Source organism: Pseudomonas sp. B21-051 (genome assembly GCF_024748795.1).
In the GTDB taxonomy this organism is placed as follows: domain Bacteria; phylum Pseudomonadota; class Gammaproteobacteria; order Pseudomonadales; family Pseudomonadaceae; genus Aquipseudomonas; species Aquipseudomonas putida_A.
Map to the genome: position 1 here is coordinate 5,472,124 of NZ_CP087166.1, position 115,343 is coordinate 5,587,466.

General features: G+C 60.9%; 93 protein-coding genes, 3 pseudogenes and 1 riboswitch (2 of these 97 only partly in view). Of the genes and pseudogenes, 48 read left to right on the forward strand and 48 right to left on the reverse strand.

Annotated features, from left to right (window positions below; genetic code table 11):
* The 5 genes from LOY52_RS24705 to LOY52_RS24725 all read left to right on the forward strand — a co-directional run.
* A protein-coding gene (locus LOY52_RS24705; RefSeq protein ID WP_258676804.1) for a FecR domain-containing protein crosses the window boundary here: on the forward strand, positions 1-464 show its final stretch. Its footprint begins 508 nt before the window's first position; only the last 464 of its 972 coding nucleotides appear in the window; the start codon falls outside the window, past its left edge; the stop codon is at positions 462-464.
* A gap of 243 nt (positions 465-707) precedes the next feature.
* Entirely contained in the window at positions 708-3,134 is a 2,427-nt protein-coding gene (locus LOY52_RS24710) for a TonB-dependent siderophore receptor (protein ID WP_258676805.1), read from the forward strand.
* Between the two features lie 74 nt (positions 3,135-3,208).
* The gene (locus LOY52_RS24715; protein WP_258676807.1) at positions 3,209-4,333 is read left to right on the forward strand and encodes a PepSY domain-containing protein; all 1,125 of its coding nucleotides are present in this window, start codon (positions 3,209-3,211) and stop codon (positions 4,331-4,333) included.
* A complete protein-coding gene (locus LOY52_RS24720) occupies positions 4,330-4,509 on the forward strand; it encodes a hypothetical protein (RefSeq protein WP_258676809.1) in 180 nt (59 codons plus the stop codon). Before LOY52_RS24715 ends, LOY52_RS24720 begins: the two co-directional genes overlap by 4 nt.
* Before the next feature lie 132 nt (positions 4,510-4,641).
* The gene (locus LOY52_RS24725) at positions 4,642-5,271 is read left to right on the forward strand and encodes a glutathione S-transferase (RefSeq protein ID WP_258676811.1); all 630 of its coding nucleotides are present in this window, start codon (positions 4,642-4,644) and stop codon (positions 5,269-5,271) included.
* Positions 5,272-5,443: 172 nt separating this feature from the next.
* Here the strand turns inward: LOY52_RS24725 and creD are convergent, their stop codons facing one another.
* Positions 5,444-6,814, reverse strand: coding sequence for a cell envelope integrity protein CreD (gene creD / locus LOY52_RS24730; protein ID WP_258676813.1), 1,371 nt, complete (start codon positions 6,812-6,814; stop codon positions 5,444-5,446).
* A 143-nt stretch (positions 6,815-6,957) separates the two neighbouring features.
* On the opposite strand from creD, the gene LOY52_RS24735 reads away from it, so the two are divergent.
* Positions 6,958-7,968 carry an acyltransferase gene (locus LOY52_RS24735; RefSeq protein WP_258676815.1) on the forward strand — a complete coding sequence of 337 codons (1,011 nt, stop codon included), beginning with the start codon at positions 6,958-6,960 and terminating at the stop codon, positions 7,966-7,968.
* A gap of 22 nt (positions 7,969-7,990) precedes the next feature.
* Here LOY52_RS24735 and creC read toward each other — a convergent pair whose 3' ends face one another.
* From creC to LOY52_RS24750, 3 genes are all read right to left on the reverse strand, one after another.
* On the reverse strand, positions 7,991-9,409 hold the full coding sequence (gene creC, locus LOY52_RS24740; RefSeq protein WP_258676817.1) for a two-component system sensor histidine kinase CreC: 1,419 nt from the start codon (positions 9,407-9,409) through the stop codon (positions 7,991-7,993).
* Complete coding sequence (gene creB, locus LOY52_RS24745) at positions 9,409-10,089, reverse strand: two-component system response regulator CreB (protein ID WP_258676820.1); 681 nt, start codon at positions 10,087-10,089, stop codon at positions 9,409-9,411. The genes creC and creB overlap by 1 nt, the downstream gene beginning before the upstream one ends.
* A 68-nt stretch (positions 10,090-10,157) precedes the next feature.
* Complete coding sequence (locus LOY52_RS24750; RefSeq protein ID WP_007962587.1) at positions 10,158-10,661, reverse strand: ATP-dependent zinc protease; 504 nt, start codon at positions 10,659-10,661, stop codon at positions 10,158-10,160.
* A gap of 310 nt (positions 10,662-10,971) precedes the next feature.
* Here LOY52_RS24750 and LOY52_RS24755 point away from each other — a divergent pair, with 310 nt between their 5' ends.
* Positions 10,972-11,859: an acyltransferase gene (locus LOY52_RS24755; RefSeq protein WP_047596479.1), complete on the forward strand. Its 888-nt coding sequence runs from the start codon at positions 10,972-10,974 to the stop codon at positions 11,857-11,859.
* 1 nt (position 11,860) lies between these two features.
* Here the strand turns inward: LOY52_RS24755 and LOY52_RS24760 are convergent, their stop codons facing one another.
* A complete protein-coding gene (locus LOY52_RS24760; RefSeq protein ID WP_258676823.1) occupies positions 11,861-12,418 on the reverse strand; it encodes a DUF2780 domain-containing protein in 558 nt (185 codons plus the stop codon).
* A gap of 148 nt (positions 12,419-12,566) precedes the next feature.
* Between LOY52_RS24760 and LOY52_RS24765 the strand changes: the two genes are divergently transcribed.
* Both LOY52_RS24765 and LOY52_RS24770 read left to right on the forward strand, forming a co-directional pair.
* Entirely contained in the window at positions 12,567-13,202 is a 636-nt protein-coding gene (locus tag LOY52_RS24765) for an RNA polymerase sigma factor (RefSeq protein ID WP_258676825.1), read from the forward strand.
* Positions 13,199-13,873, forward strand: a complete 675-nt coding sequence (locus LOY52_RS24770; protein WP_258676827.1) for an anti-sigma factor domain-containing protein — start codon at positions 13,199-13,201, stop codon at positions 13,871-13,873. Before LOY52_RS24765 ends, LOY52_RS24770 begins: the two co-directional genes overlap by 4 nt.
* 117 nt (positions 13,874-13,990) lie before the next feature.
* On the opposite strand, the gene fdhA is transcribed toward LOY52_RS24770, so the two are convergent.
* From fdhA to LOY52_RS24810, 8 genes and pseudogenes are all read right to left on the reverse strand, one after another.
* The gene (gene fdhA, locus LOY52_RS24775; RefSeq protein ID WP_258676828.1) at positions 13,991-15,190 is read right to left on the reverse strand and encodes a formaldehyde dehydrogenase, glutathione-independent; all 1,200 of its coding nucleotides are present in this window, start codon (positions 15,188-15,190) and stop codon (positions 13,991-13,993) included.
* Between the two features lie 152 nt (positions 15,191-15,342).
* Positions 15,343-16,200: a formyltetrahydrofolate deformylase gene (gene purU / locus LOY52_RS24780; RefSeq protein ID WP_097089069.1), complete on the reverse strand. Its 858-nt coding sequence runs from the start codon at positions 16,198-16,200 to the stop codon at positions 15,343-15,345.
* Positions 16,201-16,422: 222 nt separating this feature from the next.
* A pseudogene (locus LOY52_RS24785) lies at positions 16,423-17,060 on the reverse strand (sarcosine oxidase subunit gamma).
* Positions 17,061-17,204: 144 nt separating this feature from the next.
* Positions 17,205-20,227: pseudogene (locus tag LOY52_RS24790) on the reverse strand (sarcosine oxidase subunit alpha).
* Positions 20,224-20,553 carry a sarcosine oxidase subunit delta gene (locus LOY52_RS24795; protein ID WP_003228964.1) on the reverse strand — a complete coding sequence of 110 codons (330 nt, stop codon included), beginning with the start codon at positions 20,551-20,553 and terminating at the stop codon, positions 20,224-20,226. The pseudogene LOY52_RS24790 and the gene LOY52_RS24795 overlap by 4 nt, the downstream one beginning before the upstream one ends.
* Before the next feature lie 14 nt (positions 20,554-20,567).
* Entirely contained in the window at positions 20,568-21,818 is a 1,251-nt protein-coding gene (locus LOY52_RS24800) for a sarcosine oxidase subunit beta (RefSeq protein WP_003206307.1), read from the reverse strand.
* A 20-nt stretch (positions 21,819-21,838) separates the two neighbouring features.
* On the reverse strand, positions 21,839-23,092 hold the full coding sequence (glyA, locus tag LOY52_RS24805; protein ID WP_003228965.1) for a serine hydroxymethyltransferase: 1,254 nt from the start codon (positions 23,090-23,092) through the stop codon (positions 21,839-21,841).
* A gap of 272 nt (positions 23,093-23,364) precedes the next feature.
* Positions 23,365-24,075: a conjugal transfer protein TraX gene (locus tag LOY52_RS24810; RefSeq protein ID WP_258676831.1), complete on the reverse strand. Its 711-nt coding sequence runs from the start codon at positions 24,073-24,075 to the stop codon at positions 23,365-23,367.
* 126 nt (positions 24,076-24,201) lie between these two features.
* Between LOY52_RS24810 and LOY52_RS24815 the strand changes: the two genes are divergently transcribed.
* Together LOY52_RS24815 and LOY52_RS24820 are read left to right on the forward strand one after the other, a co-directional pair.
* The gene (locus LOY52_RS24815; RefSeq protein ID WP_007913115.1) at positions 24,202-25,242 is read left to right on the forward strand and encodes a low specificity L-threonine aldolase; all 1,041 of its coding nucleotides are present in this window, start codon (positions 24,202-24,204) and stop codon (positions 25,240-25,242) included.
* A 165-nt stretch (positions 25,243-25,407) separates the two neighbouring features.
* Entirely contained in the window at positions 25,408-26,232 is an 825-nt protein-coding gene (locus LOY52_RS24820; RefSeq protein WP_258676834.1) for an NAD(P)-dependent oxidoreductase, read from the forward strand.
* A gap of 107 nt (positions 26,233-26,339) precedes the next feature.
* Here LOY52_RS24820 and gbcB read toward each other — a convergent pair whose 3' ends face one another.
* Positions 26,340-27,440: a glycine-betaine demethylase subunit GbcB gene (gbcB, locus tag LOY52_RS24825; protein WP_095187122.1), complete on the reverse strand. Its 1,101-nt coding sequence runs from the start codon at positions 27,438-27,440 to the stop codon at positions 26,340-26,342.
* Positions 27,441-27,721: 281 nt separating this feature from the next.
* On the opposite strand from gbcB, the gene gbcA reads away from it, so the two are divergent.
* The gene (gene gbcA, locus LOY52_RS24830) at positions 27,722-29,017 is read left to right on the forward strand and encodes a glycine-betaine demethylase subunit GbcA (protein WP_027610658.1); all 1,296 of its coding nucleotides are present in this window, start codon (positions 27,722-27,724) and stop codon (positions 29,015-29,017) included.
* 104 nt (positions 29,018-29,121) lie between these two features.
* Here gbcA and LOY52_RS24835 read toward each other — a convergent pair whose 3' ends face one another.
* The 10 genes from LOY52_RS24835 to LOY52_RS24880 all read right to left on the reverse strand — a co-directional run bounded on the left by LOY52_RS24835 (position 29,122) and on the right by LOY52_RS24880 (position 45,406).
* Positions 29,122-30,366 (reverse strand): metallophosphoesterase, encoded by a 1,245-nt coding sequence (locus LOY52_RS24835; protein WP_247267336.1) that lies wholly within the window; start codon positions 30,364-30,366, stop codon positions 29,122-29,124.
* Positions 30,367-30,391: 25 nt separating this feature from the next.
* On the reverse strand, positions 30,392-32,260 hold the full coding sequence (locus LOY52_RS24840; protein ID WP_258676840.1) for a hypothetical protein: 1,869 nt from the start codon (positions 32,258-32,260) through the stop codon (positions 30,392-30,394).
* A 192-nt stretch (positions 32,261-32,452) separates the two neighbouring features.
* Entirely contained in the window at positions 32,453-35,908 is a 3,456-nt protein-coding gene (locus LOY52_RS24845; protein ID WP_258676841.1) for a GMC oxidoreductase, read from the reverse strand.
* A 955-nt stretch (positions 35,909-36,863) separates the two neighbouring features.
* Positions 36,864-37,430 carry a GNAT family N-acetyltransferase gene (locus LOY52_RS24850; protein ID WP_258676843.1) on the reverse strand — a complete coding sequence of 189 codons (567 nt, stop codon included), beginning with the start codon at positions 37,428-37,430 and terminating at the stop codon, positions 36,864-36,866.
* 218 nt (positions 37,431-37,648) lie between these two features.
* A complete protein-coding gene (locus LOY52_RS24855; protein WP_258676845.1) occupies positions 37,649-38,419 on the reverse strand; it encodes an electron transfer flavoprotein subunit beta in 771 nt (256 codons plus the stop codon).
* A 9-nt stretch (positions 38,420-38,428) separates the two neighbouring features.
* Positions 38,429-39,649 carry an electron transfer flavoprotein subunit alpha/FixB family protein gene (locus LOY52_RS24860; protein ID WP_258676846.1) on the reverse strand — a complete coding sequence of 407 codons (1,221 nt, stop codon included), beginning with the start codon at positions 39,647-39,649 and terminating at the stop codon, positions 38,429-38,431.
* A complete protein-coding gene (gene dgcB, locus LOY52_RS24865; RefSeq protein ID WP_258676848.1) occupies positions 39,649-41,598 on the reverse strand; it encodes a dimethylglycine demethylation protein DgcB in 1,950 nt (649 codons plus the stop codon). Before dgcB ends, LOY52_RS24860 begins: the two co-directional genes overlap by 1 nt.
* A gap of 145 nt (positions 41,599-41,743) precedes the next feature.
* Positions 41,744-43,804 (reverse strand): dimethylglycine demethylation protein DgcA, encoded by a 2,061-nt coding sequence (gene dgcA, locus LOY52_RS24870; protein ID WP_007962624.1) that lies wholly within the window; start codon positions 43,802-43,804, stop codon positions 41,744-41,746.
* A 15-nt stretch (positions 43,805-43,819) separates the two neighbouring features.
* Positions 43,820-44,350, reverse strand: a complete 531-nt coding sequence (locus LOY52_RS24875; RefSeq protein ID WP_008083165.1) for a DUF5943 domain-containing protein — start codon at positions 44,348-44,350, stop codon at positions 43,820-43,822.
* Positions 44,351-44,428: 78 nt separating this feature from the next.
* On the reverse strand, positions 44,429-45,406 hold the full coding sequence (locus tag LOY52_RS24880; protein WP_258676852.1) for a dipeptidase: 978 nt from the start codon (positions 45,404-45,406) through the stop codon (positions 44,429-44,431).
* Positions 45,407-45,640: 234 nt separating this feature from the next.
* On the opposite strand from LOY52_RS24880, the gene LOY52_RS24885 reads away from it, so the two are divergent.
* Positions 45,641-46,042, forward strand: coding sequence for a lysozyme inhibitor LprI family protein (locus LOY52_RS24885; RefSeq protein WP_258676854.1), 402 nt, complete (start codon positions 45,641-45,643; stop codon positions 46,040-46,042).
* Between the two features lie 44 nt (positions 46,043-46,086).
* Here LOY52_RS24885 and LOY52_RS24890 read toward each other — a convergent pair whose 3' ends face one another.
* The gene (locus LOY52_RS24890) at positions 46,087-47,106 is read right to left on the reverse strand and encodes a tyrosinase family protein (protein WP_258676856.1); all 1,020 of its coding nucleotides are present in this window, start codon (positions 47,104-47,106) and stop codon (positions 46,087-46,089) included.
* A 251-nt stretch (positions 47,107-47,357) separates the two neighbouring features.
* On the opposite strand from LOY52_RS24890, the gene LOY52_RS24895 reads away from it, so the two are divergent.
* Positions 47,358-47,774 (forward strand): DUF3010 family protein, encoded by a 417-nt coding sequence (locus LOY52_RS24895; RefSeq protein ID WP_258676858.1) that lies wholly within the window; start codon positions 47,358-47,360, stop codon positions 47,772-47,774.
* A 138-nt stretch (positions 47,775-47,912) separates the two neighbouring features.
* On the opposite strand, the gene LOY52_RS24900 is transcribed toward LOY52_RS24895, so the two are convergent.
* Positions 47,913-48,857, reverse strand: a complete 945-nt coding sequence (locus tag LOY52_RS24900) for a GlxA family transcriptional regulator (RefSeq protein WP_226500934.1) — start codon at positions 48,855-48,857, stop codon at positions 47,913-47,915.
* Positions 48,858-49,048: 191 nt separating this feature from the next.
* Here LOY52_RS24900 and LOY52_RS24905 point away from each other — a divergent pair, with 191 nt between their 5' ends.
* The 6 genes from LOY52_RS24905 (at position 49,049) to LOY52_RS24930 (ending at position 54,555) form a co-directional block, all read left to right on the forward strand.
* Positions 49,049-49,993, forward strand: a complete 945-nt coding sequence (locus tag LOY52_RS24905) for a choline ABC transporter substrate-binding protein (RefSeq protein ID WP_258676862.1) — start codon at positions 49,049-49,051, stop codon at positions 49,991-49,993.
* Between the two features lie 76 nt (positions 49,994-50,069).
* Complete coding sequence (locus tag LOY52_RS24910) at positions 50,070-50,957, forward strand: 3-keto-5-aminohexanoate cleavage protein (RefSeq protein WP_086793588.1); 888 nt, start codon at positions 50,070-50,072, stop codon at positions 50,955-50,957.
* 156 nt (positions 50,958-51,113) lie between these two features.
* Positions 51,114-52,079: an L-carnitine dehydrogenase gene (locus tag LOY52_RS24915; RefSeq protein ID WP_258676866.1), complete on the forward strand. Its 966-nt coding sequence runs from the start codon at positions 51,114-51,116 to the stop codon at positions 52,077-52,079.
* Positions 52,080-52,257: 178 nt separating this feature from the next.
* Positions 52,258-52,734, forward strand: a complete 477-nt coding sequence (locus LOY52_RS24920) for a thioesterase family protein (protein ID WP_258676868.1) — start codon at positions 52,258-52,260, stop codon at positions 52,732-52,734.
* 23 nt (positions 52,735-52,757) lie between these two features.
* Positions 52,758-53,921, forward strand: a complete 1,164-nt coding sequence (locus LOY52_RS24925) for a gamma-butyrobetaine dioxygenase (RefSeq protein ID WP_258676871.1) — start codon at positions 52,758-52,760, stop codon at positions 53,919-53,921.
* Positions 53,922-54,291: 370 nt separating this feature from the next.
* On the forward strand, positions 54,292-54,555 hold the full coding sequence (locus LOY52_RS24930; RefSeq protein ID WP_003228989.1) for a hypothetical protein: 264 nt from the start codon (positions 54,292-54,294) through the stop codon (positions 54,553-54,555).
* A gap of 114 nt (positions 54,556-54,669) precedes the next feature.
* Here the strand turns inward: LOY52_RS24930 and LOY52_RS24935 are convergent, their stop codons facing one another.
* On the reverse strand, positions 54,670-55,773 hold the full coding sequence (locus LOY52_RS24935) for a GlxA family transcriptional regulator (protein ID WP_007949927.1): 1,104 nt from the start codon (positions 55,771-55,773) through the stop codon (positions 54,670-54,672).
* Between the two features lie 602 nt (positions 55,774-56,375).
* Entirely contained in the window at positions 56,376-57,752 is a 1,377-nt protein-coding gene (locus LOY52_RS24940) for an L-serine ammonia-lyase (RefSeq protein ID WP_258676873.1), read from the reverse strand.
* A gap of 436 nt (positions 57,753-58,188) precedes the next feature.
* Here LOY52_RS24940 and LOY52_RS24945 point away from each other — a divergent pair, with 436 nt between their 5' ends.
* The 3 genes from LOY52_RS24945 (at position 58,189) to choV (ending at position 61,223) form a co-directional block, all read left to right on the forward strand.
* Complete coding sequence (locus LOY52_RS24945) at positions 58,189-59,136, forward strand: choline ABC transporter substrate-binding protein (protein WP_027610641.1); 948 nt, start codon at positions 58,189-58,191, stop codon at positions 59,134-59,136.
* Positions 59,137-59,202: 66 nt separating this feature from the next.
* Positions 59,203-60,048, forward strand: a complete 846-nt coding sequence (gene choW / locus LOY52_RS24950; RefSeq protein ID WP_007962645.1) for a choline ABC transporter permease subunit — start codon at positions 59,203-59,205, stop codon at positions 60,046-60,048.
* The gene (gene choV, locus LOY52_RS24955; protein WP_007962646.1) at positions 60,045-61,223 is read left to right on the forward strand and encodes a choline ABC transporter ATP-binding protein; all 1,179 of its coding nucleotides are present in this window, start codon (positions 60,045-60,047) and stop codon (positions 61,221-61,223) included. Before choW ends, choV begins: the two co-directional genes overlap by 4 nt.
* Positions 61,224-61,422: 199 nt before the next feature.
* Here choV and LOY52_RS24960 read toward each other — a convergent pair whose 3' ends face one another.
* Positions 61,423-63,363 carry a BCCT family transporter gene (locus tag LOY52_RS24960; RefSeq protein ID WP_236645184.1) on the reverse strand — a complete coding sequence of 647 codons (1,941 nt, stop codon included), beginning with the start codon at positions 63,361-63,363 and terminating at the stop codon, positions 61,423-61,425.
* A gap of 485 nt (positions 63,364-63,848) precedes the next feature.
* On the opposite strand from LOY52_RS24960, the gene betI reads away from it, so the two are divergent.
* The 9 genes and pseudogenes from betI to yccS all read left to right on the forward strand — a co-directional run bounded on the left by betI (position 63,849) and on the right by yccS (position 77,889).
* Entirely contained in the window at positions 63,849-64,442 is a 594-nt protein-coding gene (betI, locus tag LOY52_RS24965; protein WP_025108530.1) for a transcriptional regulator BetI, read from the forward strand.
* 89 nt (positions 64,443-64,531) lie between these two features.
* Positions 64,532-66,004, forward strand: a complete 1,473-nt coding sequence (betB, locus tag LOY52_RS24970) for a betaine-aldehyde dehydrogenase (RefSeq protein ID WP_003228997.1) — start codon at positions 64,532-64,534, stop codon at positions 66,002-66,004.
* Between the two features lie 153 nt (positions 66,005-66,157).
* Complete coding sequence (gene betA, locus LOY52_RS24975; RefSeq protein ID WP_047596517.1) at positions 66,158-67,861, forward strand: choline dehydrogenase; 1,704 nt, start codon at positions 66,158-66,160, stop codon at positions 67,859-67,861.
* A 284-nt stretch (positions 67,862-68,145) separates the two neighbouring features.
* Complete coding sequence (locus tag LOY52_RS24980) at positions 68,146-69,588, forward strand: TldD/PmbA family protein (protein ID WP_258676877.1); 1,443 nt, start codon at positions 68,146-68,148, stop codon at positions 69,586-69,588.
* A pseudogene (locus tag LOY52_RS24985) lies at positions 69,588-70,924 on the forward strand (TldD/PmbA family protein). Before LOY52_RS24980 ends, LOY52_RS24985 begins: the two are co-directional and overlap by 1 nt.
* A gap of 187 nt (positions 70,925-71,111) precedes the next feature.
* The gene (mdtD, locus tag LOY52_RS24990; protein ID WP_258676879.1) at positions 71,112-72,551 is read left to right on the forward strand and encodes a multidrug transporter subunit MdtD; all 1,440 of its coding nucleotides are present in this window, start codon (positions 71,112-71,114) and stop codon (positions 72,549-72,551) included.
* Positions 72,552-72,784: 233 nt separating this feature from the next.
* Entirely contained in the window at positions 72,785-74,170 is a 1,386-nt protein-coding gene (gene dbpA, locus LOY52_RS24995) for an ATP-dependent RNA helicase DbpA (protein ID WP_007962660.1), read from the forward strand.
* A 138-nt stretch (positions 74,171-74,308) separates the two neighbouring features.
* On the forward strand, positions 74,309-75,487 hold the full coding sequence (locus LOY52_RS25000) for an NAD(P)/FAD-dependent oxidoreductase (protein ID WP_258676881.1): 1,179 nt from the start codon (positions 74,309-74,311) through the stop codon (positions 75,485-75,487).
* A 209-nt stretch (positions 75,488-75,696) separates the two neighbouring features.
* On the forward strand, positions 75,697-77,889 hold the full coding sequence (yccS, locus tag LOY52_RS25005; protein WP_258676883.1) for a YccS family putative transporter: 2,193 nt from the start codon (positions 75,697-75,699) through the stop codon (positions 77,887-77,889).
* Positions 77,890-77,943: 54 nt separating this feature from the next.
* On the opposite strand, the gene LOY52_RS25010 is transcribed toward yccS, so the two are convergent.
* A complete protein-coding gene (locus LOY52_RS25010; protein ID WP_258676885.1) occupies positions 77,944-78,681 on the reverse strand; it encodes an ABC transporter substrate-binding protein in 738 nt (245 codons plus the stop codon).
* A gap of 256 nt (positions 78,682-78,937) precedes the next feature.
* On the opposite strand from LOY52_RS25010, the gene LOY52_RS25015 reads away from it, so the two are divergent.
* Complete coding sequence (locus tag LOY52_RS25015) at positions 78,938-79,390, forward strand: GNAT family N-acetyltransferase (protein WP_258676887.1); 453 nt, start codon at positions 78,938-78,940, stop codon at positions 79,388-79,390.
* Positions 79,391-79,486: 96 nt separating this feature from the next.
* On the opposite strand, the gene LOY52_RS25020 is transcribed toward LOY52_RS25015, so the two are convergent.
* From LOY52_RS25020 to LOY52_RS25030, 3 genes are all read right to left on the reverse strand, one after another.
* Entirely contained in the window at positions 79,487-79,783 is a 297-nt protein-coding gene (locus LOY52_RS25020) for a helix-turn-helix domain-containing protein (RefSeq protein WP_003229005.1), read from the reverse strand.
* Positions 79,784-79,854: 71 nt separating this feature from the next.
* Entirely contained in the window at positions 79,855-80,346 is a 492-nt protein-coding gene (locus LOY52_RS25025) for a M48 family metallopeptidase (protein ID WP_108184051.1), read from the reverse strand.
* Positions 80,347-80,389: 43 nt separating this feature from the next.
* Positions 80,390-82,513 carry a bifunctional diguanylate cyclase/phosphodiesterase gene (locus LOY52_RS25030; RefSeq protein ID WP_258676889.1) on the reverse strand — a complete coding sequence of 708 codons (2,124 nt, stop codon included), beginning with the start codon at positions 82,511-82,513 and terminating at the stop codon, positions 80,390-80,392.
* A 335-nt stretch (positions 82,514-82,848) separates the two neighbouring features.
* Here LOY52_RS25030 and LOY52_RS25035 point away from each other — a divergent pair, with 335 nt between their 5' ends.
* Together LOY52_RS25035 and LOY52_RS25040 are read left to right on the forward strand one after the other, a co-directional pair.
* Positions 82,849-83,517 (forward strand): polysaccharide lyase family 7 protein, encoded by a 669-nt coding sequence (locus LOY52_RS25035; protein WP_096795728.1) that lies wholly within the window; start codon positions 82,849-82,851, stop codon positions 83,515-83,517.
* A 448-nt stretch (positions 83,518-83,965) separates the two neighbouring features.
* On the forward strand, positions 83,966-84,328 hold the full coding sequence (locus tag LOY52_RS25040; protein ID WP_258676892.1) for a DUF6124 family protein: 363 nt from the start codon (positions 83,966-83,968) through the stop codon (positions 84,326-84,328).
* Positions 84,329-84,388: 60 nt separating this feature from the next.
* On the opposite strand, the gene fba is transcribed toward LOY52_RS25040, so the two are convergent.
* The 6 genes from fba to tkt all read right to left on the reverse strand — a co-directional run bounded on the left by fba (position 84,389) and on the right by tkt (position 90,758).
* A complete protein-coding gene (gene fba / locus LOY52_RS25045; RefSeq protein ID WP_003177554.1) occupies positions 84,389-85,453 on the reverse strand; it encodes a class II fructose-bisphosphate aldolase in 1,065 nt (354 codons plus the stop codon).
* A 252-nt stretch (positions 85,454-85,705) separates the two neighbouring features.
* The gene (locus tag LOY52_RS25050) at positions 85,706-86,038 is read right to left on the reverse strand and encodes an MliC family protein (RefSeq protein ID WP_108588989.1); all 333 of its coding nucleotides are present in this window, start codon (positions 86,036-86,038) and stop codon (positions 85,706-85,708) included.
* Between the two features lie 57 nt (positions 86,039-86,095).
* Positions 86,096-86,317, reverse strand: coding sequence for a hypothetical protein (locus LOY52_RS25055; RefSeq protein ID WP_007961876.1), 222 nt, complete (start codon positions 86,315-86,317; stop codon positions 86,096-86,098).
* Positions 86,318-86,351: 34 nt separating this feature from the next.
* Entirely contained in the window at positions 86,352-87,515 is a 1,164-nt protein-coding gene (locus tag LOY52_RS25060) for a phosphoglycerate kinase (RefSeq protein ID WP_007961877.1), read from the reverse strand.
* Positions 87,516-87,541: 26 nt separating this feature from the next.
* Positions 87,542-88,600, reverse strand: a complete 1,059-nt coding sequence (gene epd / locus LOY52_RS25065) for an erythrose-4-phosphate dehydrogenase (protein ID WP_258676894.1) — start codon at positions 88,598-88,600, stop codon at positions 87,542-87,544.
* A 160-nt stretch (positions 88,601-88,760) separates the two neighbouring features.
* The gene (tkt, locus tag LOY52_RS25070) at positions 88,761-90,758 is read right to left on the reverse strand and encodes a transketolase (RefSeq protein ID WP_258676896.1); all 1,998 of its coding nucleotides are present in this window, start codon (positions 90,756-90,758) and stop codon (positions 88,761-88,763) included.
* A gap of 258 nt (positions 90,759-91,016) precedes the next feature.
* Between tkt and LOY52_RS25075 the strand changes: the two genes are divergently transcribed.
* From LOY52_RS25075 to LOY52_RS25090, 4 genes are all read left to right on the forward strand, one after another.
* On the forward strand, positions 91,017-92,012 hold the full coding sequence (locus LOY52_RS25075; protein ID WP_134784847.1) for a metalloregulator ArsR/SmtB family transcription factor: 996 nt from the start codon (positions 91,017-91,019) through the stop codon (positions 92,010-92,012).
* 18 nt (positions 92,013-92,030) lie between these two features.
* Entirely contained in the window at positions 92,031-93,221 is a 1,191-nt protein-coding gene (metK, locus tag LOY52_RS25080; RefSeq protein ID WP_003229025.1) for a methionine adenosyltransferase, read from the forward strand.
* A 243-nt stretch (positions 93,222-93,464) separates the two neighbouring features.
* A complete protein-coding gene (ligB, locus tag LOY52_RS25085; protein ID WP_258676898.1) occupies positions 93,465-95,141 on the forward strand; it encodes an NAD-dependent DNA ligase LigB in 1,677 nt (558 codons plus the stop codon).
* A 95-nt stretch (positions 95,142-95,236) separates the two neighbouring features.
* Positions 95,237-95,632: a DUF1090 domain-containing protein gene (locus LOY52_RS25090; protein ID WP_258676900.1), complete on the forward strand. Its 396-nt coding sequence runs from the start codon at positions 95,237-95,239 to the stop codon at positions 95,630-95,632.
* Between the two features lie 178 nt (positions 95,633-95,810).
* Here LOY52_RS25090 and LOY52_RS25095 read toward each other — a convergent pair whose 3' ends face one another.
* Positions 95,811-96,260 carry a cytochrome c gene (locus LOY52_RS25095; protein ID WP_258676903.1) on the reverse strand — a complete coding sequence of 150 codons (450 nt, stop codon included), beginning with the start codon at positions 96,258-96,260 and terminating at the stop codon, positions 95,811-95,813.
* Positions 96,261-96,388: 128 nt separating this feature from the next.
* Between LOY52_RS25095 and LOY52_RS25100 the strand changes: the two genes are divergently transcribed.
* On the forward strand, positions 96,389-97,561 hold the full coding sequence (locus LOY52_RS25100) for a murein transglycosylase A (protein ID WP_258676905.1): 1,173 nt from the start codon (positions 96,389-96,391) through the stop codon (positions 97,559-97,561).
* 95 nt (positions 97,562-97,656) lie between these two features.
* Here LOY52_RS25100 and LOY52_RS25105 read toward each other — a convergent pair whose 3' ends face one another.
* Together LOY52_RS25105 and LOY52_RS25110 are read right to left on the reverse strand one after the other, a co-directional pair.
* Positions 97,657-98,040, reverse strand: a complete 384-nt coding sequence (locus LOY52_RS25105; RefSeq protein ID WP_258676907.1) for an MAPEG family protein — start codon at positions 98,038-98,040, stop codon at positions 97,657-97,659.
* Between the two features lie 39 nt (positions 98,041-98,079).
* On the reverse strand, positions 98,080-98,913 hold the full coding sequence (locus tag LOY52_RS25110) for an EamA family transporter (protein WP_258676909.1): 834 nt from the start codon (positions 98,911-98,913) through the stop codon (positions 98,080-98,082).
* A gap of 155 nt (positions 98,914-99,068) precedes the next feature.
* Here LOY52_RS25110 and LOY52_RS25115 point away from each other — a divergent pair, with 155 nt between their 5' ends.
* Positions 99,069-100,334 carry a sodium:proton antiporter gene (locus LOY52_RS25115; RefSeq protein ID WP_258676910.1) on the forward strand — a complete coding sequence of 422 codons (1,266 nt, stop codon included), beginning with the start codon at positions 99,069-99,071 and terminating at the stop codon, positions 100,332-100,334.
* On the opposite strand, the gene LOY52_RS25120 is transcribed toward LOY52_RS25115, so the two are convergent.
* Together LOY52_RS25120 and LOY52_RS25125 are read right to left on the reverse strand one after the other, a co-directional pair.
* On the reverse strand, positions 100,335-101,240 hold the full coding sequence (locus tag LOY52_RS25120) for a formate/nitrite transporter family protein (RefSeq protein ID WP_258676912.1): 906 nt from the start codon (positions 101,238-101,240) through the stop codon (positions 100,335-100,337). It lies immediately after the preceding gene.
* A gap of 191 nt (positions 101,241-101,431) precedes the next feature.
* The gene (locus LOY52_RS25125) at positions 101,432-101,839 is read right to left on the reverse strand and encodes an acyl-CoA thioesterase (RefSeq protein WP_047297108.1); all 408 of its coding nucleotides are present in this window, start codon (positions 101,837-101,839) and stop codon (positions 101,432-101,434) included.
* 196 nt (positions 101,840-102,035) lie between these two features.
* Positions 102,036-102,134: riboswitch (S-adenosyl-L-homocysteine riboswitch) on the forward strand.
* A 23-nt stretch (positions 102,135-102,157) separates the two neighbouring features.
* Here LOY52_RS25125 and ahcY point away from each other — a divergent pair.
* The 4 genes from ahcY to LOY52_RS25145 all read left to right on the forward strand — a co-directional run bounded on the left by ahcY (position 102,158) and on the right by LOY52_RS25145 (position 107,618).
* Positions 102,158-103,567, forward strand: a complete 1,410-nt coding sequence (gene ahcY / locus LOY52_RS25130) for an adenosylhomocysteinase (protein ID WP_007959684.1) — start codon at positions 102,158-102,160, stop codon at positions 103,565-103,567.
* Positions 103,568-103,726: 159 nt separating this feature from the next.
* Positions 103,727-104,572, forward strand: a complete 846-nt coding sequence (gene metF, locus LOY52_RS25135) for a methylenetetrahydrofolate reductase [NAD(P)H] (protein ID WP_003229047.1) — start codon at positions 103,727-103,729, stop codon at positions 104,570-104,572.
* Positions 104,573-104,718: 146 nt separating this feature from the next.
* Complete coding sequence (locus tag LOY52_RS25140; protein ID WP_258676914.1) at positions 104,719-105,531, forward strand: ABC transporter substrate-binding protein; 813 nt, start codon at positions 104,719-104,721, stop codon at positions 105,529-105,531.
* A 221-nt stretch (positions 105,532-105,752) separates the two neighbouring features.
* Positions 105,753-107,618, forward strand: a complete 1,866-nt coding sequence (locus tag LOY52_RS25145; RefSeq protein ID WP_258676915.1) for a DEAD/DEAH box helicase — start codon at positions 105,753-105,755, stop codon at positions 107,616-107,618.
* A 250-nt stretch (positions 107,619-107,868) separates the two neighbouring features.
* Here LOY52_RS25145 and LOY52_RS25150 read toward each other — a convergent pair whose 3' ends face one another.
* The 3 genes from LOY52_RS25150 to LOY52_RS25160 form a co-directional block, all read right to left on the reverse strand.
* Positions 107,869-108,462, reverse strand: a complete 594-nt coding sequence (locus tag LOY52_RS25150) for a YceI family protein (protein ID WP_047596554.1) — start codon at positions 108,460-108,462, stop codon at positions 107,869-107,871.
* A gap of 31 nt (positions 108,463-108,493) precedes the next feature.
* A complete protein-coding gene (locus LOY52_RS25155) occupies positions 108,494-109,045 on the reverse strand; it encodes a cytochrome b (protein ID WP_047596555.1) in 552 nt (183 codons plus the stop codon).
* Positions 109,046-109,319: 274 nt separating this feature from the next.
* Positions 109,320-111,116, reverse strand: a complete 1,797-nt coding sequence (locus LOY52_RS25160; RefSeq protein ID WP_258676919.1) for a flavin monoamine oxidase family protein — start codon at positions 111,114-111,116, stop codon at positions 109,320-109,322.
* A 223-nt stretch (positions 111,117-111,339) separates the two neighbouring features.
* On the opposite strand from LOY52_RS25160, the gene LOY52_RS25165 reads away from it, so the two are divergent.
* Both LOY52_RS25165 and LOY52_RS25170 read left to right on the forward strand, forming a co-directional pair.
* Positions 111,340-112,746: an adenosylmethionine--8-amino-7-oxononanoate transaminase gene (locus LOY52_RS25165; protein WP_258676921.1), complete on the forward strand. Its 1,407-nt coding sequence runs from the start codon at positions 111,340-111,342 to the stop codon at positions 112,744-112,746.
* Between the two features lie 142 nt (positions 112,747-112,888).
* Entirely contained in the window at positions 112,889-113,608 is a 720-nt protein-coding gene (locus tag LOY52_RS25170) for a 16S rRNA (uracil(1498)-N(3))-methyltransferase (protein WP_258676922.1), read from the forward strand.
* 93 nt (positions 113,609-113,701) lie between these two features.
* Here the strand turns inward: LOY52_RS25170 and LOY52_RS25175 are convergent, their stop codons facing one another.
* Entirely contained in the window at positions 113,702-114,319 is a 618-nt protein-coding gene (locus LOY52_RS25175; protein WP_047596560.1) for a PAQR family membrane homeostasis protein TrhA, read from the reverse strand.
* 212 nt (positions 114,320-114,531) lie between these two features.
* On the opposite strand from LOY52_RS25175, the gene LOY52_RS25180 reads away from it, so the two are divergent.
* A protein-coding gene (locus tag LOY52_RS25180; protein WP_258676925.1) for a LysR substrate-binding domain-containing protein crosses the window boundary here: on the forward strand, positions 114,532-115,343 show its 5' portion. It continues 103 nt past the right edge of the window; 812 of the gene's 915 nt are visible here — the first part of the coding sequence; the start codon lies at positions 114,532-114,534; the stop codon falls past the right edge of the window.

The window sequence follows — 115,343 nt, forward strand, 5'->3', positions numbered from 1 at the left end:
CGTTCATCGTCGAGACGCGCGAAGGCAGCATGCGCGCGCTGGGCACGCGATTTCTGGTCAAGCGTGAAGACCAAGGCACGCGCCTGAGCGTCCTGCAATCGGCGGTGGCGGCGCATCCGCAAAGTCATCCTGACGAGCAGATCCTGCGCGAAGGCCAGCAGGTGCTGATCCGCAATGACCGCCTCGATGCGGTCGCCGCGCTCACGCCCGGTGCCGATGCCTGGACCCGCGGCATGCTGGTGGTGGACAACGCGCGACTGGAAGACCTGGTGCATGAACTGGGTCGTTATCGCCGGGGCTATCTGGGCGTCGCCCCGGAAGTCGCTGATCTGCGCATCACCGGCAGCTTCCCGCTGCACGACACCGACAAGGCCTTGAGCGCCCTGCTGCCGACCCTGCCGGTGCAGATCGAGCAGCACACACCGTATTGGGTCACGGTGGCGAAGGCTGATACCAAACCCTGATTTATCTGGTGCCTGGCAAATCGCTTTCGCGAGCAGGCTCGCTCCCACATTGGAATGCATTCACCTGTGGAAGCGAGCCTGCTCGCGAATGGGTCATCGGTAGCACCCTGGAAAAGACTCTGCCCACTCCTTCAGCAACCCCTTTTTCAGTTAATCGAAATTATTTTCATCCAGCCCTATCACTTTTCAATTCTCGTCCGGCACACAGGCAATTGAGAAATATTTCCATTCAGGAGCCTTCGCATGTCCCGTTCGCTAGACACCTTGTTGCGCCCCAGTCTGTTGGCAGTCGCCATTGCCCTCAGCGCGCCGTTGATCAGCAACCCGTTGCTCGCCGCTGAGCAGGCCTCCAGCGTGCGCGCCTACAATTTGCCGGCCGCTCCGCTGTCGACCACCCTGAACCAGATCGCCAGCCAGGGCGGCCTCGCGCTGTCGCTGAATCCGTCGCTGGCCGCGGGCAAGACCTCGGCGCCGGTCAACGGTCAGTACGATGCCGCCGGCGCTCTGCGCGCGGCGCTGCAAGGCACCGGTCTGCAACTTGAACAAAGCAGCACCGGCACCTACACCCTGGTTGCCGTGCCTGAAGGGACACTGGCGCTGCCGGAAACCGCAGTGATCGGCGTGGAAAACCTGGAAACGGCCTGGGGCCCGGTCGAAGGCTACACCGCCACCCGCACCGCCGCCGGCACCAAGACCGACACCGCGCTGGTCGAAGCACCGCGCTCGATCTCGGTCGCGACCCGTCAGCAAATGGACGACCGCAGCGTGCACAGCCTTGATGACGCCGTGCGCTACATGCCGGGCATCACCGCCAGCAGCTACGGCAGCGACACTCGCGCCGACTGGCTGCGCGTGCGTGGTTTCGAGCCGACCCAGTTCCTCGATGGCCTGCCGCTGCCCAAAGGCGTGTACGCCAACCCCAAACAGGAAACCTGGAACCTCGATCGCCTCGCCCTGCTGCGCGGCCCGGCCTCTTCTGTCTACGGCCAGACCCCGCCGGGCGGCCTGCTGGACATGGTCAGCCGGCGCCCGAGCAGCGACGCCAGCAGCGAAATCCAGTTGCAGTACGGCAGCGACAACCATCGCCAGATCAATTTCGCCAGCACCGGCAAGATCGACGATGCCGGGCAGTTTCTGTACGGCATCAGCGGTGTGGTGCGCGACAGCGACACGCAAATCGATCACATCGAAAACAAGCGCTACAACATCGCACCGAGCCTGACCTGGAACATCGACGACGACACCAAATTCACCTTGCTGAGCCAGTTCACCCGCGACGATACCGGCATTACCAGCCAGTTCCTGCCGGTGCAGGGCACCAAGATCGACATGCCGTTCGGTAGCGTTTCGCACCACAAAAACCTCGGCGACCCGGATTGGGAATACTACGACCGCACTTACTACGCGCTCGGCTATGCCTTCGAACACCGGCTGAACGATGTCTGGCAGTTCAAGCAGAACCTGCGTTACACCAAGTCGGACCTGTCGTTCCAGGCCCTGACCGTCGGTTCTTACCCGTACACCATGGTGGACGATCAAGGTAACGTCGGGCGCACCAGCACCAGCGTTGACGAAGACATCAGCCAGTTCGCGGTGGACAACAACTTCCAGGCCGACTTCGCCACCGGTGACATTCGCCACACCGTGCTGTTGGGGCTGGATCACCAGCGCAGCAACACCAACTACCTGTCGATCTACGGTGACGGCGTGAAAACCAACGTGCTGAACCCGATCTACGGCCAGCCGATCGTTCGTCCGGATCGCTCGACGGCGTATTACGACTACGACCAGAAGACCTACCAGACCGGCCTCTATGTGCAGGATCAGATGGCCCTCGACCAATGGCGCCTGACGCTGGGCGGTCGTGAAGACTGGGTTCACACCGGCACCAAATTCTTCAACAAGGCCGACGCGACCAACACCCAGCGCGACAAGAACTTCAGTGGTAACGCAGCGCTCAGCTACGTGTTCGACTCGGGCTTCGTCCCGTATATTTCCTACGCCGAATCCTTCCAGCCAACCACCGGCGCCGACGCCTCCTCCACCGGTTCGCTGAAACCAACCGAAGGCAAGCAATGGGAAATGGGCGTCAAGTACCAGCCACCGGGCAGCAAGACCCTGCTGACCGCCGCCGTGTATGACCTGACGCAGAAAAACGTCGCGGTCACCACCACCGTCGGCAATACCCCGATCACCAGCCAGACCGGCGAAGTGAAAGTCAAAGGCCTGGAACTGGAGGCGACCTCGGACGTCACCGATAACCTGAAAGTGATTGCCGCCTACACCCTGGCCAAGTCCGAAGTGCAGAAAGGCGACTACAAAGGCAATCGCCTGCAACTGATGCCGAACCAGCAAGCCTCGCTGTGGACCGATTACACCTGGCACAACGGCGTGCTCGACGGCTTCGGTATCGGCGGTGGCGTGCGTTATACCGGCAACACCTATGGCGATCAGGGCAACACCTGGCTGGGCAAGGCCAATGCCTACACCGTGTTCGATGCCTCCGTGCATTACGACCTCGGTCGCCTGGACAACAGCCTCAAAGGTGCATCGGTCGCGGTCAATGCCACCAACCTGTTCGACAAGGATTACATCTCCACCTGCGACGGCTTCTACTGCTACTACGGCGACCAGCGCAGCGTCGTCGCCAGCGCCACCTACAAGTGGTAACCGCGTGAACTGAAACAGGTCCTGCCACCAAGCCGTCCTTCATGGACGGCTTCGGTGTTTTTGAAGGTCATGAAATGAAAAGTAAAACAATTCGCCGCTGGTCGTTCATCCACACCTGGAGCAGCCTGATCTGCACCGCGTTTTTGCTGTTGCTGGCATTGACCGGCCTGCCGCTGATCTTCCATCACGAGATCGAGCACCTGCTCGGCGATGCCCCGCAAGTGCGCGAGATGCCGGCCGACACGCCGCGCCTGAACCTGGCGCAACTGGTCGAGGCGGCAGAAAAGCATCGCCCCGGTGAAGTGGTGCAGTACTTCGGTTTCGAAGACGACGAACCCAATGCCGTGCTCACAATCATGGCGAAGACCGCCGGCACCGAGCCGAACTCCTCGCACACCTTCATGCTCGATGCGCGCACTGGTGAAGCGCTGGAAACCCCGTCGGCCAATGGCGGGCTGATGCTGTTCATCCTGCGCCTGCACGTCGACATGTTCGCCGGGTTGCCGGGCAAACTGCTGCTGGCGTTCATGGGCGTGCTGTTCGTGGTCGCGATTATTTCCGGCACCGTGCTGTACCTGCCGTTCATGCGCCGTTTGCAGTTCGGCACCGTGCGTCAGGACAAGTCCACCCGCTTGCGCTGGCTCGATCTGCACAACCTGATCGGCGTCGTCACCCTGACCTGGGCACTGGTGGTGGGCGTCACCGGAGTGATCAGCGCCTGCGCCGACCTGCTCATCGCCGCGTGGCGCAATGACACGCTGACCGCCATGGTCGCGCCCTACCGCGATGGCCCGCCGTTGACCCGACTGGCCCCGGCCACCCGCCTGCTCGACATCGCCCGCGACGTGGCGCCGGGGATGAACCCGGACTTCATCGCCTTCCCCGGCACGCGGTTTTCCAGCGAGCATCATTACGCGGTGTTCATGAAGGGCGGCACGCACCTGACCTCGCACCTGCTGACGCCGGTACTGATCGATGCCAGCACCCTGCAGGTCACCGCTGTGGCCGAGCGCCCGTGGTACATGGACGCCATGGGCATGTCCCAGCCGCTGCACTTCGGCGACTACGGCGGCATGCCAATGAAGATCCTCTGGGCAACCCTCGACGTGCTGACCATCATCGTCCTCGGCAGCGGCGTGTACCTCTGGGTGGTGCGACGTAAAGCGGCGAAACCACTGCCGCTGGAGGCTGCTGCATGAAGCCGCGTCAGAGCAATTTCTGGAAGGTCTTCAGCACACCGCTGGTGATCGCGCTGCTGAGTGCGGCGGGGTTGTTTTCGGCGTTGTTGGGGGACGGGATCTGGGATGCGTTGAGCTGGATCGGGCTGGGCGTGCCGGCGTATCTGGCCCTAAGAGGTTTGTTGCCACGAAACTGAACACCTGTAGGAGCTGCGGCACGCTGCGATCTTTTGCTCTTGATGCTTTTTCAAGATCAAGAGCAAAAGATCGCAGCGTTCCGCAGCTCCTACGGCTAACCTGCTGTTCTTGATCACCACCGAGGTTTGCCAATGTCCGCCCCCAGCATGACCCTGTTTCACAACACGCTCTCCCCGTTCGTGCGCAAAGTGATGGTGCTGTTGCACGAGACCGGACAGCAGGATCGCGTCGCCCTGCAAGACTGCGTGCTCAGCCCGGTCAGCCCGGACGCTGCGCTCAACGCCGACAACCCGCTGGGCAAGATTCCCGCCCTGCGTCTTGCCGACGGCAGCGTGATCCATGACAGCCGCGTGATCCTCGAATACCTCGACCAGCAACACGTCGGCAATCCGCTGATCCCTCGCGAAGGTTCGGCTCGCTGGCGGCGCCTGACCCTGGCCTCGATGGCCGACGGGATCATGGACGCCTCGGTGATGGTGCGTTACGAACTGGTGCTGCGCGCCCCGGAAAAACACTGGGATGAATGGCTCGACGCCCAGCGCGACAAGATCCGTCGCGCCCTGGCCTATCTGGAAAGTGACGCCATTGCCGAACTGACCAGCCATTTCGACGTGGCCGCAATCAGCGTCGCTTGCGCACTGGGCTACATCGATCTGCGTCATCCGGATCTGGACTGGCGCAGCGCCAATCCACAGCTGGCCAACTGGTATTTCGAGGTGAGCCAGCGACCGTCCATGGTTGCCACCATGCCCAAGCCTTAAGTCTGCGGCGTCTGATCCGGCCCCTTCGCGAGCAAGCTCGCTCCCACATTGGAATGCGTACTCCTGTGGGAGCGAGCCTGCTCGCGAAGGCACCAGCTCGCATCCAAAGGCAGAAACCCGACAATCCGCGTCACCAACGCTTCCTTCCAGCGCTGATCCTCACGCAACCCGCTCATTGCATCGCCCCCACATCAAATTCCAGCGGCTTGGCCGGTTTCTGCCCGATCCCGTACCAGTCGAGTTTGCGCGTCAGCACCATGAACACCCCGAGCAGACCGAACAACAGCAGCGAACCCATCAGCAACGCGTAATCCTCGGCGCTCAGCAGGCCATACAGCAGGCCATACAACGCCGCCAATCCCGCAGAAAAACTCAGGCCGTGGCGCACGCTGTGCAGCACGTGGCAGACATAAAACCCGATCAACAGCACACAGCCACTGGCCGACAACAGATACGCCAGGGCAAAGCCGATGTGCTCCGACAACGACAGCAGCAACAGGTAGAAGAACGCCAGCGCCACCCCCACCAACGCGTATTGCACCGGGTGTACTGCCAGACTCTTGAGCACTTCAAACAGGAAGAAACCGGCGAACGTCAGGACGATGAACAACAGCGCATATTTGATCGCCCGATCACTCTTCAGATATTGGTCCACCGGATCGATGAAACTCACACCAAAACTGCGCCCGTTGAACGCCTCGCAGTCATTGCCCATCACGCAACGGCTCATCGCTTCTTGCAGGTTGGTGGAGAAAAATGTGGTCTGCCAATCGGCGCTGAAACCCTGGTCGCTGATCTCGCGTTTGCCCGGCAGGAAGTTGCCGATAAAACTGGGGTGCGGCCAGTTGGCGGCAAGGCTGACGTGACTGCTTTTGCCCACCGGCAGCACCTGCAACGAACCGGTACCTTGCAGGCGCAGGTCGAAACCGAAGGTCAGCTCCGTGGCGTTACGGGTATCCAGCGCCGGCAGCGTGACCCGCACGCCTTCGCCGAGCCAGCCCAGTTGCGTGCCGGGTACGAAGTCCAGGCGCTGGTCGTCGAGTTCCAGTTTCAGCGCGTTTTCAATGCCGCGAATATCGCTGATGCCCACCGCCAGAAACGGCGCGTCGAACTGGTAATCGGCAAAGTCTTCCTTGATCCCCAACTGCGCCGGCAACGAGAAATGCCCATTGATGCGATTGTCGGCATGGAACAGTCGCGCTTCGTAGATACCGCGATTGCGCAGCTCGGTCTGCACCTGACCGTCGAGCTCGAAACGCTCCGGCAGAAAGTACAGCCGACCGCGCTCTTCGCCCAGTTCTTCGTAGCGCTGACTGGTTTTCTCGTTGGTCTTCCAGGTGCGCACCACTTTGCGATACGGCACCACCATCACCGGCCCGCTCAGTTGCTGGCTGTAGCTGGAACTGCGCGCGATGTCTTCAAGCACACCATCGCGCAGTTGCTGGCGATCATTGATGATGCCGTCAATCATCAGCAGCGGGATCAGCAACAGCAAGATCAGCAGGGCAATCGCCCCGAGCTTTATTGTCAGACTTCGATTCATGAGAACGCTCCCGTGTTGGAATGGAGCGAGTCTGAAAGCGATGTATGGTTTTGTTGTGGAGGTTATGTGGGCTTTGTGTGGAAATACCTGTAAAACGCTTTTTCCTTTCAACCCTGGCAATGTTCAACTAAAGGGCCCGTAGGTTGCGCAACAACTCATTCGACTTGATCAGGCACATTGCGGCACTCATGGTGCTGGTCAGCCATCACTTTGCGCTGTGGGGTCTGCCAGAGCCGGGCATCGCCGGCTTCAACTCGCTGGGCGGGATCGCCGTGACCGCGTTCTTTGCGATCTCCGGTCTGCTGATCACCCGCAGCTTCGTCAATTCCACAAGCTTTACCGACTACCTGACCAAGCGCGTTGCCCGCATATTTCCGGCACTGATCCTCTGTGCCTTTACAATGACTTATATCGCCGGAGCTCTGTTTGCCGAAGGTTATGTCCCAGGCTCAAGTGCGCTGATCGATTTCTTGCGCATCTCGGTTTTCGGCCGCGCCACCATCGAACAGATTACCGATGGATTTATCTTCGACGAGTCCTTCAATGGCAGCCTCTGGACACTGAAAATCGAATTCGGCTTTTACTTGCTGCTGGCGGCGGCCCTCGGTCTTTATAGAAAAGCTCTGTTGCCATGGATCCTGCTGACGGGGTTTGCCGTGGCAACGTATGTCTTGAGTAGTGCAGTGTCCGGCGCCATGGCGCAAAAACTGGCGACCTATTGCGGTGCTGGTATCGCTTTCTTTGCCGGTTCCGTGATTGCCTTTCACAAACAGTACCTCAGCGACACCCGTGGACTGGCGATCGCTCTGACGGTGGGGGCCGGATTGATCTACCTCAGCGTCGGCACCCCATTGGCCACAGTGCTGGCGACGCTGGGCTGTGCGCTGGTCACCTTAAGTCTGGGCCTGCTCTACGTCGACAAAAGTATCCGGGGCCGATTCGATATTTCTTACGGAATCTACCTGTATGCGTTCCCGGTCCAGCAACTGGTCATCAACAAATCCCACCTGAGCTTTCTGCCGTCCATGTTTGTCTCGGCGCTGATCGTGATCGCGCTGGCAATCGCTTCATGGCGTCTGGTGGAGCAGCCAGCGTTGAACATCGCCCATCGGAAAAAGCTTCAGCACACCGCAGCGGCCTCGTCCCCACCCTGAGCTTGCGCCTGCCCGTCAGGTTTCAGGGCAGGCTCAGAACGGCTTGCACACCGCCCGACACGTTGCTGATCGACAGTTGGCCGCCATGCAACTTGGCCACCTCTGCCACGAAGTTCAGCCCAAGCCCGGTGCTCTTGCGCCCACTGTCCGGGCGCGGCAGCGAGTAAAACCGTTCACTCAAGCGCGGCAAGGCATACTCGGGAATCGCCGCTGCTTCGTTGAACAAGCGCAACTCGACCTGCTCCCCCACACGTTCGGCACTGAAGCGCAGCAACCCGGCGACCGGGGTGAAATCCAGCGCATTCTCCAGCAGATTGCCCAACGCCTGACGCAACAGAAACGGCTCGCCAATCAATAACAGATCCGGCGCAATCGCCTGCTCGACCCTGAGCCGCCGCCCCTCGATCCGCGCCGCCTGCGCCTGCAACAACTCCTCGACCAGTCCGGCCAGCGGCACCGCCACCCGTTCCTCAAGACCCTGGCGCTGCTCGACTTGCGCCAGATTCAACAGCCGCTCGATCAACTGCTGCATCCGCGCGCTTTCGCTGTCGATGTTGCCGACAAAGCGCAAGCGCTGAATCGCGGGCATCTCATCCTGCAGCAACTCCGCTGCACCGCGAATCGCCGCCAGCGGACTCTTCAGTTCATGGGTCAGGGTGTGCACGTAGCGCTCGACGTAAGCCTTGCCCTCGAGCTGGGTGCGCATCTGCTCCACCGCCGTCGCCAGTTGTTCCAGCTCACCGCCACGGTAACGCGGCACTTCCACCCGGCGCCCTTCACTCACCGCTTGGGCGTAGCCGGTCAAACGGTGCAGCGCGCGGCTCAGCCACCACGACAGCAAAGCACCGAACAGCAGGCCGAGGCCGATCAGCCCGGCACCGTAAAACAGCAAGCGCCGCTCGGTGCGATCGACATAAGGCTGCAATGAGCTGTTGGGTTTGGCCACGGTAACCACGCCGATGATCCGGCCGTTGTCGCGGATCGGCGCGCCGACGTGCATCACCGAGGAGTTCGCATCATTCGGATCGCTGCGGCTCGAACGAGCGCCGTACTCACCACGCAAAGTCAGGTAGACGTCGTTCCAGCGCGAGTAATCCTGCCCGACCGCCACGCCGCTGGAATCCAGCACCACGATGCCTTTGGCGTCGGTGACGTAGATGCGGTGGTTGACCTGGTTTTTCGGCAAGCCCCAGATCGTCGCCTGTGGTTGACGCTCGCCGTAGGCACGCAGCAATTCGGGCCAGCGGTTCTCGCTGAGCGTGCCGGCCTTGAAATCATCACGCAGGATTTCCGCCATCAGGTTGGCGGTGTCGACCAGGGTTTCTTCGGTGGACTGGCGCACACCGGGGCGGATTTCTTCCATCACCGTGTTGAGCACGAAGTAACCGGTCAGGCCGACAAACAGCACATACACCAGAAAAATCCGCAGCCCCAGTGACATCAGCTGTGCCCCGGGCTGTAGCTGTAGCCGAGGCCGCGATGGGTCTGGATCGGCTCGGCGTCGGCCCGCACCAGACGCAATTTGGCGCGCACGCTTTTGATGTGGCTGTCGATGCTGCGCTCGTAGCCGGCATCGGCGGCAACCCCCAGCGCATCGAGCAATTGCTCGCGACTGAAGACTCGCTGCGGTTGTTCGAGCAAGCATTGCAGCAGGCGGAATTCGTGGCGGGTCAGGCTCAATGGCTGGCCGCGATAGATGATCAGCACACGCTCGGGGTCGATGCGAAACAGTGCCGAGGAGGCTTCAACCACAGGACGCGGTGCCATGCGCTTGAGAATCGCCCGCACCCGCGCCGCAACTTCCCGTGGGCTGAACGGCTTGACCACGTAATCGTCGGCGCCGATCTCCAGCCCCACGACCCGATCGATCTCGGCGTCCCGGGCACTGAGAAACAGCACCGGCACTTCACTGAAGCGCCGCAGCTGTTTGCAGGTTTCGAAACCGCTGATGTCCGGCAGGCCGATATCGAGAATGATCAAGTCAGCCGGGGTCTGCCGTTGAAACTCCAGCGCCGCCGCGCCGAGGCTCAGCCACGTGGTAGCGAACCCCTCGCCCTGCAGGGCAAAAATCAGCGTGTCGGCAATCGCCGCTTCGTCTTCGACAATCAGGATATGAGGCATGGCGTCCGAGCCCATGGGTTAAGTGCGCGAACGGTGCCCCAAGCCTGACGTTACGTCAATGAGGCCACTTAGCAGTCCGGCTTGTCGGCGGTGAAACGCCGCGCCGGGTTCACCGCTGCGCCAAACTCGCGCAAGGCCTTGGCACCGATCAGCAGCGGGTAGTTGAAGTTGCTGCGGTCGGTCAGATTGACCTCAACGGTGCGCTTGACGTTGCCCAGGCACAGTTCCAGATCGACCACCGGACGCTTGGCGACTTCGGTGCTGTCGCCCTCGTCCTCTTCATCCGAGCGGCTCTTGATCTTGCTGATCCGCGCGACCTTGTGTTCGTAGACCTTGTTGCTGGCATCCTTGGTGCCGAGGCGGAAACGCACCCAGTTCTCGCCGTCGCGGGTGAAAGTCTCGATGTCCTTGGCCGACAGCGAGGCGGTCAGCGCGCCGGTGTCCATCTTGGCCTTGAGCACCTCTCCGCCGATTTCCGGCAGCGCGATGTATTCATAACGCCCGTACAGGGTCGGTTCGGCGGCCATGACCGGCAGGGCGACGAGGGCAAACAGTGCAAGGAGGGATTTCACGTAGAGGGCTTCCTTGGAAAATGAGGGCGTCAGACGCGAGATTTTAGACAGCGGACGGGCAATTGGTTCGCCTCAAGTCCGCCTTCGCGAGCAGGCTCGCTCCCACATTGGATCTTCTGTGTGCATGCAATCTTGCGCACCACATAAATCTCCTGTGGGAGCGAGCCTGCTCGCGAAGAGGCCAGCCCATTCAAAATGAATCTTGAGCAAAGCATACCGGCCCAAAAGTGAAACATTCGTCACCACCGATTTGGCCTGTCGCCCGAAGCAACTTATCATGGCGCGCCCATCCGCCTTCATAGAGTTGCTTATGCGCCGCCTGCTCACCGGCTGTTTCGTCACCCTGCTGCTGTTGCTCAACACCCTGATCCTGATCGGGCCGTTGCTGGTCTTTGCCCTGCTCAAGCTGATCGCGCCCGGGCGCTGGCGCGATTACGCCTCGTGGGCGGTGATGTGGATTGCCGAGACCTGGGCCGAAATCGACAAGCTGATCTTTCGCCTGTGCATCCCCACCCAATGGGACATTCGCGGCGGCGCAGACCTGCGCGGTGACACCTCGTATCTGGTGGTCAGTAACCACCAGTCATGGGTCGACATTCCAGCGCTGATCCAGACCCTCAACCGGCGCACGCCGTTCTTCAAATTCTTCCTCAAGAAAGAGCTGATCTGGGTACCGTTTCTGGGGCTGGCGTGGTGGGCGCTGGATTACCCGTTCATGAAGCGCTACAGCAAAGCGTTCCTGGCGAAACATCCGGAGCTGGCGGGCAAGGATCTGGAAATCACCAAACAGGCCTGCGAGCTGTTCAAACGCCAGCCGGTGACGGTGGTGAATTATCTGGAAGGCACCCGCTACACCGCGGCGAAAAGCGCGCAGCAGCAGTCACCGTTCAAGCATCTGCTCAAACCCAAGGCGGGAGGTGTGGCGTTTGTTCTGGCGGCGATGGGCGAACAACTCGATGCGTTGCTCGACGTGACTGTGGTTTATCCACAGCAGAAGATTCCGGGGTTCTGGGATCTGATCAGCGGCAGCGTGCCGCGCGTCATCGTCGACATCCAGACCCGCGAACTAGACCCGGCGTTGTCGCAGGGCGATTACGAAAACGATCCGCTGTTTCGCCAGCAGGTCCAGAACTGGGTCAACCAGCTCTGGACCGAGAAGGATCAGCGCATCAGCGAACTGCGCGGCGAGCGCAGCTGAATCAGCTACCGGTGCCGGCGCCCCAGATGCTGCCCAGGCTCTGCAGAATCGGGCCGCCGACGCCTTGGTCACCCAGGTACTTGAGCAGCACCGGGGCAAACTGGCCGACCATGCCGCTGTCCATGCCCAAGGCCCCGAAGGCGTTGTTCAGGTCGTTGGTGTCCTTGACGTTGCCCAGCGCGTTTTCCAGCCCGGCGGACTTGCCCGACGAACCCAGCAAACCACTCAACGCCGCCAGGTTGCCGCTGCCGCCCGACAGTTTGTCGATGCCCGGCACTTCTTTGGCCAACTGCGAATAATCGGTGCTGCTCAATTGGTTCTTGGCCAGGCCAAGCATGGCACTGGTGCCACCGACGGCTTGCTGCGGCGTCACACCAAGACCGGTGACCGCTTGCAGCAACCCGGCGGTTTCCGAGGTCGGTGCGGCGGCGGTAGCTGCGTTACCGCCCTGCATGCTTGCAGCCGCTTTGGTCACATCGTCCAGACTGAACCCTGCGAACACCGGGCCAGCCGCAAGGGTCATCAGTGAAGCCAAGGCAATACCGCGTGAAATCTTCATTCAGACATCCTCTTGCACTGTGGTGACCGCCCCTCAATAGGCGGTAAAACTGCCGGTTTGACCGGGTTTCAGCCAGCATGTTCCTCGCCGGCGCATCCATTTTCAGCATAGCCACGTATATAAAACGTGAAACCGCGGATAACCCGAGATGAATGGCACAAGCGCTGTCGCTGAACTAGCCTGTGAACAGCCCGAGCAGCGCTCTTGTCGCCCGCCCATTGCCTGGAGAGTCGTCATTTCCATTGCCGCCCCCGATCAGTTGCGCCAGCTGTTGGCCCAGTGCTCACTGGGTGACCGTGCTGCGTTCGAAACGCTCTATCGCAGCGTTGGCCCGCGTCTGCACGGCGTGGCCCTGCGCTTCATGGGCCGGGCGGATCTGGCCGAAGAAGTGCTGCAGGAAAGTTTCGTGCGCATCTGGAACAACGCCTCGCGCTACGAAGCCCATCTGTCGGCGCCGCTGACCTGGATGATCAACATCACCCGCCATCAGGCCATCGACCAGCTACGCAAACAGCGCGAACGGCCGCTGACCGATTTCGAACAGGACACCCTGCCGGACGAAGGCCCTTCGGCCCACGACCTGTTGAACAGCAGCCGCGAAGCCAGCGCACTGCACCGTTGCCTGGACACCCTCGACGGCATGCAGCGCCAGTCGATCAGCGTCGCTTACTTTCAGGGCCTGTCCTGCGCGGAACTGGCCGAACACCTGGCCGCGCCGCTGGGTTCGGTGAAATCGTGGATTCGCCGTGGCATGGAACGTCTGCGCAGGTGCCTTGAATCATGAACTACCAGACCCCCGCCCTGCGCCGCGCCCTCGCTGCCGATTACGCCATTGGCCTGATGTCGGTGGCGGCGCGTCGGCGCTTTGAACAATTGCTGCTGGATGACGCAGCACTGCGAACCGAGTTGGCGCACTGGCAGGAGAGCCTCGCCAGCCTGACCGAAACGCTACCGGAGCAACCGGTGCCGGATCGGGTGTGGCAAGGCATCACCGCACGCATAGAGCCGCAAGTGCTGCACGTCCCGGAAAAACGTCCGTTCTGGAACTGGCTGCGAGTCACCGCCGCACTCTGCTCGATCGTGGTGCTGGTATTCCTCGGCTCCCTGTACAACCGCGACGACGCCCGCTACCGCGCCACCCTGCTGAGTGCCGATGCGCAACCGGCGCTGAAGGTCGAAGCGCATGCAGACTATCTGCAAGTCGAACCGCTGACATTGGGGGCAGTCGGGCCAGATCGCAGCCTGGAACTGTGGGCGATACCGGCAGACGGCAAGCCGATTTCGCTGGGGGTGATTCCTGCAGGCGGCAAAGGCAAGGTCGAGTTGAGCGCGGCGCAGAAAGTCTTGATCGGCCAGCAGATTGCGCTGGCGGTGAGTCTGGAGCCGAAAGGTGGTTCGCCGACCGGGCAGCCGACGGGTCCGGTGCTTTACCAGGGCGCCTTGGCTGCTCTGTGATTGCATAAAGTCAAAAGATCGCAGCCTTCGGCAGCTCCTACATCGATCCCTGTAGGAGCTGCCGAAGGCTGCGATCTTTTGATCTAAAAAAGGCGACCCGTGGGTCGCCCTTTTTACTTACGCCGCACTGAACAACCGATGCGGATCGATCACAAACTTCTTCGGCACACCCGCATCGAACTCGCCGTAGCCTTCCGGCGCCTGGTCGAGGCTGATGACCTGCACGCCGACCACTTCGGCGATGTTGATGCGGTCCCACATGATCGCCTGCATCAGTTGGCGGTTGTACTTCATCACCGGGGTCTGGCCGGTGTGGAAACTGTGGGATTTGGCCCAGCCCAGACCGAAGCGGATGCTCAGGCTGCCCATTTTCGCGGCGGCGTCCACGGCACCCGGATCCTCGGTCACGTACAGGCCCGGAATACCGATTTTGCCGGCGACGCGCACCACGCCCATCAACGAGTTGAGCACGGTGGCCGGGGCTTCGGCTTTCACCCCGTCATGCCCGTGGCCGCGCGCTTCGAAGCCCACGCAATCCACCGCGCAATCGACTTCTGGCTCGCCCAGCAGCTCGGCGATCTGCTCGTGCAGCGGCGTGTCCTTGGACAGGTCGACCACTTCAAAACCCTGAGCCTTGGCGTGCGCCAGGCGGATGGTGTTGACGTCGCCGATGATCACCACCGCCGCCCCCAGCAGACGCGCCGAGGCCGCAGCGGCCAGACCGACCGGGCCGGCGCCGGCGATGTAAACGGTGCTGCCCGGGCCAACGCCCGCCGTCACTGCACCGTGATAACCGGTCGGGAGGATATCGGAGAGGCAGGTCAGGTCGCGGATTTTCTCCATGGCCTTGTCGCGATCCGGCAGTTTCAGCAGGTTGAAGTCAGCGTACGGCACCAGCAAGTATTCGGCCTGGCCGCCGGTCCAGTCGCCCATGTCGACATAACCGTAGGCACCGCCGGCACGGGCCGGGTTGACGGTCAGGCAGACGCCGGTGTGTTGCTCCTTGCAGGAGCGGCAGCGCCCGCAAGCCACGTTGAACGGGACGGAGACCAGGTCGCCGATTTTCAGGTTCTCGACGTCGGAACCCTTTTCGATCACTTCGCCGGTGATTTCATGGCCCAGCACCAGACCGGTCTGCGCCGTGGTACGGCCGCGCACCATGTGCTGGTCGGAGCCACAAATGTTGGTGGACACCACACGCAGAATCACCCCGTGCTCGATCTTCCTGCCACGCGGGTCCTGCATTTTCGGATAGTCGATTTTCTGTACTTCGACCTTGCCAGCGCCGAGATACACCACACCACGATTGCCAGACATGCTTTCACCTCGCTGTTGTTTTTATGGAACCGCGTTGCCCAGGCAGGCAGCGCGTTAAGTGCTCGGTAAATCAAAAGATCGCAGCCTTCGGCAGCTCCTACATAAGGCGCATCCCCTGTAGGAGCTGCCGAAGGCTGCGATCTTTTAGCGATCTAAAGAACGACGGTTCTATTGGCGTTCAAAAACACCCTTCTTTCGATGTGATAACCCACGGCCCGGGCCAGGGTCAGGCCCTCGATATCCCGCCCCTTGGCAATCAGATCCTCCGGGTAATGACTGTGATCCACCGCCTCGACACCCTGGGCGATGATCGGCCCTTCATCGAGGTCGTTGTTGATGTAATGCGCCGTGGCGCCGACCAGTTTCACGCCTTTGTTGTAGGCCTGGTGATACGGCTTGGCGCCCTTGAACCCCGGCAGCAGTGAGTGGTGAATGTTGATCGCCTTGCCATCGAGTTTGCGGCACAACTCCGGTGACAGCACCTGCATGTAGCGGGCAAGGATCACCAGTTCGGCGCCGGACTCTTCGATCACCTGCCACACCTGACGCTCTTGCGAAGGTTTGTCGTTGGGGTCGAGGGGGAAATGGTAGTAGGGAATCTGGTGCCAGTCGGCCAGCGGCTTGAGATCCGGATGGTTGGACACCACCGCCGCCACGTCCATCGACAACTGGCCGATGCGCTGGCGGTAAAGCAAATCGTTGAGGCAGTGATCGGCCTTGGAAACCATGATCACCACTTTCGGCCGATAGTTCGGAGCGGTCAGCTCGAAGACCATGCCGAACGCCTCTCCGCGTTCGGCGAGGCCGGCGCGGAAGGACTGCTCGTCGAAGCCGTCGGGCTGACGGAATTCCACGCGAATGAAGAAACGACCCGAGAGCCGGTCATCGAACGAATGGTGCTCGGTGACGTAGCAACCCTGCTCGAACAGAAAACGCGTCACCGCGTCCACCGTGCCGAGCACGCTGGGGCAGTCGGCGGTCAGAATCCATGTGTCTGGGGCGCGGCTCATGGTGCGGTGACTCCTGTTTTCAACATCTGTGAGCAGAGTGAACTCTGTGGCGAATGAGTTCTGTGGCGAGGGAGCTTGCTCCCGCTGGGTTGCGAAGCGACCCTAAAGTCAGCAACCGCGTTCTTCCAGAAAGAATACGCTCGCAGTTTTTTGCGACTGCTTCGCAGCCGGGCGGGAGCAAGCTCCCTCGCCACAAGATGCAATCGCGGCAACCACTTAGTGTTACGCCTGAACGCTGAGGCCGTATTCGGCCGACGCATCCTGCAGCCACAACCACCAGTAATCCGAGAAGCTGCGGCGGATCAGCAGTTTCCCAGGTGTCTTCGGCGGTGTGGCGAATCATCAGCTGCGACTTGGCGAACACCGTGCCCACCGCTTTGCCCACCGGGAAGTTGTTCGGGTGCACGTCGTAGCTGGTGGATTTCATCAGCACCTGACGCACATTCGGCCCGCTCAGTTCGAGCACTTGCTGGCCGCCGCTGACGTTGACGATCGCGATGTGCAGATCGCCCAGCGCCTCGCGCAGTTTCTGCTCGGCGGCGAATTCTTCACCGCTTGGCACGATCAGCAGCCACTCGTCCGGGCCCATCCATTGCAGGCTGGTTTTCGCCTTTGACGATGACGCTCAGGGCGCCCGGCAACTCAATGCCGAGGGCCTTGTGCACGCCAGCGGCGAACGCTGCATCGTGGCCATCGCCACGAATGGTCAGGTGACCGAGAAGTTTTCTTTTTCACGCACGACGACGCCGGCGTTTCTTGCGCCCCTTGCCGACCAGGCTGGCGAGGTCGGCATGGTGCAGCGACGACTCGGCACGGGCCCCGGTGGTCGGGCGTTGCTGGTAAACATTGGCTGTGGTCATAAAGCACCTTCCTGAATTCTGTTGGTTCCTGCGGTGGCTGATCTGCCGCTTTCGCGATCAGTTTCGCTCCCACAGGGGAAACGCGGTCGAATGTGGGAGCGAGCCTGCTCGCGAATAGCCGCCCGCCCACAATTCCTGAGGCCATCAGATGTTCTGCCGATCCCCCTTTGGATCGAAGAACACCGAAGAAACAATCTCCGCCTCGATCACGCTGCCGTCGGCCAGCGGTGCAAACACCCGCTCGCCCATACGCTTCAGACCGCCCTTGACCACGCCCATGGCAAACGAATAGCCGAGGGAGTTGTGCGCGTAGCTGGAGGTCACGTGGCCGACCATGGTCATCGGGATCGCCTGCTTGGTGTTGAACACCAGTTTGCGCACCTTCCGGCAGCCACACATTCGGATCGATCGGCTTCAGGCCCACCAGTTGCTTACGCTGATCCTTCACGCAGTCTTCACGGTTTCATGCCGCGCTGGCCGATCCACGAGAACGGTTTTGGTGCGACCCACGCACCAGCCCATGTTCAGGTCGTCCGGGGTCATCGAGCCGTCGGTGTCCTGACCGACGATGATGAAACCTTTCTCGGCGCGCAGCACGTGCATGGTTTTCCGTGCCGTACGGCGTCAGGTTGTACTGCTTGCCGGCCTCGACGATTTTTCTCCAGCACGCCCATCGCGTAGTCGGCCTGCACGTTGACTTCGTACGACAGCTCACCAGTGAACGAGATACGGAACACCCGCGCCGGCACACCGCCGACCAGACCTTCTTTCCAGGTCATGAACGGGAAGGCTTCGTTGCTCAGATCGATGTCGGTCACGGCGCTGAGCAGCTTGCGGCTGTTCGGCCCCGACAGGGTCATGGTCGCCCAGTGGTCGGTGACCGAGGTGAAGTAGACCTTCATCTCTGGCCATTCGGTCTGGTGGTACAGCTCCAGCCATTGCAGCACGCGAGCCGCGCCGCCAGTGGTGGTGGTCATGACGAAATGGTTGTCGGCAAGGCACGCCGTCACACCGTCGTCGAAAACCATGCCGTCTTCTTTGCACATCAGGCCGTAACGCGCCTTGCCCACATCGAGCTTGGTCCAGGCGTTGGTGTACACGCGGTTGAGGAACTCGCGGGCATCCGGACCTTGAATGTCGATCTTGCCCAGGGTCGAGGCGTCGAGCAGGCCGACGCTGTCGCGCACGGCTTTGCATTCGCGCTTCACCGCCGCATGCATGTCTTCACCGTTTTTCGGGAAGTACCATGGACGTTTCCACTGGCCGACGTCTTCAAACTCGGCGCCGTTTTTCAGGTGCCATTGATGCAGCGCGGTATAGCGCACCGGCTCGAAGATGTGCCCACAGTGACGACCGGCTACCGCGCCGAACGTTACCGGCGTGTAGTTCGGGCGGAACATCGTGGTGCCCATCTGCGGGATGGTCACGTTCAGCGAACGCGCGGCGATGGCCAGGCCATTGACGTTGCCGAGCTTGCCCTGATCGGTGCCGAAACCCAGCGCGGTGTAGCGTTTGACGTGTTCGACCGACTCGAAACCTTCGCGGGTCGCCAGTTCGATGGCGGCGGCGGTGACGTCGTTCTGCAGGTCGACGAATTGCTTCGGCGCACGCGAAGTGCCCTTCTCGTGCGGCACCTGAAACAGCGCCAGGGTCGCTTCTTCGAGACGGCTCAGCGCTTTTGGCAGCGTGCCTTCGACCACCGCAAAACCGGCTTCACTGGCAGCGCGTGCGCCACCTTCGAAACCATCGGCCAGCGAATCTCCGAGGCCGTAAACGCCGTTGATGCCGCCGACGCACACACGCTTCTGCGGTGCTTCGCCCGGTACGAAACCGAGGATGTCTTCACGCCAGATCGGCTTGCCACCGAGGTGCGAAGCCAGGTGCACGACAGGGCTGTAACCGCCGGAACTGGCGATCACGTCGCAGTCGAGCCATTCGCCGGGGCTGGTCACGGTGTGCGCTTTGACATCGATCGCGGCGACGCGGGCAGCGGTGACGCGCTTGCTGCCACGGGCCTCGATCACGGCGCTGCCGGTGAGGATGCGAATGCCTTTGGCGCGGGCTTCTTCCACCAGCGCACCACGCGGATTGCTGCGCGCATCGGCGATGGCCACGACTTGCAGGCTGGCGTCAAGCCAATCCAGCGCAACGCGATAGGCGTGATCGTTGTTGGTGGTCAGCACCAGCTTCTTGCCCGGTGCAACACCGTAACGGCGCACGTAAGTCGAGACCGCACCGGCAAGCATGTTGCCCGGCACGTCGTTGTTGCCGTAGACCAGCGGACGCTCGTGGGCGCCGGTCGCCAGCACTACACGCTTGGCGCGAACACGGTGAATGCGCTGACGCACCTGACCGATTGGCGCACGGTCACCGAGGTGATCGGTGAGGCGTTCGTGAATGGTCAGGAAGTTGTGGTCGTGGTAGCCGTTGACCGTGGCGCGCGGCAACAGCAGCACGTCCGGGGTGTTCTTCAATTCAGCGATGACGCTGGCCACCCACTCGATCGCCGGTTTGCCATCGAGGCTTTCGCGCGAATCGAGCAGGCTGCCGCCGAACTCTTCTTGCTCATCGGCGAGGATCACCCGCGCACCGCTGCGCGCAGCCGCCAGGGCAGCCGCCAGACCGGCAGGGCCGGCGCCGACGATCAGCACGTCACAGTGCTGGTTCATGTAGTCGTAGGTGTCCGGATCGACTTCGGTCGGCGAACGGCCAAGCCCTGCAGCCTTGCGAATGTACTTCTCGTAGGTCATCCAGAACGATTGCGGGTACATGAAGGTTTTGTAGTAGAAACCCGGCGGCATCAGCTTGCCGCCGACCTTGCCGAGAATCCCCATCATGTCGTTGTTGACGCTCGGCCAGCCGTTGGTGCTGGTGGCGACCAGGCCTTGATACAGCGCCTGTTGCGTGGCGCGCACGTTCGGGATTTGCGTGGCTTCGGTGGCACCGATCTGCAGCACGGCATTCGGCTCTTCGGCACCGGCGGCGAAGATCCCGCGAGGACGCGAATACTTGAAGCTGCGACCGATGATGTCGACGCCGTTGGCGATCAGTGCCGAGGCCAGCGAGTCGCCCTCGAAGCCTTTGTAGCTCTGACCGTTGAAGGTGAAGCTCAGCACTTTGTTGCGGTCGATCCGTCCACCGTTGGACAGGCGATTGGTCTGGCTCATACCTTCTCTCCCAGCGCCGTCGTGGCTGTTTTCGCCGTATCAGCCTTGTCGGTGAATTGCGGCTTGGTGCCGATCTTGTAGGTTTCGAGAATCTCGTAGGTCACGGTGTCGCGAGTGACGTTGAAGTACTGGCGGCAACCGGCGACGTGATCCCACAGTTCATGGTGCAGACCGCGCGGGTTGTCGCGGAAGAACATGTAATCGCCCCACTCTTCATCGGTGCAGGCGTTCGGATCCAGCGGACGCGGGATGTGCGCCTGACCGGATGCATGGAATTCCTCTTCGGAGCGCAGTTCGCCGCAGTGAGGACAGAAGATATGCAACATGGGGATTTCTCCTGTTAGTGGGCAACCGCAGCAGCGCCGTGTTCATCGATCAACGCACCGTTGTGGAAACGGTCGATGGAGAAAGGTGCAGCCAATGGGTGCATTTCACCCTTGGCCAGACTCGCGGCAAACACGTTGCCCGAGCCAGGAGTGGCCTTGAAGCCACCAGTGCCCCAACCGCAGTTGAAGAACATGTTCGGCACCGGGGTTTTCGAAATGATCGGGCAGGCGTCCGGGGTGGTGTCGACGATGCCGCCCCACTGGCGGTTCATGCGCACCCGCGACAGCACCGGGAACATCTCGACGATGGCCTGGATGGTGTGCTCAATCACCGGGTACGAACCGCGCTGGCCGTAGCCGTTGTAACCGTCGATACCGGCGCCGATCACCAGGTCGCCCTTGTCGGACTGGCTGATGTAACCGTGCACGGCGTTAGACATGATCACGCTGTCGATAATCGGTTTGATCGGCTCGGACACCAGCGCTTGCAGCGGGTGAGATTCGATCGGCAGACGGAAACCGGCGAGCTTGGCCATGTGCCCGGAGTTACCGGCGGTGACCACGCCGACACGCTTGGCACCGATGAAACCCTTGTTGGTTTCAACGCCGATGCACACGCCGTTTTCCTTGCGGAAACCGATCACTTCGGTCTGCTGGATCAAGTCCACGCCCAAGGCGTCGGCGGCACGGGCAAAGCCCCAGGCCACGGCGTCGTGACGGGCGACGCCACCACGACGCTGAACGGTCGCGCCCATCACCGGGTAGCGGGTGTTTTTCGAGCAGTCGAGGTACGGGATCTCGTCGGCCACTTGCTTGGCGTTGAGCAATTCGCCGTCGACGCCGTTGAGGCGGTTGGCGCTGACCCGACGCTCGGAATCACGGATGTCCTGCAGGGTGTGGCAAAGGTTGTAGACACCGCGCTGGGAGAACATCACGTTGTAGTTCAGATCCTGCGACAGACCTTCCCACAGTTTCATCGCGTGTTCGTACAGGTGCGCCGACTCGTCCCACAGGTAGTTCGAGCGAACGATGGTGGTGTTGCGCGCGGTGTTACCGCCGCCCAGCCAGCCCTTCTCGACCACGGCGACGTTGGTGATGCCGTGCTCTTTCGCCAGATAGTAGGCAGTCGCCAGACCGTGCCCGCCACCGCCGACGATGACCACGTCGTAGACCTTCTTCGGCGTCGGCGTGCGCCACATGCGCTGCCAGTTCTCGTGGTGGCTGAGGGAGTGTTTGAAGAGGCCGAAGCCCGAATAGCGTTGCATAGTCATTTACTCCAAACCGCTCAGCGATAAACCGGGTAGTCGGCGCACAGTGCCGCGACGTTCTTGGCCACATTCGCTTCAACGTCGGCGTCACCGAGGTTGTCGAGGATGTCGCAGATCCAGCCGGCCAGCACTTCGCACTGGGCGACCTTGAAGCCACGGGTGGTGACGGCCGGGGTGCCGATACGCAGGCCCGATGTCACGAACGGCGACTGCGGGTCGTTCGGCACGGCGTTCTTGTTGACGGTGATGTGCGCACGGCCGAGGGCGGCGTCAGCATCTTTGCCGGTCAGGCCCTGACGGATCAGGCTGACCAGGAACAGGTGGTTGTCGGTACCGCCGGACACTACATCGTAGCCACGTTTGATAAACACGCTGGCCATCGCCTTGGCGTTGTCGATCACTTGTTGCTGATAGGCCTTGAAGCCAGGCTCCAGCGCTTCCTTGAAGCACACGGCTTTGCCGGCGATGACGTGCATCAGCGGGCCGCCCTGAGCGCCGGGGAATACCGCGGCGTTGAGCTTCTTCTCGATCTCTTCGTTGGACTTGGCCAGAATCAGTCCGCCACGCGGACCGCGCAGGGTCTTGTGGGTGGTGGTGGTGACCACGTCGGCGTACGGCAGCGGGTTCGGGTACAGACCAGCAGCGACCAGACCGGCGACGTGGGCCATGTCGACGAACAGCAGCGCACCGACCTTGTCGGCAATCTGGCGGAAACGCGGGAAGTCCAGGGTCTTGGAGTAGGCGGAGAACCCGGCAACGATCATCTTCGGCTTGCACTCGACGGCCAGACGCTCGACTTCGTCGTAATCGATCAGCCCGGTGTCGGTGTTGATCCCGTACTGCACCGCGTTGTACAGCTTGCCCGAGGACGATACTTTCGCGCCGTGGGTCAGGTGACCGCCGTGGGCCAGGCTCATGCCGAGAATGGTGTCGCCCGGCTGGATCAGCGCCAGGTACACCGCGCTGTTGGCCGAGGAACCGGAGTGCGGCTGGACGTTGGCGTAATCGGCACCGAACAGTTGCTTGGCGCGTTCGATGGCCAGTGCTTCGACTTTATCCACATGCTCGCAGCCACCGTAGTAGCGCTTGCCCGGATAACCTTCGGCGTATTTGTTGGTCAGGCCGCTGCCTTGCGCTTCCATCACGCGCTTGCTGGTGTAGTTCTCCGACGCGATCAGCTCGATGTGATCTTCCTGACGTTGCTCCTCGGCATTCATCGCCGCCAGCAGTGCATCGTCGTAACCCTGGATCTGGTCTTGCTTGCTGAACATCGCGTCTCTCCCAGCGGCGTCGGTGCGCCATTTCGTCTTGGTCAGGCACGCGGCTTGCGGAGGTGCCCTTTGATGCGATGGTATGGCCGGCGCAGACAGCCCAGATGCCTACGGACGCCACACAAAGGTGCGTTTACGACATGGCTCGAAATGACCGATTGAATTCGTGGAGATCCCCTGTGGGAGCGAGCCTGCTCGCGAAGAGGCCGGCACATCCGACATGGAAGTTGGCTGACAGACCGCCTTCGCGAGCAGGCTCGCTCCCACAGGGGTCAGGTGTATGCCGCACGGATGGCGAGCAGCAGGAGGAAATGCAGGGGATAGAGCGCATACGCCCAGCGGCGCATGGGCAATGGATGAAGGGATCCGGCATGTCGCAACAAGACTATCCCGAGCAGTGGCGCAATCAAGCATGCCGCGATGCCGAACACCGCCACGTAGTTGCCAAACTGCGCCGACTCATACAGCGCCTGCCACTGATTGGCAGCGAGACAAATCAATCCCGGCAGCAAGCCGAAATACCAGCGGCAGCGAAGCACCCACAGCAGCGCCAGCGGCAGCAACACGCCAAACACGCCGAACATCAGCCATTGCGAAAACAGCGTCGCCAGCAGTAACGCACCGACGCCCAAAAGCCGCGACAGTAGCGACTGATCCTGCCACCCCCGTGCCACCAGCAACCCCAGCGCCAGGGTGGGCATCACGTTCAAGGTGTCGGGATCAGGAATGTAAAGTCGGTAGGGAATCTCACTGGCCGCACTGAACAGCAGCAGCCAGCCCAGATAGCGCCACTCGGTCTTCTGCGCACCGGCCCGGGACAGGTTCGCCGCCATCGCCAGGCAGAACCACGGGAACGCCAGACGCCCCGGCACATACAGCCAATCGGCGCTGATCCCGACATATCGCAGGTGATCGAGCAGCATGCTCAGCAGCGCCAGCCACTTGAGCAGATCCAGCGCGCCGTCGCGTTTAGTCACGTGCATAATCGGGTAACAAACTGGTAATTTTCTGACAGCGACATCCCGTGTGCTCCCCGGAAGATCTTCGGTAAAGTGCGCACCCTCATTGACCACGAGCCTTCACAAGAGTCTCGACCACGGAAGCCGGCCATGACCGACAAGAGCCAACAATTCGCCAGCGACAACTACTCCGGTATCTGCCCTGAAGCCTGGGCTGCCATGGAACAGGCCAACCACGGCCACCAGCGCGCTTATGGCGACGATGAATGGACCGCACGCGCGGCCGACCATTTCCGCCAATTGTTCGAAACCGACTGCGAGGTGTTCTTCGCCTTCAACGGCACCGCCGCCAACTCGCTGGCGCTGTCGTCGCTGTGCCAGAGTTACCACAGCGTGATCTGCTCGGAAACCGCCCACGTCGAAACCGACGAATGCGGCGCCCCGGAATTCTTCTCCAACGGCTCGAAACTGCTGATCGCCGGCACCGAAAACGGCAAGATCACCCCACAGTCGATCCGCGAAGTCGCGCTCAAGCGCCAGGACATCCACTACCCGAAACCGCGCGTGGTGACCCTGACCCAGGCCACTGAAGTCGGCAGCGTCTACACACCGGAAGAAGTCCGCGCCATCAGCGCCACCTGCAAGGAACTGGGCCTGCACCTGCACATGGACGGCGCACGTTTCTCCAACGCCTGCGCATTCCTTGGCTGCTCGCCGGCCGACCTGACCTGGAAGGCTGGCGTCGATGTGCTGTGCTTCGGCGGCACCAAAAACGGCATGGCGGTGGGTGAAGCGATTCTGTTCTTCAACCACAAACTGGCCGAAGACTTCGATTACCGCTGCAAGCAGGCCGGGCAACTGGCGTCGAAAATGCGCTTCCTCTCGGCACCGTGGGTCGGGATCCTCGAAAACGACGCCTGGCTCAAATACGCCCGCCACGCCAACCACTGCGCGCAACTGCTGGCCGAGCTGGTCAGCGACATTCCGGGCGTGGAACTGATGTTCCCGGTGCAGGCCAACGGCGTGTTCCTGCAACTCTCGGAACCGGCCATCGCCGCGCTGACCGCGAAAAACTGGCGCTTTTACACCTTCATCGGCAAGGGCGGCGCACGCTTCATGTGCTCGTGGGACACCGAAGAAGAACGCGTACGCGAACTGGCCCGCGACATCCGCGAAGTGATGTCCGCCTGATTCCCCTGTAGGAGCTGCCGCAGGCTGCGATCTTTTGATCTTGATCTTAAAAAACAAAATCAAAAGATCGCAGCCTGCGGCAGCTCCTACAGGGATGGCGATGACTCTTGGTCTACATTGTCTGTCGAGCCCTCCGCTCACATAACAATAAGCAGGAGCATCGGCATGTCGCTACAAGGCAAAACCCTGTTCATCACCGGCGCCAGCCGTGGCATCGGCCGTGAGATTGCGCTGCGCGCCGCGAAGGACGGGGCCAATATCGTGATTGCGGCCAAGAGCGCCAAAGCCCATCCCAAGCTGCCCGGCACTATCCACAGTGTCGCCGCAGAAGTCGAAGCCGCTGGCGGCAAGGCATTGGCGCTGCAACTGGACGTGCGTGATGAAGAGGCGGTGCGCAGTGCGCTGGCCAAGGCCAACGAACATTTCGGCGGCATTGATGCGCTGGTGAACAACGCCGGGGCGATCAAGCTCACTGGCGTGCAACACATCGAACTCAAGCGTTTCGACCTGATGCACCAGATCAACACCCGCGCGGTACTGCTCTGCAGCCAGGCCGCCCTGCCCTATCTGAAGAAATCCGCCGGACACATCCTCAACTTGTCGCCACCGCTGAACCTGGCGAACAAGTGGTTCGCCCAATACAGCCCCTACACCGTGACCAAATACGGCATGAGCATGCTGACGGTGGGCATGAGCGAGGAATTCGCCAGTTACGGCATCAGCGTCAATTCACTGTGGCCACAGACCATGATTGCCACGGCGGCGATAGAGTTTCAGCTGGGAAATCGCGAGTCGTTCAAGCATGCGCGCACGCCGGCGATCATTGCAGATGCGGCGCATGTGATTCTGGATAGCCGCCAGCGGCAGATCACTGGACGGCTGCTGATCGACGAAGAAATTTTGCGTGAATACGGCGTGACTGAGTTCAAGCATTACCGCTTCGAGCCGGACAGCGACGCCGCGCTGATGCCTGACTTGTTCGTGGATTGAAACACCGCCCCTGTAGGAGCTGCCGAAGGCTGCGATCTTTTGATGTTGATCTTAAAAACAAGATCAAAAGATCGCAGCCTGCGGCAGCTCCTACAGGGGGGATTTCGTCAGAATTCGATTCTGACGTCGCCTTTAGGCACGCTGCAGCACGAGAGGATAAACCCCTCCGCCTCGTCGTCCTCGGTAATCCCGCCGTTGTGCTCCATCTCCACCTCGCCCCCAAGCTTCATCACCTTGCACGTCCCGCAGATCCCCATACCGCAAGCTTTCGGAATCATCAAACCAAGCTTGGCCGCCGCCGCGTGCACGGTTTCGCCCGGGGCCACGCGAATGCTCTTGCCGGAGGCGGTGAACTCGACCTGATGCAGGTCCGCCGCATCGATTTCCGGCGCATCGGCGGCCTGCTCGGCTTGCTCCACCGCATCGGCACGAGCTTCCGGTGGCGTGGCGCCGAAGGATTCCTCGTGATAGCGCGACATGTCGTAACCGGCCACTTCCAGTAGTCGCTTCACCGCGTTCATGTACGGCGTCGGGCCGCAGCAGAACACTTCGCGCTCAAGGAAGTCCGGCACCATCAGTTCGAGCATCTTGTGATTGAGGTAGCCGCGATAGCCGGCCCACGGCTCGCCCAAGCCGTGTTTCTCGCAGATCAGGTGCAGACTGAAGTTGTCGATCCGCGACGCCATGTGTTCCAGCTCGCGGTGGTAAATGATGTCTTTCGGCGAGCGCGCGCTGTGGATAAAGGTCATGTCGACATTGGCGTTGGTGTCGTAGAACCAGCGCGCCATCGACATGCACGGGGTGATCCCCACGCCGCCGCTGAGGTAAAGGACTTTCGGGCTCGGGAAGTCGATGGCGTTGAACAGCCCGACCGGGCCGTGTACCGCCAGCTCCTGGCCTTCATGCAGGGTGTCATGCAGCCAGTTGGAGACCTTGCCGCCCGGCACGCGTTTGATGGTGACCGAGAAGCTGTACGGCACCGACGGCGAACTGGAAATGGTGTACGAGCGCATGATCGGCTGGCCGTCGATTTCCAGCTCCAGGGTCACGAACTGCCCGGGCTTGAAGAAGAACAGGATCGGCTGGTCGGCCATGAAGCAGAAGGTGCGCACGTCCCAGGTTTCCTGGATGACTTTGACGCAACGGACGATGTGTCGGCCATTGGCCCAGGTCTGGGTGGTGACCGGATTCAGGAAGCTGTTGGACATGCTGTTCTCCACGGCCGACTGTCGGCCTTCATGTGGCGATTCTGCGTATAGCGTGAACCGTCCGTTTACCTATCCGCGACATCGGCATACTTATCGCGACCAGCCCCCAACCGCCGGGGGTTGCGCGTCGGGAACAGATTGCACCATGTCGCCCATGGATAAGGTTCCGGGCAGCGTCGGCCCCACACTCGCCCCACACCAAGACGAATTCTTTACACCTTGCGTAGCAACCCTGATCAGCCACTTTCGCGGCCACGCAGATGGCCTTGAGGAATACATCGATGGACGTCACCGCAAAAATCAGCCTGGGCGATCCGCTGGAACCCGCACGCAAGGCCACCGCACAGATGCTGCAGGAGCGCGAGCGCACTTTCTCGCTGCCGCAGCCGTTCTACAGCGACGAACGCCTGTTCGATATCGACATGCAGGAGATCTTCCAGAAAGAGTGGTTGATCGCCGGCATGACCTGCGAGATCCCGGCCAAGGGCAACTACCTGACCCTGCAGGTCGGCAAGAACCCGATCATCGTCATTCGTGGCGCCGACGGTGTGGTGCATGCGTTCCACAACGTCTGCCGCCACCGTGGCTCGCGCCTGTGCACCAGCGAAAAGGGCAAGGTTGCCAAACTGGTCTGCCACTACCACCAGTGGACCTACGAGCTGGACGGTCGCCTGCTGTTCGCCGGCACCGAGATGGGTGCCGACTTCGACATGAAGCAGTACGGCCTCAAACCGGTGAACGTGAAGACTGCCGGCGGCTACATCTTCATCAGCCTGGCGGAGAATCCGCCGGCCATTGATGACTTCCTGTCGACGCTGAACCACTACATGGAACCGTACGACATGGAGAACACCAAGGTGGCGATCACCACCACCTTGATGGAAAAGGCCAACTGGAAACTGGTGCTGGAAAACAACCGCGAGTGCTACCACTGCAACGCGTCGCACCCGGAACTGCTGAAAACCCTGCTGGAATGGGACGACGTCACCGACCCGCGCGCCGATCAGGCATTCAAGGATCACGTCGCCGCGTCTGCTGCTGCATGGGAAGCCGAGAAAATCCCTTACGCCCACGCCAGTTTCGGCCTGCGCAACCGTATCGTGCGCATGCCGCTGCTCAAGGGCACCGTATCGATGACCCTGGACGGCAAACAGGGTTGCGCCAAACTGATGGGCCGGATCAAGAATCCGGACCTCGGCTCGATGCGCATCCTGCACCTGCCGCATTCGTGGAACCACTGCATGGGCGATCACATCATCGTCTTCACCGTGTGGCCGATCAGCGCCCAGGAAACCATGGTCACCACCAAATGGCTGGTGCACAAGGACGCGGTCGAAGGCGTGGATTACGACGTCGAACGCATGCGCCAGGTGTGGGACGCGACCAACGATCAGGACCGGCGTCTGGCCGAAGAAAACCAGCGCGGTATCAACTCCACCGCCTATCAGCCGGGGCCTTACTCGAAGACCTATGAGTTTGGTGTGGTCAACTTCGTGGATTGGTACAGCGAGCGGATGCTCAACAACCTCGGCGCCGAGCCTGCGCCGTACCTCAAGGGCGTGCCGGTTCAGGGCTAAAAGCAAAAGCAAAGGCTTCGCGAGCAGGCTCGCTCCCACATTTTGGAATGCATTCCACCTGTGGGAGCGAGCCTGCTCGCGAAGAGGCCGGCCCAGTCACCTCATCACTTCGATGACCACCTCACACTGCCATCCTCACCAATAAACTCCTCAAAAATATCCTCCCCCACCAGCCTGATTTTCGCGTAGCCATTCAACACCCGCAGCGGATACGCCGGGTCGTTGGCATCCTGCGTCTCCGACCACAACACCCGCGAATGCCCGTTCAGCTCGCTGGCATTGCCATAGGGAATCGCCCCGTGCCCGGCGCAACGTGCATGCAGGCTGCCCTGCTGTGCGTAAACGATGCCGTTGTGCAGATGCCCCCAGTACCAATAATCCGGCTCGCGCCCCAGGGCATCGCACACCGGTTGATACAGCGCGGTCTGGTGATGCCCGGAAATATCGAAGCCCTGGTGATGGCTGAGCACCATGATCTTTTTGCGTTTCGGCAAGGCTTTCATCCAGGTGATCTGCGGCTCGTTGAGCGTGCCGTCCATGTACAGGTTCATCGCGTCCGAGGCATACGCCGAATCCAGCCCGACCACCAGCCAGTCGTCGTTGATCAAGGCGAAATAACTGGTGCCCTGCTGCCCCGGAAAGCGCTTGGCCAGTTCCTTGAAATAGCCGTGGGCGCCGCTGTACATCTCGTGGTTGGAGTTGAGGGTGAACGAGCCGTGGCTGCCCATCGGCCAACCGGCCATGTCGACGTCTTCCTGCGAATGGCTGCCGGCGTAGTAGACATCGCCCAGATGGATGGTGAAATCGGCCTGGGCCAATTGCATCTGGTTGGCGACTGAAACCGCCGGCGCATGACTGTCGAAGGGGCCAGTGCCCCAGTCGCCGGCAATCGCCAGGGTCACGTCGCGTTCCATCTGCACCACCGCCGGGTCGGTGCCGAAGGTCGCGTGATGGCGCAAGTTCTCGATCCACTTGAGCAGCGCCTCGCTCCACAGCAGATCAAGCAACTCCCACTTGCGACAGCCGAGCAGGCTGCCGTCCTGCAGCACCCGGGTCGCCAGTTGATCCGGCGATTGCGGCAACGGCGTGGCATTGCCGATGCGCAGGATCGACAACCCGTGGGACAACTCCCATGGCACCGCCGGTTCATCGCCCGGCAACTCACCGTTTTTCAGCACGTATTGCGCCTGATCGTGACCGCGCTGCAGCAGCTTGATGATCGCCTGAAACTCCTGCGGCTCAAGCTCGCTGATGAGCTTCATCCAGGCCATTTCCATGCGCGTGAACAAGCCGTGAATGCGCAGTTTGACCTTGTCGTACTCGTGTTCCCAATGACTGACCAGTGACATGGCGTATTCCTCTATCCGTAAGGGCTCACAGGGTTTTCATGAATTCGATCAACGCACGTTTGTCGTCGTCCGACAGCGTGGTGCCATACAGGTGACCGCTGTTGTGGTTGCCCTCCAGTCGGGTGTCGTATTTGAAATCCGCCGAGGCTTTGGCCTGAGCGCCCGTGGTGACGAAACCGACGTTGACCGGGTCATAGACGTCGGAGCCGGTGATGAACACCAACGGACGTTTTTCCGGCGGTTGCAGCAGATCCCACAGGGTCGGCACCGAACCGTTGTGCAGGTACGGCGCGCGCAACCAGATGCCGTCAGTCGGCGTGTTGCTGTAGCTCTGGGTCTTGCGATAGGCGCCGAAGTCGAACGGCGGCTTCTTGAAAGTGTGGAATGCGGTCACCAGACCGGTGGTGAACGAATCGAGCCGATGTGGATCGGTGCCGAGCTGGTCGATGTTGGTGGTCACTTGCCCGGTGTCGGCGCGCCCAAAGTCGTGGCACGCGGCGCAATTGGCATCCCAGATCGGCTTGCCCTGCGCGACTTTCGCCTGATCCAGCGCCCACGGCCACGCCGGCGCCTTGTGCCCGAGCAGCCAGTTGGTCACTCGGTTGAAGCTCGGCGGCAGCACCGACTCCGGCGTCGCACCCACCGCCATTGCAGCGGCGTAGTTGCGTTCGTGGATCTTGTTGTTATTGCCGTCCCAGTGCAGGTACATCGATTCCCGCGGCTTCTGGTTCCACACTTGCGGCAGATCGACGGTGCCGATGGTCGAGTCATCCGGGAAGCCGAACACCACCATTTTCGTCGGGTTGAAGGTGTCGGTGCGGCCCGGGCCCTGTTGCGGACGCAGCTTCTGCCAGGCGTAGGCTTGCTTCTGCTTGAGCAAGGCGCTTTTCGCCATCGGGATGATCAGGTAGCGGTTATAGAGCTTCTCGAAAAAGCCCAGTTGGAATTTGCCGTTGATCGCCGCCATCACCGCGTCGGTGGTGAATTTCGGGTCGCTGGCGCAATCGTAGGCGAACCACTGGAAGGCCTGCAGTTGCAGGGTGTTGGCCGGCGCGCTGGGCACGTTGACCGCGACGTCGCTGGCATTGGCGCGGTAGGAGCCGGTGTGGCACAGCGCGCAGTTCGGCTCTACCGTCGGGTAACCGATCTGCCGCTTGGCCATGCCGATCGGCAGGTCCTTGCCGTTCTCATAGAGAAAGCCGAAGACCTCCCAGCCGCCGGGTTTTGGCAGTTTTTCCGGGCACATCTGCGGCAGCACGGCGAACAGGTAATACGGGATCCGCGCTTCGATGCCCAGGCCGATGGCCGCGTATTTGTAATGATCTTCGTCGGAGGCGTATTCCTGCTCCGGCACCACCCGCAGCATCTGGTACCAGGTCTGGTACCCAATGAAACCGAGCAGCGCCAGTACGACCAAGGTACCGACCTTGAAGGCATGGCTCTGCCATTGCCGCGCCCAGGCCGCGCGCCACTCGCGCCAGCCATCGCAGAGCAGCGTCCACGGCCGGTTCGCGGGCGTGGTGCCGAGGTACAGCAGAATGCCGAGAATCAGGAAGAAGCTCAGATCGCCCATCAGCATCGGCACGAACACCGAACCCTGAATGCTGGTGTTGATCAGGTAAATCCAGAACACCACGGCGATCAGCCGCGTCAGTACGCACAACCAGGAATGCACCACGTAACGCGGCGCGTTGAAACCCGACGGCATGTAAAACACGCTGATGCCCACCAGCAGCATCCCGGCGTTTTCCAGCCATGGATCGGAGAGTTGTGGCGGCAGCCCGACCACCGATGTCAGCAACCCCGGCGCGAACAGCGCCGGGATCGCGAACACCATGTTCATCGCAATGCCGATCCAGATGAAGCGTTGAAACCAGCGGATGTAAGTATCCATGTCATCCATTTCCTTGCGCAGACCTTAGGAGAGTCCCTCTGTGTGATGAGCTTTTGTGGCGAGGGAGCTTGCTCCCGCTCGGCTGCGCAGCAGTCGTAAAACCGGCCATCCCGATCCATCAGACAGACCGCATGCGCTGGTTCGGGGCCGCTTCGCAGCCCAGCGGGAGCAAGCTCCCTCGCCACAGGAACCTCATCCACCCAAGGCCGTTTTCTCCAGGTGCTCAAGGATGATCGGATACACATCCACCACTGCGTTCTTGCCGAACATGCAGTCGATGTGGCCATAGCCCGGCACCACGTGCCGGCTGTAGCGTTCCGGCCCGTGGACTTCGCAGACTCGCTGGTAGGTCTTCAGCGTGCTTTCCGGCAGATAGCACTGGTTCTCCGCGCCGCTGATAAAGCAGATCGGCATTGTCAGCCGCTCGAAATGCGGCATGTACACATCGTTGCCCTTGAAATCCACCAGGTGCCCTTTGCGCACGATCAGCGCCAGGTGCTCGAAGGTCTCGATGTTCGATTCGCCGAACAGCTCGTGCAGGTTGTCGTGCAGGGTTTCATTGAGCGTGTCGTGGCGATACAGCGAGGCGTACATGAAAGTGATGCGGTGGCACACCGGGTTGGTGCAATAACCCTGCGCCTCGATTCGCGCGTAGCCGTTGAGGGCCTTGTCGTAGAGGCGGTTGAACCAGTTCTCCTTGCTGTCGGCGTAAGCCGTCATCGACTTGATGCCGATCGCATCGAGCATGCCCGGCAAGTGCAGACCGGCCTTCAACCCGGTAGCCGTGGCAACCACAGTGTCAGCGGCAATCTGCGAGCAGACCACCGAGCGCACACCCTGCAGCCCTACCAGCAACGACATGAAGAACGTGGTCGCGCCGTAGCAATGCACCACGCACTGCACGTCTCTGGCCTGGGTCTCCTGCTGAATTTGCGCAATGGCAGCCTTGAAGTCGTACTGGGCAATCTGGTCGCCGTTCCATTCCTTCTTGCTCGCCGGCAGCAGGATGCTCACCCGGAAATCCAGCAGCCACACGTCGTAGTCGTGCTTGCACAGGTACTCCAGCAGGTTGGTCTGGATGGTGTCGGTGGAAAAGATATTTGAACCGACACCCAAGCCGTGCACCAGCATCACCGGGCCTTTGCTGCCGGCCTGATAACGGGTCAGACGCAGCTCGACGCCGTCCTCGGTGGGGAAGAAATGCACCGCCGGGGTCGGCGCATCCAGCGGCCGCTTCAGGCGTGGCGGCGCGTCGGGGTTGAAGTATTTGTCACCGGCGAATACCCCGCCGTAACTTTCCCAGAGAATCCCGGCGAAGAACTTGCCGAACCGCGCCAGGCCTTCGATGCGCTCACGCTCGTTGCGCGCATTGAGCACTTTCATGGTGGTCATCTGCTTGGCGAAATCGGTCGGATGAATGTGCATCACCCCGGAGCCGATCACCTCACCCGACTTGTCCGGCCCGCGATACAGCGTCACGTACAGGGTGCTGGTGTCGTGCCAGATATTCAGCACGCCGTTGTCTTCCGGCACGGTTTTGAAGGCACTGAAGAAGTAGTCGCTGCCGTCCTCGGCGGTCAGTTTCATGTCGTATTTCATGTGCCGCGTATCGACCTGCTGCTCGAATTGTTCGAACAGGTTGAACACGCCATTGCTGGCGGTCAGCGGTTGCGGCGACAGCGCCGGGGCATTGACCGTACCGACAATGGTCGCGGCGTGTTCAGGTTCCTTGATCATCCGGTTGAGGTCGTTGGCGGTGATGGTCAGGGTGAAGTCGATTGGCGAGTTGTCCGCCTCACCGCGTTTGGCCGCCGCTTCGTAGACTTTCAGATCAGTGCTTTGCGCGGCAGTGAAGGCCCGGGAGAAATAGCCCTTCATGGTCTCGGTGAACTGCACGCCGAGGGTCGGCGGCGCTACCTGTTTGCGCGGTGCCGACGGCAACGTGTAGTCGATCTGCCAGCCACGGTCAGCGGCGAGCAGGCCCATGTTGCGCTCGCTCACGGCGGAGATGGTCAGCAGCGGATTGACCGCCAGCGAGGTCGGGATCACCGCGCCGTCAGTCACGTACAGGCTGGGGTAAACATCAGTGCCGGTCGCACCGCTGAACACCTGGCCTTTGTGATTGACCACGCCTTGCGCGGCGTCTTCGCCCATCACGCAACCGCCCAGCGGATGCACAGAAACGATGCTGTGCTTGAGCAGCCTGGTCCAGATCGGATTCTCGACCCAGACCCCGCCCAACGCCTTGGTGCTCTGGTACAGACGCTCATTGCCGAGTTTGAAGTTTTCCTGCTCGCCGACACCCGGCCAGTCGATGCGCAACTGGTCCTTGTTGTCGAGAATCATCCGGCCCTGGCCGCTGTCGTGGCTCATGATCAGGTAGGTCTGCATGTTGTGCAGCGCGCCGTAGTACGGACCGCGCAGGAAACTCTCGGCCTCACGCTCCTTGTAGCCGAGCTTGCCGCTGAAACTGTCGTCGGTGGCCACGCCGATCATTTCGGCGAACCCGGCCATCGCCGGCACCATCGGCCGGCCGAGGGCGCCGGGGATCGAGCCTTCCTCGATGACCATGCGGCTGCGCCAGTCACCTTCGGTACGCATATCGATGATCGAGGTGATGCACGGGCCAACCGGTTGCAGCTCCTTGGCCGAATGCGCGCCGAAACCGATGCCGTTGATGGTCTGCTCGCAGTTGTGGCCGAAACCGAGGATGTCACCGTTGCCGCTCATGTTCTCGCCGAGCTGGCCGGACATCACCAGGCCCTTGTCCCGTGAGCGCAACAGGATCTCGGTAGAACCGAGAGTGCCGGCGGAGACCACGACGATATCGGCCTTCACAAACAGCGTCGGCGCGTCGAATTTCTCGCGACCGCTGTCGAGGTACTGAAAGTGCACGATCCAGCCATCGCCATCGCACTCCAGATGCCGCACTTCGGCCTGGCAGAAAATCTCCGCGCCATGGTTCCAGGCGTCCGGCAGATAGTTCATCAGCGTGGTGTTCTTGGCTTTGTTGTTACAGCCCGAGACACAGTCGCCACACTGGTTGCACGGCAGTTGTTCGACGCCGACGTGATTGAGGTTATTCGGCAGCTTGTCGAAGGTGACGTTGATCGGCGGCTTGTAGAAATGCGCGCCTTGCTTGAGGTAGTCCGCCGATTTTTTGTTGGCGTCGAGCTTGGGCAGGTTCGGCGCGCTGTTCGGGTACGGATTGGGCTTGAGCATTTCCCGGGCGCGGGCGTAACCGTCCTTGAGCAGCGTATCGCGATGATCGCGTACCGCTTGCGGCCAGCGTGGATCCTCGAACACCCCGGGTTCCGGCTCCAGGGAAACATTGGCGTTGATCAGCGATGTACCGCCGAGGCCGCAGCCGACCACCACGTTCTGCTGGGCATTCACATGCAGGTCGAACAGTCCGGTGCGCGAGCCAATGTGGCCGTCCGGGTCATGCACCTGCAGCTCTTCGGTCGCGGCGATCATGGTGTTGGGGTATTCACCGGGCTGGATTTCCCGCCCGCGTTCGAGCAGGCACACCTGCTTGCCGGCCCGGGACAGGCGCGACGCAGCAATGCCGCCGCCGTAGCCGGAGCCGATGACGATCACGTCGTAGTGTTCCTTGATCTCGCTGATGGGCGTTGCGATGCGTGTCATGAGGATGTTCCTCTCTCAGGCAGATGGGGCAACTCTGCGGTTGCCTGCAATCAATGGGCGAACGGGCACCTGGCCTCCGGGTCGAGCCCGGCGACAGCACAGCGGTTAAAGCAGGAGGTCGCTACAGACGAGCGCGTTGATTGGCCGCACGACGTAACGTGCGCTTGCGTGGCGAGGGGGGATGGCGGTGTGGGCGGCTATCCATCATGCGTTCTCCCAGAACCTGATGTGGATAAGTAACGGCTGTCCTTGTGCCATTGCAGTGAAGACAGCGCAGGAATCGAAGTCAAGGCAACGGTTTAGAACTGTATGAAATCTGATCAATTGCTGTTTGGACTATGCCTGGCGGGGCCTGCAGGGTTTGGCAAACAAGTTATCCACATAGCCATGCACAGCAAATGGGGGTAACTGTGGATGAATGGAAAAATAACTGCCTGATTTGTGAAGAAAAATCGTGACTTATCTAGAAGAAGGGTTTGCGAGACGCATTGGTTGTTTTTTGATCACAAGCTTGAAAGCCACGTCTTTCATGGATTTCATGAGGATGGCAAACACGTTATCCACAGAAGCACCAACAGAGATCGGGGGTAACTTTGCCGGTGCTGTGGAAAAGCGTTCCTGACTGTGTGAAATCGTGATTTACGTGGGAGTTTTGCGTAGAAACAGATGATTTGATTGTTTTTTGATCGATCCTTCGCAGGCCACGTTTTGTAAGGGTCTCAGCGGATAGCGAACATCTTATCCACAGAAGCGCCAACAGAGATTGGGGGCAACTTGCTGAGTTATCCTGCCGAAAAAGCCCTGAAAATCCGTGACTTAGGCTGGTTGTTTTTTGATCGGAGGGCTGTAGGGCTTGATTGGCGAGGGGTGCAGGGATGGGCGAACACGTTATCCACAGATCCGCCAACAGACATTGTGGGTAACGTGCTCTCAAACCGTAGGCTGTTCGCGGGTATCAGGCACGGTGCATCAGATAGGCGTCACCCGTCACCCGGATCATCGGGTGAGGCGTCACCTGACAGGTTTTGACGATGGCGAAACCATGCCTTTCATAAAACCTTCTTGCGCCGGTATTGGCGGCATAGTCGATCAGGCTCAAGCCATTGAGCGCCAAGCGCTCTGCACGCGCCTGAGCATACTCAAGAAACTGCACGCCCAAGCCCTGATTACGCCAGCCTTCATGCAGCGCCAGGCTGGAGATGTAGAGCGTGTCCGCAACCTCCATATCGGCGTAAGGCGCCAGCACCGGGTCGGTAGGGGGTGTCGGATCAGGATTTTCGCGTGTGACATAACTGTGCATCATTCCGATGACGCGGCCCTCGGCTTCGGCAATCAGACAGTTCTGCCAGGAAAAATCTACATCGTCGCGGGCATAACGCCGCTCGCCGACATCCAGCAATGGCTCGCCCGGCTCCGCCAATTGGCTCCAGATGTAATCGGAGGCGCCCTCCGAGGAGATCTGAAACAAACGCGCAATGTCGCGCGCATCCGTGCGCCGGGCAGGTCGAAACTCAACGGTCATTCACTTGACTCCTCGGGGGTTGAGCGGGTGTTTTAACCTGTGGCTGACGCTGATCGCAAAGGAATGCGGGGGATTTTTCATGTCAATAAATGACAGCTTGCCGAACACACACTTGAGGGAGCGGGCTTGCTCGCGAAGAGGCCGTTTCAGTCAACATCAATGTCGCCTGACACACTGCTTTCGCGAGCAAGCCCGCTCCCAAGGAGATTGGAAGGGTGTCAGCGGACCACGCCTTCTTCGATCAGCAGTTTGAGGATAGCCTCGGCGCCGGCTTGTGGAGTGACGCCTTTAAGCACCTGCCCACCACCGCCACTGGCCTTGGCCGTAGCTGCCTTCATCCGGTCAGCACCACTTTTGGCCTTGATCACTTTCAAGCGCTTCGGCCGTGGCTTGGCCGGCTGCAACGTGGCGACGGCCAGCAATTCATCGTCCAGCACTTCCACGTCTTCGGCATTCAACTCACCGCGACGTGCCGGCCCATACGCACTCTGCCTCGGCTTCGGCGCTGCGTTATCCACAGTTGCCAGAAACGGCAGCTTCACCTTCAACCGGCGCCGCTGCCCACGGGGCAACGCTTGCAGCACCAGCGCCGAGCCGTCATTGATCGACTCGACCTGGGCCAAACCGACCACCAGCGGCCAGCCCAATCCTTCGGCCAGCAGAAACGGCAACATCCCCGAGCCTTCGCCGGTTTCCGCCTGGCTGCCGGTCAGCACCACCTGCGCACCGGCATCACGCAGATACGCGGTCAGCGCCGGCAGCGCATCGGCACCAGCCGGTTGCTCCAGCACATGCATCTGCTCAAGACCCATGCCCAGATAGGCACGCAAGGCCGGCTCCGCAACGTCGCCGGCATGCAGCACTTGCAAGTTATCCCCAGCCAGTTGCAAACCCAGTTCCACGGCGCGCGCGTCCTGATCAGCGCGGCGTGGCCGTCCGGAAGTAGGGTGAGCGCCGATGGAAACCAGACTGATTACTTTCGTGTTCATAGCGTTTCCTTAAGCCGCATCGCGCTTGGCTTCGTTGCGGTAAACCGCTACCGCCGCGATCAACGCCTGAAGAATTTCCGCGCTCTCGCCAATCACCGACAGGTCGGCGCGTTTGATCATGTCGCAACCGGGGTCGAGGTTGATCGCCACCACCTTGTCGCAGGCACCGATGCCTTGCAGGTGCTGGATCGCCCCGGAGATACCCACAGCCACATAAACCCGTGCGGTGACCCAGGTACCGGACGCGCCGACCTGCCGATCACGCGCCATGAAGCCATCGTCCACCGCGACCCGCGAGGCGCCTTCGGTGGCGCCGAGTGCCGCAGCGGTCTGGTGGAACAGCGCCCAGTCCTTGACCCCGTTGCCGCCAGAGAAAATGAACTCGGCTTCGGCCATCGGAATCGCCGCCGGGTCCACCGCGACCGCGCCAAGATCCTCGATCCGCGACAGGCTGCGCGCCACCGTTGTGGATAACTCCACTGGCAGGGCTTCGTGGCGGGTTTCGCTGACCGGTTCGGCGCATTCGGCTGCGGCCAGAATCAAACGTGCGACCGGTCGCGCCAGGTCTTGCAGGCCTGCGCCAGCGCGACCTATGCACTCCTGATCCTTGACCTGCCAGACCCGCGTTGCCGGCCGTTCGCCAAGTGCCGCGGCAAAACGCCGACCGAGTTCGCCGCCACCGCTGCGGCTGTCCGGCAGCAGCCAGTGACGCGGATTGAACTGGTTATCCACAGCCCGCAAGCCCTGCACCCGTTGCTCCGGTGCATAACCGCTAAACTGATCGCCCTCCAGTACCAGCAAGCGATCGACGCCGGCCGTGGCGAAGGCGCTCTCTTTGTGTTCGCCAAACACCACCGCCAGCACCGCACCGTCGTTGCCGGCCAGTTGATGAGCCAGGCCCAACAGGTCACGGTCGTGGCTGCTCAGGCGGCCGCCGACCATGTCCGGCACCACGCTGATATAGAACGCCGGGGCTGGCACCTGATGCAGCGGCAACTGCACTTCAACCGTGGCAGAGCGTTTGACCGCCCCGCCCTGTTGCGCGCCGCTGCGATCGATACGCTTGATGCCGTTGGGGCCGATGAAACCGATGCCGTGCAGGTTCTTGCGGATGACACCATTGGGGCCCATCCAGCTGTGTTGCGCCGGTTGCATGGCCGCGTGCAGCGGATGCAGGCGGTTACGGGCAATCCATTCGGCGCGCGGGTCGCGGCGGATAATGTCGCTCATCAGTGGGCCTCCGCAGGTTCACGTTTGGCCGGTGCAGTCGGCTTGTTCGGCGCGGCATCTTCGAGCAGCGCGTCGGCCACCAGCTCGGCGATGTCCTTGATCAGCGGACGCGGTTCGACCACGCCCTCGAGCATCGCAGTGCACTGTGGACAACCTACTGCCACCAGCTCGGCGCCGGTCTCGCGGATGTCATCCATGCGCATGTCGGGAATCCGCTGCTTGCCCGGAATGTCGGTGATCGGCGCACCGCCACCGCCGCCGCAGCAGCGCGAACGGAAGCCGGAACGTTGCATCTCTTTGACCTCGATGCCGAGGGCGCGCAGCACTTCACGCGGCGCCTCGTACTCGCCGTTGTAGCGGCCGAGGTAGCACGGGTCGTGGTAGGTCACGCTGTTGCCTTTGTGCTGACCGAGGTTCAGCGCACCGGCCTGAATGATTTCCGCCATGTAGGTGCTGTGGTGCTGCACCAGGTAGTTGCCATCGAACGCACCGTACTCGTTTTTCAGCACATGAAAACTGTGCGGATCGCAGGTGACGATGCGGTTGAAGCTGTATTTGGCCAGGGTCTGGATATTGCGTTTGGCGAGCAACTGGAACGTCGCTTCGTCACCGAGACGTCGGGCCACATCACCACTGTCACGTTCTTCGAGGCCTAGTACCGCGAAGTCGATTTTCGCGGCCTTCAGCACTTTGACGAACGCGCGCAGGGTGCGCTGGTTGCGCATGTCGAAGGCACCGTCGCCGACCCAGAACAGCACGTCGGTGGATTTCTTTTCGCTAAGCAGAGTGAGGTTCAGATCCGCCGCCCAGTTCATCCGCCCGCCCGGAGCGAAACCGCCGGGGTTGTCAGTGGCGATCAGGTTTTCCAAGACCTCGGCACCCTTGTTCGGGGTCGCGCCTTTTTCCAGCGTCAGATGGCGGCGCATGTCGACGATGGCGTCGACGTGCTCGATCATCATCGGGCATTCCTCGACGCAGGCGCGGCAGGTGGTGCACGACCACAGGGTTTCGGCATCGACCAGACCATTGACGATCGGTTGATGCGGATTGCCACTGTGTTCACCAATGGGCTTGCCGGGATACGGGCTGCCGGCAAAGTTGGCATCAGTGCCGCCAGCGAGGCCGACGACCATGTCCTGAATCAGCTTTTTCGGGTTCAGCGGCTGGCCCGCAGCAAAGGCCGGGCACGCTGCTTCGCACTTGCCGCACTGCACGCAGGCGTCAAAACCGAGCAACTGGTTCCAGGTGAAATCCTTGGGTTTTTCCACACCCAGCGGTGCGGTCGGATCATTCAGGTCCAGCGGTTTCAAACCGGTGGAACGACCGCCGCCAAAGCGTTCGGCGCGGCGGTGCCAGGCCAGGTGCAGGGCGCCGGCGAAGGCGTGCTTCATCGGCCCGCCCCAAGTCATGCCGAAGAACAACTCCGACACGCCCCACAAAACGCCGAGCCCGAGAATCGCCGCGAGCAGCCAGCCGCCGAAGTTCTCCGGAAGGATTCCGGCCACCGGCAGGGTCACCAGGAAGAACGAGGCCGAGAACGCCAGCAGGCTTTTCGGCAGGCGCATCCACGGGCCTTTCGACAACCGTGCCGGAGGGTTGAGCCGGCGCCGGTAAACGAAGATCGCGCCGACGAACATCACTGCCGTCATCAGCAGCAGCGCATAGCCGAGGATACGGTTATGCAGGCCGAAACCGTGCACCAGAATCGCCAGCACGATCGACGCCACCGCACCACCGGCCGTGGCGACGTGGGTGTTGGCGATGTATTTGTCCCGCGCCACCACGTGGTGCAGATCGACCATGTAACGCTTGGGCATGGCGAACAGGCCGCCGATCAGATCGACCTTCGAGGCCCGGCCCCGACGCCACATGGCCACCCGCCGCAACGCACCCAGCACCGCAAGGGCCAGGGCTGCGAACAACAGGATTGGAAGAAGGGTGTTCAACATGGTGAAGCTCCCACCAGTACAGCCTGGAGAAACACGGTCTATGTGTAGGAGCTGCCGCAGGCTGCGATCTTTTGATCTTGCTTTGAACAACAAAAGTCAAAAGATCGCAGCCTTCGGCAGCTCCTACAGGGTTGTGTGCAAACCGTCAGAAGTCTTTGCAGAGCCGGAGGGCGTCATAGATCGCAGCGTGGGTATTACGCTGCGCCACGCAGTCGCCGATGCGGAACAACAAGTAGCCGTCACCGGTGCTGCTCAACGATGGCTGCGGCTGGATCGCGAACAACGCTTCGACGTCGATCTGGCCCTTGTTGCGCGAACCCTCTTTGAGCGCGTAGTAGATTTCCTCATCCGGACGCACGCCGTTTTCCACCACCACCTGATCGACCACCCGCTCCTCTTTGGCGCCGGTGTATTCGTTCTCCAGCACCGCGACGAGTTTGTCGCCTTCGCGGTAGACCTTTTCCAGCATCATGTCGCCGGTCATGATCACTTCTTTCGGGTACATGCTGCGGTAGTAGGTCGGGAACGACGTACCGCCGATGGCCACACCCGGCTTGATGTCGTCGGTGACGATCTCGACCTGGCTGCCCTTGTCAGCGAGGAAGTCGGCGACCGACATGCCGGTAAACTCGCAAATGGTGTCGTAGACCAGCACGTTCTTGCCCGGCGCGACCTTGCCGTCGAGCACGTCCCAGCTGCTGACCACCAAGCCTTCGGCGGCGCCCCAGTGTTCGTTCTGCTCAAGGAATGGATGTCCACCGACTGCCAGCACTACCACGTCCGGGCGCAAGTCCATGATGGTGTCGGCATCTGCAGCAGTGCCCAGACGCAGGTCGACTTTCAGCCGCGCCAGTTCCAGCTGGAACCAGCGGGTGATGCCGGCGATCTGGTCACGTTGCGGCGCTTTCGACGCGGTGGTGATCTGCCCACCGATGAATTCTTTCTTCTCGAACAGGGTCACGTCGTGGCCACGCTCGGCAGAGACGCGTGCTGCTTCCATCCCGGCCGGGCCGGCACCAACGATCACCACTTTGCGTTTGACGCCTGTGGACTTTTCGATGATGTGCGGCACGCCCATGTATTCACGGGACGTCGCGGCGTTCTGGATGCACAGCACGTCCAGACCTTGATACTGACGGTCGATGCAGTAGTTGGCGCCGACGCACTGTTTGATCTGGTCGATCTGGCCCATCTTGATCTTGGCGATCAGGTGCGGGTCGGCGATGTGCGCGCGGGTCATGCCGACCATATCGACGTAACCGCCCTCCAGAATCCGCGTGGCCTGGTTCGGGTCCTTGATGTTCTGCGCGTGCAGCACCGGCACCTTGACCACTTCCTTGATTCCGGCCGCCAGGTGCAGGAACGGCTCCGGCGGATAGCTCATGTTCGGAATCACGTTGGCCAGGGTGTTGTGGGTGTCGCAACCCGAGCCGACCACGCCGATGAAATCGAGCATGCCGGTGTCGTCGTAATACTTGGCGATCTGCTTCATGTCCTCGTGGGACAGACCGTCCGGGTGGAACTCGTCACCGCAGATACGCATGCCCACGCAGAAATCGTCACCGACTTCGGCACGCACGGCTTTCAGCACTTCCAGACCGAACTTCATCCGGCCTTCGAAGCTGCCACCCCATTCGTCGGTACGCTTGTTGACGCGCGGGCTCCAGAACTGGTCGATCATGTGCTGGTGCACGGCCGACAGCTCGACGCCGTCCAGACCACCGGCCTTGGCGCGGCGCGCGGCTTGCGCGTAGTTGCCGATCACCCGCCAGATCTCTTCCGGCTCGATGGTCTTGCAGGTCGCACGGTGCACCGGTTCACGGATACCCGACGGCGACATCAGGGTCGGCCAGTGGAAACCATCCCAACGTGAGCGTCGGCCCATGTGGGTAATCTGGATCATGATTTTGGCGCCGTGCTTGTGCATGGCGTCGGCCAGGTTCTGGAAGTGCGGAATGATCCGGTCGGTGGACAGATTGACCGAACTCCACCATTGCTGCGGACTGTCGATGGCGACCACCGACGAACCGCCGCAGATCGCCAGGCCGATCCCGCCCTTGGCTTTCTCTTCGTAGTATTTGACGTAGCGCTCGGTGGTCATGCCACCGTCAGTCGCGTAGACCTCAGCGTGCGCGGTGCTGAGCACGCGGTTGCGGATGGTCAGTTTGCCGATCTGGATCGGCTGGAACATTGCTTCGAAAGCCATGGCGGGTTCCTCGACTTACAACGGCTTGACGGTGAACAGACCGTCGTCGTGGCCTTCTTCGGAGCCACCGTAGACTTGCTCGGCAACCGTACGAATCTTGCTGCCGCGCGCCTCAAGAATCTGATCCATGGCCCCGGCAAACCAGCCAGTGAACATGTAATCGACCTTGCGCCCGACCTTGCCGTACACATAGACGAATGCCGAGTGTTCGAGCTTGACGCTGGCGGTACCTTTGTCGAGGTCGATGTCCTGGATCTTGAACAGACCCCAACCGCGTTGCGACAGGCGCTTCATGTAGTGTTCGAACACCGCGACGCCTTCCAGGCCGTGGCACTCGGCTTCTTTTTCACACCAGTGCCAGGCGGACTTGTAGCCAGCCTTGTAGAGGATCTCTGCATAGGCTTCGGCGCCCAGCACTTCCTCGATGCCCATGTGGTTGTTGACGAAAAAGTGGCGTGGCACGTAGAGCATCGGCAGGGCGTCGGAGGTCCAGACACCGGTCTCGCTGTCGACTTCGATTGGCAATTGCGGGGCGATCTTGGCCATGGAAACTTAACTCCAGAAAATTCGGTTTGTTGCCCCCGGCACGGACGGCCGGGGGAAAGGATTCAGAAGTGCGGTGGCTTATTCGCCCCAGACGTCCCTGAGGACATTGACCCAGTTTTCGCCCATGATCTTGCGCACCACACGCTCGGAATGGCCGCGCTTGAGCAGGGTTTCGGTCAGGTTCGGGAACTCGCCGACGGTGCGGATGCCCAGCGGGTTGATGATCTTGCCGAAGCTGGTCAGACGACGGGCGTAGCCCTTGTCGTGGGTCAGGTATTCAAAGAAGTCCTGCCCGTGACCCTGGGTGAAGTCGGTGCCGATGCCAATGGCGTCTTCGCCGACAATGTTCATGGTGTATTCGATGGCTTCGGCGTAATCGTCGATGGTCGAATCGATGCCTTTGGCGAGGAACGGCGCAAACATGGTCACGCCGACGAAACCGCCGTGGTCGGCGATGAACTTCAGTTCAGCATCGGACTTGTTGCGCGGGTGCTCTTTCAGACCCGACGGCAGGCAGTGGGAATAGCAGACCGGTTTTTTCGATTCGAGGATGACTTCTTCGGACGTCTTGGAACCGACGTGGGACAGGTCGCACATGACGCCGACGCGGTTCATCTCGGCGACGATTTCGCGACCGAAGCCCGACAGGCCGCCGTCACGCTCGTAGCAACCGGTGCCGACCAGGTTCTGGGTGTTGTAGCACATCTGCACGATGCCGACGCCGAGCTGCTTGAACACCTCGACATAACCGATCTGGTCTTCGAACGCGTGGGCGTTCTGGAAGCCGAAAAGGATGCCGGTCTTGCCCTGCTCTTTGGCGCGACGGATGTCGGCGGTGGTGCGCACCGGCATCACCAGGTCGCTGTTTTCGCGGATCAGCTTCTGGCTGGCGGCAATATTGTTCACGGTCGCCTGAAAGCCTTCCCACACCGACACAGTGCAGTTGGCCGCCGTCAGACCGCCCTTGCGCATGTCTTCGAACAGCTCGCGGTTCCATTTGGCAATGATCAGACCGTCGATAACGATGCTGTCGGCGTGTAATTCGGCTGGGCTCATCAGGCGTCCCCTTATTGGCGATTCATGCGCCGAATCGTCTGCCGGCGCTTTGGGGCCAGCATATGCCTCGGTGCCGGGGCGACCGGGTGCAAAAACGACAGGGGAATTGCCGAAAGCGTCAATCCGCGACAAAGGGTCGCCAGGCGCTCCGATCAGCTACCTGTTCAAGCTCGCCAGCTTGAGCCAGAATCTGGCGCATCTTGGATACACCACTGGATTAGAGCGGCGACAACCATGAAATCGATCTTCTTGGCTTTGGCACTGATGGCGACCGGCGTACACGCCGCCGAAGACACCGACAACAACCCGTGCGACGCGGTGGAAAACGACGTCCAGACCCTGGAATGCTCGACCTACAGCCGCAGCACCGCCGAAGACCTGCTCAAGGACAACTACGCCAGCCTAAACGAGCGCATGCAGGCCACCTACGGCAAAAACGCCGCGCAACTGGCCGACATCACCGCCAAACTGAAAACCGCCCAGCAACAATGGCTGAAAACCCGCGACGCCGATTGCGCCGTGGAAGCCTTCCCCGCCACCGAAGGCAGCAAGGCATTCAAGATTGCGCAGAATGACTGTGTGGCGCGGATGAGTGATGAACGGTCAGAGTTTTTGGAGTCGATTGGGCAGGAGTGATGGTCGTTCCTGTACCCGAAAGCAAAGGAACGACGAATTGAAGTTCATGGTGCCTCAAAAGGCGACTTGGGAGCACTGCGTATCAATTGCCTGGTCGGATCGTACTGATACCCGAGCTCTTTGATATCCATCATTTCTTCGACGGTCACCTGAAACGGTTTGAGCCGATCGTAATAATTATGGCCACGGGGCCCACACTCCATGGGTGCGTAATGTGGCGCCCATTGAGAGTCGTCCAGTTGTTTTTGCGCCTGCCAGTCCGCCCATATCTTGTCGATGAAGCAATGATGCAGGAAGAACACCGGGTCACTTGGCGAAACCATCCAGTACATGTGGCCGCCAATCCATAGATGGACGCGGTTATGCAACTGAGAGCCATCAGTGGTAACGGCAGGATCGGCCTTATTCGTGCGCCAGCCTTCCAGCACATTGCGAAAGCCCCGGACTGTCGGATCAGCGTTATAGGGAGGCAAGTCGTAGAAGGACTCTTTCATCGCCCTGTCGAGGTCTTCCGGCGTCGGTAACGAAGTTACATGGGTCTGAAATGTTCGCCTCAGACCGGGGATGTCATAGCCGTACTCGGGAAACGCCTCTACGTGCCATTGACCTTTGGCTTGGGCAAATGGTCCATCTTTGACCAGGTTATGATCATTGGGGTCGCCATCTCCCCCCATCCATTTATCGCTCCAGATCGGCGACCGCAGCGGATCGACCGCATCAAGGGTCCAATCCCAGTAGGGTACGGTTACTGAGGGATCGATCTTGCGCAAGTCAGCCTCGAACTGCAGCAAAAAAGCCCGGTGCCATGGGAGAAACGCCGGCCCTTGATGTGCACCATTGCGATATTCGGGATGCCGTGGCTCACCACAAAGAACGGTGGGGATCATTATCTGATGGTGCGCATGGACATAATGGTCGTAAAGGCCCAGACGCTTGAGTTCCAGTACGCTGCTGATGAATTTGTCCCGTTCATCCGCGCTCAATGCACGAATTTCTTTTCTGATAAGCAGTTCACGAGCTTTTTTCTTGATGACGGGTGGACGCTTGGTCTTTCTGAGGCTCATAGCAGTGCTCCCTGTGTAACCCGGTTTGATGAACCGACAACCGAACGGCTGCCGGAGCTAAATCTAGGAGTTATCCAGACAAAGCGTCTACTGTCAGAAATAACAGGTCAGACACGCTATCCGATAAGCGGTCGCTCCCCTCATGAGTCTTGGCTTCGGCTTTTCACCCATCGTCGAGGTCGATCCATTTTGACCTCGGGTGCAGGGTGCGCGACCATCGTCACCCCTTCACACAGACTCAAGGCCCCCTCATGAACATCTGCGGTATCGAAATCAAAGGCAGCGAAGCGATCATCGCCGTGGCCGCCCTCGACGGTGCGGCCTTGAGCCACGTTGCACTGAATACCAAGAAAATCGCCCTCGACGATGACGACGAGGCGGCCAACGTCAAACGCTTCGCGGCGCAGGTCGCTTCGTTTGTGCGCGAGCATTCGATTGACCGGATTGTGATCAAGAAGCGCAGCAAGAAGGGTGAATTTGCCGGTGGGCCGACTACGTTCAAGATCGAGGGTGTGTTTCAGTTGCTGGACGGGTGTGAGGTGACGTTGTTGTCGCCGCAGACGATCAATGCCCAGGCCAAGAAGCACAACTTTGAGCTGCCGGGGACGCTGAACAAGTATCAGCATGAGGCTTATAAAGCGGCGTGTTCGGCGCTGGTGAAGAAGTAACCCGATCCTCCAGACGACACAAACCAACTGTGGGAGCGAGCCTGCTCGCGAATGCAATCTGTCAGTCGACATTGGTGTTGAATGACACACCGCATTCGCGAGCAGGCTCGCTCCCACATTAGTTTTGAGTGCATCCGTTCAGACTTGTGCGGTACGCCGGTCTTCGCGGGGGCAGCGTGCGAACTTCGCGCGGTAGCTGCGGGTGAAATACGACGGTGATTCAAAGCCGCAGGCGATGCTGACTTCCAGCACGCTCATATCGGTCTGGCGCAGCAACTGCCGGGCCTTTTCCAACCGCAGGCGCAGATAAAAATTGCTCGGCGTGTCGTTCAGGTGCAGCCGAAACAAGCGCTCCAGCTGCCGCCGCGTCACTTTGATCGATTCCGCCAGTTGCAGCGTGGTCAGCGGTGGTTCGCTGTGTTGCTCCATCTCGCCAATCACCTGGACCAACTTCTTGTTGCTGATGCCGTAGCGCGTGGCGACTTCCATGCGCTGGTGGTCCTTGCGCGGGCGAATTCGTCCCAGCACGAACTGCTCACTGACCTGAATCGCCAGTTGCGGACCATGGGCCTGGGCGATCAGATCAAGCATCAGATCGATAGACGCCGTGCCGCCCGCCGAGGTGATGCGCCGCCGGTCGATCTCGAACAGCTCCTGGGTCACGCTGAGCTGTGGATAAGATTCCTTGAACGCATCGATGGCCTCCCAGTGCAGGGTCAGGCGATGGCCGTCGAGCAGGCCGGCTTCAGCGAGGACGAAACTGCCGGTGTCGATGGCACCGAGGGTCACGCCTTCGTTGTCCAGCCGGCGCAGCCAGTGCTCAAGAGTCGGCGTGGCGAACTTCAGCGGTTCAAATCCGGCCACCACCAGCAGCGTCGCGCCTTTCTTCAGCGGCTCCAGCGCCGCGTCGGCGTTGACCGACATGCCATTGCTCGCCAGCACCGCCCCGCCATCGGCGCTGAGCACGTGCCAGCGGTACAGCTCGCCACGAAAGCGGTTGGCCACCCGCAGCGGTTCGATCGCGGAGATAAAACCGATGGCGGAAAACCCCGGCATCAGCAGAAAGTAGAAATCCTGGGACATGGGCGCACTCGGTTAGCGGGTAGCGTGGATCGTTGATACGCCGTTTGGCGTCAGCGTTCAAGCGCACAGGTCGCTACAGTGCAAATGCCAGTCGCCGCAGTGCGCTTTCACGGGGCCGTTGCTGCGTAACTTTGCATCACCGGCACGCCAGATGCCGGAACTCACAATAACGACCTGCCGAGGAACCCGACATGAAACGACTGATCAGCAGCTGTGTTCTTGCACTCAGCGGTACCGCTTTCTTGAGCGCCAGCGTCATGGCGGCCGAACCTGCGTCGTGCCAGAACGTACGCATGGGCGTCGTGAACTGGACCGACGTGATCGCCACCAGCGCCATGACCCAAGTGCTGCTCGATGGCCTCGGCTACAACACCAAACAAACCAGCGCCTCCCAGCAAATCATCTTCGCCGGGATTCGCGATCAGCGGCTGGACCTGTTCCTCGGCTACTGGAACCCGCTGATGACCCAGACCATCACCCCGTTCGTCGACGCCAACCAGGTCAAAGTCCTCGAAGCCCCGAGCTTGAAGGACGCCCGCGCGACCCTCGCCGTGCCGACTTATCTGGCCGACAAGGGCCTGAAAACCTTTGCAGACATCGCCAAGTTCGAGAAGGAACTGGGCGGCAAGATCTACGGCATCGAACCGGGTTCCGGCGCCAACACGCAGATCAAGGCGATGATCGCCAAGAACCAGTTCGGCCTCGGCAAATTCCAGCTGGTCGAGTCCAGCGAAGCCGGGATGCTCGCCGCCGTCGACCGCGCCGTACGCCGCAAGGAAGCCGTGGTGTTCTTCGGCTGGGCGCCGCACCCGATGAACGTCAACGTCAAGATGACTTACCTCACCGGCAGCGAAGACGCCCTCGGCCCGAACGAAGGCATGGCCACGGTGTGGACCGTCACCGCGCCGAAATACGCCGAGCAATGCCCGAACGTCGGTCGCCTGCTGAGCAACCTGACGTTCACCGCCGAAGACGAGAGCCGGATGATGCAACCGCTGCTCGATCACAAGGACGCCTTTGAATCGGCCAAGCAATGGCTCAAGGATCACCCCGAAGACAAGCAGCGCTGGCTTGACGGTGTGACCACCTTCGACGGCAAACCGGCCGCTGAAAACCTGCAACTGACCAGCAAATAACCCAAGCCCGAACACACGTTTCGCAGCCCGAGAAAGGGCTGCGAACAGACCCATCACGCCTGAAGGAAACCGCACCATGAACCACGACGTCATCATCACCTGCGCACTCACCGGTGCTGGCGACACGACCGCCAAGAGCCCCCACGTGCCGGTCACCCCGAAACAGATTGCAGCGGCTGCGGTGGAAGCGGCCAAGGCCGGCGCCACCGTTGTGCACTGCCATGTGCGCGACCCGCAGACCGGCAAGTTCAGCCGTGACGTGGCGCTGTACCGCGAAGTGATGGAGCGCATCCGTGAGGCCGACGTCGACATCATCGTCAACCTCACCGCCGGGATGGGCGGCGACCTGGAAATCGGTGCCGGCGAGCACCCGATGGAGTTCGGCCCGAACACCGATCTGGTCGGCCCGCTGACCCGTCTGGCCCACGTTGAAGAACTGCTGCCGGAAATCTGCACCCTCGATTGCGGCACGCTGAACTTCGGCGACGGCGACACCATTTACGTCTCGACCCCGGCGCAACTGCGCGCCGGCGCCAAGCGCATCACCGAGCTGGGGGTGAAGGCCGAACTGGAAATTTTCGACACCGGCCACCTGTGGTTCGCCAAGCAGATGATCAAGGAGGGCCTGCTCGACAACCCGCTGTTTCAGCTGTGCCTGGGCATCCCGTGGGGCGCGCCGGCCGACACCACCACCATGAAAGCCATGGTCGACAACCTGCCGGCTGACGCGGTGTGGGCCGGGTTCGGCATCGGCCGCATGCAGATGCCGATGGCCGCGCAAGCGGTGCTGCTCGGCGGCAACGTGCGGGTCGGCCTGGAAGACAACCTGTGGCTGGACAAGGGGGTGCTGGCAACCAACGGCCAATTGGTCGAACGCGCCAGCGAGATCCTCAGCCGCCTCGGCGCCCGCGTGCTGACCCCGGCCGAGGGCCGCAAGAAGATGGGCCTGACCCAGCGCGGCTGACCTCAGCAAAAAAAATGGGGCCCTGACTGCCCCCCAAATTTCACCTGTAGGAGCTGCTGCAGGCTGCGATCTTTTGATCTTGCTTCAAACAATCAAAATCAAAAGATCGCAACCTGCGGCAGCTCCTACAGGAAACACCTTCTTCAGGGAGTTCCCATGAGCTTTATCACCAACATCAAAACCTTCGCCGCCCTCGGCAGCGGTGTCATCGGCAGCGGCTGGGTTGCGCGCGCCCTCGCCCATGGCCTCGACGTGGTGGCGTGGGACCCGGCGCCTGGCGCCGAAGCAGCGCTGCGCAAACGCGTGGCGAATGCCTGGGGCGCGCTGGAGAAAAACGGTCTGGCACCCGGCGCCTCGCAGGATCGTTTGCGTTTTGTCGCGACCATCGAAGAATGCGTGCGCGATGCCGATTTCATCCAGGAAAGCGCCCCGGAACGCCTCGAGCTGAAACTCGATCTGCACAGCAGAATCAGCGCAGCGGCCAAGCCCAATGCGCTGATCGGTTCCAGCACTTCCGGCCTGTTGCCGAGCGAGTTCTACGAGAGTTCGACCCACCCTGAACGCTGCGTGGTCGGTCACCCGTTCAACCCGGTCTACCTGCTGCCGCTGGTGGAAGTGGTCGGCGGCAAGAACACCGCGCCCGAGGCCGTGCAAGCGGCGATGAAAGTCTACGAATCACTCGGCATGCGCCCGCTGCATGTGCGCAAGGAAGTTCCGGGGTTTATCGCTGACCGCTTGCTTGAGGCGCTGTGGCGTGAGGCGTTGCATCTGGTCAACGACGGCGTGGCGACTACTGGCGAGATCGACGACGCGATCCGTTTTGGCGCCGGTCTGCGCTGGTCGTTCATGGGCACGTTCCTGACCTATACGCTGGCCGGTGGTGACGCGGGGATGCGTCACTTCATGTCGCAGTTCGGCCCGGCGTTGCAGTTGCCTTGGACGTATCTGCCGGCACCGGAACTGACCGACAAGCTGATCGACGATGTGGTCGATGGCACCAGTGATCAGCTCGGCCACCACAGCATTTCGGCGCTGGAGCGCTATCGTGATGACTGCCTGCTGGCGGTGCTGGAGGCGGTGAAAACCACCAAGGAGAAGCACGGGATGAGTTTCAGCGAGTAATCCCTTTCCCTGTGGCGAGGGAGCTTGCTCCCGCTCGGCCGCGAAGCGGTCGTAAAACCAGCGAATACTGTCTGACCGACGCACCGCGATCAGAGGTTTCAGGGCTGCTGCGCAGCCCAGCGGGAGCAAGCTCCCTCGCCACAATGTGCATTACGCCAGCGATCTATGGAGTCCAACCATGCCCACCCTCACCACCTACCAAACCAGAATCATCCCCGACTGGGTCGACTACAACGGCCATCTGCGCGACGCCTTCTACCTGTTGATCTTCAGCTACGCCACCGACGCGCTGATGGACCGTCTCGGTATGGACAGCAACAACCGCGAGGCCAGCGGCCACTCGTTGTTCACCCTGGAACTGCATCTGAATTATCTGCACGAAGTGAAGCTCGACGCCGAGGTCGAAGTACGCACGCAAATCATCGGTCACGACAGCAAGCGCCTGCACCTTTATCACAGCCTGCACCTGGCCGGCGAAGACAAGGAACTGGCCGGCAACGAACAGATGCTGCTGCACGTCGACCTCGCCGGCCCACGTTCCGCGCCGTTCACCCCGGACACCTTGAGCCGCCTGCAAGCCATCGTCGCCGAGCAAGTCGATCTGCCCGCCCCGGCTTACATCGGTCGCGTCATCGCCCTGCCACCCGCCCGTTAATTCTTCCCACGCAAGGAGCCGCCATGCACACCGCTGCTGCTGTTGCCGATTTCCGTAGTTATCCGTTGATCAGCGCGCTGAGCGGCGTGCAGAACCTGGCGGATTGCGTGTCGATTGCCTGGGCCGATGGCCGCGTCAGTCCGTTCCACCATGCCTGGCTGCGAGATAACTGCCCGTGCCCGCAATGCGTCTACAACGTCACCCGTGAACAGGTATTCGAGATCGTCGATGCTGCGCCGGATCTCGTCCCCGCCCACGCGCACATCGACAGCGACGGCTGCCTGCAGATCGACTGGCAGGACGGCCATCACAGTCGCTTCGATCCGGGCTGGCTGCGCGCCCACGCCTATGACGACGAATCCCGCGCCGAACGTCTGGCAGCTAAACCCCAGCCCTATCTGTGGCGCAGCAATTTGCAGCTACCGGTATTCGAATATTCAGCGCTGATGAACGACAACGGCGCGCTGCTGCAATGGTTGCTCGCGGTGCGCGATATCGGCCTGACTCAGGTGCGCGGCGTGCCCACCGAGCCGGGTTCACTGAAACTGATCGCCCAGCGCATTTCGTTCATCCGCGAGAGCAACTTCGGCGTGCTGTTCAACGTGCAGTCCAAGGCCGATGCCGACAGCAATGCCTACACCGCTTTCAACCTGCCGCTGCACACGGACTTGCCGACTCGCGAGCTGCAACCGGGTCTGCAATTTCTGCATTGCCTGGTGAATGATGCCGAGGGTGGCGAGAGTATTTTTGTCGACGGTTTTGCGATTGCCGACGCGTTGCGTCAGGAAGCACCGGAGCTGTTTCAGGCGCTGTGCGAAATCCCCGTGGAATTCCGCAACAAGGATCGCCACAGCGACTATCGCTGCCTGGCGCCGATCATTGCGCTGGACGCGTTGGGCCGGGTTGCGGAGATTCGCATGGCGAACTTTTTGCGCGGCGCATTCGATACATCGGTGGAGCAGATGCCGCTGCTGTATCGCGCCTATCGGCGCTTGATTGCGATGACCCGCGAGCCACGGTTTCGGCTGATGCAGCGACTCAATCCGGGTGAGCTGTGGTGCTTCGATAACCGCCGCACGCTGCATGCGCGCAATGCGTTTGATCCGGCGACCGGGGCGCGGCATTTTCAGGGCTGCTATATCGACCGGGATGAGTTGTTGTCGCGGATTCTGGTGTTGCAACGCTAGACCGCGTCATCGTTCTTCGCGAGCAGGCTCGCTCCCACACTGGAATGCATTTCAAATGTGGGAGCGAGCCTGCTCGCGAATGCGTCAGAGCCAACCACACACCTCTCCCGGATTCACAGGCAAAAAAAGCCCCGATACAAGCCGTGACAGGATCGGGGCAGAGGGTACTGTTGAGGAGCTGCCAGTCGAGGGTGACCAAACCGTCGTGTAGCGAGCTGAGGTCAGTGTGCCCACTCCCCTTGGCACTGAGTTAGCCGAAAACGACCTGTTCATAGCCGTCGCGGCCACTGTGACAAATCGCCCTTGCCGTCACTCCCCACGCCCACCAGAATCGAATCACGACCTCCGTTGCCGAAGAAGGAAGCGCGCCATGATGTATGCCGATTTGATCGATCAGGAAGACTTGTTGGGCCAGCTCAAGGCATTGGGTTTCGAAGTGCCGTCGGGCGCTACCGCTGAGCAAGCCTGCGAATACGCCGTGCGGGGTCTGGACGACGTTCGGGCGAACACGTTGCGTACGATGGTCAAGCAGATGTACACCAGCAGCGCGACTATTTTGCCGGCAGTGCGTGAGGCTTTTGATAAACAGTTACTGCCGGCACTGGCGCAGTACCAGCAGACCCGCAGCGCCTGACAGGCCGTCATCGCTGGCAAGCCAGCTCCCACAGGAATTTTCGGTGTGACCAGAATATCTGTATCACCACACAATCTGTGGGAGCTGGCTTGCCAGCGATAGGGGCGACTCGGTCTACAGCCTTACGCTGGCAAACGTCGACTCATTACGCGCCTGACTCAACGCCGACATCGGTCCCGACAGCGGCGACATCACGATCGCCTGCGGCAGCGGCAGCATCGCCACTTGCTGGGTGGTGTTGGAGCCTACGCGTTCGTCACGCGGCGGAATGCCGAAGTATTCGCGGTAGCACTTGGAGAAGTGCGGCGTCGAGACGAAACCACACACCGACGCGACTTCGATGATCGACATCGGCGTCTGCTTGAGCAACTGCCGCGCGCGGATCAGGCGCAGCTTGAGGTAGTAGCGCGACGGCGAGCAGTGCAGGTATTTCTGGAACAGCCGCTCCAGCTGTCGACGCGACACGGCGACGTACACCGCCAGTTCGTCGAGGTCGATCGGCTCTTCCAGATTGGCTTCCATCAGCGCGACGATTTCCTGCAGCTTCGGCTGGTTGGTGCCGAGCATGTGCTTGAGCGGCACACGCTGATGATCCTGCTCGTTGCGGATGCGTTCGTAGACGAACATTTCCGAGATCGCGGCGGACAGCTCACGCCCATGATCGCGGCTGATCAGGTGCAGCATCATGTCCAATGGCGCGGTGCCGCCGGAGCTGGTGAAACGGTTACGGTCGAGGGTGAACAGGCGAGTGCTCATCGCCACACGCGGGAAAGCTTCCTGCATCGCCGCCAGACATTCCCAGTGCACGCTGCAATCGAAACCGTCGAGCAGACCGGCGCAAGCCAAAGCCCAACTGCCGGTGCACACCGCGCCCAGACGCTTGGACTGACGTGCCTGGCTCTGCAGCCATGACACGTGTTCACGGGTCACGGTGCGTTGAATGCCGATCCCGCCGCAGACGATCACGGTGTCCAGGGGCGGGGCTTTGTGCATGGAGGCATCGGGGGTGATTTGCAGACCGTCACTGGCCCACACCTGACCGCCATCGACGGTCAGGGTGCTCCAGCGATACAGCTCACGACCGGACAATTGGTTGGCCATGCGCAGGGGCTCGACTGCGGAGGCCAGAGAAATCAGCGTGAAATTGTCCAGCAGCAGAAAGCCGATGGATTGAGGCGCACGGTTCTGGGGTTGGGCCCCGGAGTTGAACGACGTCATCGCGGTATCTCCTCACACAAAGCGGGTGATGGCCTCAGGCGGAGGCTCTTGTTATTGCCGGCGTTCTCGCGTGGGAGACGGGCTTTGTTATGACAGAGCAATTGCCATGCCTAAAATTGAATGGCTGTTCAATAACTCCTGAAAACGACGTCGCGACCTGTCTATTCAAGACGTCGGACACACGGTGTTTCGAAGTGCAATCAGCGGCGCCGAGAGCCCTGCCCCGCTGCCCGTGAGCAGATCGGTAGCACTTGTGGGAACGGGCTTGCGCGCAGTTGTTTCAGAGTGTCACCGCAAGCACGGGTGACGGACGGCAGGGAGTGCGAATGGCGCACTGCGAGTGGGAAAAGCTCTTATCTGATTGCGACGCGCTAAAAGGTGGCGTGATTTGTTTAGCGTGTGCACTTGGTGAGCAGTTTTGACTGGTCTGCTCATATTCCCAGGGAGGGTTACAGGTTCTTGTGGCGAGGGAGCTTGCTCCCGCTGGACTGCGAAGCAGGCCCAAAACCAGACTTCGCGATCCCTCAGTTGAAACGCACCAAGCTGATTGCGACTGCTGCGCAGCCGAGCGGGAGCAAGCTCCCTCGCCACAGAAAAATGTGTCAGCACTCTACGGCGCTAACCGCCAGCCCACCCCGCGAGGTCTCTTTATATTTGTCATGCATATCGGCGCCGGTATCACGCATGGTGCGGATCACCCGGTCCAGCGAGATGAAGTGCTGACCATCGCCACGCAGGGCCATCTGCGCTGCGTTGATCGCCTTCACAGCGGCAATTGCGTTGCGCTCGATACACGGCACCTGCACCAGGCCGCCGACCGGATCGCAGGTCAGGCCGAGGTTATGTTCCAGGCCGATTTCCGCCGCGTTGCACAGTTGCTCCGGAGTGGCACCGAGGATCTCCGCCAACCCCGCCGCCGCCATCGCGCAGGCCGAACCAACCTCGCCCTGGCAACCGACTTCGGCACCAGAGATCGAGGCGTTCTTCTTGCACAGAATCCCCACCGCCGCCGCGCCCAGGAAGTAATCGACCACATTGGCGTCGGTGACCGCTTCGCTGAACTTCATAAAGTAGTGCAACACCGCCGGGATGATCCCTGCCGCACCATTGGTCGGTGCCGTGACCATGCGCCCACCCGCCGCGTTTTCTTCATTGACCGCGAGGGCAAACAGGTTGACCCACTCCATGGCACTGAGGGTCGAGCCGATCACGTTGGGCTTGTTCAACTCCTGCAGGCTGCGATGCAACTTGGCCGCGCGCCGGCGCACATTGAGACCGCCGGGAAGGATGCCTTCGTGCTTGAGGCCCTGCTCGACGCAATCCTGCATCGCCCGCCACAGCTTCATCAGCCCGGCACGGATTTCCTCTTCGCTGCGCCAGACCTTTTCGTTGGCCATCATCAGTTCGGCGACGCGCAGGTTGTTCTTTTGACACAGCTGCAGCAGCTCCACCGCGCTGGAAAAGTCATAAGGCAATTCGGTGCGATCCAGATCGACCACACCGCTGGATGCCTGCGCCTGATCCACGACAAAACCGCCACCGACCGAATAGTAAGTGTCGCGATGAATCTCGCCGTGATCGCCTTCGGCAATCAGGGTCATGGCGTTGGGATGGAACGGCAGATTTTCATCAATCAGGCGCATGTCGCGGGCCCAGACAAACGGCACCGACAGACGACCATCCAATAACAGCGTGTGAGTTTCACGCAGCGCCTGAATGCGCGGGCCGATCTGCGACGGGTCGATTGCATCCGGCCACTCGCCCATCAGACCCATGATCACCGCGTTGTCGCTGCCGTGCCCGATGCCGGTAGCCGACAGCGAGCCGAACAGTTGCACTTCTATACGCCGCACCTGTTCGAGCAGGTGCCTGTCGCGCAGCGCTTCGACAAACAGGGCGGCGGCGCGCATCGGGCCGACGGTGTGGGAACTTGACGGGCCGATGCCGATTTTGAACAGGTCGAAAACGCTGATAGCCATTGCTGCAGAGCTCCTGAGGATGCCGTTCCCGGGCGTTAAGCGCCCGCTGGCGGAGCTGCTACGCTCAAGCTGAGATCCGCCGGAATGCCCGCATCATCAGGCTTTTGTCAGGTCGCTCGGCGTCTGACACCGACGCACTCATGCCCACCAACGCCGTGCCGGTTTCCTCCCGTGTTTTCGCCGTTTTTATGCGGTTCAGATGGCCAAACGGGGCGGAAAAAAGCTGTAAACGACGTCACTGACACTGGATGCGACCATCCCTGTACTGGATACGACCCACCCTGTAGGCGTCAGATTTTCACTGGTACATGATCGTTATGACTCGATTGCAAGGCGCCGTGGTAGAGCTGTCTCCAGAACGCCATCCAACCGCAACCTATAAGTGCGGTGGTCCACAGTCGGAACACTGCCAAAAAAAACACCAAGGAGTCCATCCATGAAAGGTTCCCCGTCGTTGTTGTTGGCCGCCATGCTGAGTCTGCCGTTACTGGCGCAAGCTGCAGAACCGGCGCAGTGCAGTACCGTTAACTTCTCCGATGTCGGCTGGACCGACATCACCGCCACCACCGCCACCACTTCGGTGGTGCTCGACGCCCTCGGCTACAAGACCAAGACCACCATGATCTCCGTGCCCGTGACCTACAAGTCGCTGGCCGACGGCAAGAACATGGACGTGTTCCTCGGTAACTGGATGCCGACCATGGAAAACGACATCAAGGCCTACCGCGATGCCGGCACCGTCGAAGTGGTGCGCACCAACCTCAAGGGTGCCAAGTACACCCTCGCCGTACCGCAAGCCCTGTACGACAAGGGTCTGCATGACTTCGCCGACATCGCCAAATTCAAGAAAGAGCTCGATGGCAAGATCTACGGCATCGAGCCTGGCAACGACGGCAACCGCCTGATCCAGAGCATGATCGACAAGGACGCTTTCGGTTTGAAAACCGCCGGCTTCAAGGTCGTCGAATCATCCGAAGCGGGCATGCTTTCGCAGGTCGACCGCGCGCAGAAACGCGACACCGCCGTGGTCTTCCTCGGCTGGGCGCCGCACCCGATGAACAAGCGCTTCAAGATTCAATACCTGACCGGCGGCGATGACTTCTTCGGCCCCGATTTCGGTGCTGCCACTGTGGCGACCAACACCCGCAAGGGCTACACCACCGAATGCAGCAACGTCGGTCAGTTGCTGAAGAACCTGGAGTTCACCGTCGACATGGAAAGTACCCTGATGGGCAACATCCTCGACGACAAGATGAAGCCTGAAGCGGCCGCCAAGGCCTGGCTGAAAAAGAACCCTCAGGTGCTCGATACCTGGCTCGCTGGCGTGACCACCATTGACGGTAAACCAGGCCTGGAGGCCGTGAAAGCCAAGCTCGCACAGTAATTGCCTTACGCCGGGCGAGTTCGCTCGCCCGGGCTGTTTATTCCTTGCATGCGGACGTTCACTACCATGCTGATTGATCAGAAAATCCCTTTAGGCCAGTACATCGCGGGCTTCGTTGAATGGTTGACGCAACACGGCGCCAGCACCTTCGACGCAATCGCCGTGACACTGGAAACGATGATCCACGGCGTGACGTTTGCGCTGACCTGGTTCAATCCCTTCGTCTTGATCGGCCTCATCGCCCTGCTCGCGCATTTCATCCAGCGCAAATGGGGGCTGACTGTTTTTGTGATTGCCTCGTTCCTGCTGATCCTCAACCTGGGGTACTGGCAGGAAACCATGGAAACCCTCGCCCAGGTCATGTTCGCGACCCTGGTCTGCGTGGTCATTGGCGTGCCGTTGGGCATCGTCGCTGCGCACAAGCCGATGTTCTACACTTTAATGCGTCCGGTACTCGATCTGATGCAGACCGTACCGACCTTCGTTTACCTCATTCCTACCCTGACCCTCTTCGGGCTGGGTGTGGTGCCGGGCCTGATCTCCACGGTGGTATTCGCCATCGCTGCACCGATCCGCCTGACCTACCTGGGCATCCGCGATGTCCCGCAAGAACTGATGGACGCCGGCAAGGCCTTCGGCTGCTCGCGTCGCCAATTGCTCTCACGGATCGAACTGCCTCACGCCATGCCGAGCATCGCTGCCGGCATCACCCAGTGCATCATGCTGTCGCTGTCGATGGTAGTGATCGCGGCACTGGTGGGCGCCGACGGACTCGGCAAACCGGTGGTCAACGCACTGAACACTGCTGATATCGCCCTGGGCTTCGAAGCGGGCCTGGCGATCGTACTGCTGGCGATCATGCTCGACCGTATCTGCAAACAACCCGACGCCAAAGTAGGGGGTGACGCATGAGCATAATTCGCTTCGATAACGTTGACGTGATCTTCACCAAGGATCCGCGCGAAGCACTGAAACTTCTCGATCAAGGTTTGACCCGCAGCGAGATCCTGAAAAAGACCGGGCAGATCGTCGGCGTGGAAAAGGCCAGTCTGGACATCAACAAGGGCGAGATTTGCGTACTGATGGGCCTGTCCGGCTCCGGCAAGTCGAGCCTGCTGCGCTGCATCAACGGCCTCAACACCGTGAGTCGCGGCAAGCTGTTCGTCGAACACGAAGGCAAGCAGATCGATATCGCTTCCTGCACCCCGGCTGAACTGAAAATGATGCGCACCAAACGCATCGCCATGGTGTTCCAGAAGTTCGCCCTGATGCCGTGGCTGACGGTGCGCGAGAACATCAGTTTCGGTCTGGAAATGCAGGGTCGCCCGGAGAAGGAACGGCGCAAGCTGGTCGACGACAAGCTCGAACTGGTGGGCCTGACCCAATGGCGCAACAAGAAGCCCGATGAACTCTCCGGCGGCATGCAGCAGCGTGTCGGACTGGCGCGAGCGCTGGCGATGGACGCCGACATTCTGCTGATGGACGAACCGTTCTCGGCACTCGACCCGCTGATCCGTCAGGGCCTGCAGGACGAACTGCTGGAGCTGCAACGCAAGCTGAGCAAGACCATCGTGTTTGTCAGTCACGACCTCGATGAGGCACTGAAACTGGGTAGCCGCATTGCGATCATGAAGGACGGCCGGATCATCCAGTACAGCGTGCCGGAAGAGATCGTGCTCAACCCGGCGGACGACTATGTGCGCACCTTCGTAGCCCACACCAACCCGCTCAACGTTCTGTGCGGGCGCAGCCTGATGCGCACGCTGGACAACTGCAAACGCATCAATGGTTCGGTGTGCCTCGACCCGGGCGGCGATTCGTGGCTGGACCTGGCCGAAGGCAACACCATCAAAGGCGCGCGCCAGAACGGTTCGGTGCTGAACCTGCAGAACTGGGCACCGGGGCAAGCGGTGGAAGCCCTGGAGCGCAAGCCAACGCTGGTGGACTCGAATATCGGCATGCGCGATGCATTGCAGATCCGTTATCAGACCGGCAACAAACTGGTGCTGCACGACAACAACCATGTGGTGGGGATTCTTGGCGACAGCGAGCTGTATCACGCGTTGCTGGGCAAGAACCTGGGGTAAGCAGCCCGGACACGAAAACGCCGCGAGAGGATCGCGGCGTTTTTGTTAGTACAGAAATTGAACTTGAAACACGGACAACTGTGGCGAGAGAGCTTGCTCCCGCTTGAGTGCGCAGCACTCACAAATTCTTGGGGTCGCTTCGCAACCCGGCGGGAGCAAGCTCCCTCGCCACAACAGCTTTGCCGCATTCACTCAAGGTTTAGCTATACACCCGGCCAAGGAGCTGCCGATGGCTTTCAAACTGATCGAGCACATCGCGTGTGATCTGATCCTGCGTGAAGCCCATCAGGTCGTAGTCCTGGCTGCCGTTGTGCAGATACACCTCGGCGCGGTAGTAACGCTGGCGCGCTTCATCGGACTGGGCCGATTCGGTCGGGGTCGCCAGGTAGCCGTCCAGGCTCACTTCGTAGACGAAAGGGTTGCCCTCTTCCATCTCGACGCGCACGCCCATGCAGCGCTTGGATTTGCCCAACAGCGTCTGCACTTCCAGACCCTGTGCACGCAGTTGTGCAGCAGCGTCGTCCAGTGCCGGGGTCACGTGTTTGTCCATGAAACGCTGCACCACCGATTGGCTCGGTTGCAGATCCAGCTGCGTCAGACGCTCGCTGAAACCACGACGACCGCGCTCAGCCAGTTGCGCCTGCTCCTGTTCGATCTGCACGTCCTGGCGCATGGCCTTGTGCAAGCCGAACATGAAGAACACCAGCACCACCGAGAACGGCAGACCGGCCAGCACCACCATGGTTTGCATGGCTTCGAAGTTACCAGCGAACAGCAGACCGATGGTCACCAGCGTGATCACCACCGACCAGAAGATCCGCAGCCAGTGCGGCGCATCTTCATCAACGTTGCCGCCCTTGCAGGACAGATTCGCCATCATCACCGCGCCCGAGTCGGCCGGGGTCAGGAACAGCACGAAACCAACAAAGATCGAGACACCGATGACGACTTTCGACGCCGGGTAGTGTTCCAGCAACTGGTAGATCGCCATCGATGGCTGTTCCAGCGCCGTCTTGCCGAGTTCCACCGCCCCCTGGTTCATCACCAGGTCCAGTGCCGAGTTACCGAAGATCGACAACCAGGCCAACGTGAAGCCCAGCGGAATCAGCAGCACACCGGCCACCAGCTCGCGCACGGTACGACCACGGGAAATACGCGCGATGAACATGCCTACGAATGGTGCCCAGGAAATCCACCAGGCCCAGTAGAACAGGGTCCACAGGCCCAGCCAGCGGTCGGACTTGGCGCTGTCGCCTTCATAGACGTACAGGTCGAAGGTCTTCAGCACCACGCCGTTGAGGTAGTCGCCGATGTTCTGCACGAAGCCGTTGAGCAGGTGCAGGGTCGGGCCGAACAGCAGGACGAAAATCAGCAGACCGCTGAACAGCACGATGTTCAGGTTGGACAGACGACGGATGCCGTTTTCCACACCGGATACGGCAGCGATGGTCGCCACGGTGCTCATCACGATGATCACAATCAAAAGGTTGGTGTTGCTGTGTTCCATGCCGAACAGGTTTTCCAGACCCGAGGACACTTGCAGCGAGCCGATCCCCAGGTTGGTCACCAGGCCCAGCAGGGTCACGAACATGCCGAAGCCGTCCACTGCATGACCGGCCGCGCCTTTGACCCAGCGTTCGCCGACCAGTGGATACAGCGCCGAGCGCAATGCCAATGGCTGGTTATGACGGTAAGCGAAGTACGCCACGGCCAGACCGACCAGTGCGTAGATCGCCCAGCCGTGCAGGCCCCAGTGCAGGAAAGTCAGTTGCACCGCCTGACGCGCGGCCAGGTTGGTGGCCGCTGCGCCTTCCGGCGGATTGAAGTAATGGTCCAGCGGCTCGGACGCGCCGAAGTACAGCAGCGAAATACCGATACCCGACGAGAACAGCATCCCCGCCCAGGCGCCGTAACTGAAATCCGGGGTGTCGTCCTTGCTGCCCAGTTTGAGTTTGCCGTAGGAGGAAAACGCCAGGCCCACCACAAACACCAGGTAGGCGGCGATCACCACCATGTAGTACCAGCCGAAGCTGCGCGACAACCAGGCCTGAGCCATACCCAACATTCTGCCGGCCTCTTGCGGGGCGATGATCAGAATGGCGGTCAACAACAGAATCAACGCGGTAGAGGTGTAAAACACCCAACCGTTGACCGTCACCTTCTCGGGCGGGGTCTTTATAAGAGAGGCAGAACTCATGGCACAAATGCTCCAGGCAGTGCGAGAGAAGAACACAAGGCAACACGGAACCCGACCAATCGGTTAGTTGGCAGCCGACCGGCGGGTGATATAAAGACACCCCGAAAAAAGCCCGAACCTGCCGAAATGGCGTTGCGAATCGCTTTCGTGGCCAAAGCTGTGCGGACGTTCATCCGAAACCTGGCCCCGAGCGTCTTGCCCATTCAACACGTCCATCGAACAGCGAACCGCGCCATGCCCCACGCAGGTTTCAAGCATTTTCGGATGTCGTTTTATCGCCATTTACAAGCAGAAAAAATCTGTAGGCAGCGACGATTTGTCGCAGATCTTATTCTTTGTTGATTGAACGTTCAATCAAAACAAAATAGACTGGCCCTCAATCCGATAGGCGTTTATCGCCCGTCGGAAGGCCTAAGGAGATGTGCAAGATGCCCAAGGTCGGTATGCAACCCATCCGCCGCCAACAACTGATCGAAGCCACGTTGCAGGCGGTCGATCAGGTCGGTATGGGGGACGCCAGCATTGCGCTGATCGCCCGTTTGGCCGGTGTCTCGAATGGCATCATCAGTCACTATTTTCAGGACAAGAACGGCCTGATTGCCGCCACGATGCGGTATCTGATGAATGTCCTCAGCGAGAACGTCACCGCGCGCCGTCAGGCGCTGGCAGACAGCAGCCCACGGGCGCATCTGCAGGTGATCATCGAAGGCAACTTCGACGCCAGCCAGGTCAATGGCCCGGCAATGAAAACCTGGCTGGCCTTCTGGGCCACCAGCATGCACCAGCCGTCTTTGCACAGGTTGCAGCGGATCAACGATCACCGTCTGTATTCCAACCTGTGCTGCGAGTTCCGCCGTGTGTTGCCGCTCGAAGATGCGCGCAGCGCAGCGCGTGGACTGGCAGCGTTGATCGACGGCTTGTGGTTGCGCGGCGCGCTGTCGGGAGACGCTTTCGACACGGCGCAGGCGCAACAGATCGCTTACGAATACATGGATTTCCAATTGGCCAAGCAGGTGAGCTAGAGCACACAGAAAACGCTCGGCCCCTGAACCGCCATCGCAGCACCACCGCGATGGTCAACGCCAACCACTAATGCACTTGCGAGGACACTATGGCCCGTTTCGAACTGCAAAAACTCTACATCGATGGCGCGTACTCCGACGCTGGCAGCGATGCCACCTTCGAAGCCATCAACCCGGCGAACGGTGAAGTCCTCGCCCAAGTGCAACGTGCGACCAAGGAAGACGTCGAGCGCGCAGTGGTCAGCGCTGAAAAGGGCCAGAAAATCTGGGCCGCGATGACCGCCATGGAGCGTTCGCGCATCCTGCGTCGCGCTGTCGACATCCTGCGCGAGCGCAACGATGAGCTGGCTGCTCTGGAAACCCTGGACACCGGCAAGGCTTACTCCGAAACCAAATACGTCGACATCGTCACCGGCGCCGACGTGCTGGAATACTACGCAGGCCTGGTACCGGCGATCGAAGGCGAGCAGATTCCGCTGCGCGACACTTCCTTCGTCTACACCCGTCGCGAGCCACTGGGCGTGGTTGCCGGTATCGGCGCGTGGAACTACCCGATCCAGATCGCGCTGTGGAAATCCGCACCGGCCCTGGCCGCCGGTAACGCGATGATCTTCAAGCCAAGCGAAGTCACCTCGCTGACCACCCTGAAACTGGCCGAGATCTACACCGAAGCCGGCCTGCCAAACGGCGTGTTCAACGTGCTGACCGGCAGCGGCCGTGAAGTCGGCACCTGGCTGACCGAGCACCCGCGCATCGAGAAAGTCTCCTTCACCGGCGGCACCGACACCGGCAAGAAAGTCATGGCCAGCGCTTCGGCTTCGTCGCTCAAAGACGTGACCATGGAACTGGGCGGCAAGTCGCCGCTGATCATCTGCGACGACGCCGACCTGGATCGCGCCGCCGACACCGCGATGATGGCCAACTTCTACAGCTCCGGTCAGGTCTGCACCAACGGTACTCGCGTATTCGTGCCGAGCCACCTGAAAGCCGCTTTCGAAGCCAAGATCGTCGAGCGCGTAGCGCGCATCCGCATCGGCAACCCGGAAGACGAAAACACCAACTTCGGCCCACTGGTCAGCTTCGCCCACATGGAAAGCGTGCTGGGTTACATCGCCAAGGGTAAAGAAGAAGGTGCCCGCGTGCTGTGCGGCGGCGAGCGTCTGACCGACGGCGAATTCGCCAAAGGCGCCTTCGTTGCACCGACCGTGTTCACCGACTGCACCGACGAGATGACCATCGTCCGTGAAGAAATCTTTGGCCCGGTGATGGCGATCCTCTCCTACGAGACCGAAGAAGAAGTGATCCGCCGCGCCAATGACACCGACTTCGGCCTGGCCGCCGGTATCGTCACCAAAGACCTGAACCGCGCGCACCGCGTGATTCATCAACTGGAAGCCGGTATCTGCTGGATCAACGCCTGGGGCGAGTCCGACGCGAAGATGCCGGTTGGCGGTTACAAGCAGTCGGGCGTGGGTCGTGAAAACGGCATCAGCTCGCTGACCAACTACACACGCATCAAATCGGTACAGGTCGAGTTGGGCGATTACGTCTCGGTGTTCTAAGACCCGAGTCTTGTATTGCTCGTGAGGCCGTCTTCGCGAGCAGGCTCGCTCCCACATTGAAATATGTCTCCTGTGGGAGCGAGCCTGCTCGCGAATCGAGTGCGCAGCACTCGCCGAGGCCCGACCTGACCACATCTAAAGAGGGTGCATTCAATGTCCCAAGAATTCGATTACATCATCATTGGTGCCGGCTCGGCCGGTAACACCCTGGCGACCCGTCTGACTGAAGACGAAGGCGTCACCGTGCTGCTGCTCGAAGCCGGCGGCCCTGACTACCGTTTTGACTTCCGCACGCAAATGCCGGCCGCGCTGGCGTTCCCGCTGCAGGGTCGTCGCTACAACTGGGCGTACGAAACCGATCCTGAGCCACACATGGACGGTCGCCGGATGGAGTGCGGTCGCGGCAAGGGCCTCGGCGGCTCCTCGCTGATCAACGGCATGTGCTACATCCGTGGCAACGCGATGGACTACGACGGCTGGGCGAAGCTGCCAGGTCTGGAAGACTGGTCGTACCTCGACTGCCTGCCGTACTTCCGTAAAGCGGAAACCCGCGACATCGGCCCGAACGACTACCACGGTGGCGACGGCCCGGTCAGCGTGACCACGCCGAAGGCGGGCAACAACCCGCTGTTCCACGCCATGGTTGAAGCCGGCGTGCAGGCCGGTTACCCGCGCACCGAAGACTTGAACGGCTACCAGCAGGAAGGCTTCGGCCCGATGGATCGCACCGTGACGCCGAACGGCCGTCGTGCTTCCACCGCCCGTGGCTACCTAGACGTCGCCAAAAAGCGCTCGACCCTGACCATCGTCACCCACGCCCTGACCGACAAGATTCTGTTCGAAGGCAAGCGAGCGGTCGGCGTGCGTTACCTGGTCGGTTCGGCGGAAGAGCGCGTTGAAGCCAAAGCGCGCAAGGAAGTCCTGCTGTGCTCCGGCGCCATCGCTTCGCCGCAGATTCTGCAGCGCTCCGGCGTCGGCCCGGCAAAACTGCTGGAAAGCCTCGACATCCCGGTGGTCCATGACCTGCCGGGCGTCGGTGAAAACCTGCAGGATCACCTTGAGCTGTACCTGCAATACGCCTGCACCCAACCGGTCTCGCTGTACCCGTCGCTGCTCTGGTACAACCAGCCAGCCATCGGTGCCGAGTGGCTGTTCAATGGCACCGGCATCGGCGCCAGCAACCAGTTCGAAGCCGGCGGTTTCATCCGTTCGCGTCCGGAATTCGAGTGGCCGAACATCCAGTACCACTTCCTGCCGGTAGCGATTAACTACAACGGCAGTAACGGTGTGAAAGAGCACGGCTTCCAGGCACACATGGGTTCCATGCGTTCGCCGAGCCGTGGCCGCATCCAGTTGAAGTCCAAGGATCCGCGTCAGCACCCGAGCATCCTGTTCAACTACATGGCCACCGAGCAGGACTGGCAGGAATTCCGTGACGGCATCCGCCTGACCCGCGAAATCATGCAACAGCCTGCGCTGGACGCCTTCCGTGGCCGCGAAATCAGCCCGGGCATCGACGTGCAAACCGATGAGCAGCTGGACAAGTTCATTCGCGAGCACGCCGAAACCGCGTTCCACCCGTCCTGCTCGTGCAAGATGGGCACCGACGAGATGGCCGTAGTGGATGGCGAAGGTCGCGTGCACGGCATGCAGAGCCTGCGTGTGGTCGACGCTTCGATCATGCCGATCATCACCACCGGCAACCTCAACGCGCCGACGATCATGATCGCCGAGAAAATCGCCGACAAGATCCGTGGCCGCAAGCCACTGCCGCGTAGCAATGCTGCCTACTACGTGGCTGGCGGTGCGCCGGTGAAAGGCAAGCCGATGCGTGATATCACGCCTGTTGCTCAGTAAGACGTAATACCGAGGCGCGGCCTTCGCGAGCAGGCTCGCTCCCACAATAGATCTCCAGTGAACACAAAATGTGTGAACACTCAGGATTCAATGTGGGAGCGAGCCTGCTCGCGAAGGGGCCCTCACATTCAGCACAAATCCCTCTGCTTCAAGTAAATCCTCCTACCCCCCCTCTTCACTTGATCCTACCCCCACGCAGGCCTACTCTAGACCTCGCGCAACCGTTTCACCCCTCCCCCGCCGAATCGTTTCACCCCGCAACTCCATAACAAGGAGGTTCCCGAATGTTCGATTTCCACCCCCAGCTCAAGCAGCGCTTCGCTGCCTTGCGCACGGGCGCCGAGTTTTTTTCCCTGCGGTATGTACGCGAGTCCGGCCAGTACCTGTCGGTGCGCAAGAACGTCGCCGAGCCGCCAAGCCTGAGCCGCGACGAAGGCGCGATGCTGACTGTGCGGGTCAACGGCGTCGAGGCTTACGCGGCGACCAACGACCTGTCGCAGCAAGGCCTGCAAGCCGCCCTTGAGCGCGCCGAACAGCAGGCCCGGCGCCTCAAGCCCCACGCCTTGCTCGACCTGCGCGATCAGCCGGTGTCGAGCGATCGCGCTGATTACTTTTCGCCCAATCTTGAGCAACCCTTCCCGTCCCTGAGCGAATGCTTCGAGCTGCTCGGCGCGGAATCCGCCTCGGTGCCAAAGGATGAGCGCCTGGTGAACTGGGAAGCGAGCATCGGCATCACCCACGTCGAGCAGATCTACCTGAGCAGCGCCGGCGCCGAATTGCGCCAGGCCCAGCGCTTCGTCTACCCGGGCCTCGACGTCACCGCCTATGACGGCAACGACAGCCAGACCCGTTCCCTCGGCCGCGAGAACTTCGGCCAGCAGGGTGGCGCCGACGTGATCAGCCGTTGCGGCCTGGTCGGCGCCGGTCCGAAAGTGGCCGATCAGGCCCTGCAATTGCTGCTCGCGCCGAACACCCCGCAAGGCCCGCGCGATTTGTTGCTGATGCCGGACCAGATGATGCTGCAGATTCACGAGTCGATCGGGCACCCGCTGGAACTCGACCGCATCCTTGGTGACGAGCGCAATTACGCCGGTACCAGCTTCGTCAAAACCAGCGACTTCGGCAGCCTGCAATACGGTTCGAAGCTGCTCAACGTGACCTTCGATCCGGACATTCCCGAAGAACTCGCCAGCTACGGCCACGATGACGACGGCACCAAGGCCAGCAAACAATTCCTGATTCGTGAAGGCTTGCTGTTGCGGCCACTGGGTGGCGCGCTTTCGCAGTTCCGCGCCGGTCTCGACGGCGTTGCCAACAGCCGAGCCTGCGGCTGGAACCGGCCGCCGATCGACCGCATGGCCAACCTCAACATCGAGCCGGGCGATCAGTCGCTGACGCAACTGATCAGCGGTATCGAGCATGGCATTCTGATGAGCACCAACCGCTCATGGTCGATTGACGATGCGCGCAACAAATTCCAGTTCGGTTGCGAGTGGGGTCAGTTGATCGAAAACGGTGAACTCAAGGGTGTGGTGAAAAATCCGAATTACCGAGGCATTTCCGCGCACTTCTGGAAGAGTCTGCGCGCGGTCGGCAATACCGGCACCCGGATGGTGCTGGGCACGCCAAACTGCGGCAAGGGCGAGCCGAATCAGGTGATCCGCGTCGGCCACGCTTCACCGGCCTGCGTATTCAGCAACGTTGATGTATTTGGGGGAGACGCCTGATGAGCATTTCGAAGAGTCAGTCCGACGCCTTCAAGGTCATGGTCAATTGGCTGCGCGACAGCGTACGCGAGCCGGAACAATTCACCCTCAGTTACGCCGCCGAGTCCTCGGCGTTCGTGCGTTTCAATCACGCCAAGGTGCGTCAGGCCGGCCAGGTGCAGCAAGCCGACGTCGGGCTGAAGCTGATCAACGACGGTCGCCACGCCGACCTGCACATCACCCTGTCCGGTGATCAGGAAGCCGATCTGCAACGCCTCGCCGAAGGCCTGCAACAACTGCGCGAAACCCTGCCGCTGCTGCCGCAGGATCCGTACCTGCTGCTCAACCACAACGGCTGGCAGAGCAACAACGTGCAGGAACATCCGCTGCCGGACACCGAGCAGGTGGTCGAGGAAATCTGCACTGCTGCTGAAGGTCTGGATCTGGTCGGCTTCTATGCTGCCGGCCCGATCAGCCGCGGTTTCGCCAGTTCCTCGGGGCGTTCGGCTGGCATCAGGCCAACAGCTTCAACTTCGACTTCAGCCTGTTCCACGACAACGGCGAAGCAGTGAAAGCCAGCTACGCCGGGCACGAGTGGAGCAGCGAAGGCTTCACCCGACGCTTCCAGCAGGCGCGCGAGCAACTGGCGTTCCTCGGTCGACCGTTGCGCACCCTCGCACCGGGGCAATACCGCGCGTACCTGGCGCCGGCCGCGCTGGAAGAAATCATGGGCATGCTCAGCTGGGGCGGTTTCTCGGCGCAGTCGATTGCCAGCAAAAGCAGCCCGCTGCAGAAGCTGTATGTCGGCGATCAGACGTTCAGTCCGCTGGTATCACTGGATGAGCAAGTCAGTGGTTCGTTGAGCCCGGCGTTCTCCGGCGAGGGTTATCCGCGCAGCGATCTGCGGCTGATCGTCGAAGGCAAGGCCGGTGAGCAACTGGTCGGTTCGCGCAGTGCCGCCGAATACGGCCTGACCGCCAATGGCGCCAGCGGCGGTGAAATGCCGAGTGCACTGAACATGGCGGCCGGTGATCTGTCACAGGCAGAGATCCTCAAGCAGTTGGGCACCGGGCTGTACATCAGCAATCTGTGGTACCTGAACTACTCGGATCAACCAGCGGCGCGCCTGACCGGCATGACTCGCTTCGCAACTTTCTGGGTCGAGAACGGCGAGATTCAGGCGCCGGTCAGCACCATGCGTTTCGACGACAGCGCCTACAGCCTGCTGGGTTCGCAGCTGGAAGCATTGACCGCCGAGCGCGAGTTGCTGCTGTCGGCGAGCACGTATAGTCAGCGCAATACGTCGTCGGCGCTGCTGCCGGGGGCGCTGGTCAGCCGACTCACGCTAACGCTATAACACTGTGGCGAGGGAGCTTGCTCCCGCTGGGGTGCGAAGCGCCCCCAAAACCTGCCAACCCGGTGTTCCTGTAATACCGGGTTGGCTGAATTTACGGCTGCTGCGCAGCCGAGCGGGAGCAAGCTCCCTCGCCACAAAAGCTTCAAGCCAGGACAAGCATTCGGATCAATAACCCACAAGAGGTTCCATGCCCACACGCCCGCCTCTCGACGCCATCACCGCCCGCTGGTTGCCGTGGGTCGTCGCCATTGCGTTCTTCATGCAGTCCCTCGACGGGACCATCCTCAACACCGCCCTGCCGGCCATGGCCCGGGATCTGGCCGAAGACCCGTTGCGCATGCAAGGTGTAGTCATCGCCTACATGCTCACCGTGGCCTTGCTGATTCCGGCCTCGGGCTGGATCGCCGACCGCTTCGGCACCAAGAAGATTTTCTTCGGCGCGATCCTGCTGTTCAGCATCGGCTCGCTGCTCTGTGCGTTATCCAGCAGCCTGAGCATGCTGGTCGGCGCGCGGGTGATCCAGGGTCTGGGCGGCGCGCTGATGTTGCCGGTCGGACGCTTGGTGGTGCTGCGTGCCTATCCGCGTTCGGAACTGGTGCGGATCATGGGCTTCATCACTATTCCCGGCCTGCTCGGCCCGCTGATCGGCCCGACCATGGGCGGCTGGATGGTGCAATACCTGACGTGGCACTGGATCTTCCTGATCAACCTGCCGGTCGGCGCCATCGGCTGCTACGCGGTGTGGAAATTCATTCCCGACCTGCGCGGTACTGAACGCACGCGCTTCGACAGCCTCGGTTTCCTGCTGTTCGGCGCGGCGATGATCCTGATCACCATCGCCATGGAAGGTCTGGGCGAATTGCACTTGCCACACCTGCGGGTGATGTTGCTGCTGTTCGGCGGTCTGGCCTGTCTGGCGGCGTACTGGCTGCGCGCCGGGCGTGTCGACAATCCACTGTTTTCGCCATCGCTGTTCAAGACCCGCACCTTTGCGGTGGGGATTATCGGTAACCTGTTCGCCCGTCTCGGCAGCGGGGCCCTGCCGTTCCTCGTGCCATTGCTGCTGCAGGTGGCGCTGGGCTATTCGCCCTCGCAAGCGGGGATGAGCATGCTGCCGCTGGCCGCTGCGGCGATGTTCGCCAAGTGGATGGCGCGACCGCTGATCGAACGCCTCGGCTATCGCATCGTCCTCACCGGCAACACCCTCGCCTTGGGGATCATGCTGGCGAGCATGGGCCTGGTCAGCGAGCAGACGCCATACTGGCTGCTGCTGTGCCTGCTGGCGGTTCTCGGCGCGATCAACTCGCTGCAATTCACCGCGATGAACACCGTAACGCTGATCGACCTCGACGACGCCAGTGCCAGCAGCGGCAACAGCTTGCTGTCGGTGGTGGCGCAGTTGTCGCTGAGTCTGGGCGTGGCCTGTGCCGGTGCATTGCTTGGCGGCTTCACGGCGGAGATCGGCAACGACGGCGTCGAGACCGTACTGGGCGCGTTCCAGCTGACGTTTGTCACGGTCGGGATCATGGCGATGCTGGCGGCGACAATCTTCTCGCAACTGTCGAAAGAGGACGGCCGCCGGGTCAAACGCCCGGATGAACATCCGGATGAGCACATTGAACACTGAACAAACAGTGAATGCTTTTGTGGCGAGGGAGCTTGCTCCCGCTGGACTGCGCAGCAGGCCCCCCGCTTTTTGAGTTGAAGAGCGGGGCCGCTTCGCGCCCCAGCGGGAGCAAGCTCCCTCGCCACAGATAAATCACCTTGCCTCGGGTTTCAGGCACTGTTCGTCCAGAACTTTCGAGGAAAGTGGCACGGGGCTGCTACACTGCGCGACATTTTGTTTTGCAGGCCAGTCCCGTGACCACCATCGCCACCGCTTTTAATACTCTGCCGCTGTCCGCCGCCATGCTGGCTAACCTCGAATCCCTCGGTTATGCCCAGATGACGCCGATCCAGGCGCAGAGCTTGCCGGTGATCCTCAAGGGGATGGACCTGATCGCCCAGGCCAAGACCGGCAGCGGCAAGACCGCCGCGTTCGGCATCGGCCTGCTCAACCCGATCAACCCGCGTTACTTCGGTTGCCAGGCGCTGGTGATCTGCCCGACCCGTGAGCTGGCCGACCAGGTCGCCAAGGAAGTCCGTCGCCTGGCCCGTGCCGAAGACAACATCAAGGTCCTGACCCTGTGCGGCGGCGTGTCGTTCGGCCCGCAGATCGCCTCGCTGGAACACGGCGCGCACATCATCGTCGGCACCCCGGGGCGCATCCAGCAACACCTGCGCAAGGGGTCGCTGGTGCTCGACGGCCTGAACACGCTGATCCTCGACGAAGCCGACCGCATGCTCGACATGGGCTTCTACGACGCCATCGAAGACATCATCGAAAAGACCCCGGCGCGTCGCCAGACCCTGCTGTTCTCCGCTACATACCCGGTGGGCATCAAGCAACTGGCGTCGAAATTCATGCGCGATCCGCAAACGGTGAAAGCCGAAGCGTTCCATGACGACACGCAGATCGAGCAGCGCTTCTACGAAATTTCTCCGGAAGAGCGCATGAGCGCCGTGACCAAAGTCCTGCACCACTTCCGCCCGGCCTCCTGCGTGGCGTTCTGCTTTACCAAGCAGCAAGTGCAGGAAACCGTTGACCACCTGACCTCCAAGGGCATTTCCGCCGTCGGCCTGCACGGCGATCTGGAACAGCGTGACCGCGACCAGGTGCTGGCGATGTTCGCCAACCGCAGTACGTCGGTCCTGGTCGCCACCGACGTCGCCGCCCGTGGTCTGGACATCGATGCGCTGGACATGGTGATCAACGTCGAGCTGGCCCGTGACTCGGAAATCCACATTCACCGTGTCGGCCGTACCGGTCGTGCCGGCGAGAAAGGCATTGCGGTCAGCCTCGTTGCGCCGTCCGAAGCGCATCGCGCGCAAGCCATCGAACAACTGCAGAAAGCCCCGTTGAACTGGGATCAGGTCGATAACCTCAAGTCCCAGGGCGGCGCCCCGCTGCAGCCACCGATGAGCACCCTGTGCATCGCTGGCGGGCGCAAGGACAAGGTCCGTCCGGGCGACATTCTCGGCGCACTGACTGGCGACGCCGGCATCCCCGGCGCCCAGGTGGGCAAGATCGCGATCTTCGATTTCCAGTCGTATGTGGCGGTTGAACGCACCGTGGTCATGCAGGCGCTGCAGCGCTTGAACAACGGCAAGATCAAGGGCCGTTCGCTGCGCGTGCGGGTTTTGTAATAACAACCCTGTAGGAGCTGCCGCAGGCTGCGATCTTTTGATCTTGACCTAAAAACAAGATCAAAAGATCGCAGCCTCGTTTCACTCGACAGCTCCTACAACAGTTCGTTTTGTGGTGATATTTCAGAGGACACCGTTTTGCGCTCTACCGAAGTCGTGATCATTGGCGCTGGCGCCGCAGGGTTGATGTGTGCACTGACCGCCGCCGGGCGTGGGCGTCAGGTGTTGCTGCTCGATCATGCGAACAAGGCCGGCAAGAAAATCCTGATGTCCGGTGGTGGCCGCTGCAATTTCACCAACATGTACACCGAACCCGCCAATTTCCTCTCGGGTAACCCGCATTTCTGCAAATCGGCACTGGCGCGCTACACCCAGTGGGATTTCATCGGCATGGTCGCCAAGCACGGCGTGCCGTATCACGAGAAGAAACTCGGTCAGCTGTTCTGCGATAACAAATCCAGCGACATCCTCGGCATGCTGCTCGACGAGTGCGATCAGGTCGGTGTCGAGCTGCACCTCGACACCTCGATCCAGACCATCGAGAAGCTCGAAAGCGGTTACCTGCTCGACACCACCCTCGGCCAGCTGCAGTGCCAATCGCTGGTGATCGCCACCGGCGGGCTGTCGATCCCGACGCTGGGGGCCACCGGTTTCGGTTATCAGGTCGCCAAGCAATTCGGCCATGAACTGCTGCCGACCCGCGCCGGGCTGGTGCCGTTCACCATCACCGATCAGCTCAAGGAACTGTGCACCGAGCTGTCCGGCACCTCGGTGGATTGTCTGGTCAGCTGCAACGACCAGAGCTTTCGCGAGAACATTCTGTTCACTCACCGTGGCCTCAGCGGCCCGGCGATTCTGCAGATCTCGTCGTTCTGGGAGCCGGGCGATACCGTGGAGATCAACCTGCTGCCGGATTACGACACCGCGGCATGGCTGCAACAGCAAGTGGCCGAACGCCCGAACAGTGAACTGAAAACCCTGCTCGGCGAGATTTTCACCAAGAAGATGGCCAACCTGCTGGCGGACAGCTGGTTCGTTTCCAAACCGATGAAGCAGTACACCCACGCCGAACTGGCGCAGATCGCCGACAAGCTCGGCAGCTGGAAAGTCGTCCCGGCCGGCACAGAAGGCTATCGCACCGCCGAGGTCACGCTGGGTGGCGTCGATACCCGTGAGGTGTCGTCCAAGACCATGGAGTCGCTGAAAAGCCCGGGGCTGTATTTTGTCGGCGAAGTGCTCGACGTCACTGGCCATCTGGGTGGCTTCAACTTCCAGTGGGCCTGGGCTTCCGGCTACGCCGCCGCGCAATACGTCTGACTGAAACAACACTCCCCTGTAGGAGCTGCCGAAGGCTGCGATCTTTTGATCTTAAAAACAGGATCAAAAGATCGCAGCCTTCGGCAGCTCCTACAGGGGGAGTGCGCAATCAAGGAACACTTTTTGCTGTCAGATGTGATCGGCGCCATTGCGTCGGCGTCATTACTGGCTCAATTTAGCGGCATCGCCTCGGAAGGCCTTCGCACTTCATGTCCTCGACCTCGTTTCGTCAGTCTTTGCGGCGCCTGTGGGCGCTGGATAAATTCAGCTACAGCGTGCGGGTGTTCATCGCCCTGACCGGCAGCATGGCGCTGTGTTGGTATCAGGATGAAATGGGCCTGCTGATCCCGTTGTTCCTCGGGATCATCGCCAGCGCCCTGGCCGAGACCGACGACAGCTGGCAGGGCCGCCTCAACGCACTGGCAGTGACACTGGTGTGTTTCAGCATCGCCGCGCTGTCGGTGGAGCTGCTCTTCCCCTACCCCATCGTGTTCGCCATCGCCCTGGCGCTGGCCAGTTTCGGCCTGACCATGCTCGGCGCACTCGGCGAGCGTTATGGCGCGATTGCCTCGGCGACCTTGATTCTGTCGGTCTACACCATGATCGGCGTGGATCAGCGCGGCGGCGCGGTCACCGATTTCTGGCACGAGCCGATGCTGCTGGTGGCGGGTGCCGCATGGTACGGCCTGCTCTCGGTGCTGTGGCAAGCGATGTTTTCCAACCAGCCGGTGCAGCAGAGTCTGGCACGGCTGTTCCGTGAACTGGGTTTCTACCTGAAGCTGAAAGCCTCGCTGTTCGAGCCGATCCGCCAACTGGACGTCGAAGGCCGGCGACTGGAACTGGCGCAGCAAAATGGTCGCGTGGTCGCCGCGCTGAACAGTGCCAAGGAAATCATTCTGCACCGGGTCGGCAACGGTCGCCCGGGTTCGAAAGTCAGCCGTTATCTGAAGCTGTATTTCCTCGCTCAGGACATCCACGAACGCGCCAGCTCTTCGCACTATCCGTATAACGCGCTGGCCGACGCGTTCTTCCACAGCGACGTGCTGTTCCGCTGCCAGCGCCTGCTGCGCCAGCAGGGCAAGGCCTGCCGTGCGCTGGCCGAATCGATCCAGATGCGCCAGCCGTTCGTCTACGATGCGAGTTTTGCCGAAGCGCTGACGGACCTCGATGCCTCCCTTGAACACCTGCGTATTCAGAGCAATCCGGCGTGGCGCGGCCTCCTGCGTTCGCTGCGTGCACTGGCCGCCAACCTCGGCACCCTCGACCGCTTGCTCAGCGACGCGAGCAACCCCGACGCCCTGGCGGACGCCACCGACAGCAGCCTGCTCGATCGCTCGCCACGCAACCTCAAGGACGTATGGATTCGCTTGCGCACGCAGCTGACACCGACCTCGTTGCTGTTCCGCCACGCCCTGCGCCTGCCGCTGGCGCTGAGTATCGGCTATGGCATGGTGCACCTGATTCACCCGTCGCAGGGTTACTGGATCATCCTCACCACCCTGTTCGTCTGCCAGCCGAACTACGGCGCGACCCGGCGCAAACTTGGGCAACGGATTCTCGGCACCGCCATCGGCCTGACCGTGGCGTGGGCGCTGTTCGATCTGTTCCCCAGCCCGCTGGTGCAGTCGTGCTTCGCCATCGCCGCCGGTGTGGTGTTCTTCACCAACCGCACCACGCGCTACACCCTGGCGACCGCCGCCATCACCATCATGGTGCTGTTCTGCTTCAACCAGATCGGCGATGGCTACGGGCTGTTCCTGCCGCGCCTGTTCGATACCCTGCTCGGCAGCCTGATCGCCGGCCTGACGGTGTTCCTGTTCCTGCCGGACTGGCAGGGCCGACGCCTGAACAAGGTGCTGGCCAACACCCTGACCTGCAACAGCATCTACCTGCGCCAGATCATGCAGCAATACGCCGCCGGCAAGAGCGACGACCTCGCCTATCGCCTGGCCCGGCGCAACGCGCACAACGCTGATGCGGCGCTGTCGACAACGCTGGCGAACATGCTCATGGAGCCGGGGCATTTCCGTAAGGAAGCGGACGTCGGTTTCCGTTTTCTGGTGCTGTCGCACACCCTGCTCAGCTACCTCTCCGGGTTGGGCGCGCATCGCGAAACGCAGCTACCGGCAGACGTGCGTGAACAGCTGATCGACGGCGCCGGAGTGAAACTGGCCGCGAGCATCGACGACATCGCCCAGGGCCTGGCGAACAAGCAACCGGTGGCGATTCAGAGTGACGAAGAAGAAGCGCTGGCCAACGAGCTGGAGCAGATGCCGGACGAAATCGATGAAGGTCAGCGACTGGTGCAGACGCAACTGGCGCTGATCTGCCGGCAGTTGGGGCCGCTGCGAACGTTGGCGGCGCATTTGATCAAAGACACTAATGAGATTAGCGCTGGCTGAAAGGACGCCTTCGCGAAGAGGCCATCAACCACTCAGAAGATTCTGGATCAGCCCTCACATCCCATGCTGGCGCAGCAACTTGTCATAACTGCCATCCGCCTTCATCGCCGCAATCGCCTTGTCAAACCCGGCCACAATCTGCTCATGCTGCGGATTCTTCAGACTCACCAGAATATGCAGACTGTTCTCGCTCAGCGGCTTGGGCAGAAACTCCACGGCGTTGCGCACTTTCGGTGATTCGCGGGCCAGGTAATAGCGCGCGACGTATTCATCTTCCAGGGTCAGCTTGACCCGATCCGCCGCCAGCATGCGCACGGCCATGGCGAAGTTATGCACAGGGACTTTCTCCAGCGCGGTATCGGCATCGAACGCCTGCGAGTAGGCATAGCCGCGCACCACCGCCACCGGGTAGGTGTGCAGCTGTTCCAGGCTGCTGTATTCCAGCGGCGTGTCTTTGCGCTTGAGAAAGCGGATGCGATTGAGCAGGTATTCGCCAGAGAACTGGCCGAGTCTGGTTCGTTCGTCGTTGTACCAGGCGTTGACCAGCACGTCGTATCGTCCTTCGCCCACCCCCAGCAGTGCCCGCGCCCACGGCACCTGCTCGTAGTCGCTGGCATAACCGGCCCGCGCCAGTGCCGTGCTGACGATGTCGGTGGCCAGGCCACCGTTGACCAGCGTGTCGTCGGTAAACGGTGGCCAGATATCGAACACCAGCCGCAACTTGTCCGCTGCGGCGGTTTGGGCCAGCAAGAGCAATCCGATCAAAGCAGAGGCTCGATGCAGTCGCGGCATGCTTGAAAATCCTTAGCGGGCGGGCTGCCCAGCGTGTTTTCAGTCAAAACCCCAAGGCCCCTTACCGGCGAAACCCAGGCCCTAACATTAGCTCATTGAAGCCAGTGCACAGCGCTTTCCAGCAGATTACACAAAGCAGCCGCCACCGCGAGAAAGGAATGATGGCATTTTGACCTTTGTCACAGACTGTTCCGCCATACAGACATCCAGCGCCTGTGCCCTTAGTATCGGGCGACGGAGTTCAAGGAGTCGGAAGATGACAATCGAGTGGATCTGCAAGCATCACAGCGATCTGGGCAAAGAGCAGTTATACGCGTTGTTGAAGCTGCGCTCGGAGGTGTTCGTGGTCGAACAGAAATGCGCCTACCCGGACCTCGACGGCCAGGATCTGGACGGCGATACCCATCACCTCATGGGCTGGGAAGGCGATCAACTGATGGCCTATCTGCGCCTGCTGGACCCCGAATCCCAGGGCGGTGACGTGGTGATCGGACGCGTGATCATTGCGCCGCAGGGCCGTGGCAAAGGGCTGGGACATGTGTTGATGGAACACGCGCTGAAACAGGCCGAGAAGCATTGGCCGCAGGTGCCGATCTATCTGTCGGCGCAGGCGCATTTGCAGGGGTATTACTGCAGGTACGGGTTTGTGGTGGCGGGTGAGGAGTATCTGGAGGATGACATTCCGCATATAGGCATGCGTCGCCCCTGAAGCCCTATCGCGAGCAGGCTCGCTCCCACATTTGGAATGCATGCCTCTGTGGGAGCGAGCCTGCTCGCGAAAGCGTCAGCTCAAACAACGCAAGACTCAGGGATACTCCAGCACAGCCTTGATCTGCCGCAGATTACGCTCGATCCACCCGCGATCAATCGCCCCCCACTCGCGAATCCGATAGCGCCCGGCATGGTTGCGCGCGCCCTCTTCCTGCTCGAATTCACAGACGATATCCAGATCCGCCAGCGCGGCGATCGTGTCCTGCGCCGTGCGCCGGGGCATGCCGGTCACCTCGGTCAGCGCCGGGACGCTTGGGGCCAGGCCGCTGTCGATCAGGTAGGCCACATACAGGCGCCGGTAAAAACTGCTTTTGGTCTTGCTTACGTCCATCTAAACACTCCCAACGTTAAAAGATCGCAGCCTGCGGCAGCTCCTACAGATGCAATGCGATCTTTTGATCTTCATTGCAAATCCCGCCACGTCAGGTACACCCGCAGATCGAACTCGATCTGGTGATACCCCGGCAGCATGTGTTCGCACAATTTATAGAAGGCCTTGTTGTGGTCCGATTCCTTGAAGTGCGCCAGTTCGTGCACGACGATCATCTTCAGGAACTCGGGGGCCGCCTCCTTGAACAACGAGGCGATGCGAATCTCTTTCTTGGCCTTGAGCTTGCCACCCTGCACCCTTGAAACCGTGGTGTGCAGCCCTAGCGCGCGATGCGTCAGGTCGAGGCGGTTGTCGAACAGCACCTTGTCGATGGCCGGCGCGTTGCGCAGGTATTCCTGCTTCAGGTCCAGCGCGTAGCTGTACAGCGCCTTGTCGCTTTGCACATCGTGACGCCCCGGATAGCGTTGGCTCAGGTAGTCACCCAGACGCTGTTCGGCGATCAGTTGGCGCACCTGATCCTGCAATTGCGCGGGATAGGCCTGGAGGTATTTCAACGCAGTCATGGGCACGGCAATACGGTTCGAAAAGAGCGCCAGTGTAACGAATTCAAACCGGCAGCGCGCTCCAGTCAAAGGGCTCGGCGAAGCTGGCGGCGTCTTCGGAGGTCAGCGGACGCGCCACCAGGAAACCCTGCACGTATTCGCAGCCATGCGCTTGCAGCCATTGATACTGTTCGATGGTTTCCACGCCTTCGGCGATCACCAGCAAGCCGTACTGTTTACACAGATTGATCACGTTGCTGACCAGCGCCGCGTCGCGCGTCGAATCCGGCAGCCGCGCAATCAGGTGTCGATCCAGCTTGAGCGTGTCCAGCTCCAGATCACGCAGATGCGCCAGCGAACACGGTCCTGAACCAAAATCATCCAAAGCCACCCGCACCCCGAGATTACGCAGCAGGCGCAGCTGTTTGCGAGTCTCGTCGGGGTTGTGCATCAGCGCGTCTTCGGTGACTTCGACCTCCAGTTGCCGTGGCTCCAGCGAGTGCCGCTCCAGCACCTGGCGCAATTCGGTGACCAGGTTCGGCAGACCGAACTGGGTGTTGCTCAAACTCACACCCAGCACCAGATCCTCGGCAAAAAGGGTTTCCCAGGCTTTGCGCTGGCCGGCGCCGCGATGATAGATCCAGCTGCCGAGCCGGCTGATCAGCCGCGCCTCTTCCAGTAACGGCAGGAACAACCCCGGCGGCACATCGCCGACGCTCGGATGCTGCCAGCGCAGCAACGCCTCGAAACCGCGGATCTGCCCGCTGTCGATCGCCACTTGCGGCTGATACACCAAATTGAAATCACGGTTCTCGATGGCGTTGCGCACGCTCTCTTCGAGCATCAGCCGCGAACGGGCACGGCCGTTCATTTCGTGATCATAAAAACGATACTGCTGACGCCCAGCCCGCTTGGCCTCGTACATGGCAATGTCGGAGGCGCGCAGCAAACCGTCGAGGTTCGAGCCGCAGTCCGGGTAGGTGGCGATGCCGATACTCGCGCCGAGGGCAATATCCAATCCCTCGATCTGCTGACAGACCGATACCCGCTCGATGAGCTTCTCGGCAATCTTCGCTGCCTGCTCGGGAAACTCCAGATCGAGCAGCGCGGTGAACTCATCACCGCCCATGCGCGCCAGAATGTCGAACGGCCGCAGACAGGCTTTCAATTGCTCGGAGACCCAGCGCAGCACCCGGTCTCCGGCATCATGACCAAGGGAATCATTGACCCGTTTGAAGCCATCGAGATCCAGATAAAGCAGCACCCAGCTGCTGTCGCTGCGTTCACCGCGCAGCAGCAGGTTTTCCACCGTCTGATAAAAACCCCGGCGATTGAGCAGACCGGTCAACGGATCGGTGACCGCTTGAAACTCCAGCTGCTGATGCAGGTGACGCACCACCGACATGTCCAGCACCGTCACCACCATTGCGTGTTGCTCGGCGGGCAACGGCGCACAGGACAGCGCCACCGGCACCTGCTGCCCCGGCGCAGTGCGCAACAGCGCGTCGTGCAGACGCAAGGTCTCACCGCGCTTATAACCGGCCAGCAACTCGGAATCGGCCCACAACGGAATGTGCGGTTTCTGCAGATAATCGAGAAACTCCTTGCCCTCCAGCTCCTTCACCGGCGCATTGAGCAAACGCGAAATCGCCGGGTTGGCAAAGCGGATCAAGCCGTCCTCCCCGAGCACCAGAATGCCTTCCGCCGCGTTATCCAACACCGAGGCATTGAAGGCCCGCGCGACCTCCAGATCACGACTCAGGCGCTGCAAGGCGCGGCGGTTGCGCTGGTGTTCGAGCAATGCCTGGACTTTCGGCTTGAGAATCTGCGGATCGAACGGCTTGAACAGGTAATCCACCGCGCCACTGGCGTAGCCCTTGATCACGGCGTCCTGGGACTGCTCGTTAGCGGTAAGGAAAATGATCGGCGTGAGGCGTGTGCGCTGGCTGCCGCGCATCAGCCGCGCGACCTCAAAGCCGTCCATGCCTGGCATCTGCACATCCAGCAGCACCAGATCGACATCGTGTTCGAGCAGCAGATTGAGCGCCTCGAAGCCGGAGGCGGCGGTCATGACGTGCCAATCCTGACGCTGCAGCAACGCGCGCATGCTGATCAGGTTTTCAGGGTAATCATCAACGATCAAAAGGACAGAGCTGCCTTCACCTGGCTGGGGTTGCGCGCATTCCATGCTGCTTCTCTTGTCGGGACATCTCTTGTCGGACTATCGGCCGGTTTCTTGGGAAAACCGTACAGTTACTGAGCCATCACTCTAGTCGCGGATCTGTGAAAGCAGAAGCTGTCACGCCGCCATCATTTAGCCAAAGCGGCGACTTACCGACTAACGGTCACCCCTGCAGCCCCCGCAAACCGGCACAGATGGCATTTCGACAGGATGTTGACGCCAATCATCTGCCAAACGGGCGTTAACAAAAAACTCCTCTACGCTTATAACTGCCGCCCGAAAAGGCGCGGGCTAGAGCTTCTGGCACTCGCGTTCAGGATGAATTGAGTGGAAGAACCGACATGATCGATCTCGCAACCTGGAACCTCAGCGTTCCCGTCGGCAGTCCGCCGTACACCGTCGAAACCTCCAAACTGGTGAATGGCTTCAAGGATCAGTACTTCCATTCCGACACCGGCACGCTGTTTTTCTGGTCACCGGTGACCGGGTCAAAAACCGAAAACGCCATCTACCCGCGCACCGAACTGCGCGAAACCTTCAGCAACGGCACCCTGCGCAACTGGTACTACCCGGACGCCGACAACACCCTGCGCGCGACCCTCGCGGTGAACAAGGTGCCCAGCTCCGGCAAAATCGTCATCGGCCAGATCCACGCGTATGAAAGCCAGAAGCCGATGGTCAAACTCGAATACCAGTACAAGACCAAGACCGAAACCGGCAACCTCGTCATCAAAGTACGCATGCACCCCGATGACGACGAAAGCCGCGTTATCACCCTCGCCACCGGCATCAAACTCGACCGCGAATTCAACTACCTGATCCACCTCAGCCCCGGCGGTGCACTGGGCGTGAGCGCAGCGGGTTATCAGTGGGATTCACAGATCAGCGCGACTTGGCGCAACAAGCCGCTGTACTTCAAGGCCGGGGTGTATGTGCAGGACAACACCGGCTACACCAGTGAGGGTGGGCAGGTGACCTTTACCAAGCTGGATATTGATCACGACAAATAACCCAACCCCCACTGTAGGAGCTGCCGAAGGCTGCGATCTTTTGATCTTGCCTTTTTCAAAATCAAAAACCAGATCAAAAGATCGCAGCCTTCGGCAGCTCCTACATTAAACGTGCATGTTTAAACTGAGTGCTGGTTACTTCCCGATGCCTACAACAACTTGCGTGGATACCTACAGCTACGCCAGAATCCGCCGGCTTGTGCGCCTGGAGGGCCATCGGTAACTTGATTCGCGTCACTGATTTCCAGTGATCGGGTTTAGTAGCCCGTGGTTACGCGATGCGCATTGGCACCATTCAGTCGGACATTCATCCGCGCTTGATGGCAGCTGTTCGCAGGGCGCCTTCGGGTGCGCCGGTCGCGTCTCCCCGGTCTACTAACCTGCGTTCAGCTGCCACCCCTTCGTTTAGTAGCGATCCGGTGCCGGCTCCATTTACCGGAGACGAAACATGACCAAATCAACACCACACCCGCCAGACACAGACCCAGCCTCCCCCTACGAATCCCTCGATTCAAAAAAACTCCACGACGCCGCCGAACGCGCCCTCGACCATTACCTCAATCCTGCCGCCCTCATCATGGCGAGCGGCAACAAACCCGAGCCCATGTACCTCGCCAACCCGAAGTACGACACCGAATCCCTGCTCGCCAACGCCAGCGAAACCCTGGGCTCGGCAAGCGACATGCTCAACAACTTCGCCGCCATCCTCGACTCATCCCACCGCAAGACCGCACTGGGCATCGCGCAAATCGTCATGCTCGGTGAACTGGCGGTGAATCAGGCACTGGATCATGTGGAGTTGAAGAAGTAACCGCCCACAAAAAACCCGCCTCTCGGCGGGTTTCTCATAACAGCAGCTCAACACCCAGGCTTAGTTAACCTTCGCGTTCAACTCACCCTTCAAATACCGCTGATACATCGCTTCCAACGAGATCGGCTTGATCTTCGAAGCATTACCGGCAGTACCGAACGCTTCATAACGAGCGATACACACGTCACGCATCGCCGTCACGGTCGCGCCGAAGAATTTACGTGGGTCGAACTCGCTCGGGTTGGTGGCCATCAGGCGACGCATGGCGCCGGTGGATGCCAGGCGCAGGTCGGTGTCGATGTTGACCTTGCGTACGCCGTACTTGATGCCTTCGACGATTTCTTCAACCGGTACGCCGTAGGTTTCTTTGATGTCGCCGCCGTACTGGTTGATGATCGCCAGCCACTCTTGCGGAACCGACGAGGAACCGTGCATCACCAGGTGGGTGTTCGGGATGCGCTTGTGGATTTCCTTGATGCGGTCGATCGCCAGCACGTCGCCGGTAGGTGGCTTGGTGAACTTGTAGGCGCCGTGGCTGGTGCCGATGGCGATGGCCAGGGCATCGACCTGGGTCTTCTTGACGAAGTCAGCGGCTTCTTCCGGGTCGGTCAGCATCTGGCTGTGATCCAGAACGCCTTCAGCGCCGATGCCGTCTTCTTCACCGGCCATGCCGGTTTCCAGCGAACCCAGGCAGCCCAGCTCGCCTTCTACCGAAACGCCGCAGGCGTGAGCCATGGCCACGGTTTGTTGGGTAACGCGGACGTTGTATTCGTAGTCGGTCGGAGTCTTGCCGTCTTCGCCGAGGGAGCCGTCCATCATCACCGAGCTGAAGCCCAGTTGGATCGAGCGCTGGCAGACGTCAGGGCTGGTGCCGTGGTCCTGGTGCATGCACACCGGGATGTGCGGGAATTCTTCGATCGCGGCCAGGATCAGGTGACGCAGGAACGGCGCGCCGGCGTATTTGCGAGCGCCGGCCGAAGCCTGGACGATCACCGGGGAGTCAGTCTTGTCAGCGGCTTCCATGATGGCGCGCATCTGCTCAAGGTTGTTGACGTTGAAGGCTGGAACGCCGTAGCCGAACTCGGCTGCGTGGTCCAGCATCTGGCGCATGCTGATAAGTGCCATTGTGTGTGTCTCTCCCGGTTGAGGGTCGTTAATCGTGCCAGCCTGCCGGAGCGGCGGCGGCTATTCAAGTGATTGCAGATCGGGGGTCGAAGCCCGGTCTGGTGATTCGATAAAGCAAAATCCTGAGAACTGCACAGATCCCCTGTAGGAGCGAGCCTGCTCGCGAAAGCAATCTCGCAGTCACTGATGCAATGCCTGTCAAACCGCTTTCGCGAGCAGGCTCGCTCCCACATTAGAATCGCAGCGCTTCAATTACTCGGCCTTGCAGCCGCGCCCGATCAGGTCATTGGTGGCGACCCAGTACACCAGGCCTTCGTCACCCTTGACGTGAAACGCCAGCATGCCGTCGCTGTACAGCACGCCCGAGGCGCCCGGCTCTTCTTTCAGGCGATAGACCTGATCACCGCCACCCAGCCGTACATCGACTTCCTTCTGGCCGGCATCGGCGTAGCGCCACAGCACTTTGGCCTGGCTGTCGCAGGTCCAGGTGGTCCAGTTGTCCGCAGGCGCGGACGACTGAAACAGGTTCATCTGCGCGCAACCGCCCAACAATGCCAACGCCGCAATGGCGATCAAGCCTTTCATCCGTGTTCCTCGACTGACAGCCAACGCCGCCAGCCCTGAGTTAAAGAGTCAGACCGGTCAAGGACAACCATGTTCCTTGGCCGGGGTTTGCGTCTCGTATTTGTCCAGACCGTCCGGCCCCGAGCGCTTGTTCAGCACCGGGTTGGTTTCGGCCTGCCAGTCGGCCTGATAGCAGCCCTTCTGTGCCGCATCCGGCGCTGGCGTGGCCTCGGCCTTCGGGTTACTCCCGCAGGCCGCCAGCGTACCGGTCAGCAACAACAGCGCTAACGACTTGACCATCTGAACACTCCTTTGCCTGGTCAAACGGGCGGCCTCAGGCCTTGGCCCGGCTTTCCAGGACTTCAACGGCTGGCAGCACCTTGCCTTCGACGAATTCGAGGAACGCGCCGCCACCGGTGGAAATGTAGGAGATTTGCTCAGCCACGCCATATTTATCGATGGCCGCCAGAGTGTCGCCACCGCCGGCAATGGAGAATGCGGCGCTGTCAGCAATGGCCTGGGCCAGCACTTTGGTGCCGTTGCCGAACTGGTCGAATTCGAACACGCCGACCGGACCGTTCCACAGAATGGTTTTCGACGATTTCAGCAGTTCGGCAAAGTTGGCCGCGGTTTGCGGGCCGATATCCAGGATCATGTCGTCAGCGGCAACGTCAGCGATCAGCTTGACGGTGGCTTCAGCGCTTTCAGCGAACTCCTTGGCAACAACCACGTCCACCGGCAGCGGCACGCTGACCTTGGCGGCGATGGCACGCGCGGTGTCCAGCAGGTCCGGCTCGTACAGCGACTTGCCGACCGGGTGACCGGCGGCAGCCAGGAAAGTGTTGGCGATGCCGCCGCCGACGATCAGTTGATCGCAGATCTGGCTCAGGCTGTTGAGGACGTCGAGTTTGGTCGACACCTTGGAGCCGGCAACGATCGCAGCCATTGGCTTGGCCGGTGCGCCCAGCGCCTTGCCCAGTGCATCCAGTTCAGCGGCCAACAGCGGGCCAGCAGCCGCGACCTTGGCGAACTTGGCCACGCCGTGGGTCGAACCTTCGGCACGGTGCGCGGTGCCGAAGGCGTCCATCACGAACACGTCGCACAAGGCGGCGTATTGCTGGGCCAGTTCGTCGGCGTTCTTTTTCTCGCCCTTGTTGAAGCGCACGTTTTCGAACAGCACGATGTCGCCGGCCTTGACGTCAACGCCGCCCAGGTAATCGGCCACCAGCGGCACTTCGCGGCCCAGGGCCTTGCTCAGGTAGTCAGCGACTGGCTTGAGGCTGTTCTCGGCGGAGAACTCGCCTTCGGTCGGACGGCCCAGGTGCGAACACACCATCACCGCCGCGCCTTTTTCCAGGGCCAGCTTGATGGTCGGCAGCGAAGCCAGGATACGCGCATCGCTGGTGACAACACCGTCCTTGACTGGGACGTTGAGGTCTTCGCGAATCAATACGCGCTTACCTTGCAGATCGAGGTCGGACATCTTCAACACGGTCATGGGTCGCACTTCCTGAGTAACTGTTCTTAGAGAGCAGGTTTTTTTGAAATCGCTGTTTGCAGATAGTGGTCTGCAACGTCCAGCATTCGGTTGGCAAAACCCCATTCGTTGTCGAACCAGGCCAGGATGTTCACCAGTTTGGGGCCGGAAACACGGGTCTGACTGGCATCGACGATGGCCGAATGTGGGTCATGGTTGAAATCACAGCTTGCGTGGGGAAGCTCGGTGTAGGCCAGCAGACCTTTGAGCGGGCCGTTGGTGGCGGCTTCGCGCAGGATCCGGTTGACCTCGTTGGCATCGGTCGCGGTGGCGGTCTGCATCGTGATGTCGAGGCAAGACACGTTGACCGTCGGCACGCGTACGGCTTTGGCCTGAATTCGCCCCGCAAGTTCCGGCAGTAGGCGCTCGATACCGCGTGCCAGACCAGTGGACACCGGGATTACCGACTGGAACGCCGAGCGGGTGCGGCGCAGGTCTTCGTGGTGATAGGCGTCGATCACTGGCTGATCGTTCATCGCCGAGTGAATCGTGGTGATCGACACGTAATCCAGGCCAATCGCCTTGTCCAGCAGACGCAACAGCGGCACGCCGCAGTTGGTGGTGCAGGAAGCGTTGGACACCAGCAGTTCGGCGCCGGTCAGGCAATCCTGATTGACACCGTAGACGATGGTGGCGTCGACATCCGCCTCGCTGGCCATCGGTTGCGAGAACAGCACGCGTGGCGCGCCGGCGTCGAGGAAGCGCTGGCCGTCTTCACGGGTGTGGTAAGCACCGGAGCACTCAAGCACCAGGTCGACGCCCAGCGCCGCCCAGTCGATGCCTTCGGGGGTGGCACTGCGCAGGACCTTCACGCAGTCGCCATTAATATGCAGACAATCGCCGTCTACTCGCACTTCGCCGGGAAAGCGGCCGTGGGTGGAGTCGAAGCGTGTCAGGTATTCGATGCTGGCCATGTCCGCCAGATCGTTGATCGCGACAATTTCAAACCCGGCCTTCTCGCCTCGCTCGAACAACGCACGCAAGACGCAACGACCAATCCGGCCGTAGCCGTTGAGTGCAACTTTGTAGGGACGCGGTTGAGGCATGGGGTTCTCGATAGTATTCGCTAACAACACAACCCCATGTAGGAGCTGCCGAAGGCTGCGATCTTTTGATCTTGATCTTGAAAAACAGGATCAAAAGATCGCAGCCTTCGGCAGCTCCTACAGGGGAACGCGGCAGCCTGGGCTACCGCATTCGTACTGCTTAGTCTTCCAGCAGCTCTTCAGCCTGACCCAGGATGTTTTCCAGGGTGAAGCCGAACTCTTCGAACAGTGCCGAAGCCGGAGCCGATTCGCCGTAGGTGGTCATGCCGATCACGCGACCTTCCAGACCCACGTACTTGAACCAGAAGTCGGCGTGAGCCGCTTCGATCGCAATACGTGCGCTGACCTGCAGCGGCAGAACCGATTGCTTGTAGCCGGCGTCCTGCGCATCGAAAACGCTGGTGCAAGGCATGGAAACCACGCGCACCTTGCGGCCTTGCTCGGTCAGTTTGTCGTAGGCCTGAACGGCCAGACCGACTTCCGAACCGGTGGCGATCAGGATCAGCTCAGGCTCGCCTGCGCAGTCCTTCAACACGTAACCACCGCGGCTGATGCCGGCGATCTGACCGGCATCGCGTTCCTGGTGCTGCAGGTTCTGACGCGAGAAGATCAGCGCCGATGGGCCGTCCTTACGCTCCAGCGCGTTTTTCCAGGCCACCGCCGATTCAACGGCATCGGCTGGACGCCAGGTGTCGAGGTTCGGCGTGGTCCGCAGGCTGGTCAGTTGCTCGATCGGCTGGTGCGTCGGGCCGTCTTCGCCCAGACCGATGGAGTCGTGGGTGTAGACGTGGATCACGCGCTTCTTCATCAGCGCCGACATGCGCACCGCGTTGCGCGCATATTCCATGAACATCAGGAAGGTCGCGCCGTAAGGCACCAGGCCGCCGTGCAGGGATACGCCGTTCATAATCGCGGTCATGCCGAATTCGCGCACGCCGTAGTACATGTAGTTGCCGCTGGCGTCTTCAGCGCTGACGCCTTTGCAACCTTTCCACAGGGTCAGGTTGGAACCGGCCAGGTCAGCCGAACCGCCGAGCAGTTCCGGCAGCAGCGGGCCGAACGCGTTCAGGGTGTTCTGGCTGGCTTTACGGCTGGCGATGGTTTCGCCTTTGGCCGCCACTTCAGCGATGTAGGCCGAGGCTTTTTCCGCGAAGTCGGCTGGCAGTTCGCCGCTCAGACGACGGATCAGCTCGTTGGCTTCGGTCGGGAATGCTGCGGAGTAGGCAGCGAAACGCTGGTCCCATTCGGCTTCGGCGGCGCGACCTTTTTCCTTGGCATCCCACTCGGCATAAATGTCTGCAGGGATTTCGAACGGGCCGTAGTTCCAGTTCAGCGCCTGACGGGTCAGGGCGATTTCCGCGTCACCCAGTGGGGCGCCGTGGCAATCTTCCTTGCCCTGCTTGTTCGGCGAACCGAAACCGATGGTGGTCTTGCAGCAGATCAGGGTCGGCAGCGGGCTCTTGCGCGCGGTTTCGATGGCGGTCTTGATCTCTTCCGGATCGTGACCGTCGACGTTGCGGATCACCTGCCAATTGTAGGATTCGAAACGCTTCGGGGTGTCGTCGGTGAACCAGCCTTCGACTTCGCCGTCGATGGAGATGCCGTTGTCATCGTAGAAGGCGATCAGCTTGCCCAGGCCCAGAGTGCCGGCCAGGGAAGCGACTTCGTGGGAAATGCCTTCCATCATGCAGCCATCACCGAGGAACACGTAAGTGTGGTGATCAACGATGTTGTGGCCAGGACGGTTGAACTGCGCGCCCAGGACTTTTTCCGCCAGGGCGAAGCCGACGGCGTTGGCCAGACCCTGACCCAGCGGGCCGGTGGTGGTCTCGACGCCCGGGGTGTAGCCGAATTCCGGGTGGCCCGGGGTGCGGCTGTGCAGTTGACGGAACTGCTTGAGGTCGTCGATCGACAGATCGTAACCGGTCAGGTGCAGCAGCGAGTAGATCAACATCGAGCCGTGGCCGTTGGACAGCACGAAGCGGTCACGGTCGGCGAACGACGGGTTGCTCGGGTTGTGCTTGAGGTAGTCGCGCCAAAGTACTTCGGCGATATCTGCCATACCCATAGGGGCACCGGGATGGCCGCTGTTGGCTTTTTGCACGGCATCCATGCTGAGGGCACGAATGGCGTTGGCACGCTCACGACGGCTAGGCATCGCTGATCTCCTGGGTGTGAATAGATTGAAACGGAAAAAAGGAGGGCATTTTCCCTCACCGGAGCGCCTCGGGGCAATGACAGATAGTCATCCGAAGGCGTTTTTCCCGTGCTGGACGGCGGTTTCGCCTGGTGAAACCTTTCCGCTGTTCGTTTGTAGAGTTAACCAGCCAGTGAGAAGTGCCATCTATCGAGCAATATCAAAACTTTTTGATATTGCCCTTGCGGCGATTTCCCACCGTCACTAGACTGCTGCCCCATGAACTTACGCGTGCCTTCCATTCGCCATGATGACTGCGACGAGCTGGCGGCCCTGTGCAAGGCCGGTGGCGACCCGCTGCGCCTGAATGTATTGCGCGCGCTGGCCAATGACTCGTTCGGCGTACTGGAGCTGGCGCAGATTTTCGGTATCGGTCAGTCCGGTATGAGCCACCACCTCAAGGTGCTGGCCCAGGCCGATCTGGTGGCGACGCGCCGCGAAGGCAACGCGATTTTCTATCGCCGCGCCCTGCCCCACACCGAATTGCTGGGCGGCAAGTTGCACGCCGCATTGTTAGAAGAAGTCGACAATCTGGCGCTGCCGGACGACGTGCAGGCACGCATCACGCAGGTCCATGGACAACGTGAAGCGGCCAGTCAGGACTTTTTCGCCCGGGTCGCGGAGAAATTCCGCGCCCAGCAAGACTTGATCGCAGGCCTGCCGCAGTACCGTGACAGTGTGCTGGCCCTGCTCGACAAACTGAACTTCAATGGTGCTGCCACGGCCATTGAAGTCGGCCCCGGCGATGGTGCTTTCCTGCCGGAACTGGCCCGCCGCTTCGGCACCGTAACCGCGCTGGACAACAGCCCGGCGATGCTCGAACTGGCGCGTCAGGTATGTGAACGTGAACGGCTGGCTAACGTCAGCCTGCAATTGGCCGATGCATTGAATGGCACCAGCCTTCAGGCCGATTGCGTGGTACTGAACATGGTGTTGCACCATTTCGCCGCGCCGGCCGAAGCGCTCAAGCACATGGCCGGCCTGCTGCAACCGGGCGGTAGCCTGCTCGTGACAGAGTTATGTAGCCACAACCAGAGTTGGGCCAGGGAGGCCTGCGGTGATCTGTGGTTGGGGTTTGAACAGGACGATTTGGCCCGTTGGGCCACCGCTGCGGGACTCGTTCCCGGGGACAGCCTCTATGTAGGCTTACGTAATGGTTTCCAGATCCAGGTTCGCCATTTTCAGCGACCGGCTGGCGACACTCACCATCGGTAAATTCAGGAAAACATCGAGATGAGCGAATACTCCCTCTTCACCTCCGAGTCCGTGTCTGAAGGACATCCGGACAAAATCGCCGACCAGATTTCCGATGCGGTGCTGGACGCCATTATCGCCCAGGACAAACACGCACGCGTTGCTGTGGAAACCCTGGTCAAGACCGGCGTGGCCATCGTGGCCGGTGAAGTGACCACCAGCGCCTGGGTCGACCTGGAGCAGATCGTTCGTGACGTGATCTGCGACATCGGCTACACCAGCTCCGAAGTCGGCTTCGACGGCGCGACCTGCGGCGTGATGAACATCATCGGCAAGCAATCCCCTGACATTAACCAGGGTGTTGACCGTGCCAAGCCTGAAGATCAGGGCGCTGGCGACCAGGGCCTGATGTTCGGCTACGCCAGCAACGAAACCGACGTGCTGATGCCAGCGCCGATCACCTTCTCGCACCAGCTGGTGCAGCGCCAGGCCGAAGCCCGCAAATCGGGTCTGCTGCCGTGGCTGCGTCCGGACGCCAAGTCGCAAGTGACGTGCCGTTACGAAGGCGGCAAGGTTGTCGGTATCGACGCCGTTGTTCTGTCGACCCAGCACAACCCTGAAGTGTCCTACAAAGACCTGCGCGAAGGCGTGATGGAGCTGATCGTCAAGCACGTGCTGCCTGCCGAACTGCTGAGCAAAGACACCCAGTTCCACATCAACCCGACCGGCCAGTTCATCATTGGCGGCCCGGTAGGTGACTGCGGTCTGACCGGTCGCAAGATCATCGTCGACAGCTACGGCGGCATGGCCCGTCACGGCGGTGGCGCGTTCTCCGGTAAAGATCCATCGAAGGTTGACCGTTCGGCGGCCTACGCTGGCCGTTATGTTGCCAAGAACATCGTCGCTGCCGGCCTGGCCGAGCGTTGCGAGATCCAGGTGTCCTACGCCATCGGTGTCGCTCAGCCGACTTCGATCTCGCTGAACACCTTCGGTACCGGCAAGATCAGCGATGACAAGATCATCAAATTGGTGCGTGAAGTGTTCGACCTGCGTCCATACGCGATTACCACCATGCTTGATCTGCTGCACCCGATGTACCAGGAAACTGCAGCCTACGGCCACTTCGGTCGTGCTCCGCAGACCAAGACTGTTGGCGAAGACACCTTCACCACGTTCACCTGGGAAAAAACCGACCGCGCCGACGCTCTGCGTTCCGCTGCTGGTCTGTAAGCCCTCCCCGGCTGCAAAAAAAGCCCCGCACGGTTCGCGCCATGCGGGGCTTTTTCATGCTTGCCAGGATCAAAAGATCGCAGCCTTCGGCAGCTCCTACACAACGCATCCCCCTGTAGGAGCTGCCGCAGGCTGCGATCTTTTGACTTTAACGCTGCGCAACACCCCGCAAAACACCCAGGCTACCCGACCCGCAATCCTCGCCTAGCCTTCAAGCATTCCCCCTGAGCAAGGACGCTCAAAATGCTTGCCACGCTGCGCCTGTTTTCCGTTGTTCTACTGAGCTTCACGCCTCTGATCGCTTATTCCGCCTGCCCCGACTGGTCTGCCAGCAGGGCAAAAACTGAAATCTCGGCCCTGCAAAAGCAGATCGACCAATGGGACGACGCCTACCACCGCGAAGGCCGCTCGCTGATTGCCGACGAACTCTACGATCAATCGCGCGTGCGGCTCATCGAATGGCGCCAGTGCTTCCAGCAGCCCGCAGCGCCCGAACCGTTGCGCAGCGCGTCTGGCTCCGTCGCGCATCCAATCGCCCACACCGGTCTGGACAAGCTTCACCAAGCCGCCGCCGTTCAAGCATGGTTAAAGGATCGGCAGAATGTCTGGGCACAACCCAAGGTCGATGGCGTCGCAGTGACACTGATTTACCGCCGTGGCCTGTTGCAGCAAGCGATCAGTCGCGGCGACGGGGTCAGCGGTCAGGACTGGACAGCATCGGCGCAAAAGATCGCTGCCATTCCGCAACAACTGAGCCAACCGCTGGACCTGCTGGTGCAGGGCGAGCTCTACTGGCGCCTGGATCAACATGTGCAAGCCAGCGCCGGCAGCGTCAACGCCCGCGCCACGGTTGCCGGGCTGATGAGCCGTAAAACCTTGAGCGCAGAACAGGCGTCCGGGATCGGTCTGTTCGTCTGGGACTGGCCGCAGGGTCCGGCGAATCTGCCTGAAAGAATATCGACGCTAGCGACGTTGGGCTTCGCCACGACAGCGCCATTCAGTCAGGTCATCGCCAACCTTGCCGACGCGCAAAAATGGCGCGAGCACTGGTATCGATCGCCCTTGCCCTTCGCCACCGACGGCATTGTCTTGCGCCAGAGCCAGCGCCCACCGGCTGAGCGCTGGCAGGCGAGCGCACCCTACTGGGCTATCGCCTGGAAATACCCGTTTGCCCGAGCGCTGGCCGAAGTGCGCAAAGTCAATTTCAAAGTCGGCCGCAGCGGTCGCATCACGCCGGTATTGGAGTTGTCGCCGGTGATGCTCGATGACCGCGAGATCAGACGCGTCAGTGCCGGTTCACTCAAGCGCTGGCAGGCGCTGGATATCCGTCCCGGTGATCAAGTGGCAATCAGCCTGGCCGGGCTGACGATTCCACGACTCGACAGTGTGGTGTTGCGTACCACCGAACGAGCCGCCCTCGATATTCCCGACACGCGCGATTTTCACGCCTTGAGCTGCTGGCAACCGACACCCGGTTGCGAAAGCCAGTTTCTCGCGCGCCTGACCTGGCTCAGTGGCAAGCAGGGGCTGGCGCTGCAGAATGTCGGGCGCGGCACCTGGGAGAAACTTCTGGAAACAGGCCGCCTGAACAACCTGCTGGATTGGTTGACCCTCGACGAGCCAGAGCTTGCTAACATTGCCGGCTTCGGCGAACGCAGCAGCGCACGTCTGATCAACAGTTTTCACAGCGCCCGCCAACGGCCGTTCACCCAGTGGCTCAAAGCATTGGGTTTACCGTCGACGGGGCAGGCACAACTGGCCGACTCGTGGCAGGCGCTGGCACAACGCGACACCGAACAATGGCAGGCAGAAGCCGGAATCGGCCCGGGCCGCGCGGCGCAATTGAGCGCATTCTTCCGCGACCCGCAGGTGCTGGCCTTGAGTGACACATTACGCGCCGCCGGAATCGACGGTTTCTGATCACGCAATCCCCCGGCAGCCGGGAACCCAAGGGCCGTCAGACGCTCAAACAGCGCAGTGCCCCCGACCCGACTGCCTTTGCACATGGAGCTTTTATGAAATTTCTTGCACCGCTTGCCTTGCTGACTCTCTGTGGCGTCCTGGCCGCGCCTGCGATGGCCGACGAAGATGCACCAGGCCTGACCGGTTGCGCTGCGAAGAAGCAGGGCATCATCAATCAGATCGAACAAGCCAAATCCCGGGGCAACACCGATCAGCAGGCCGGTCTGCAGACCGCTCTGGATGAAGTGACCAAGAACTGCACCGATGCCGGTCTGAAGAAAGAACGCGAAAACAAGGTGCTGGAAGCCAAGCACGAAGTGAGCAAGCGTCAGGCTGATCTCGACAAGGCGATGAAGAAAGGCGATCCGGAGAAGATCAACAAGCGCAAGGACAAGCTCGCCGAATCGCGCAAAGAGCTGCAGGATGCGCTGGACCAGATCGACAAGTAACCAGTGTTGAGGGAGACGTCCTGTGGCGAGGGAGCTTGCTCCCGCTGGGCCGCAAAGCGGCCCCAACTCCATTCAATGGCGCTGCAGCAGACTCAACTTGGTTGAATGGGTTTACGACGGCTGCGCCGCCGAGCGGGAGCAAGCTCCCTCGCCACAGTCGTCCGGCAGTTTCCGACAATCAATGATCCCGAAACTCTTTATGGCAAGCGCTGCAGGCATCTTCAACCTTCTGCACGGCCGGCCCGAGGTTACTGGCCTTGTACGGCTGAACCTTACCGGCGATTACCAGTTCACCGGTGGCCGCTTCAAGGTTGCGGGCCAATTCCTGAAAGCGGGCCTGACGCAGCCAGACATCATCCTTGGCGCTGGTGTGATCTTCTTCACGCACCTGCGGGAAATGCTTCCACGGTTCATGCGACAACGCATCGAGCTTCACTGCGCCTTCGGCGAATTTCGGCCCGTCGAACGGAATGCGTCCGCGCAACATGCCGCCCAGGTCTTCGCCGGTCTTGAGCATCTGTTTGAAGATCGCCTTGCGTTGCCCCAGCGGAGAATTCGGATCGACGCCGCCACAGGCGGCCAAGGTCAGACAGGCCAGCAATACAACAGAAATTCTTTTAAGAGTCATGGTGGCTTCAGGTCACGGAATTCGGCGGCCAGTATCCTCGCGTCGCCGACAAACACCAATAGCCCTATTAAAAATACGGGTTGCCCGAGCGCATGGAGCACTTGGGCAACCGGCACAGGAATCACTCCATGAACAGCCGCTTCAAGGCCTGGCGTCACCCACTGATCGCAACCCTGCCATTGCTGGCAATCCTTGCCGGCTGCACCGGTGGCGACACTGCCAAACCGAAAACCCATGCCTTGGCCACTTATTCCAGCGCCACCTGGGAAGCCTTGCCGGCGGTGTCCGACAGCGATCTGGTCGCCGGTTTCGGCTCTTGGCGCAGCGCCTGCACCCGACTCAAGGCTGATCCGATCTGGGGCGGCACCTGCGCGGCAGCCGCCAACGTGCCGCTGAGCGCCAACGAGATCCGCGCCTTCCTCAAGCAGAACCTCGACGTATTCGGGCTGCGCGCCGAGCATGACAACCCCAACGGTCTGATCACCGGTTACTACGAACCGGTCTACCCCGGCAGCCTGACGCCCACCGAGGTGGCAAACGTGCCGGTGTACGGCGTGCCGGAAGACATGATCATCGTCTCACTGGACAGCATTTATCCGGAGCTCAAGGGCAAACGCCTGCGTGGCCGTCTCGAAGGCCGAGTGCTCAAGCCGTATGACGACGCGGCGACCATCGAATCCAAAGGCGTCAAAGCGCCGGTAGTGGCCTACCTGACCGATCCGATGAACCTGCAGTTTTTGCAGATCCAGGGTTCCGGGCGGATTCAGACACCGGATGGCAAACAGCTGCGCATTGCCTACGCCGATCAGAACGGCCACCCGTACCGACCGATCGGCCGCTGGCTGGTGGAACAGGGCGAGTTGAAGAAAGAAGACGTGACCATGGGCGCGATCAGCAACTGGGCCAAGGCCAACCCGTCGCGCATTCCGGAACTGCTGGGCAGCAACCCGAGCTACGTGTTTTTCACTCGCAACCCGGACAGCAACGAAGGCCCGCGCGGCTCGCTGAACGTGCCGCTGACTGCGGGTTACAGCGCAGCAGTGGATCGCAAGGTGATTCCTTTGGGCAGTCTGCTGTGGCTGTCGACCACCCGCCCCGATGGCACGGCGTTGGTGCGTCCGGTCGCAGCGCAGGACACTGGCGGCGCGATTGCCGGCGAGGTGCGTGCGGACCTGTTCTGGGGTACTGGCGATGCGGCCGGGCAATTGGCCGGGGACATGAAGCAGCAGGGGCAGATCTGGATGCTCTGGCCCAAAGGCGCGGCGTTGCCGCAAGTGCCGCAGGTCGCCGATAAAACTTGAAAAGCAAAAAGATCGCAGCCTGCGGCAGCTCCTACAGAGGAATGCGTACTCCTGTAGGAGCTGCCGCAGGCTGCGATCTTTTGATCTTGCTTTATCTATACCGAGACAAAGAAGAACGCTGCAATCAGGCCCATCCCGACAAACCATACCAGCGACCGCAGAACCGCCCAGTCCGCCAGGTAGCAGATGATGTACAGCAGGCGACTGGTGATAAACAGCACCGCCAGCACATTCACCGTCACCAGCTGCGCGGTGCCTACCAGATGCGCAACGATCACCGCCGCCGCGAATGCCGGGGTCACTTCGAAGCTGTTCAGCTGCGCCGCATGCGCCCGTCGGGCCACGCCGTTGAGACTTTCGAGAAAATCCCGGGGATCATGGTTGTCCTGAAGCCTGAAACCGCCGGTGGCCTTGGCCACGATCGTGCACACATACGGCAGGAAAATCGCGATCAATACGCACCACAGAGCCACCGTCATAAAGCCGTCCTTCTTCGAGTGATAGAGAATTGCGGGCAGTCAGAACTTCATCACCAGCATGCCGATCAGCACCAGCCCACAGGCTAAGAGCCGCGGCCTGCCGAAAGGTTCTTTCAGGTAGCGCATGCCGAACAGCACCACCAGAATCACGCTGATTTCACGCAGCGCTGCCGCTTCAGCAATCGAGCCCAACTGCATCGCCCACAGCACCAGAGCGTAGCTGAACAACACACAGAACCCGACCGCCAGACCCAGCTTCCACTGCTCGCGCCAGAACACCAGAAATGCCGGGCGTTTGGCCACCCACGCCAGCAACGGGAATGGCCAGGCGCTGAACAGCGTGACCCAGACCAGGTAATCCAGTGGATGCGACCAGCGCCGCAGGGCCTGACCATCGATGTAGGTGTAGCAACCGATGCACAAGCCGATCAGCGCCACCACCGGCAGCATCGACCACGGCAAATGCTTACCGCCACCGCCCTGCCAGAGCAGGCAGACCATGCCCAGCGGAATCAGCATGATCCCGAAGATCTGCTGCGCAGTGAGCACTTCGCCGGCGAAGATCAGGGTCAGCGCCAGCACCACCAGCGGCGACAAGCCGCGCATCAGCGGGTAGACCAACCCGAGGTCGCCGACCCGATAAGCTTGAATCAGCAGATAGCGATACAGCAGCTCGAACGCCGCCGAAGCCAGAATCCACGGCCAGATTTCCACCGGCGGCAGGCTGATAAAAGGTGACACCAGCGCCACGAACAACAGCGCCACCGTGTCCATGCACGCCACCACCAGCAGCCGTTCGGCACTGAACTTGATCAGGGTATTCCACGTCGCATGCAACAGCGCCGCCATTAACACCAGAACTGTCGCCGCCACGTCCCACTCCTTGATTTTTTTGTTGACCCTACACCAATGTCTGCGGCTGACCAACCGAGGGGAAGTGATTGTGTCCCCACCCCGAATCAGCCCATCCAACCTTTGCGCCGAAGAATCGGGGCGCTGTCTTTCCACCCCCATCCAATGGAGCCCGGATGCTAGAACTTGTCGCCGCTTTTATCTGCCTCACCACCCTTCTCACCTTCGTCAATTACCGCTTTATCGGCCTGCCGCCGACTATCGGCGTGATGGTCACCGCGCTGATGTTCTCCCTGTTGCTGCAAGGCCTGAGCGTGCTCGGCTATCCCGGCCTCGAAGAGCGCGTGCAGCAACTGATCGGCCAGATCGACTTCGGCGATCTGCTGATGAACTGGATGCTGTCGTTCCTGCTGTTCGCCGGCGCCCTGCACGTCAATCTCAACGACCTGCGCAGCTACCGCTGGCCCATCGGCCTGTTGGCCACTTTCGGTGTGCTGATTGCCACCGCCGTGATCGGCAGCCTCGCCTATTACATTTTTGCCCTGTTCGGCTGGCACGTGAGCTTCCTCTACTGTCTGCTGTTCGGCGCACTGATTTCGCCGACCGACCCGATCGCGGTGCTCGGCGTACTGCGTACCGCCAATGCCTCGAAGCCGCTGAAAACCACCATCGTCGGCGAGTCGCTGTTCAATGACGGCACGGCGGTGGTGGTGTTCACCGTGCTGCTGGGCATCGCCCAATTGGGTGAGACGCCGACCATCAGCGCCACGGCCATGCTGTTCGTGCACGAAGCCCTTGGCGGCGTGCTGTTTGGCGGGCTGATCGGTTATGGGGTGTACCGCATGATCAAAAGTGTCCAACAGCATCAGATCACGGTGATGCTGACCCTGGCGCTGGTGATCGGCGGTTCGGCGATGGCCACCGAGCTGCACGTCTCGGCGCCGATTGCGATGGTGGTGGCTGGTCTGATCATCGGTAACCTGGGGCGCAACCTGGCGATGAACGACATGACCCGCAAGTACCTCGACGGCTTCTGGGAGCTGCTCGATGACATGCTCAATGCGCTGCTGTTCGCACTGATCGGCATGGAGCTGTTGTTGCTGCCGTTCAACTGGGCGCACGTTGCGGCGGCCAGTTTGCTGGCGCTGGCTATTCTGCTGTCGCGCCTGCTCACTGTGGCCCCGGCCATCGTTCTGCTGCGGCGTTGGCGCACGGTGCCGCGCGGCACCATCCGCATTCTGACCTGGGGCGGTTTGCGCGGTGGGGTGTCGGTAGCACTGGCGCTGGCCCTGCCGCTGGGCCCGGAGCGCGATCTGCTGCTGAGCATCACTTACATCGTGGTGCTGTCGTCGATCCTGTTGCAGGGTCTGACCATCGGCAAGCTGGTCAAGCACGCCACCCGTGACGAGCCGGCCACAGCGGCCGAGCCGGCGCACCACTGATCATTTCTTGATCTGCTGCGGATCGGGCTTTTCGGCCTGATCCGCAGGCTGTTTCGCCTTGCCTGTATCTTTCGGCGCGCCGCTCTCGCTGCGGATCTGTGCATGGCTGATCAGGGCGAAGATGAAACTGCCGCCGATGATGTTCCCCGCCAGCGTGGGACCTGCAAACACCATCCAGAAATCACTCCACGGCAGCTCGCCGGCAAATACCAGATACGACACTTCCGCCGAACCGACCACGATGTGGGTGAAGTCGCCCAGCGCCATCAGGTAGGTGATGAGGATGATGATCCACATCTTCGCGCTCTCCATGGACGGGATCATCCAGACCATGGTGGCGATCATCCAGCCGGAAACGATGCCTTTGGCGAACATCTGACTGGCGTGGTTTTCCATGACCTTGCGGCCAATTTCAAGGAAGGCATGATCGGTCTTGGTGTCGAAGATCGGCAGCTCGAGCATCACGTATGCCACCAGAATCGTCCCGCACAAATTGCCGAACAGGACAACGCCCCACAAGCGGATCAGCCGACCGAAATTGGCCAGGGTCGGTTTGGTCATCACCGGCAGAACGGCGGTCAGGGTGTTTTCGGTGAACAGTTGCTGGCGGGCGAGAATCACCGCGAGGAAACCGGCGCAGTAGCCGAAACTGGCGATTACCTTGAACTCGTCACCTTCGGGCAGGCGCGAATTGAGCAGGCCCATGCCCATCAGCGACAGGCCCATGGTCAACCCGGCGGCAAGCGCCGACCACCACAATGCAGCGATGCTGCGCTCCAGTTCCTGATCGCCCTGGGTGCGGATGATTTCATGCAGAACCGCCGCGCGGGGCGGCTGGTTTTTCTCGACTTCGTGCTGTTCATCGGTCGAGAGGTTGGGGGTCTTGCCGTCTGTCGGGGTGGTCATGGCGTGGGAACCGGGTGGGGGGCTTTCAGCTACGACCGTTCTTGCCTGGAATACGTTCTGTACGCGCCTAGCAAATCCCCGGATTTACGCATGCCCGTGTAGGAGCTGCCGCAGGCTGCGATCTTTTGATCTTGCTCTACAAAGACAAAGTCAAAAGATCGCAGCCTTCGGCAGCTCCTACAGGGCTCGCATTACTCGCTGACGAGCTCATCTTCCTTGAACTGGTCTTTGACGTACTTGATCTCGGTGCGACCGTGCGGCGCCGGCAGGCCGTCTTCGCCGAGGTTGACGAATACCATTTTCTCGACGGTGAGAATGCTCTTGCGGGTGATCTTGTTGCGCACTTCGCAGGTCAGGGTGATCGAGGTGCGGCCGAACTCGGTGGCGGTGATGCCCAGTTCGATGATGTCGCCCTGGCGCGAGGCGCTGACGAAGTTGATTTCGGAAATGTACTTGGTCACCACGCGCTGATTGCCCAACTGGACGATCGCGTAAATCGCCGCTTCTTCGTCGATCCAGCGCAGCAGGCTGCCGCCGAACAGGGTGCCGTTGGGGTTGAGGTCTTCGGGTTTTACCCATTTGCGGGTGTGGAAATTCATGGTCACTCCTGAGCGTTTGCCGAAAGATGGCGCCATCTTGGCAGACCGAGCGGTCAGGCTCCATGAGCCTTCTACTATGGTCGCTATTAGCGATCTTCATCTGGCCGACAGAAACCCTTTGGAAGATCAGTCTAGACGGCTATAATCGCCCCCGTTTCAAAACGGTAACCTTCACTTGCTACCGTTTTCCCGCCACCTGTCCGAGGGGCGCTGCAGCAGGATCAACCTGTCAGGCTCGGATGGGGCGTTGACTGGCCACGGCCGGACACTAAACGCACAACGGCGCCCATTCGCATACATTACGAATGGAGGCTCTTCATGAGCGCTGTTATCACGCCTGCAGATTTTAACGATTACAAAGTTGCCGACATGTCCCTGGCTGCCTGGGGCCGTCGCGAAACCATCATCGCCGAGTCGGAAATGCCGGCCCTGATGGGTCTGCGCCGCAAGTACGCCTCCGAGCAGCCGCTCAAGGGCGCGAAAATCCTCGGCTGCATCCACATGACCATTCAGACTGCCGTGCTGATCGAAACCCTGGTTGCCCTGGGTGCCGAAGTACGTTGGTCGTCCTGCAACATTTTCTCGACTCAGGATCAGGCTGCTGCGTCCATCGCCGCTGCCGGCATCCCGGTTTTCGCCTGGAAAGGCGAAACTGAAGAAGAGTACGAGTGGTGCCTGGAGCAGACCATCCTGAAAGATGGCCAGCCATGGGACGCCAACATGATCCTCGACGACGGCGGCGACCTGACTCAGCTGCTGCACGACAAGTACCCACAAGTACTGGATCGCGTTCACGGCGTGACCGAAGAAACCACCACCGGCGTTCACCGCCTGCTGGACATGCTGGCCAAGGGCGAGCTGAAGATCCCTGCGATCAACGTCAACGACTCGGTGACCAAGTCCAAGAACGACAACAAGTACGGCTGCCGTCACAGCCTGAACGATGCGATCAAGCGTGGTACCGACCACCTGCTGTCCGGCAAGCAAGCGCTGGTCATCGGTTACGGTGACGTGGGCAAGGGTTCGGCCCAGTCCCTGCGTCAGGAAGGCATGATCGTCAAGGTTTCCGAAGTTGACCCGATCTGCGCCATGCAGGCCTGCATGGACGGTTTCGAACTGGTTTCACCGTTCATCGACGGTATCAACGACGGCACCGAAGCGAGCATCGACAAGGCGCTGCTGGGCAAGATCGACCTGATCGTGACCACCACCGGCAACGTCAACGTTTGCGACGCGAACATGCTCAAAGCCCTGAAGAAGCGCGCTGTTGTCTGCAACATCGGCCACTTCGACAACGAAATCGACACCGCTTTCATGCGCAAGAACTGGGCATGGGAAGAAGTGAAGCCACAGGTACACAAGATCCACCGTACCGGCCCGGGCGCTTTCGACGCGCAGAACGACGACTACCTGATCCTGCTGGCCGAAGGCCGTCTGGTGAACCTGGGCAACGCCACCGGTCACCCGAGCCGCATCATGGACGGTTCGTTCGCCAACCAGGTACTGGCGCAGATCTTCCTGTTCGGCCAGAAGTATGCCGACCTGTCGCCAGCCCAGAAAGCCGAGCGTCTGACCGTTGAAGTGCTGCCGAAGAAACTCGACGAAGAAGTGGCCCTGGAAATGGTGCGCGGCTTCGGCGGCGTGGTCACTCAACTGACCAAGCAACAGGCTGACTACATCGGCGTGACCGTCGAAGGCCCGTTCAAGCCGCACGCTTACCGCTACTAACAGGCGCTGTCTGCTCGCTCTCCCTGTGGGAGCGAGCCTGCTCGCGAAGGCGTCGCAACATTCAACATCTGTGTTGTCTGACCCGGCGCTTTCGCGAGCAGGCTCGCTCCCACATGGGATTGCAGCGCCTCGAAGGTTCTTGTTTCCAAGGATATGACCATGTCCCAAGACCGTCGCTACAGCTTCGAGTTCTTCCCGACCAAGACCGATGCTGGGCATGAAAAGCTGCTCAACGTTGCCCGTCAGCTGGCAACGTACAACCCCGATTTCTTCTCCTGCACCTATGGCGCTGGTGGTTCGACCCGTGATCGCACCCTCAACACCGTTTTGCAACTGGAAAGCGAAGTCAAAGTACCGGCCGCACCACACCTGTCGTGCGTCGGCGACAGCAAGGACGACCTGCGCGGCCTGCTGAACGAGTACAAGGCTGCCGGCATCAAGCGCATCGTTGCCCTGCGTGGCGACCTGCCCTCCGGCATGGGCATGACCAGCGGTGAGCTGCGTCACGCCAATGAACTGGTTGAGTTCATTCGTGAAGAAACCGGTGATCATTTCCACATCGAAGTTGCCGCTTACCCGGAGATGCATCCACAAGCGCGCAATTACGAAGACGATCTCGCCAACTTCGTGCGCAAGGCCCGCGCCGGCGCCGACAGCGCGATCACCCAGTACTTCTTCAACGCCGACAGCTACTTCTACTTCGTCGACCGTTTGCAGGCGCTGGGCGTGGATATTCCAGTCGTGCCGGGGATCATGCCGATCACCAACTACAGCAAGCTGGCGCGGTTCTCCGACGCCTGCGGTGCGGAAATCCCGCGCTGGATCCGCAAGCAACTGGAAGCCTACGGCGATGACAGCCAGAGCATTCAGCGCTTCGGCGAGCAAGTTGTCAGCGAAATGTGCGAACGCCTGCTGCAGGGCGGCGCACCGGGGCTGCACTTCTATTCCATGAACCAGGCTGAGCCTAGTCTGGCGATCTGGAATAACCTGAAGTTGCCACGTTAAGCACTAAAAGAAAGATAAAAAGATCGCAGCCTTCGGCAGCTCCTACAGGGGTGTCGTTGCTGCGATTTTTTGCTTTTGAATCCCCGAATTAGAGCTTGTGCAGGCACTTTCTGGCTCTTTCGCGTTTCTCGTCGTAATCTCAAGCCATGCCTTTTTTCGCGCAGTTACTCACCGTGCTGGTTTTTGCTTGCCTGAGCTTTGCCGCTCGGGGCGAGAAGCTGCGTATTGTCACCGAGCCGTGGGCACCGTACGTGTACGAAGAGGATGGCAGGAACCTCGGGCTGGACTACGAAACCACCGCCATCGTGTTCAAGCGTCTGGGAATCGAAGTCGAATGGCAGTTCCTGCCGTGGAAACGCTGCCTGTCGATGCTCGAGACTGGCCAGGCTGACGGCGCGCTGGACATTTTTCAGAGCGACGAGCGTGATGCCACCCTGCTCTACCCCATTGAACCGCTGTCGGACGTCGAGTTCGTGATGTTCTACGCCAATGACCGTCCCCATCCGTTCCGCCAGCTCGAAGACCTCAAAGGCCTGACCATCGGCACTTCGCCAGGCTATCTGTACAGCCCGGATTTCAGTCAGTCGACACTGTTCACCCGCGAGCCGGCACCGACCCACGAGGCCAACTTCGGCAAACTGCTGCGCGGACGCATCGACTTGCTGATCACCGATCGCCGCGTGGGTCAGCATTTGCTCGATCAATTGAATATCCGCGATCAAATCACCGAAAACCCCACGGTCATCAGCCGTCAGAGCCAATATCTGGCCGTTCGACGCAATGCCGGGATGGACTTGCTGGTGGCGCGTTTCGGCGCCGAGCTCAAGCGTTTCAAGCGCGAACCTGCCTATGCCGAGCTCAGCGCACGCTACGGCGCCGCCCCGGTCGACGCCGTGCCGCTGGGCAACGCCTCGGCCAGCCGTAAAACCGTTGAGCAGCAGGAAAGCAGCGCGCAGTGATTGCTCTGTTATACTCCGGCGTTCCCGCCAGGCTCACGCCCGGACGCCCGGAACCGTAACAGGCCTCTCGACCCGCTACAGCGCAGCTTTCAGCCCGCGCGAGCGCTCCTGACGTGCCTTCGGAACCGCAGCAGGACCGGACGGGATCGCGTCCTCTTAAACGCGATTCGCGCCAGGCAAGACTCCCATTGGGCCAAGCCCTAACTAAAACAGGATTACTCATGTCCTTTGCTTCCCTCGGTCTCTCCGAGGCTTTAGTCCGTGCCATCGAAGATGCGGGCTATACCGAGCCTACTCCGGTGCAACAGCGGGCCATTCCCGCCGTGTTGCAAGGTCGCGACCTGATGGTTGCGGCACAGACAGGTACCGGTAAAACCGGCGGTTTCGCCCTTCCGATCCTGGAGCGGTTGTTCCCCAACGGTCACCCGGACAAATCCCAGCGTCATGGCCCGCGCCAACCGCGCGTTCTGGTCCTGACCCCGACCCGCGAACTCGCGGCCCAGGTTCACGAGAGCTTCAAGATCTACGCCCGTGACCTGAAATTCGTCAGCGCCTGCATCTTCGGTGGCGTCGGCATGAACCCGCAAGTCCAGGCCATGTCCCGTGGCGTTGACGTGCTCGTCGCGTGCCCGGGTCGTCTGCTCGACCTCGCCGGCCAGGGCAGTGTCGATCTGTCCCACGTCGAAATCCTCGTCCTCGACGAAGCCGACCGCATGCTCGACATGGGCTTCGTCCACGACGTGAAGAAAGTCCTCGCGCGTCTGCCGGCCAAGCGTCAGAACCTGCTGTTCTCGGCGACGTTCTCCAAAGACATCACCGATCTTGCCGGCAAGCTGCTGCACAACCCGGAACGCATCGAAGTCACACCGCCGAACACCACGGTCGAGCGCATCGAGCAACGCGTGTTCCGTCTGCCGGCCAGCCACAAGCGTGCCCTGCTGGCGCACCTGATCACTGCCGGCGCCTGGGAACAGGTACTGGTGTTCACCCGCACCAAGCACGGCGCCAACCGTCTGGCCGAGTACCTGGACAAGCACGGCCTGCCGGCTGTGGCGATCCACGGCAACAAGAGCCAGAACGCTCGAACCAAAGCCCTGGCCGACTTCAAGGCCGGTGAAGTGCGCATCCTGGTCGCGACCGACATCGCCGCGCGCGGTCTGGACATCGATCAGTTGCCACACGTGGTCAACTTCGAACTGCCGAACGTCGATGAAGACTATGTGCACCGTATCGGCCGTACTGGCCGTGCCGGTCGTTCGGGCGAGGCGATCTCGCTGGTGGCCCCGGACGAAGAAAAACTGCTGAAAAGCATCGAACGCATGACCAAGCAGAAAATCGCCGACGGCGACCTGATGGGCTTCGATTCGAGCACTATTGAAGCCGAGAAGCCGGAAGCCCGTGAGCGTCCGGACATGCGCAACCCGCGCAACTCCCGTGGCCCACGTGGTGATGGTCCGAATGGCGGCGGTGGTGGCGGCGGTCGCAAGGACAAAGGCAAAGACAAGGGCAAGGAAAAACCCGCCGGCGAACGCGGCGAGCGCCCTGCCCGTCAGCAGAAACCACGTGAAGGCAGCCCGGCCCGCGAACAGCGTCCGAGCCAGCCACCACGCGCGGCGGCTGATCGTGCACCGGACGAGTTCCTCGACGACGATATCGATAACTTCGGTAACCGCGTCGATTACGTGCCGAAAGCCGCCCCTGCCGGTGGCCGTGGTCGCCGTCCAGGCGCGCCTACTCAGGGCGCAGGCGCAGGCGCTCCACGTGGCGGTCAGTCGCAAGGTCGCCAGAACGGCCCGCGCAACAGCAACGGTTCGAGCACCGGCACTCCGCCGGGCAAACGCAACGGCCCGCGCAACGGTGCTCCGCGTGATGGCCAGGGCCGTCGTGACGAGTCCTCGCGCAACCGCCGCCCGGCTCGCGACGATCAGCAACGTGCCGAACCGGCCGTGCAGAACCCGCGCAGCACCGGGCCAAAGATCATGCACAAGGAATCGAAAGCCGACCGCTTCCCGACGCCTGAGCAGCTCGATCAACTGCCGACCCGTCCGCGCGGTGAAAAACCAGCCTTGCTGACCCGCAATCGCTGAGTTATCGCGGCAATGAAAAATGCCCCGACTCGAAAGAGCCGGGGCATTTTTTTATGCCGTCACGAATATCCCTGAATCACCGCATATCCCCTGTGGGAGCGAGCCTGCTCGCGAAGGCGGCGGGTCAGTCAGCAATGATGTTGACTGAATGACCGCTTTCGCGAGCAGGCTCGCTCCCCCAAGGGATGTGGCAGGCAATAAAAAACGCCCCCGGCCTTGCGACCGGGGGCGTTTTGCATGACGGCGAAAATTACTTCGCTTTCACACCCTCAAACGAGATGTACAGATCGACGTTGTCGGACTGTGGACCCAGGTCCATCATCTTGCCGAAATCAGAGCGCTTGATGCTGGTGGTGCCTTCGAAGCCGGCACGGTAGCCGCCCCATGGATCCTTGCCTTCACCCAGGAACACGGCCTTGACCACGATTGGCTTGGTCACGCCGTGCAGGGTCAGGTCGCCGGTCACGTCGGCAGTGTCTTTGCCAGCGGCGTTCTTGCCGGTGGATTTGACGCTGGTGGAGACGAACTTGGCGTCAGCGTATTTGCCCACGTCCAGGAAGTCTTTGCTGGAGATGTGCTTGTCGCGCTCGGCGTGGTTGGTGAATACGCTGGCGGTTTTCACGTTGAATTCGATTTTGCTGTCTTCAGGCTTGGCAGCGTCAAAGCTGAACTTGCCGTCGATGTCCTTGAAGGTACCGGTGATGTAGCTGTAGCCCAGGTGGCTGATCTTGAAGTCGACGAAAGCGTGCTGGCCTTCCTTGTCGACAGTGTAATCAGCAGCCATCACGTTCGCGGACAGTACGGCAGAACCGATTGCCAGAGCGGCCAGAGTCTTTTTCAACATGCTTTCTTTTCCTTTGAGTCGAGGTTGAACTTCAGGCTTTGCGACCGAGCATTCGAGTGAGGGTCGCATCACGATCGATAAAGTGGTGCTTCAATGCTGCCAACGCATGGAGACCGGAAAAAATTACCAGCGCCCATGCCAGCCAGAGATGAATCACCCCAGCGGTATCTGCCTGATCCGGTAGCCCGGAAACCAGTGCAGGAACTTCAAACAGGCCAAACACCGGGATCCCGACACCGTCTGCGGTGGAAATCAGGTAACCGGCAAGCATCACAGCGAACAGCCCGACGTACAGAAACCCGTGGCCGAATTTGGCGCCGATGCGGGTCATGCGGCTGTAGCTTTGCAGCGTCGGTGGCGGTGGGCTGATAAAGCGCCACAACACCCGCAACACCATCACACCCAGCAGCACCAGACCGATGCTCTTGTGCAGATCCGGCGCGTCTTTGCGCCAGCTGCTGTAGTAATCCAGCCCCACCATCCACAGACCCAGCGCAAACAGTCCGAAGACCGCCAGCGCCACGCCCCAGTGCATGAAGATGCTGACCCAACCATAGCGTGAAGCAGAGTTACGTAGCTGCATTGCCCAAATCCTGTGAGAACTGCGAACCAAGACTAGCGAGTTATCTATCGAATTAAAGCGGAAAATTTTGCTTTGAAATATCGAGAAATACGATCAAGAGTCTGTAAGTGGCTTGTTAAGGAAAGATTAAACGCAAAAGTGTCGCGGGGCGTTGTTGCCGAAAAATGGAATTGCGTTGTCTGAGCAGGCCCTTCGCGAGCCTGCTCGCGAAAGCGATCTGACAGGCAAAAAAAAGCGCGGCATAAACGCCGCGCTTCTTCATTCACCGCAAGGCTTACTGCGCCTTGGTATCGGTCGTTGCCGCCGGAGCTGCTGCGGGCTTGGCCGCAGGTTTCGCCGCTGGCTTCTTCGCCGGCTCAGCCTTCTTCGCTGCAGGTTTCTTCGCCTCGGTTTTCACAGCAGGCTTCTTCGCCGCAGGCTTCTTCGCCGCAGGCTTGGCTGGCGCTTTCTTCGCTGGTTCGGCTTTCACCGGAGCGGCGGGTTTCGGCGCTTCCACCGGAGCTGGCGCAGGTGCCGGAGCCGGTGCAGGCGCTGGGGCCGCTGGCGTTGGAGCCGGCTCAGGTGCCTTCACAGGTTCTGGCTTCTTCTCGTCATCCGAACCGCCAAACAGGTTGCTGAAGAAGTTGCCCTTCTTCGCCGCCACGGCACCCGCCGCGCCTGCCGCTGCTGCGGCTGGAACCACTTTGACCGGCTCAAACGACTTGCCGGCGGCCAGGTCTTCAACCTGACTGGCGGCACGCTGACCGGTGCGCAGCGCGCCTTCCAGCGTGCCCGGGTACAGGGTGTCGGTGTGTTCGCCGGCAAACGTTACACGTTGCAATGGGCGCTCCCACATGCGCCAGAACTTGCTGATCTGGCCCGGGCCGTAAGCCAGGTAGGCGCCGCCCATTGACGGGTCGGTGCTGTAGCGACGGATTTCATAACCGGTGAACGAGCCACGGGCCTGTGGATAAAATGCATGCAGACGGATCAGCACCTGATCGACCATCTGCTTGTCGCCGAACGCTTGCATCACGCGGGCATTGTCGCCGGACAGGTTGATCACCACGTTGGCGCCACCTTTCAGCGCCGGCTCGATCCAGAGCATGCCGAGGCCGGCGTTACTGTAAATCTCACCGGACATGCGCGCCTTGCTTTCCCACACAGGCGTCTTGAACTTGAGCATGATCTGGTCGCGCCAGCCGTAGTTGGTGCCCTTGATCGCGGCCAGGTGCTGAGCGTCCAGTGCCGGGGTCAGCGCAATTTTGTTCAGCGCACGCAGCGGCACGGCAAGCACCACGTAGTCAGCCTGGTAGCCAACACTGCCGACCTTGACGGTCACGCCGTCCTTGTCCTGAGTGATCGCGGAAACCGGCGAGTTGGTCTTGATGGTCTTGATCTGTTTGACGAACGCCTGGGCCAGTACCTGGCTGCCGCCGACCAGACGCGAAGCACGCAGGTCACGGTCGGAGACGCCGCGATACACGCGGTTCTGCTGGGCGAAATACAGCAGCGACAGCCGCGAAGGCTCGTCGTAGTGGGTGCGGATGTCCTGGTTGATCAACTGACGCGCGGTCGCCGGCAGGTTCTGCTTGTCGAGCCAGCTCGATACGTTGATCTGGTCCAGCGCATGCAAGGTATTGGTCGCGGCCGGGTTCTGCGGGTCGTCGATCGAGCGTGCCAGATCGTCGAGGGTTTTCTGGTAGCGCTTCAAGGCATCGGCGGTAGCAGGCTGTTTGGTCGCCAGATCGGCCGCGGAGAAATATTCACCGTCGATCAGATAACCCGGTGTGCGCACGAATTCAGGGGCTGGCGTGGTGCTCAGCTTGAAGGTCGAGACGTACTTGTTCAGCACCGGCTGGGTCTTGTCGTTGCCGATCCACTCGCTGGTGGCCATGCCCGAGCGACCGCCCAGGCTCGGTTTGGCTTCCAGCAGCGTGACCTGCCAGCCCTTGTTTTGCAGCTCGTAAGCTGCGGTCAGGCCCGACAGGCCGCCGCCGATTACAATTGCGGTTTTATCCTTGGCCAGCGCCGTAACGCTGAACAGCCCCAACATCACCAGCGCACAGGCGCGCAGCCAACCGACAGACATTCAGCGAACTCCGGAAATACACGTAGGAAAAAGCAGTTTTGCGGATCAGACGACCCAAAGAACCGCGAAGAATACGTCAGCCATCAAAACGCCGCCAGCGACGTCTATCGGCCCATACAAAGTAGCTCAATCGACGCAATGGGTTGTCCCGGCGCGATGCATTGCATAGGCTTGCGCGATTGTTTGCCCGCGCCTGACGCGAGCCGCCTCGAGGAGACTGTAAATGGGCCTGAATAACCAGTGGATGCAACGCGACCTCGCGGTGCTGTGGCATCCCTGCACCCAGATGAAAGACCACGAACAGCTGCCGCTGATCCCGATCAAACGCGGTGAAGGCGTCTGGCTCGAAGACTTCGAAGGCAAGCGCTACCTCGATGCCGTCAGCTCCTGGTGGGTCAACGTGTTCGGCCACGCCAACCCGCGCATCAACCAGCGCATCAAGGATCAGGTCGATCAGTTGGAACACGTGATCCTCGCCGGTTTCAGCCATCAACCGGTGATCGAACTGTCCGAGCGTCTGGTGAAGATGACCCCGGATGGCCTGAACCGGGTGTTCTACGCCGATAACGGTTCGTCCTGCATCGAAGTCGCGCTGAAAATGAGCTTTCACTACTGGCTCAACCGCGGCCAGCCGAACAAGAAACGCTTCGTCACCCTGACCAACAGCTACCACGGCGAAACCATGGCAGCGATGGCGGTCGGCGACGTGCCGCTGTTCACCGAAACCTACAAAGCGCTGCTGATGGACACCATCAAGGTGCCAAGCCCCGATTGCTATCTGCGCCCCGAAGGCATGAGCTGGGAAGAGCATTCACGCAACCTGTTCGCCGCCATGGAACAAACATTGGCAGAACATCATGACAGCGTTGCGGCAGTCATCGTCGAGCCGTTGATTCAGGGTGCCGGCGGCATGCGCATGTATCACCCGGTGTACCTCAAGCTGCTGCGCGAGGCCTGCGACCGCTACGGCGTACACCTGATCCACGACGAAATCGCCGTCGGCTTCGGCCGCACCGGCACCATGTTCGCCTGTGAGCAGGCCGGCATCCGCCCGGATTTCCTCTGCCTGTCCAAGGCCCTGACCGGCGGCTATCTGCCCCTGGCGGCGTGCCTGACCACCGACGAGGTCTACAGCGCGTTCTACGACGACTACCCGACCCTGCGCGCCTTCCTCCACTCGCACAGCTACACCGGCAACCCGCTGGCCTGTGCGGCGGCGCTGGCGACGCTGGATATCTTCGAGCAGGACCACGTCATCGAGAACAACCAGGCACTCGCCCGGCGCATGGCCTCGGCCACTGCGCATCTGGTTGATCACCCGAACGTGTCCGAAGTGCGGCAGACCGGCATGGTGCTGGCGATCGAGATGGTCAAGGATAAAGCCACCAAAGAGGCCTACCCTTGGCAGGAGCGTCGCGGTTTGAAGGTGTTCCAGCATGCGCTGGAGCGTGGCGCGTTACTGCGTCCGCTGGGCAGCGTGGTGTATTTCCTGCCGCCGTACGTGATTACCCCGGAGCAGATCGACTTCCTCGCCGAAGTCGCCAGCGAAGGCATCGACATCGCCACCCGAGACAGCGTCAGCGTCGCGGTGCCGAAGGATTTCCACCCGGGTTTCCGTGATCCGGGCTGATTGAAAATTTGTGGCGCCTGAACTGCCGCTTTCGCGAGCAGGCTCGCTCCCACCCTGGAATGCATTTCCCTGTGGGAGCGAGCCTGCTCGCGAATGAAGTCGACACCGATCCAACTGATTCACATCTTTCCAGAGACCCGAAATGAGACTGTCCCGCTTCTTTATCGACGCCCCCCTGAGCACCGGCGAACACGAACTGCCGGAAGCCCAGGCGCATTACATCAGCCGCGTGCTGCGCATGGCCGAGGGCGATGCGGTGCAGTTGTTCGACGGTTCCGGCCATGAGTTTCGCGGCTCGCTGGTGGAGGTCGGCAAGAAACGCGTCGTCGTGCAGATCGACGAGCAGTTAGCCGGGCAGATTGAATCGCCGCTGCAGATCCACCTCGGCCAGGGCCTGTCCCGGGGCGAGCGGATGGACTGGGCGATCCAGAAAGCCACCGAGCTGGGCGTGACGGAAATCACCCCAATCTTCAGCGACCGCTGCGAAGTGCGCCTGAAGGACGAACGCGCCGACAAACGCCTGCTGCACTGGCGTCAGGTGGCGATCAGCGCTTGTGAGCAGTGCGGCCGCTCGCGGGTGCCGGTGATTCACCCGCCGCTGCTGCTGGCCGATTGGCTGAAGCAGACCGAAGCCGAACTGAAACTGGTTCTGCACCCGGTGGCCGAGCCGTTGGTCAGCCATGCCAAACCGGCGACGCTGGCGTTTCTGATCGGGCCGGAGGGTGGTTTGTCGGATGCCGAGGTCGAGCAGGCCAAAGGCAACGGCTTCCATGCAGCTCGGCTTGGGCCGCGAGTATTGCGCACCGAGACCGCGCCAGTGGTTGCGCTGGCGGTGGCTCAGCAACTTTGGGGCGACTTCTAAAGCGCTGAAAGATCGCAGCCTGCGGCAGCTCCTACAGTTGAAACGCAATCCACCTGTAGGAGCTGCCGCAGGCTGCGATCTTTTGATCTTGCTTCAGAGGACATAAAACAGAATCGCCACAAAGTGCAGCAGACTCCCGGCGATCACGAACAAGTGCCAGATCCCGTGCGCATGCCGTAACCGGTGATCGAGGGCAAAAAAGATAATGCCCACGGTGTACAACACCCCGCCCGACGCCAGCCAGGCAAAGCCTGTCGTGCCCAACGCCGCAATCAACGGCTTGACCGCCACCAGCACGATCCAGCCCATCACTGCGTAGATCACGATCGACAGGATCCGCGCTTCCGAGCGTGGTTTGATCTCTTGCAGGATGCCGATCAGCGCCAGCCCCCAGACAATCCCGAAGAGAGTCCAGCCCCACGGCCCGCGCAGCGTCACCAGACAGAACGGCGTGTAGCTGCCGGCGATCAGCAGGTAGATCGAAAAGTGATCGACCTTCTTCATGATCGCTTTCTTGCGCCCGCGCACGCTGTGGTACACGGTCGAGGCGCTGTAGAGCACCAGCAAGGTAAAGGCGTAGATCGCCACGCTGACAATCTTCCACGGACTGCCGTCGAGGCTGGCAATCACCAGCATCCACACGCCGCCGATAAACGCTGCCACGGCCCCGACCAAGTGCGTCCAGGCGTTGAGTTTTTCCCCGTGATACATGTGTCACTCACCTCGTTATTCGTTACCGCAACGCGCAAGGCTCGGGCCTTGAGCGTAAAAGCGCAATGTTTCCATTCAACACGCCCCCTGTAGGAGCTGCCGAAGGCTGCGATCTTGGCTTTTCAAGATCAAAAGATCGCAGCCTTCGGCAGCTCCTACAAAGAGCGGCACATACCGGGCACAATCGACGCATTCGAAAAAGAGTCCGCGCCATGCTGATCGACGAAGAATTGACCCTGAAAAAACTCGAGGTGTTCCTCGCCTTCATGCGCACCGGCAACCTGGCGCGTGCCGCAGCCGAGTTGCAGACCAGTAATGTCAGCGTGCACCGGGCGATTCATTCGCTGGAAAGCGCCCTGCGCTGCCCGCTGTTCAAGCACGAAGGGCGCAACCTGACGCCGCTGGAAAGCGCCTACGTGCTCGAAGAACGCGCGCAGAAGCTGATCCAGGACGTGGTCGAAAGCGTGCGCCTGACCCGCGAAGCCGCCGGGTTCTCCGCTGAACGCTTCAAGCTCGGCTCGCTGTATTCGCTGACGGTGAAAACCGTACCGCAGCTGATCATGGGCCTGAAGCTGCGCCGCAGCGAACTCAACATCGACCTGATCCTCGGCTCGAACATCGACCTGCTGTACAAGCTGAAGAACATGGAAGTCGACGCGATTCTGGTGTCGCTGGACGACACGGTCAGCGACCCGGACTGCGAGCAGATCCCGCTGTTCTCCGATGACATTTTCCTCGCCACGCCGGCAGATTCAAGATTCGCCCAGCGCCAGGAAGTCGATCTGGCTGAGGTGCGCGACGAAACGTTCATTACCCTGACCCAAGGCTTCGCCACCCATCAGGACGGCATTCGGGTGTTCAAGCAGGCGGGGTTCGAGCCAAAGGTGGCGATGCAGGTCAACGACATCTTCACCCTGCTGAGCATGGTCAGCTCCGGGGTGGGTTATGCGTTGCTGCCGGGGCGGATTGCGGCGGTGTACGAGAACCGGGTGAAGCTGATTCCGTTGCAGGAGAAGTACCGCCT

Bases quoted from the DNA above. Each gene is read 5' to 3' on its own strand.
- creC (WP_258676817.1), bottom strand. From the start codon at position 9,409: ATGTCACTGGGGCTGCGGATTTTTCTGGTGTATGTGCTGTTTGTCGGC.
- LOY52_RS25010 (WP_258676885.1), bottom strand. From the start codon at position 78,681: ATGCCGCGACTGCATCGAGCCTCTGCTTTGATCGGATTGCTCTTGCTG.
- LOY52_RS25155 (WP_047596555.1), bottom strand. From the start codon at position 109,045: ATGCAGCTACGTAACTCTGCTTCACGCTATGGTTGGGTCAGCATCTTC.
- betB (WP_003228997.1), top strand. From the start codon at position 64,532: ATGGCCCGTTTCGAACTGCAAAAACTCTACATCGATGGCGCGTACTCC.
- LOY52_RS24795 (WP_003228964.1), bottom strand. From the start codon at position 20,553: ATGTTGCATATCTTCTGTCCTCACTGCGGCGAACTGCGCTCCGAAGAG.
- LOY52_RS24895 (WP_258676858.1), top strand. From the start codon at position 47,358: ATGAACATCTGCGGTATCGAAATCAAAGGCAGCGAAGCGATCATCGCC.
- LOY52_RS25030 (WP_258676889.1), bottom strand. From the start codon at position 82,513: ATGGAATGCGCGCAACCCCAGCCAGGTGAAGGCAGCTCTGTCCTTTTG.
- LOY52_RS24755 (WP_047596479.1), top strand. From the start codon at position 10,972: ATGCGCCGCCTGCTCACCGGCTGTTTCGTCACCCTGCTGCTGTTGCTC.
- LOY52_RS24850 (WP_258676843.1), bottom strand. From the start codon at position 37,430: ATGACCGTTGAGTTTCGACCTGCCCGGCGCACGGATGCGCGCGACATT.
- LOY52_RS25160 (WP_258676919.1), bottom strand. From the start codon at position 111,116: ATGTCTGTCGGTTGGCTGCGCGCCTGTGCGCTGGTGATGTTGGGGCTG.
- LOY52_RS25100 (WP_258676905.1), top strand. From the start codon at position 96,389: ATGAACAGCCGCTTCAAGGCCTGGCGTCACCCACTGATCGCAACCCTG.
- LOY52_RS25060 (WP_007961877.1), bottom strand. From the start codon at position 87,515: ATGACCGTGTTGAAGATGTCCGACCTCGATCTGCAAGGTAAGCGCGTA.
- LOY52_RS24835 (WP_247267336.1), bottom strand. From the start codon at position 30,366: ATGTCACTGGTCAGTCATTGGGAACACGAGTACGACAAGGTCAAACTG.
- LOY52_RS24890 (WP_258676856.1), bottom strand. From the start codon at position 47,106: ATGAGCCTCAGAAAGACCAAGCGTCCACCCGTCATCAAGAAAAAAGCT.
- LOY52_RS24905 (WP_258676862.1), top strand. From the start codon at position 49,049: ATGAAACGACTGATCAGCAGCTGTGTTCTTGCACTCAGCGGTACCGCT.
- LOY52_RS24910 (WP_086793588.1), top strand. From the start codon at position 50,070: ATGAACCACGACGTCATCATCACCTGCGCACTCACCGGTGCTGGCGAC.
- LOY52_RS25035 (WP_096795728.1), top strand. From the start codon at position 82,849: ATGATCGATCTCGCAACCTGGAACCTCAGCGTTCCCGTCGGCAGTCCG.
- choW (WP_007962645.1), top strand. From the start codon at position 59,203: ATGCTGATTGATCAGAAAATCCCTTTAGGCCAGTACATCGCGGGCTTC.
- metK (WP_003229025.1), top strand. From the start codon at position 92,031: ATGAGCGAATACTCCCTCTTCACCTCCGAGTCCGTGTCTGAAGGACAT.
- gbcB (WP_095187122.1), bottom strand. From the start codon at position 27,440: ATGTCCAACAGCTTCCTGAATCCGGTCACCACCCAGACCTGGGCCAAT.
- LOY52_RS25095 (WP_258676903.1), bottom strand. From the start codon at position 96,260: ATGACTCTTAAAAGAATTTCTGTTGTATTGCTGGCCTGTCTGACCTTG.
- LOY52_RS25075 (WP_134784847.1), top strand. From the start codon at position 91,017: ATGAACTTACGCGTGCCTTCCATTCGCCATGATGACTGCGACGAGCTG.
- LOY52_RS25090 (WP_258676900.1), top strand. From the start codon at position 95,237: ATGAAATTTCTTGCACCGCTTGCCTTGCTGACTCTCTGTGGCGTCCTG.
- LOY52_RS25165 (WP_258676921.1), top strand. From the start codon at position 111,340: ATGGGCCTGAATAACCAGTGGATGCAACGCGACCTCGCGGTGCTGTGG.
- LOY52_RS24810 (WP_258676831.1), bottom strand. From the start codon at position 24,075: ATGCACGTGACTAAACGCGACGGCGCGCTGGATCTGCTCAAGTGGCTG.
- LOY52_RS25145 (WP_258676915.1), top strand. From the start codon at position 105,753: ATGTCCTTTGCTTCCCTCGGTCTCTCCGAGGCTTTAGTCCGTGCCATC.
- gbcA (WP_027610658.1), top strand. From the start codon at position 27,722: ATGGACGTCACCGCAAAAATCAGCCTGGGCGATCCGCTGGAACCCGCA.
- LOY52_RS24840 (WP_258676840.1), bottom strand. From the start codon at position 32,260: ATGGATACTTACATCCGCTGGTTTCAACGCTTCATCTGGATCGGCATT.
- LOY52_RS25020 (WP_003229005.1), bottom strand. From the start codon at position 79,783: ATGGACGTAAGCAAGACCAAAAGCAGTTTTTACCGGCGCCTGTATGTG.
- ahcY (WP_007959684.1), top strand. From the start codon at position 102,158: ATGAGCGCTGTTATCACGCCTGCAGATTTTAACGATTACAAAGTTGCC.
- LOY52_RS24940 (WP_258676873.1), bottom strand. From the start codon at position 57,752: ATGGCTATCAGCGTTTTCGACCTGTTCAAAATCGGCATCGGCCCGTCA.
- LOY52_RS25125 (WP_047297108.1), bottom strand. From the start codon at position 101,839: ATGAATTTCCACACCCGCAAATGGGTAAAACCCGAAGACCTCAACCCC.
- LOY52_RS24820 (WP_258676834.1), top strand. From the start codon at position 25,408: ATGTCGCTACAAGGCAAAACCCTGTTCATCACCGGCGCCAGCCGTGGC.
- tkt (WP_258676896.1), bottom strand. From the start codon at position 90,758: ATGCCTAGCCGTCGTGAGCGTGCCAACGCCATTCGTGCCCTCAGCATG.
- LOY52_RS24920 (WP_258676868.1), top strand. From the start codon at position 52,258: ATGCCCACCCTCACCACCTACCAAACCAGAATCATCCCCGACTGGGTC.
- LOY52_RS25055 (WP_007961876.1), bottom strand. From the start codon at position 86,317: ATGGTCAAGTCGTTAGCGCTGTTGTTGCTGACCGGTACGCTGGCGGCC.
- LOY52_RS24710 (WP_258676805.1), top strand. From the start codon at position 708: ATGTCCCGTTCGCTAGACACCTTGTTGCGCCCCAGTCTGTTGGCAGTC.
- LOY52_RS25105 (WP_258676907.1), bottom strand. From the start codon at position 98,040: ATGACGGTGGCTCTGTGGTGCGTATTGATCGCGATTTTCCTGCCGTAT.
- LOY52_RS25115 (WP_258676910.1), top strand. From the start codon at position 99,069: ATGCTAGAACTTGTCGCCGCTTTTATCTGCCTCACCACCCTTCTCACC.
- mdtD (WP_258676879.1), top strand. From the start codon at position 71,112: ATGCCCACACGCCCGCCTCTCGACGCCATCACCGCCCGCTGGTTGCCG.
- LOY52_RS25150 (WP_047596554.1), bottom strand. From the start codon at position 108,462: ATGTTGAAAAAGACTCTGGCCGCTCTGGCAATCGGTTCTGCCGTACTG.
- LOY52_RS24800 (WP_003206307.1), bottom strand. From the start codon at position 21,818: ATGCAACGCTATTCGGGCTTCGGCCTCTTCAAACACTCCCTCAGCCAC.
- LOY52_RS24875 (WP_008083165.1), bottom strand. From the start codon at position 44,350: ATGGCCAAGATCGCCCCGCAATTGCCAATCGAAGTCGACAGCGAGACC.
- fba (WP_003177554.1), bottom strand. From the start codon at position 85,453: ATGGCACTTATCAGCATGCGCCAGATGCTGGACCACGCAGCCGAGTTC.
- creB (WP_258676820.1), bottom strand. From the start codon at position 10,089: ATGCCTCATATCCTGATTGTCGAAGACGAAGCGGCGATTGCCGACACG.
- purU (WP_097089069.1), bottom strand. From the start codon at position 16,200: ATGAGCCGCGCCCCAGACACATGGATTCTGACCGCCGACTGCCCCAGC.
- LOY52_RS25120 (WP_258676912.1), bottom strand. From the start codon at position 101,240: ATGACCACCCCGACAGACGGCAAGACCCCCAACCTCTCGACCGATGAA.
- LOY52_RS24885 (WP_258676854.1), top strand. From the start codon at position 45,641: ATGAAATCGATCTTCTTGGCTTTGGCACTGATGGCGACCGGCGTACAC.
- LOY52_RS24760 (WP_258676823.1), bottom strand. From the start codon at position 12,418: ATGAAGATTTCACGCGGTATTGCCTTGGCTTCACTGATGACCCTTGCG.
- LOY52_RS24765 (WP_258676825.1), top strand. From the start codon at position 12,567: ATGAATGGCACAAGCGCTGTCGCTGAACTAGCCTGTGAACAGCCCGAG.
- LOY52_RS25170 (WP_258676922.1), top strand. From the start codon at position 112,889: ATGAGACTGTCCCGCTTCTTTATCGACGCCCCCCTGAGCACCGGCGAA.
- betA (WP_047596517.1), top strand. From the start codon at position 66,158: ATGTCCCAAGAATTCGATTACATCATCATTGGTGCCGGCTCGGCCGGT.
- LOY52_RS24855 (WP_258676845.1), bottom strand. From the start codon at position 38,419: ATGAACACGAAAGTAATCAGTCTGGTTTCCATCGGCGCTCACCCTACT.
- epd (WP_258676894.1), bottom strand. From the start codon at position 88,600: ATGCCTCAACCGCGTCCCTACAAAGTTGCACTCAACGGCTACGGCCGG.
- creD (WP_258676813.1), bottom strand. From the start codon at position 6,814: ATGAATCGAAGTCTGACAATAAAGCTCGGGGCGATTGCCCTGCTGATC.
- LOY52_RS24720 (WP_258676809.1), top strand. From the start codon at position 4,330: ATGAAGCCGCGTCAGAGCAATTTCTGGAAGGTCTTCAGCACACCGCTG.
- dgcB (WP_258676848.1), bottom strand. From the start codon at position 41,598: ATGTTGAACACCCTTCTTCCAATCCTGTTGTTCGCAGCCCTGGCCCTT.
- LOY52_RS24880 (WP_258676852.1), bottom strand. From the start codon at position 45,406: ATGAGCCCAGCCGAATTACACGCCGACAGCATCGTTATCGACGGTCTG.
- metF (WP_003229047.1), top strand. From the start codon at position 103,727: ATGTCCCAAGACCGTCGCTACAGCTTCGAGTTCTTCCCGACCAAGACC.
- LOY52_RS24930 (WP_003228989.1), top strand. From the start codon at position 54,292: ATGATGTATGCCGATTTGATCGATCAGGAAGACTTGTTGGGCCAGCTC.
- glyA (WP_003228965.1), bottom strand. From the start codon at position 23,092: ATGTTCAGCAAGCAAGACCAGATCCAGGGTTACGACGATGCACTGCTG.
- LOY52_RS25025 (WP_108184051.1), bottom strand. From the start codon at position 80,346: ATGACTGCGTTGAAATACCTCCAGGCCTATCCCGCGCAATTGCAGGAT.
- dgcA (WP_007962624.1), bottom strand. From the start codon at position 43,804: ATGGCTTTCGAAGCAATGTTCCAGCCGATCCAGATCGGCAAACTGACC.
- LOY52_RS24715 (WP_258676807.1), top strand. From the start codon at position 3,209: ATGAAAAGTAAAACAATTCGCCGCTGGTCGTTCATCCACACCTGGAGC.
- choV (WP_007962646.1), top strand. From the start codon at position 60,045: ATGAGCATAATTCGCTTCGATAACGTTGACGTGATCTTCACCAAGGAT.
- ligB (WP_258676898.1), top strand. From the start codon at position 93,465: ATGCTTGCCACGCTGCGCCTGTTTTCCGTTGTTCTACTGAGCTTCACG.
- LOY52_RS24980 (WP_258676877.1), top strand. From the start codon at position 68,146: ATGTTCGATTTCCACCCCCAGCTCAAGCAGCGCTTCGCTGCCTTGCGC.
- LOY52_RS24845 (WP_258676841.1), bottom strand. From the start codon at position 35,908: ATGACACGCATCGCAACGCCCATCAGCGAGATCAAGGAACACTACGAC.
- LOY52_RS24915 (WP_258676866.1), top strand. From the start codon at position 51,114: ATGAGCTTTATCACCAACATCAAAACCTTCGCCGCCCTCGGCAGCGGT.
- LOY52_RS25140 (WP_258676914.1), top strand. From the start codon at position 104,719: ATGCCTTTTTTCGCGCAGTTACTCACCGTGCTGGTTTTTGCTTGCCTG.
- betI (WP_025108530.1), top strand. From the start codon at position 63,849: ATGCCCAAGGTCGGTATGCAACCCATCCGCCGCCAACAACTGATCGAA.
- fdhA (WP_258676828.1), bottom strand. From the start codon at position 15,190: ATGTCTGGCAATCGTGGTGTGGTGTATCTCGGCGCTGGCAAGGTCGAA.
- yccS (WP_258676883.1), top strand. From the start codon at position 75,697: ATGTCCTCGACCTCGTTTCGTCAGTCTTTGCGGCGCCTGTGGGCGCTG.
- LOY52_RS24925 (WP_258676871.1), top strand. From the start codon at position 52,758: ATGCACACCGCTGCTGCTGTTGCCGATTTCCGTAGTTATCCGTTGATC.
- LOY52_RS24935 (WP_007949927.1), bottom strand. From the start codon at position 55,773: ATGACGTCGTTCAACTCCGGGGCCCAACCCCAGAACCGTGCGCCTCAA.
- LOY52_RS25040 (WP_258676892.1), top strand. From the start codon at position 83,966: ATGACCAAATCAACACCACACCCGCCAGACACAGACCCAGCCTCCCCC.
- LOY52_RS24945 (WP_027610641.1), top strand. From the start codon at position 58,189: ATGAAAGGTTCCCCGTCGTTGTTGTTGGCCGCCATGCTGAGTCTGCCG.
- LOY52_RS24900 (WP_226500934.1), bottom strand. From the start codon at position 48,857: ATGTCCCAGGATTTCTACTTTCTGCTGATGCCGGGGTTTTCCGCCATC.
- LOY52_RS25175 (WP_047596560.1), bottom strand. From the start codon at position 114,319: ATGTATCACGGGGAAAAACTCAACGCCTGGACGCACTTGGTCGGGGCC.
- LOY52_RS25015 (WP_258676887.1), top strand. From the start codon at position 78,938: ATGACAATCGAGTGGATCTGCAAGCATCACAGCGATCTGGGCAAAGAG.
- LOY52_RS24770 (WP_258676827.1), top strand. From the start codon at position 13,199: ATGAACTACCAGACCCCCGCCCTGCGCCGCGCCCTCGCTGCCGATTAC.
- LOY52_RS24725 (WP_258676811.1), top strand. From the start codon at position 4,642: ATGTCCGCCCCCAGCATGACCCTGTTTCACAACACGCTCTCCCCGTTC.
- LOY52_RS25050 (WP_108588989.1), bottom strand. From the start codon at position 86,038: ATGAAAGGCTTGATCGCCATTGCGGCGTTGGCATTGTTGGGCGGTTGC.
- LOY52_RS24860 (WP_258676846.1), bottom strand. From the start codon at position 39,649: ATGAGCGACATTATCCGCCGCGACCCGCGCGCCGAATGGATTGCCCGT.
- LOY52_RS24815 (WP_007913115.1), top strand. From the start codon at position 24,202: ATGACCGACAAGAGCCAACAATTCGCCAGCGACAACTACTCCGGTATC.